Origin of the sequence: Oxalobacteraceae sp. CFBP 8761 (assembly GCA_014841595.1) — a bacterium.
Lineage (GTDB): Bacteria > Pseudomonadota > Gammaproteobacteria > Burkholderiales > Burkholderiaceae_D > Telluria.
In genome coordinates this window covers 690,401-804,359 of the sequence record JACYUE010000002.1, presented here as the reverse complement: position 1 = coordinate 804,359, position 113,959 = coordinate 690,401, and the positions used below count along the sequence as shown (strand labels likewise).

Annotated in this window: 105 protein-coding genes, 1 other RNA gene and 1 riboswitch (2 of these 107 cut by a window edge); of the genes, 37 read left to right on the top strand and 69 right to left on the bottom strand. The window is 63.2% G+C overall.

Annotated elements, in window-relative coordinates:
- The 4 genes in view from IFU00_15920 to IFU00_15905 are tightly spaced (at most 39 nt apart) and all read right to left on the bottom strand, a layout consistent with a single transcriptional unit that may run on beyond the window.
- Nucleotides 1-128 carry the 5' portion of a Trm112 family protein gene (locus tag IFU00_15920; protein ID MBD8543772.1) on the bottom strand. 43 nt of this gene lie to the left of the window's left edge, so 128 of the gene's 171 nt are visible here — the first part of the coding sequence; the start codon lies at nucleotides 126-128; the stop codon falls past the left edge of the window.
- Nucleotides 109-1,143 carry a tetraacyldisaccharide 4'-kinase gene (locus tag IFU00_15915; GenBank protein MBD8543771.1) on the bottom strand — a complete coding sequence of 345 codons (1,035 nt, stop codon included), beginning with the start codon at nucleotides 1,141-1,143 and terminating at the stop codon, nucleotides 109-111. Before IFU00_15915 ends, IFU00_15920 begins: the two co-directional genes overlap by 20 nt.
- Nucleotides 1,144-1,182: 39 nt before the next feature.
- On the bottom strand, nucleotides 1,183-1,620 hold the full coding sequence (locus tag IFU00_15910) for a biopolymer transporter ExbD (protein MBD8543770.1): 438 nt from the start codon (nucleotides 1,618-1,620) through the stop codon (nucleotides 1,183-1,185).
- A complete protein-coding gene (locus IFU00_15905; GenBank protein ID MBD8543769.1) occupies nucleotides 1,620-2,228 on the bottom strand; it encodes a MotA/TolQ/ExbB proton channel family protein in 609 nt (202 codons plus the stop codon). The genes IFU00_15910 and IFU00_15905 overlap by 1 nt, the downstream gene beginning before the upstream one ends.
- Nucleotides 2,229-3,292: 1,064 nt before the next feature.
- Between IFU00_15905 and IFU00_15900 the strand changes: the two genes are divergently transcribed.
- Both IFU00_15900 and IFU00_15895 read left to right on the top strand, forming a co-directional pair.
- A complete protein-coding gene (locus tag IFU00_15900) occupies nucleotides 3,293-4,654 on the top strand; it encodes an exodeoxyribonuclease VII large subunit (GenBank protein MBD8543768.1) in 1,362 nt (453 codons plus the stop codon).
- A 110-nt stretch (nucleotides 4,655-4,764) separates the two neighbouring features.
- Nucleotides 4,765-5,340: a superoxide dismutase [Fe] gene (locus IFU00_15895; GenBank protein MBD8543767.1), complete on the top strand. Its 576-nt coding sequence runs from the start codon at nucleotides 4,765-4,767 to the stop codon at nucleotides 5,338-5,340.
- 86 nt (nucleotides 5,341-5,426) lie between these two features.
- Here IFU00_15895 and IFU00_15890 read toward each other — a convergent pair whose 3' ends face one another.
- Complete coding sequence (locus tag IFU00_15890; protein MBD8543766.1) at nucleotides 5,427-6,236, bottom strand: hypothetical protein; 810 nt, start codon at nucleotides 6,234-6,236, stop codon at nucleotides 5,427-5,429.
- A gap of 304 nt (nucleotides 6,237-6,540) precedes the next feature.
- Here IFU00_15890 and IFU00_15885 point away from each other — a divergent pair, with 304 nt between their 5' ends.
- Both IFU00_15885 and IFU00_15880 read left to right on the top strand, forming a co-directional pair.
- Nucleotides 6,541-8,058 carry an alpha-amylase family protein gene (locus tag IFU00_15885; protein ID MBD8543765.1) on the top strand — a complete coding sequence of 506 codons (1,518 nt, stop codon included), beginning with the start codon at nucleotides 6,541-6,543 and terminating at the stop codon, nucleotides 8,056-8,058.
- 144 nt (nucleotides 8,059-8,202) lie between these two features.
- On the top strand, nucleotides 8,203-8,889 hold the full coding sequence (locus IFU00_15880; GenBank protein ID MBD8543764.1) for a response regulator transcription factor: 687 nt from the start codon (nucleotides 8,203-8,205) through the stop codon (nucleotides 8,887-8,889).
- 194 nt (nucleotides 8,890-9,083) lie between these two features.
- Here the strand turns inward: IFU00_15880 and IFU00_15875 are convergent, their stop codons facing one another.
- Nucleotides 9,084-9,779, bottom strand: coding sequence for a hypothetical protein (locus tag IFU00_15875; protein ID MBD8543763.1), 696 nt, complete (start codon nucleotides 9,777-9,779; stop codon nucleotides 9,084-9,086).
- Nucleotides 9,779-10,618 (bottom strand): MipA/OmpV family protein, encoded by an 840-nt coding sequence (locus IFU00_15870; GenBank protein MBD8543762.1) that lies wholly within the window; start codon nucleotides 10,616-10,618, stop codon nucleotides 9,779-9,781. Before IFU00_15870 ends, IFU00_15875 begins: the two co-directional genes overlap by 1 nt.
- Before the next feature lie 351 nt (nucleotides 10,619-10,969).
- On the opposite strand from IFU00_15870, the gene IFU00_15865 reads away from it, so the two are divergent.
- Both IFU00_15865 and IFU00_15860 read left to right on the top strand, forming a co-directional pair.
- On the top strand, nucleotides 10,970-12,289 hold the full coding sequence (locus IFU00_15865; GenBank protein MBD8543761.1) for a two-component sensor histidine kinase: 1,320 nt from the start codon (nucleotides 10,970-10,972) through the stop codon (nucleotides 12,287-12,289).
- Complete coding sequence (locus tag IFU00_15860; protein MBD8543760.1) at nucleotides 12,286-13,503, top strand: MFS transporter; 1,218 nt, start codon at nucleotides 12,286-12,288, stop codon at nucleotides 13,501-13,503. The genes IFU00_15865 and IFU00_15860 overlap by 4 nt, the downstream gene beginning before the upstream one ends.
- Nucleotides 13,504-13,523: 20 nt before the next feature.
- Here the strand turns inward: IFU00_15860 and IFU00_15855 are convergent, their stop codons facing one another.
- Complete coding sequence (locus tag IFU00_15855) at nucleotides 13,524-14,051, bottom strand: hypothetical protein (protein MBD8543759.1); 528 nt, start codon at nucleotides 14,049-14,051, stop codon at nucleotides 13,524-13,526.
- 178 nt (nucleotides 14,052-14,229) lie between these two features.
- On the opposite strand from IFU00_15855, the gene IFU00_15850 reads away from it, so the two are divergent.
- On the top strand, nucleotides 14,230-15,198 hold the full coding sequence (locus IFU00_15850; protein MBD8543758.1) for an IS1595 family transposase: 969 nt from the start codon (nucleotides 14,230-14,232) through the stop codon (nucleotides 15,196-15,198).
- A 62-nt stretch (nucleotides 15,199-15,260) separates the two neighbouring features.
- On the opposite strand, the gene IFU00_15845 is transcribed toward IFU00_15850, so the two are convergent.
- From IFU00_15845 to IFU00_15815, 7 genes are all read right to left on the bottom strand, one after another.
- A complete protein-coding gene (locus IFU00_15845; protein MBD8543757.1) occupies nucleotides 15,261-15,590 on the bottom strand; it encodes a hypothetical protein in 330 nt (109 codons plus the stop codon).
- Nucleotides 15,587-16,249 carry a thiol:disulfide interchange protein DsbA/DsbL gene (locus IFU00_15840; GenBank protein MBD8543756.1) on the bottom strand — a complete coding sequence of 221 codons (663 nt, stop codon included), beginning with the start codon at nucleotides 16,247-16,249 and terminating at the stop codon, nucleotides 15,587-15,589. Before IFU00_15840 ends, IFU00_15845 begins: the two co-directional genes overlap by 4 nt.
- A 150-nt stretch (nucleotides 16,250-16,399) precedes the next feature.
- Nucleotides 16,400-18,358 carry a TonB-dependent receptor gene (locus IFU00_15835; protein MBD8543755.1) on the bottom strand — a complete coding sequence of 653 codons (1,959 nt, stop codon included), beginning with the start codon at nucleotides 18,356-18,358 and terminating at the stop codon, nucleotides 16,400-16,402.
- Between the two features lie 67 nt (nucleotides 18,359-18,425).
- Nucleotides 18,426-18,666, bottom strand: a riboswitch (cobalamin riboswitch).
- 24 nt (nucleotides 18,667-18,690) lie between these two features.
- Nucleotides 18,691-19,638, bottom strand: a complete 948-nt coding sequence (gene ylqF, locus IFU00_15830; protein ID MBD8543754.1) for a ribosome biogenesis GTPase YlqF — start codon at nucleotides 19,636-19,638, stop codon at nucleotides 18,691-18,693.
- 295 nt (nucleotides 19,639-19,933) lie between these two features.
- Nucleotides 19,934-21,082: a hypothetical protein gene (locus IFU00_15825; GenBank protein ID MBD8543753.1), complete on the bottom strand. Its 1,149-nt coding sequence runs from the start codon at nucleotides 21,080-21,082 to the stop codon at nucleotides 19,934-19,936.
- A gap of 43 nt (nucleotides 21,083-21,125) precedes the next feature.
- A complete protein-coding gene (locus IFU00_15820; GenBank protein ID MBD8543752.1) occupies nucleotides 21,126-22,016 on the bottom strand; it encodes a hypothetical protein in 891 nt (296 codons plus the stop codon).
- An 87-nt stretch (nucleotides 22,017-22,103) separates the two neighbouring features.
- Nucleotides 22,104-23,036 carry a histone deacetylase family protein gene (locus IFU00_15815; GenBank protein MBD8543751.1) on the bottom strand — a complete coding sequence of 311 codons (933 nt, stop codon included), beginning with the start codon at nucleotides 23,034-23,036 and terminating at the stop codon, nucleotides 22,104-22,106.
- A 216-nt stretch (nucleotides 23,037-23,252) separates the two neighbouring features.
- Between IFU00_15815 and IFU00_15810 the strand changes: the two genes are divergently transcribed.
- The 5 genes from IFU00_15810 to IFU00_15790 all read left to right on the top strand — a co-directional run bounded on the left by IFU00_15810 (nucleotide 23,253) and on the right by IFU00_15790 (nucleotide 29,191).
- Nucleotides 23,253-24,173, top strand: a complete 921-nt coding sequence (locus tag IFU00_15810) for a MoxR family ATPase (protein MBD8543750.1) — start codon at nucleotides 23,253-23,255, stop codon at nucleotides 24,171-24,173.
- On the top strand, nucleotides 24,173-25,165 hold the full coding sequence (locus tag IFU00_15805; protein ID MBD8543749.1) for a DUF58 domain-containing protein: 993 nt from the start codon (nucleotides 24,173-24,175) through the stop codon (nucleotides 25,163-25,165). The genes IFU00_15810 and IFU00_15805 overlap by 1 nt, the downstream gene beginning before the upstream one ends.
- The gene (locus IFU00_15800; protein ID MBD8543748.1) at nucleotides 25,162-27,177 is read left to right on the top strand and encodes a DUF3488 domain-containing transglutaminase family protein; all 2,016 of its coding nucleotides are present in this window, start codon (nucleotides 25,162-25,164) and stop codon (nucleotides 27,175-27,177) included. Before IFU00_15805 ends, IFU00_15800 begins: the two co-directional genes overlap by 4 nt.
- On the top strand, nucleotides 27,174-28,385 hold the full coding sequence (gene mltB / locus IFU00_15795; GenBank protein ID MBD8543747.1) for a lytic murein transglycosylase B: 1,212 nt from the start codon (nucleotides 27,174-27,176) through the stop codon (nucleotides 28,383-28,385). Before IFU00_15800 ends, mltB begins: the two co-directional genes overlap by 4 nt.
- Nucleotides 28,386-28,852: 467 nt before the next feature.
- The gene (locus IFU00_15790; GenBank protein MBD8543746.1) at nucleotides 28,853-29,191 is read left to right on the top strand and encodes a hypothetical protein; all 339 of its coding nucleotides are present in this window, start codon (nucleotides 28,853-28,855) and stop codon (nucleotides 29,189-29,191) included.
- 267 nt (nucleotides 29,192-29,458) lie between these two features.
- Here the strand turns inward: IFU00_15790 and cysM are convergent, their stop codons facing one another.
- The 17 genes from cysM to gyrA all read right to left on the bottom strand — a co-directional run bounded on the left by cysM (nucleotide 29,459) and on the right by gyrA (nucleotide 47,590).
- Nucleotides 29,459-30,361 carry a cysteine synthase CysM gene (gene cysM / locus IFU00_15785; GenBank protein ID MBD8543745.1) on the bottom strand — a complete coding sequence of 301 codons (903 nt, stop codon included), beginning with the start codon at nucleotides 30,359-30,361 and terminating at the stop codon, nucleotides 29,459-29,461.
- 107 nt (nucleotides 30,362-30,468) lie between these two features.
- On the bottom strand, nucleotides 30,469-30,942 hold the full coding sequence (locus IFU00_15780) for a DUF4124 domain-containing protein (GenBank protein ID MBD8543744.1): 474 nt from the start codon (nucleotides 30,940-30,942) through the stop codon (nucleotides 30,469-30,471).
- A 15-nt stretch (nucleotides 30,943-30,957) separates the two neighbouring features.
- Complete coding sequence (locus IFU00_15775) at nucleotides 30,958-32,352, bottom strand: M28 family metallopeptidase (protein ID MBD8543743.1); 1,395 nt, start codon at nucleotides 32,350-32,352, stop codon at nucleotides 30,958-30,960.
- Between the two features lie 89 nt (nucleotides 32,353-32,441).
- Complete coding sequence (locus IFU00_15770) at nucleotides 32,442-32,789, bottom strand: helix-hairpin-helix domain-containing protein (protein MBD8543742.1); 348 nt, start codon at nucleotides 32,787-32,789, stop codon at nucleotides 32,442-32,444.
- 111 nt (nucleotides 32,790-32,900) lie between these two features.
- Nucleotides 32,901-33,851, bottom strand: coding sequence for a D-glycero-beta-D-manno-heptose-7-phosphate kinase (gene rfaE1 / locus IFU00_15765; protein ID MBD8543741.1), 951 nt, complete (start codon nucleotides 33,849-33,851; stop codon nucleotides 32,901-32,903).
- Between the two features lie 56 nt (nucleotides 33,852-33,907).
- Nucleotides 33,908-35,083, bottom strand: a complete 1,176-nt coding sequence (gene lapB, locus IFU00_15760) for a lipopolysaccharide assembly protein LapB (protein ID MBD8543740.1) — start codon at nucleotides 35,081-35,083, stop codon at nucleotides 33,908-33,910.
- Between the two features lie 12 nt (nucleotides 35,084-35,095).
- Nucleotides 35,096-35,419, bottom strand: a complete 324-nt coding sequence (locus tag IFU00_15755; GenBank protein MBD8543739.1) for a LapA family protein — start codon at nucleotides 35,417-35,419, stop codon at nucleotides 35,096-35,098.
- A gap of 153 nt (nucleotides 35,420-35,572) precedes the next feature.
- Complete coding sequence (locus IFU00_15750) at nucleotides 35,573-35,878, bottom strand: integration host factor subunit beta (GenBank protein ID MBD8543738.1); 306 nt, start codon at nucleotides 35,876-35,878, stop codon at nucleotides 35,573-35,575.
- 26 nt (nucleotides 35,879-35,904) lie between these two features.
- Nucleotides 35,905-37,611 carry a 30S ribosomal protein S1 gene (rpsA, locus tag IFU00_15745; GenBank protein ID MBD8543737.1) on the bottom strand — a complete coding sequence of 569 codons (1,707 nt, stop codon included), beginning with the start codon at nucleotides 37,609-37,611 and terminating at the stop codon, nucleotides 35,905-35,907.
- A gap of 341 nt (nucleotides 37,612-37,952) precedes the next feature.
- Complete coding sequence (locus IFU00_15740; GenBank protein ID MBD8543736.1) at nucleotides 37,953-38,615, bottom strand: (d)CMP kinase; 663 nt, start codon at nucleotides 38,613-38,615, stop codon at nucleotides 37,953-37,955.
- 18 nt (nucleotides 38,616-38,633) lie between these two features.
- Nucleotides 38,634-39,965, bottom strand: coding sequence for a 3-phosphoshikimate 1-carboxyvinyltransferase (aroA, locus tag IFU00_15735; GenBank protein ID MBD8543735.1), 1,332 nt, complete (start codon nucleotides 39,963-39,965; stop codon nucleotides 38,634-38,636).
- Complete coding sequence (locus tag IFU00_15730; protein MBD8543734.1) at nucleotides 39,962-40,876, bottom strand: prephenate dehydrogenase/arogenate dehydrogenase family protein; 915 nt, start codon at nucleotides 40,874-40,876, stop codon at nucleotides 39,962-39,964. Before IFU00_15730 ends, aroA begins: the two co-directional genes overlap by 4 nt.
- A complete protein-coding gene (locus IFU00_15725) occupies nucleotides 40,877-41,980 on the bottom strand; it encodes a histidinol-phosphate transaminase (protein MBD8543733.1) in 1,104 nt (367 codons plus the stop codon). It abuts the gene before it with no gap.
- Nucleotides 41,981-42,001: 21 nt separating this feature from the next.
- Nucleotides 42,002-43,072 (bottom strand): prephenate dehydratase, encoded by a 1,071-nt coding sequence (gene pheA / locus IFU00_15720; GenBank protein MBD8543732.1) that lies wholly within the window; start codon nucleotides 43,070-43,072, stop codon nucleotides 42,002-42,004.
- A 106-nt stretch (nucleotides 43,073-43,178) separates the two neighbouring features.
- Nucleotides 43,179-44,264 carry a 3-phosphoserine/phosphohydroxythreonine transaminase gene (serC, locus tag IFU00_15715; GenBank protein MBD8543731.1) on the bottom strand — a complete coding sequence of 362 codons (1,086 nt, stop codon included), beginning with the start codon at nucleotides 44,262-44,264 and terminating at the stop codon, nucleotides 43,179-43,181.
- A gap of 19 nt (nucleotides 44,265-44,283) precedes the next feature.
- Nucleotides 44,284-44,859 carry a DUF2059 domain-containing protein gene (locus tag IFU00_15710; protein MBD8543730.1) on the bottom strand — a complete coding sequence of 192 codons (576 nt, stop codon included), beginning with the start codon at nucleotides 44,857-44,859 and terminating at the stop codon, nucleotides 44,284-44,286.
- 115 nt (nucleotides 44,860-44,974) lie between these two features.
- Complete coding sequence (gyrA, locus tag IFU00_15705) at nucleotides 44,975-47,590, bottom strand: DNA gyrase subunit A (protein MBD8543729.1); 2,616 nt, start codon at nucleotides 47,588-47,590, stop codon at nucleotides 44,975-44,977.
- Nucleotides 47,591-47,964: 374 nt separating this feature from the next.
- On the opposite strand from gyrA, the gene IFU00_15700 reads away from it, so the two are divergent.
- The 4 genes from IFU00_15700 (at nucleotide 47,965) to IFU00_15685 (ending at nucleotide 50,980) form a co-directional block, all read left to right on the top strand.
- On the top strand, nucleotides 47,965-48,669 hold the full coding sequence (locus tag IFU00_15700) for an OmpA family protein (protein ID MBD8543728.1): 705 nt from the start codon (nucleotides 47,965-47,967) through the stop codon (nucleotides 48,667-48,669).
- A gap of 103 nt (nucleotides 48,670-48,772) precedes the next feature.
- Nucleotides 48,773-49,477, top strand: a complete 705-nt coding sequence (gene ubiG / locus IFU00_15695; protein MBD8543727.1) for a bifunctional 2-polyprenyl-6-hydroxyphenol methylase/3-demethylubiquinol 3-O-methyltransferase UbiG — start codon at nucleotides 48,773-48,775, stop codon at nucleotides 49,475-49,477.
- A 4-nt stretch (nucleotides 49,478-49,481) separates the two neighbouring features.
- Entirely contained in the window at nucleotides 49,482-50,189 is a 708-nt protein-coding gene (locus tag IFU00_15690; GenBank protein MBD8543726.1) for an HAD-IA family hydrolase, read from the top strand.
- Between the two features lie 179 nt (nucleotides 50,190-50,368).
- Entirely contained in the window at nucleotides 50,369-50,980 is a 612-nt protein-coding gene (locus IFU00_15685) for a glycine zipper 2TM domain-containing protein (GenBank protein ID MBD8543725.1), read from the top strand.
- Between the two features lie 40 nt (nucleotides 50,981-51,020).
- On the opposite strand, the gene IFU00_15680 is transcribed toward IFU00_15685, so the two are convergent.
- Nucleotides 51,021-51,878, bottom strand: a complete 858-nt coding sequence (locus IFU00_15680; protein MBD8543724.1) for a class I SAM-dependent methyltransferase — start codon at nucleotides 51,876-51,878, stop codon at nucleotides 51,021-51,023.
- Between the two features lie 152 nt (nucleotides 51,879-52,030).
- Between IFU00_15680 and ssrA the strand changes: the two genes are divergently transcribed.
- The 3 genes from ssrA (at nucleotide 52,031) to IFU00_15665 (ending at nucleotide 54,711) form a co-directional block, all read left to right on the top strand.
- Nucleotides 52,031-52,389: a transfer-messenger RNA gene (ssrA, locus tag IFU00_15675) on the top strand.
- Nucleotides 52,390-52,785: 396 nt separating this feature from the next.
- Entirely contained in the window at nucleotides 52,786-53,895 is a 1,110-nt protein-coding gene (locus tag IFU00_15670; protein ID MBD8543723.1) for an acyltransferase, read from the top strand.
- Between the two features lie 261 nt (nucleotides 53,896-54,156).
- A complete protein-coding gene (locus IFU00_15665) occupies nucleotides 54,157-54,711 on the top strand; it encodes a manganese efflux pump MntP family protein (GenBank protein MBD8543722.1) in 555 nt (184 codons plus the stop codon).
- Between the two features lie 28 nt (nucleotides 54,712-54,739).
- On the opposite strand, the gene IFU00_15660 is transcribed toward IFU00_15665, so the two are convergent.
- From IFU00_15660 to tssF, 3 genes are all read right to left on the bottom strand, one after another.
- A complete protein-coding gene (locus IFU00_15660; protein MBD8543721.1) occupies nucleotides 54,740-55,369 on the bottom strand; it encodes a type 1 glutamine amidotransferase in 630 nt (209 codons plus the stop codon).
- 96 nt (nucleotides 55,370-55,465) lie between these two features.
- Nucleotides 55,466-56,425: a type VI secretion system baseplate subunit TssG gene (gene tssG / locus IFU00_15655; protein MBD8543720.1), complete on the bottom strand. Its 960-nt coding sequence runs from the start codon at nucleotides 56,423-56,425 to the stop codon at nucleotides 55,466-55,468.
- Nucleotides 56,426-56,428: 3 nt separating this feature from the next.
- Nucleotides 56,429-58,261 (bottom strand): type VI secretion system baseplate subunit TssF, encoded by a 1,833-nt coding sequence (gene tssF, locus IFU00_15650; GenBank protein MBD8543719.1) that lies wholly within the window; start codon nucleotides 58,259-58,261, stop codon nucleotides 56,429-56,431.
- A 176-nt stretch (nucleotides 58,262-58,437) separates the two neighbouring features.
- Between tssF and IFU00_15645 the strand changes: the two genes are divergently transcribed.
- The gene (locus IFU00_15645) at nucleotides 58,438-59,838 is read left to right on the top strand and encodes an MATE family efflux transporter (protein ID MBD8543718.1); all 1,401 of its coding nucleotides are present in this window, start codon (nucleotides 58,438-58,440) and stop codon (nucleotides 59,836-59,838) included.
- Nucleotides 59,839-59,925: 87 nt separating this feature from the next.
- Entirely contained in the window at nucleotides 59,926-62,145 is a 2,220-nt protein-coding gene (locus tag IFU00_15640) for a S9 family peptidase (protein MBD8543717.1), read from the top strand.
- A gap of 99 nt (nucleotides 62,146-62,244) precedes the next feature.
- Here IFU00_15640 and IFU00_15635 read toward each other — a convergent pair whose 3' ends face one another.
- Nucleotides 62,245-62,451 (bottom strand): CsbD family protein, encoded by a 207-nt coding sequence (locus IFU00_15635; protein MBD8543716.1) that lies wholly within the window; start codon nucleotides 62,449-62,451, stop codon nucleotides 62,245-62,247.
- Between the two features lie 208 nt (nucleotides 62,452-62,659).
- Between IFU00_15635 and IFU00_15630 the strand changes: the two genes are divergently transcribed.
- On the top strand, nucleotides 62,660-63,763 hold the full coding sequence (locus tag IFU00_15630) for an AI-2E family transporter (GenBank protein ID MBD8543715.1): 1,104 nt from the start codon (nucleotides 62,660-62,662) through the stop codon (nucleotides 63,761-63,763).
- 80 nt (nucleotides 63,764-63,843) lie between these two features.
- On the opposite strand, the gene IFU00_15625 is transcribed toward IFU00_15630, so the two are convergent.
- Nucleotides 63,844-64,020, bottom strand: coding sequence for a CsbD family protein (locus tag IFU00_15625; GenBank protein MBD8543714.1), 177 nt, complete (start codon nucleotides 64,018-64,020; stop codon nucleotides 63,844-63,846).
- A gap of 72 nt (nucleotides 64,021-64,092) precedes the next feature.
- Nucleotides 64,093-64,716, bottom strand: coding sequence for a methyltransferase domain-containing protein (locus IFU00_15620; protein ID MBD8543713.1), 624 nt, complete (start codon nucleotides 64,714-64,716; stop codon nucleotides 64,093-64,095).
- A gap of 153 nt (nucleotides 64,717-64,869) precedes the next feature.
- Between IFU00_15620 and IFU00_15615 the strand changes: the two genes are divergently transcribed.
- Nucleotides 64,870-65,151, top strand: a complete 282-nt coding sequence (locus IFU00_15615) for a flagellar protein FliT (GenBank protein MBD8543712.1) — start codon at nucleotides 64,870-64,872, stop codon at nucleotides 65,149-65,151.
- Between the two features lie 326 nt (nucleotides 65,152-65,477).
- Here the strand turns inward: IFU00_15615 and IFU00_15610 are convergent, their stop codons facing one another.
- Complete coding sequence (locus IFU00_15610) at nucleotides 65,478-66,596, bottom strand: hypothetical protein (GenBank protein MBD8543711.1); 1,119 nt, start codon at nucleotides 66,594-66,596, stop codon at nucleotides 65,478-65,480.
- Between the two features lie 125 nt (nucleotides 66,597-66,721).
- Here IFU00_15610 and fumC point away from each other — a divergent pair, with 125 nt between their 5' ends.
- The 3 genes from fumC (at nucleotide 66,722) to IFU00_15595 (ending at nucleotide 68,783) form a co-directional block, all read left to right on the top strand.
- Nucleotides 66,722-68,119 (top strand): class II fumarate hydratase, encoded by a 1,398-nt coding sequence (gene fumC / locus IFU00_15605; GenBank protein ID MBD8543710.1) that lies wholly within the window; start codon nucleotides 66,722-66,724, stop codon nucleotides 68,117-68,119.
- A 61-nt stretch (nucleotides 68,120-68,180) separates the two neighbouring features.
- Nucleotides 68,181-68,393 carry an RNA-binding S4 domain-containing protein gene (locus IFU00_15600; GenBank protein ID MBD8543709.1) on the top strand — a complete coding sequence of 71 codons (213 nt, stop codon included), beginning with the start codon at nucleotides 68,181-68,183 and terminating at the stop codon, nucleotides 68,391-68,393.
- 105 nt (nucleotides 68,394-68,498) lie between these two features.
- Entirely contained in the window at nucleotides 68,499-68,783 is a 285-nt protein-coding gene (locus IFU00_15595) for a hypothetical protein (GenBank protein MBD8543708.1), read from the top strand.
- Between the two features lie 46 nt (nucleotides 68,784-68,829).
- Here IFU00_15595 and IFU00_15590 read toward each other — a convergent pair whose 3' ends face one another.
- The 6 genes from IFU00_15590 to IFU00_15565 all read right to left on the bottom strand — a co-directional run bounded on the left by IFU00_15590 (nucleotide 68,830) and on the right by IFU00_15565 (nucleotide 75,568).
- Entirely contained in the window at nucleotides 68,830-69,021 is a 192-nt protein-coding gene (locus tag IFU00_15590; GenBank protein MBD8543707.1) for a YjfB family protein, read from the bottom strand.
- A 23-nt stretch (nucleotides 69,022-69,044) separates the two neighbouring features.
- Complete coding sequence (gene mobB / locus IFU00_15585) at nucleotides 69,045-69,578, bottom strand: molybdopterin-guanine dinucleotide biosynthesis protein B (GenBank protein MBD8543706.1); 534 nt, start codon at nucleotides 69,576-69,578, stop codon at nucleotides 69,045-69,047.
- 28 nt (nucleotides 69,579-69,606) lie between these two features.
- Nucleotides 69,607-70,332 (bottom strand): general secretion pathway protein GspB, encoded by a 726-nt coding sequence (locus IFU00_15580; protein ID MBD8543705.1) that lies wholly within the window; start codon nucleotides 70,330-70,332, stop codon nucleotides 69,607-69,609.
- A gap of 1 nt (nucleotide 70,333) precedes the next feature.
- The gene (locus tag IFU00_15575) at nucleotides 70,334-71,977 is read right to left on the bottom strand and encodes an AAA family ATPase (protein MBD8543704.1); all 1,644 of its coding nucleotides are present in this window, start codon (nucleotides 71,975-71,977) and stop codon (nucleotides 70,334-70,336) included.
- A gap of 6 nt (nucleotides 71,978-71,983) precedes the next feature.
- Entirely contained in the window at nucleotides 71,984-72,514 is a 531-nt protein-coding gene (locus IFU00_15570) for a hypothetical protein (GenBank protein MBD8543703.1), read from the bottom strand.
- Between the two features lie 66 nt (nucleotides 72,515-72,580).
- Nucleotides 72,581-75,568: a PAS domain-containing protein gene (locus IFU00_15565; protein ID MBD8543702.1), complete on the bottom strand. Its 2,988-nt coding sequence runs from the start codon at nucleotides 75,566-75,568 to the stop codon at nucleotides 72,581-72,583.
- 277 nt (nucleotides 75,569-75,845) lie between these two features.
- Here IFU00_15565 and IFU00_15560 point away from each other — a divergent pair, with 277 nt between their 5' ends.
- From IFU00_15560 to IFU00_15540, 5 genes are all read left to right on the top strand, one after another.
- On the top strand, nucleotides 75,846-76,724 hold the full coding sequence (locus IFU00_15560) for an ATPase (protein MBD8543701.1): 879 nt from the start codon (nucleotides 75,846-75,848) through the stop codon (nucleotides 76,722-76,724).
- Nucleotides 76,721-77,830 carry an N-acetylglucosamine-6-phosphate deacetylase gene (nagA, locus tag IFU00_15555; protein ID MBD8543700.1) on the top strand — a complete coding sequence of 370 codons (1,110 nt, stop codon included), beginning with the start codon at nucleotides 76,721-76,723 and terminating at the stop codon, nucleotides 77,828-77,830. Before IFU00_15560 ends, nagA begins: the two co-directional genes overlap by 4 nt.
- A gap of 38 nt (nucleotides 77,831-77,868) precedes the next feature.
- Nucleotides 77,869-78,891, top strand: a complete 1,023-nt coding sequence (locus IFU00_15550; GenBank protein MBD8543699.1) for an SIS domain-containing protein — start codon at nucleotides 77,869-77,871, stop codon at nucleotides 78,889-78,891.
- A 17-nt stretch (nucleotides 78,892-78,908) separates the two neighbouring features.
- Nucleotides 78,909-80,396, top strand: coding sequence for a glycoside hydrolase family 3 protein (locus IFU00_15545; protein ID MBD8543698.1), 1,488 nt, complete (start codon nucleotides 78,909-78,911; stop codon nucleotides 80,394-80,396).
- Nucleotides 80,397-80,574: 178 nt separating this feature from the next.
- The gene (locus tag IFU00_15540; protein MBD8543697.1) at nucleotides 80,575-81,855 is read left to right on the top strand and encodes a hypothetical protein; all 1,281 of its coding nucleotides are present in this window, start codon (nucleotides 80,575-80,577) and stop codon (nucleotides 81,853-81,855) included.
- Between the two features lie 337 nt (nucleotides 81,856-82,192).
- Here the strand turns inward: IFU00_15540 and IFU00_15535 are convergent, their stop codons facing one another.
- The 3 genes from IFU00_15535 to IFU00_15525 are packed head-to-tail and all read right to left on the bottom strand — an operon-like array spanning nucleotide 82,193 to nucleotide 85,872.
- The gene (locus tag IFU00_15535; protein ID MBD8543696.1) at nucleotides 82,193-84,151 is read right to left on the bottom strand and encodes a DUF3732 domain-containing protein; all 1,959 of its coding nucleotides are present in this window, start codon (nucleotides 84,149-84,151) and stop codon (nucleotides 82,193-82,195) included.
- The gene (locus IFU00_15530) at nucleotides 84,152-84,658 is read right to left on the bottom strand and encodes a hypothetical protein (protein MBD8543695.1); all 507 of its coding nucleotides are present in this window, start codon (nucleotides 84,656-84,658) and stop codon (nucleotides 84,152-84,154) included.
- A 41-nt stretch (nucleotides 84,659-84,699) separates the two neighbouring features.
- Nucleotides 84,700-85,872 (bottom strand): hypothetical protein, encoded by a 1,173-nt coding sequence (locus tag IFU00_15525; protein ID MBD8543694.1) that lies wholly within the window; start codon nucleotides 85,870-85,872, stop codon nucleotides 84,700-84,702.
- 357 nt (nucleotides 85,873-86,229) lie between these two features.
- Here IFU00_15525 and IFU00_15520 point away from each other — a divergent pair, with 357 nt between their 5' ends.
- Nucleotides 86,230-87,300, top strand: a complete 1,071-nt coding sequence (locus IFU00_15520; protein MBD8543693.1) for a flavodoxin family protein — start codon at nucleotides 86,230-86,232, stop codon at nucleotides 87,298-87,300.
- 25 nt (nucleotides 87,301-87,325) lie between these two features.
- On the opposite strand, the gene IFU00_15515 is transcribed toward IFU00_15520, so the two are convergent.
- The 9 genes from IFU00_15515 to rpsP form a co-directional block, all read right to left on the bottom strand.
- Nucleotides 87,326-88,081, bottom strand: coding sequence for an SDR family oxidoreductase (locus IFU00_15515; GenBank protein ID MBD8543692.1), 756 nt, complete (start codon nucleotides 88,079-88,081; stop codon nucleotides 87,326-87,328).
- Nucleotides 88,082-88,218: 137 nt separating this feature from the next.
- A complete protein-coding gene (locus IFU00_15510; GenBank protein ID MBD8543691.1) occupies nucleotides 88,219-90,999 on the bottom strand; it encodes an insulinase family protein in 2,781 nt (926 codons plus the stop codon).
- Between the two features lie 215 nt (nucleotides 91,000-91,214).
- Nucleotides 91,215-91,565, bottom strand: a complete 351-nt coding sequence (locus IFU00_15505) for a DUF3579 domain-containing protein (GenBank protein MBD8543690.1) — start codon at nucleotides 91,563-91,565, stop codon at nucleotides 91,215-91,217.
- Nucleotides 91,566-91,649: 84 nt separating this feature from the next.
- Complete coding sequence (locus IFU00_15500) at nucleotides 91,650-92,609, bottom strand: CobD/CbiB family protein (protein MBD8543689.1); 960 nt, start codon at nucleotides 92,607-92,609, stop codon at nucleotides 91,650-91,652.
- Nucleotides 92,610-92,700: 91 nt separating this feature from the next.
- On the bottom strand, nucleotides 92,701-93,366 hold the full coding sequence (locus IFU00_15495; GenBank protein ID MBD8543688.1) for a CoA pyrophosphatase: 666 nt from the start codon (nucleotides 93,364-93,366) through the stop codon (nucleotides 92,701-92,703).
- A 91-nt stretch (nucleotides 93,367-93,457) separates the two neighbouring features.
- Nucleotides 93,458-93,850: a 50S ribosomal protein L19 gene (gene rplS / locus IFU00_15490; GenBank protein MBD8543687.1), complete on the bottom strand. Its 393-nt coding sequence runs from the start codon at nucleotides 93,848-93,850 to the stop codon at nucleotides 93,458-93,460.
- A gap of 135 nt (nucleotides 93,851-93,985) precedes the next feature.
- Nucleotides 93,986-94,747 carry a tRNA (guanosine(37)-N1)-methyltransferase TrmD gene (gene trmD / locus IFU00_15485; protein ID MBD8543686.1) on the bottom strand — a complete coding sequence of 254 codons (762 nt, stop codon included), beginning with the start codon at nucleotides 94,745-94,747 and terminating at the stop codon, nucleotides 93,986-93,988.
- A gap of 26 nt (nucleotides 94,748-94,773) precedes the next feature.
- A complete protein-coding gene (gene rimM / locus IFU00_15480; protein ID MBD8543685.1) occupies nucleotides 94,774-95,340 on the bottom strand; it encodes a ribosome maturation factor RimM in 567 nt (188 codons plus the stop codon).
- A gap of 25 nt (nucleotides 95,341-95,365) precedes the next feature.
- Nucleotides 95,366-95,614 (bottom strand): 30S ribosomal protein S16, encoded by a 249-nt coding sequence (gene rpsP / locus IFU00_15475; protein ID MBD8543684.1) that lies wholly within the window; start codon nucleotides 95,612-95,614, stop codon nucleotides 95,366-95,368.
- Nucleotides 95,615-95,862: 248 nt separating this feature from the next.
- On the opposite strand from rpsP, the gene IFU00_15470 reads away from it, so the two are divergent.
- Nucleotides 95,863-96,276, top strand: a complete 414-nt coding sequence (locus IFU00_15470; protein ID MBD8543683.1) for an NINE protein — start codon at nucleotides 95,863-95,865, stop codon at nucleotides 96,274-96,276.
- Between the two features lie 181 nt (nucleotides 96,277-96,457).
- On the opposite strand, the gene IFU00_15465 is transcribed toward IFU00_15470, so the two are convergent.
- The 5 genes from IFU00_15465 to IFU00_15445 form a co-directional block, all read right to left on the bottom strand.
- Nucleotides 96,458-98,248 (bottom strand): acyl-CoA dehydrogenase, encoded by a 1,791-nt coding sequence (locus tag IFU00_15465; GenBank protein MBD8543682.1) that lies wholly within the window; start codon nucleotides 98,246-98,248, stop codon nucleotides 96,458-96,460.
- Between the two features lie 111 nt (nucleotides 98,249-98,359).
- Nucleotides 98,360-99,289, bottom strand: coding sequence for an electron transfer flavoprotein subunit alpha/FixB family protein (locus IFU00_15460; protein MBD8543681.1), 930 nt, complete (start codon nucleotides 99,287-99,289; stop codon nucleotides 98,360-98,362).
- Nucleotides 99,290-99,323: 34 nt separating this feature from the next.
- Complete coding sequence (locus tag IFU00_15455) at nucleotides 99,324-100,073, bottom strand: electron transfer flavoprotein subunit beta/FixA family protein (protein MBD8543680.1); 750 nt, start codon at nucleotides 100,071-100,073, stop codon at nucleotides 99,324-99,326.
- A gap of 221 nt (nucleotides 100,074-100,294) precedes the next feature.
- Entirely contained in the window at nucleotides 100,295-100,522 is a 228-nt protein-coding gene (locus IFU00_15450; GenBank protein MBD8543679.1) for a sulfurtransferase TusA family protein, read from the bottom strand.
- A gap of 362 nt (nucleotides 100,523-100,884) precedes the next feature.
- A complete protein-coding gene (locus IFU00_15445) occupies nucleotides 100,885-101,211 on the bottom strand; it encodes an antibiotic biosynthesis monooxygenase (GenBank protein ID MBD8543678.1) in 327 nt (108 codons plus the stop codon).
- 151 nt (nucleotides 101,212-101,362) lie between these two features.
- On the opposite strand from IFU00_15445, the gene IFU00_15440 reads away from it, so the two are divergent.
- Nucleotides 101,363-102,262 (top strand): LysR family transcriptional regulator, encoded by a 900-nt coding sequence (locus tag IFU00_15440; GenBank protein ID MBD8543677.1) that lies wholly within the window; start codon nucleotides 101,363-101,365, stop codon nucleotides 102,260-102,262.
- A gap of 65 nt (nucleotides 102,263-102,327) precedes the next feature.
- Nucleotides 102,328-102,642 (top strand): hypothetical protein, encoded by a 315-nt coding sequence (locus tag IFU00_15435; protein ID MBD8543676.1) that lies wholly within the window; start codon nucleotides 102,328-102,330, stop codon nucleotides 102,640-102,642.
- Nucleotides 102,643-102,729: 87 nt separating this feature from the next.
- Here IFU00_15435 and alaS read toward each other — a convergent pair whose 3' ends face one another.
- The 4 genes from alaS to IFU00_15415 all read right to left on the bottom strand — a co-directional run bounded on the left by alaS (nucleotide 102,730) and on the right by IFU00_15415 (nucleotide 108,285).
- Entirely contained in the window at nucleotides 102,730-105,339 is a 2,610-nt protein-coding gene (gene alaS, locus IFU00_15430; GenBank protein ID MBD8543675.1) for an alanine--tRNA ligase, read from the bottom strand.
- Between the two features lie 72 nt (nucleotides 105,340-105,411).
- On the bottom strand, nucleotides 105,412-107,067 hold the full coding sequence (locus tag IFU00_15425) for a flagellinolysin (protein ID MBD8543674.1): 1,656 nt from the start codon (nucleotides 107,065-107,067) through the stop codon (nucleotides 105,412-105,414).
- Between the two features lie 94 nt (nucleotides 107,068-107,161).
- Nucleotides 107,162-107,914: a glycerophosphodiester phosphodiesterase gene (ugpQ, locus tag IFU00_15420; GenBank protein ID MBD8543673.1), complete on the bottom strand. Its 753-nt coding sequence runs from the start codon at nucleotides 107,912-107,914 to the stop codon at nucleotides 107,162-107,164.
- Between the two features lie 20 nt (nucleotides 107,915-107,934).
- A complete protein-coding gene (locus tag IFU00_15415) occupies nucleotides 107,935-108,285 on the bottom strand; it encodes a DUF1294 domain-containing protein (protein MBD8543672.1) in 351 nt (116 codons plus the stop codon).
- Between the two features lie 746 nt (nucleotides 108,286-109,031).
- On the opposite strand from IFU00_15415, the gene IFU00_15410 reads away from it, so the two are divergent.
- Nucleotides 109,032-109,454, top strand: coding sequence for a DUF3597 domain-containing protein (locus IFU00_15410; GenBank protein MBD8543671.1), 423 nt, complete (start codon nucleotides 109,032-109,034; stop codon nucleotides 109,452-109,454).
- 135 nt (nucleotides 109,455-109,589) lie between these two features.
- Here the strand turns inward: IFU00_15410 and IFU00_15405 are convergent, their stop codons facing one another.
- Nucleotides 109,590-110,639 (bottom strand): serine endopeptidase, encoded by a 1,050-nt coding sequence (locus IFU00_15405; GenBank protein MBD8543670.1) that lies wholly within the window; start codon nucleotides 110,637-110,639, stop codon nucleotides 109,590-109,592.
- Between the two features lie 116 nt (nucleotides 110,640-110,755).
- The gene (trpS, locus tag IFU00_15400; protein MBD8543669.1) at nucleotides 110,756-111,796 is read right to left on the bottom strand and encodes a tryptophan--tRNA ligase; all 1,041 of its coding nucleotides are present in this window, start codon (nucleotides 111,794-111,796) and stop codon (nucleotides 110,756-110,758) included.
- A 334-nt stretch (nucleotides 111,797-112,130) separates the two neighbouring features.
- Between trpS and IFU00_15395 the strand changes: the two genes are divergently transcribed.
- Nucleotides 112,131-113,959: the 5' portion of a sugar nucleotide-binding protein gene (locus IFU00_15395; GenBank protein MBD8543668.1), read on the top strand. Its footprint extends 490 nt past the window's final position; only the first 1,829 of its 2,319 coding nucleotides appear in the window; its start codon is at nucleotides 112,131-112,133; its stop codon lies beyond the right edge, outside the window.

The following is a 113,959-nucleotide window of genomic DNA, read 5'->3' as shown; positions in this document are numbered from 1 at the left end:
GGGATGCCGTCGCGGATCGGATAGGCGAGACGGTCGGCGCGGCAGGTCAGCTCCTGCGCCTTCTTGTCGAGTTCGAGCGGACCCTTGCACAACGGGCAGACCAAGATATCAAGCAGGCGAGCGTCCACGACATTTCTCCACGATTTGTTCAGCCAGCGCAGGGTCGAGCTGCGCCGTCACAGGCACGACCCACAAGCGCGGATCGTCCTTCAGATGTTCAATTTTCCGACATTTTACTGCATCCTTCTCCGTGATCAGAATGATCTCGGCGTCCACAGCGGCGAACGGGTCGTCCAGGAAGTCGTGATGGTCGGGCAAGGCCAGTTCGCCAGGCGCCAGGCCGGCCGCGCGCAGCATCGTGAAGAAGCGCCCCGGATTGCCGATGCCGGCTGCAGCGACGATGCGTTTGGCGCGCAGTTCGGCCAGCGGCACGCGTTCGCCACCGTTCAATGGTTCGGCGTACTGGCCCGACAGCAGCATGCGGTACGGGGCGCCGCCGACGGCCCGGGCCAGCGCCGGCGTGATCTCCGGGACATTGACCACGGTGAAATCACGGCGGCGCGACGGCGACTCGCGCAGCGGCCCGGCCGGCAGCAGCCAGCCATTGCCCACGCCGCGGCCGTCGAACAGGACGATCTCGATGTCGCGCGCCAGCGCATAGTGCTGCAAGCCATCGTCGGTGATGAGCACGTCCACGTCCGGGTGCGCCGCCAGCAGCGCCCTGCCCGCCTCGGCGCGCTGGCGGCCGATGACGACCGGGCAGCCGGTGCGCTGGGCGATCAGGAGCGGCTCGTCACCCACGACGCGCGGATCGGACCCTGGCGTGACGGCGCGCGGCGCGCCATCCTTGCCAGCATCGCCACCGTGACCGCGCGAGATGATGCCCGGCCGCATGCCGGCCGCGCGCAGGGCCTCGGCCAGCCAGATCGTCAGCGGGGTCTTGCCAGTGCCGCCAACGAAGATGTTGCCAACGACGATGACGGGCACGGGCAAGCGTTTTGACGCCTTGATGCCGGACTGGAACAGCCGGCGGCGCAGGGCGGCCAGCGCCCCGAACAGCAGCGCCACCGGCAGCAGCGCGACGGCAAGCGGGCCGCGCCGCAACCACGCACGGGTCAGTGTTGTTTCGAGGGAAGATGCCATGCGGGAGGATGCCGGCCCGCTTGACGCGGGCCGGTGAGGTTACTTGCCGGTGCCGGTCTGGGCAGCGAACGTCAGCTTGTCGTAGCCGGCCACACGCGCTGCTTCCAGCACATTGATCACCATCTGGTGCATGGCGAATTGGTCGGCATTGACGATGACGACCGGGCTGGCGACCACCTGGCCGTCCGGCGTGCGCGCCGCCGTGCGCATGTCCTGCGCCAGGCCTGCCACGCTGGTGAACGCCACGGGCGTGTTATTGACCGTGTAGTTGCCCTTGGCGTCGACCGTGACATTGATCTCGAACGGCTTTTGCGCCTGCTTCTCGGCCTCGGCCGTCGGCAAGGTGATCTGCAGCTCGGTGAACTTGCTATAGGTGGTCGAGACCATCAAAAAGATCAGGACCACGAGCAGCACGTCGATGAACGGAATCAGGTTGATCTCCGGATCCTCACGCTTGCGGCCACGGCGAAAGTCCATCATTTGCGGGCACCGTGGACGACGTCGACAAATTTCACGGCCTGCAGTTCCATGTCGACGATATAGGTGTCGACCAGATTGCGGAAGTGACGGTAGGCGACCAGGGCCGGCATGGCGATGGCCAGGCCGAAACCAGTGTTGTACAGCGCCACCGAGATGCCGTGCGCCAGTTGCGCCGGGTTATTGCCGCCGGTCGGGGCCGAGGCGCCGAAGATCTCGATCATGCCGACCACCGTGCCGAACAGGCCCATCAGCGGCGCGAGCGACGCGATGGTACCGAGCGTGGTCAGAAAACGTTCGAGGTTCTGGGCCACACCGCGGCCGGCTTCCTCGATCGACTCCTTCATCACGTCGCGCGGCGCGTCGACGTTGCGCAGCGCAGCCGCCAGCACGGTGCCCAGTGGCGAATTCTGTTCCAGCTTGTTGATGACGTCCGGCGTGGCCTTGCCGGTGTGGTGCACACGGATGACTTCATCGAGCAGGTTGCGTGGGAGGATTTTCTCGCGGCGCAGCGTGATCAGGCGTTCGACGATGAGGGCGACGGCAACGATCGACGCGAACAGCAGGAACCAGATAGGCCAGCCTGCGGCTTGAAAAATGGCGAGCAAGAGATACTCCTGAGAGGATAAAAGTCAATCCGGCAATGTAGCAAGTTGGCAGCGAAGCGGCAAGTAAAGTTCTGCACACCTTCTGTGGATAAAATTGTGCGCAAGGCGCTCGACACCGTCCAAGCACGTTGATTTCAAAGGGCTTTCTGCGCCTGCGCAAGAAAATGGCAGTCTCATGACTCAGTGCCATCATGCAATGACACCATGGCTTTTTCGACAACGCTCCTGCTGGCGCGTGTAGTTGCGAACACATTCTGTGGACAAAATTGTGCGCAAGGGCCCTGAACAATACCTAAGCTATTGATTTCAAAGGACTTCGCTTATGCGCCTGTTTTGGAGGCAGTGGCGCACCAGTTTGCCCGGTACGTGCGGCTGTGTAGTTCCACACACTTATTGTGGACAAAAGTGTGTGCAAGACCTCTTTTATGACACTAAGCTATTGATTTTAATCAGCAAACACGCAGCGCTTAAAATTTGAGCATATGGCCTGAAACACGCCTGAAACACGCCGTTTTCCCATCCATTGCCACGTTTATTCGGCCTTAGCGCCCGTTGTTCACAGAAAATTCGCCCTGTGCACACTTTATGTGGATAAGAGTGTGAGGAAGCATCAAGTTAGGCGTGTAAGTCATTGATTTCATTAGCAACCAATCGCGCTGCTTCTAAATTAAGCAGCTGGGGAGGTATTGACCGGGTCGATTCGCAAGACAGCTTTTCTGCGTAAAAAGCCGCGCAGCCATAAACAAAAGGTGTGCACAGATTCTGTGGACAACTTTGTGATCAAGCCTGCTGCAATGGCCCTAAGTCATTGTTTTGTAATAAATCCACCTCCCCTGCTCAATCCGCGCGCAGCGTCATGCCCTATGAATGAGTTCCCCACAGTTTGTGTGGATAAACCGCTCTCAAACGACATTACTGACCCTGCAACCTCTTGATTTCAAACCCATTTCAATAGATTGCATTGAAAAGCAGCAATAATCGGCTTCAGCGACCGGATTGCCATCGAACCCGGACACTTCGCCAGGGCGGCTATAATCGCCCTCTCCGATTTTTCGCGACCGATCATGTTCCCGACCAGCGACGCCGACTCTGCCTACACGCCCCCTGCCGTTCTGAGCGTTACTGCGCTGAACCAGCAAGTGACGCGCCTGCTCGAGCGTACTTTTCCACTGACTTGGATCGGCGGCGAAATTTCCAATTTCACGCGCGCGGCGTCGGGCCACTGGTATTTCACGCTCAAGGACGATGCGGCCCAGGTGCGCGCCGTGATGTTCCGTGGGCGCGCACAGTCGGCCGGCTTCATCCCGCGCGAAGGCGACAAGGTCGAGGTCCGCGCCCTCGTGACGCTGTACGGCGCGCGCGGCGACTACCAGATCAATGTCGAAGCGATCAGGCGCGCTGGCGTTGGCCAGTTGTATGAGGCATTCCTGCGCTTGAAGGAAAAGCTGGCGGCGCAGGGCATGTTCGATGCCGACCGCAAACGCCCGCTGCCGCTGTTCCCGCGCAGCATCGGCATCGTCACGAGCCCGGGCGCCGCGGCGCTGCGCGATGTGCTCACGGCGCTGCGCCGACGCGCGCCCCACGTACACGTGGTGCTCTACCCCACCCCGGTCCAGGGCCAGTTCGCTGCGGACAAGATTGCCGAGGCGATCATGACGGCTTCACGCCGCGGCGAAGTCGACGTGTTGCTGGTATGCCGCGGCGGCGGCTCGATCGAAGACCTGTGGAGTTTTAACGAAGAATGCGTGGCGCGCGCGATCGATGCCTGCGCCATTCCCGTGGTCTCGGGCGTGGGCCACGAAACCGACGTCACCATTGCCGACTTCGCCGCCGACGTGCGCGCCGCGACGCCGACCGCCGCCGCCGAACTGGCGGCCACGCCGCGCGCCGACTGGCTCGCATCGCTCCATGGCGACGCGCTCGACCTGCAGCGCGCGATGGACCGCCGCTTGTCGGACGCCAGCCAGGGCCTGGATAACCTGAGCCGTCGCCTGCTGAGCCCGTCAGCGCAGATCGGCCACCAGCGCCTGAAGTTACTGGCATTGGCCACGGCCATGACGCATGCGGTCAAGCTGCCCATTAACCGCCAGGGCCTGGTGCTGGCGCAATTGCAGCAACGGTGGAGCCGGCACCGGCCCGACATGCGCGCACTGCGGGCGCAACTCGCCTCGGACGGGCGTCACCTGCACACCAGCCTGCGCAACAACCTCAAGGGCCGTCGCGATGCGTTGATGGGCCTGGCGGCGCAGCTCGAACTGCTCAACCCGCAGCGCACCCTCGAGCGTGGCTACGCGATCGTGCGCGATGGCAAAGGCCAGATCGTGCGCGACCCGGCGCAGATCCACGCACGCGACACGCTGCGCATCCGCCTGGCCGATGGCAGCGCCGAGGTTGGTGTAGCGCAGGTGCAGAGCGTGCTCGAGTAACGAATCCTGTCCGAAAGGAAAGAGAATGCAGTCATGCAATATTGCTGCAGCCGGTTTAGAATAGCGCCGCTATCAGAACTGCAACCTTTCCAACCCAACAAGGATTTATCATGGAACACACCCTGCCAGCACTGCCGTATGCCAAGGACGCCCTGCAACCGCACATCTCGGCCGAGACCCTGGAATACCACCACGGCAAGCATCACCAGACCTACGTGACCAACTTGAATAACCTGATCAAGGGCACCGAGTTCGAAGAGATGCCACTGGAAGAGATCGTCAAGAAGTCGTCGGGCGGCGTGTTCAACAATTCGGCACAGGTCTGGAACCACACCTTCTTCTGGCACTGCATGACCCCGAACGGCGCCGCACCGAGCGGCAAGGCGCTGGACGCAATCAATGCCAAATGGGGTTCGGTCGAAAAGTTCAAGGAAGAGTTCAACAAATCGGCACTGGGCAACTTCGGTTCGGGCTGGACCTGGCTGGTGCAAAAGGCCGACGGCAGCGTCGACATCGTCAACACGTCGAACGCCGCGACGCCACTGACCACGACCGACAAGCCGCTGCTGACGGCCGACGTCTGGGAACACGCTTACTACATCGACTACCGTAACGCGCGCGCGAAGTTCCTGGAAGCGTTCTGGAATGTCGCTAACTGGGACTTCGTCAACCAGAACATGGCTTGAGGTAAATGAGTCACTGAAGGTCACGTGCTGTTCGGCGTGACGCTCTGCAAACGGCCCGCACAAGCGGGCCGTTTGCATGCTGGCGTTCAGTCTCCCCCGCCGCCGCCGCCGCAACTGCTGCCACCGCCACAACTGCTGCTGCCGCTGCCGCCGCCATCGCCGCCATCGCTTCCGCCGCCGTGGCAGTTAAGGTCGGCGTCACAGTCGCGCATCGCGTTGTTGCTGCCACCATCGCCGACGAAATACGTGCCTGATCCGGTGTCCAGCCCCCGTTTTTCTCGCAGGGCTACCGCATAGTCTGCCTGGCTGATCAGGTTTGCCAGCAGCAGCGCCCGCAGTGTCAGCTCGGGATGCGGCCGTGCGCGTCCGGCCATCCTGCCGTTCGCATCCAGGCGGCTGTACACGATGTCCTCGTCTTGCAACGCGTAGCCATGACCATATGGCATGCGCAACGTGGCATCAAGGCGGAACAACGCGGGCAAGCCCCGTACCCGCGAGCGCGCGTCTTCGTGTTCACGACAGCCAACGAGCACGCGCGGCAATGCCAGCGCATCGAGCATGGTGTGGGGAAGATGGTCGATCGGCTTGCCGAAGTGGCGGCGGCAGAAGTGCGCCAGATTCACGGGATCCCATGCCATCCACGCATGCCAGACCGAGTCGGCGGCCAGCGATGGCAACGCGCACGGCTCGCGCCGGTCTGCCGCGACCTCGAAAAAGCGCATCAGTCCGGTCGCTGCATGCATGAAAAAGAGTGCGTTGTCCGGTATGCCGGGAAATTCTTTCCCGCTAGTGCGCTGCCAGAACGGAAACAGCCCAGGCGAGAGATCCTCCAGCTGCGGCCGATAGCCGGACTGCCGGATGTGCCGCAGCACGCGTACTTTGACGACCAGGTTCATGGCGTTTTCCAAGGGTGTCAGGACGTGGTTGGATGACCGGAATCTTCGACGACGGATCCCTGTTCGTCAAGTCGGAAACCCCCATGCCCAGCCTGCCTGGTTCTGAAGCAAGTCTGAATCTACGCCCTGACGTTCCGTGATAATTTCCGTCGTAGCAACATTGGTCCATGCAATGCGTCCACCGTGCGGTCATCTATCGTCAACGCGTCACAACCCGGGAATCAACGTGGAATTCATCCGAACCAGGCAATTGGTGCACCGTCTGCCCCGCGCAGCGCGTCTCTGCAGCATCGCCTGCATCGCCATGGCGTTCAGCACGCCAGCGGCCGCAGCCGACTTCAACCCTGCCGATACCTCGGTACAAATGTTCCGCTGGAAGTGGAACGACATCGCCAGGGAGTGCACGAACTGGCTCGGGCCACAGGGCTACGGCGCGGTGCAGATCTCGCCACCGCATGCATCGCGCAAGCTGGACTTCTGGTACGACGTCTATCAGGCCGTCAATTACACCAGGCTCGACAGCCGGATGGGCACGGAAGCCGAGTTGCAGGCCATGATCAACACCTGCCATGCGGCCAAGGTGCGCATCTACGCCGACGTGGTCGTCAACCAGATGGCTGACGGCGCCGGCGCCGGCACGGCCACCGATGGCAGCAGCTGGAATGCCGCCACGCAAAGCTATCCCCATTTCAGCGCACCCGACTTCCATGCCGCCTGCGTTATCCAGGGCGGTGACTACAGCCTGGCCGACCGCACCAAGGTGACGAGCTGCCGCCTCAACAACCTGCCCGACCTGAATACCGGCGCCAGTTATGTGCAGGGCCAGATCCGCAACTACCTGAACAAGCTCGTGGCCATGGGCGTGGACGGTGTGCGGCTGGACGCCGCCAAGCACATGGCGCCGGGCGACATTGCCGGCTTCCTCAATGGCGTATCCCGGACGACCAAAGCCGGTGAGCCCCTGTGGTTCACACAGGAGGTGATCCCGGACAGTGGAATCAAGGCAAATGCCTATCTGGCCACTGGCTCGGTCAACGAGTTCCATTACGTCTATGCGATGAAGGAAATGTTCCAGAATGTGAATGGCGCCGCCGTGGCGGACCTGCCCAGGTTGATGGGTTCGCCAAGCGCCGGCTGGGGCGGGACCTGGGGCTTCATCCCCAGCGACAAGGCGACCGTGTTCATCAACAACTGGGATTCGGAACGCGGCGAACATGCCCCGAGTTCGCTCGTGGCCAGCAACTTCACGGGCGTTCCCAACGACACGCAAGGCACCAAGCGCTACCAGCTGGCCAATGTCCTGATGCTGGCCTGGCCCTACGGCGCGGCGCAAGTGCATTCGGGCTTTCGCTTTACCCGAACCGAACAGCCGCCACCAGCCACCAGCCCGCTCGACGCGCATGGCAAGCCGCTGATCAACCAGGCATGGGACTTCATCCACCGCTGGCCCGAGATCTCGAACATGGTCGGGTTTCGCGCGGCCACATCGGGCCAGGGCGTCGATAATTTTGTCACCGGCACGCGCAACCAGATCGCCTTTTCGCGTGGCAGCAAGGGCTTTGTCGCGATCAATAACGACTCAGCGGCCTGGACCACGACGCATGCGACCGGTCTGCCGCCTGGCACCTATTGCAACGTCATCAATGGCCAGCTCAATGCCGCCAAAACTGGTTGCAGCGGCGACGCCGTGGTGGTCCCGGCCAATGGCGTCATCAAGTTCACGCTGGGCAGCGTGAATGGGGCGGCCGTGCCGGCGCTGGCACTGCACGCCAACCAGAAGGTCGGCGCCAGCGCGTCACGCAGCACGAATGGTGCCAACTGAGGATCGTGTGCGCGCCTTGATCGGACAACCGGGAGCATCTGATGCGCCCGGTTGTCGTCAAACTGTAATGACTTGTCTCGCTTCTCGCAGGATCTGCCATTCCGGCGCACTGGCCGCTACAATGACCGACCGAGGAGAAATTGAATGCACCGTGTAATGTTGGTGGAAGACGATGCGCGCCTGGCCGAGCTCATCTCCGAATACCTGTCCAGTTACGAGTTCGCGGTTGACCTCGTCACCCGCGGCGACGTCGCGCTCGAGCGTTTCAAGGAACTCTCGCCCGACGTCGTGATCCTCGACCTGATGTTGCCGGGCCTGGACGGCATGGTGGTATGCCGCCAGATCCGCGAGCACTCGGACGTCCCGATCCTGATCCTGACCGCGCGCGAAGATTCGTACGATGAAGTCTCGGGCCTGGAGCAAGGCGCCGACGATTTCGTCAACAAGCCGGTCCAGCCGCGCGTGCTGCTGGCCCGCCTGCGCGCGCTGATGCGGCGCGCCCAGGCCAAGTCAGGTGTCGATTCGCGCATCCTGCAATTTGGCGCGCTGCGCATCGTCACGAGCGACCGCAGCGTCGTCTGGCGCGGTCAGCCGTGCATCCTGTCGAATACCGAATACAAATTGCTGCTGGTACTGGCCGAGGCGGCCGGCCGCGTGCTCTCGCGCGACGCCCTGCTCAAGAAGATGCGCGGGATCGAGTTCGATGGCCTCGACCGCAGTATCGACAACTGCATCTCGAAGCTGCGCCGCAAGTTCGACGATGCCGATTCAGAAAAGATCAAGACGGTGTGGGGCGAAGGCTACCTGTTTTCGCCATCGGCCTGGAATTGACCGCGCTTCAGCCCGCAACGCGATTACGCACCCGTAAAAAGCTGGGGTCAGGTCTGACATTCAGACACGGCCTCAGCCTTAGCCATTTCTTATAGTCCCTTGCCCAGTATTCGCATGGCCCGGTACCAGCTAGTTCCGACTACCTGATTGTCGAGCTCGTGTCCGAATGTCAGACCTGACCCCCGCTTTTTTACTTATTCGAACACCGGCACGATCGCCAGCGGCGCGTGGTACGTGACGAGCTGGGTCGCGTCTGTTGGCGCGAAGCGGTAGGTGACGGCCGGGAAATCGTCATCGATGTCGCCAGTGAACGCTGGCGCGCGCGAGACTGGCAGGACGGTCTCGGCGCTACCGGCCCGCACCCGGGCGCCGGCATCGGTACTTGTCTTGGGAAACACGAGCCGCACGCCCACGCACGCCTGGCTGCGCGCCGAGGCATCGACGTGGCGGGCAAAGCCCAGCGCCTGCTCGCAGGCGGCGCGCAGTTCGGTCGCGTCGTACGAGCCATCGGCGCGCAGCGCCAGCGAGATGCGCGGGCGCACCGTGAAGCCGCCCAGCGGCCGGTTGGGTGCCAGCACGGCGTTCTCGTCGTAGGCGGCCTTGAGCAGCGGCAGCGTCGTGCGGCCAAGTGGATCGAGTGCCAGGCTGGTCTGCAGCGTGCGGCCCTTGATCAGCAGGCTCGCGCCATCTTCCAGCATCCCTTTGGCACGCGGGCGTACCTGCAGCTGATTCTGCAGCAGATGCTTGGGGCCGCCATATTTGTCGAATACCACCATCGCGCGGTAGGCGTCCCGATAGCTCACCCATTCGTCGGCACGCACCTGCGCGACGGCAACGCCTGCCGTCAGCAGCAGGGTCACGCAGGCGGAGAGGTGTACGCGTTGCATCATCAGAAGCGGTAAGCGAAGGCGGTCGAAACCGTCACGTTGGTGGGCCGCTCGACGAGCGGGCTATGGCGAACGCTGCCGGTCAGGCGCGTCGCTTGCACGTTGGTGGTGAGCATCCAGGACGGACCGAGCGCCCAGTTCCAGCGCGCGCCGACGTGCACATCCTTCAGGCCGCCTCCAGGACGGTACACGGGATTGTCGCTGGTCCAGGCGTCGTTCTCGCTCACGCCAAAATAACTCTGGTTGTAGTCGCGGTTGACCAGCGTGAGCCCCGCATTGAACGAGACCGTGTGCTGTGGCGCAATGGCCACGGCCAGGCGCTGCACGCCCAGCGTCATGCGCGCACCATCGCGCTCGCTACCGGAGCCGATCAGCACACTGCTGGTGAGACGCCACGCGGGATTCAGGTAATAGTTGAGGAACGCGCCGCCTTCGATCCGTGCATCCACGTCCGGCATGCCGGCCAGCGGGTTGTCGCGCCGCATGCGCGCCGCGAGCGGCATCATGGTCGCCACGCCGACGCCATCGACGATGCCGCCCGAGCCGGACTCGTCGCGGCTGGCGTGGAGCGATATCAATGGCCCGAATTCAAGCGTGGGATCGGTCGACATGTGCATCCCGGCGCTCATGCCGGAAATGAATATCCCATTGCTCCACTGCACCTGCAGCACTGGCAGGACGGAGGTCTTCGTATTTGCCGCGCCCTCATAGCGCGCCCGTGACACAGCACCCAGCCCCGCATACATATCGTGGCTGCCGTCGGGCATCGGGTTGGTGGCCGGCGTCTGCGCGCTCGCAACACCACTTGCTGCAGCGAGGGCCAGGGCGAAGAACTGTTTCATCGTGGTGGCGTTCCGGGAGTTCGTGTGCTGATATTTTACGTCGAGCAAGCTTCGCTCTCCCAATCGCATGATGGCAACGCAGACGCTTTCGCTCTGGCACAAATAAAAAAACCCACTGACACTTGCGCATCAGTGGGCAAACGGAAACCCTGATGATGCGACTGATGGTAAGCGTTGCGCCGCCGTGAATCACCCTTCAGATGTCCACCAATTGTCGTCAATTTGTAAGGCGATGCCCGTGCGCCGGCGTGGATGCTGACGGTTGCGCCCTTGCCGCTGTACAATCTCCGGCTCAGGAGAAACCATGCTTTTGGCCGCGCTTCATCACCGACAGTCACCCGGGATGCACCCGTGAACCGGCTATTTTTCCGGTTTTTCGTGGTCGTCATGCTGGCGATTACGGCCGCGACATTCCTCATCTACTTCGCCTTTGCGCGCCTGTTCGGCGATCCGCTGGAAGACATTGCACGGCGCCAGGCGGCGGGCCAGATTTTCCTGATCGAACACTATGTGGACGAAGCGCCCGGCGACGAGTGGCTCACGCGTCTGAACAATGTGCGTGAAGTCTCGCCGGTGCGCTATGACCTGCTGCCGCTGGCCGCCGCGCGCGCCCGCTTCGATGGCGCCCGGCGCGCGGCGCTCGATCGCGGCGCGATTGTCCTGGATATCGGCGAACGCGCCCTGTACCGGCGCGTCGACCTGGCGGGCGAGCGCTATATTGGCAGCAACGATGACGTGCTGCATGCGCAGAACCTGCCGATCGATATCGGCAAGGAGCTCAAGAAGGAGCTGCTGCGCTTCGTCATCGTCGCCCTCGCCCTGCTGCTGCCGATTGCCCTGTGGTCGCGTTCGCACTGGCGCGCACTGCAATCGCTGTCACGGATGGCCGACGAGTTTGGCGCTGGCAAGCTGTCGGCACGCGCCCAGCTCGCCCCTTCCGAGATCGTCTATCCGCTGGCCGAACGCATCAACGATATGGCCGGGCGCATCGAAGCGCTGATGGGCGCGCAGCGAAGCCTGCTGCATTCGGTCTCGCACGAATTGCGTACGCCGCTTGCGCGCCTCGAATTCGGCCTTGAATTGCTGGACGCGCGCGCCAACGATCCAGACCTGCGCCGCCGCATCGCCGCGATGGAGGGCGACGTGCGCGAGCTGAACGACCTGGTGAGAGAGCTGCTCGATATGAGCAAACTCGACAGCGCCGGCACGCTGCAGGGCGCCACGGTGGATCTGGACGCGCTGCTGCGCGACTGCTGCGCCACGCTGCCGCCGTCGCCCCAGGACGTCAGTTGTCAGCTCGCGGACGGGCTCGGTACGATCGACGGCGACGCCCGCCTGCTGGCGCGCGCCATCGGCAACCTGCTGCGCAACGCCCAGAAATATGCCAGCAGCCGGGTCGTGCTGTCGGCCACACGGGGACCAACCGGCATCGAGATGACCGTCGACGACGACGGCCCCGGCATCCCCGACGCCGAGCGCGACAAGGTGTTCGAGCCGTTCTACCGGCTCGACCGCAGCCGCGACCGCGCCACCGGCGGCTTCGGCCTCGGCTTGTCGATCGCGCGCAAGGCGGTGCTGTTGCACGGCGGGACGCTGGAGGTGGCGACGTCCGGTCTTGGCGGCGCGCGCTTCGTCATGCGGCTGCCGCTGTCCATCGAGGCTCCCGCATGAACGAACGCTTCCTCATCACGACCCTGTGCGCGCTGGCCTTGCTGTCGACCGTCGGCGCATCCCTGCCCTACCCGATGCTGGCGCCGCTGTTTGCCGACGGCAGCATCCACGGCCTGAACAGCTTCCTTGGCTTGCCGCCCAAGCTGTTGCTGGGTATTGCGCTGATGATCAATCCGCTGGGCCTGCTGATCGGCAGCGCGGTGCTGGGGCCACTGTCAGACGGCTTCGGCCGGCGCCGCGCGCTGCTGCTGACGACCGTGGGCGCGGCGCTCGGCCACCTGCTCACGGCCGCCGCGATGGTCATGGAATCGTATCTGCTGTTCCTCGCAGCGCGCTTCTTCACCGGCCTGCTCGAAGGCAATGGCGCCGTCATGCGCGCCCTCGTGATCGAACGCGTCAAGGGGCCGCTGCGCAATCACGCGCTGTCCTGGCTCAATGGTGCCTTTAATCTGGGCTGGCTCGTCGGGCCGCTGCTGGGCGGTTTCACGATGGCCTATGGCGCAGAAGTCCCGTTCGGCATCGCCGCGGTCGCGCTGCTGCTGGGTACGCTCGGCGTGTTCCTGACGATCCCGGCGACGCCACCGGCCACGCACGGCCTGCGCTGGTGGAGCGTGGCGCGTGAACGCCATGCGCTGACGCTGCTGCGCCACGGGCCGCTGCGCACGCTGTTCATCATCCATCTGGGCTATTGCTGCGGCGTCGCGTCGCTGTACGAATACTTCCCGTTATGGCTGGTCGATGTCGGCGGCTACGATGCGCGCCAGATTTCGCTGGTGAACATGGGCATGTGCGCGTTGATGACCACTGCCGCGTTGTTCGCCGGCCATGCCAGCCTCGTCGAAGGCCGCCTGCGCGCCGGCTGGTATGCAGCGGTGGGCGCCACGGCCATCCTGTGCGTGGGCTTTGGCAATTTGTGGATTGGGATCGCCGGCATCGTCCTGTTCGGCGTGCCGCATGCGTTCTACAACACGGCGTTGCAAACCTGGTCGGCCGATACGTTCGCGGAGTACGGCCAGGGTTCGGTCATGGCGCTGCTGTCGACCATTTTCTGCCTGGCCAATATCCTGATGGCGCTATTGGGCGCCGTCCTGACGCTGATCGACACGCGACTGGTGCTGGTCGTCGGGGGCATTCTGGCGGCGTGCGCCTCGGTGGCGCTGCGGCGCTGGAGTGCCAGCGCCCGGACCATGCCCGCGGTATCGCCGGTGGAATAATAAAGCGCCATCACACCAGGCTACCTGACTGCGTCGACCATCTCCACCTCGGCGTCGAGCCAGACCGTTGGCTTCGCGTTCAGCAGCGACACAGGGTTCACGTCCAACTTGAACTTCAATGACTTGGGCGAACCGGAGACGCGTATCTCGGCGTCGGAATCAGCCAGCGGTTGTGGCCCGCACAGGTCGGGGCACAGAGGGACCGCATCGGGCGGGACGACTTGCACATAGGCGCGGGCATACGTGCCGGTCTTTTTCGACACTGCCATGACGCCTGATACCGCGACAGGCAGCTTTTTGCCCTTTTTTAGCATGTGACAGCCGTGAATCTGCGCAAGGTGCCAGGAAGCAGCAGCGCCGCCGTCGGCATACACGGGAATTTTGCCGCTGACCTTGCAAAGCTCGGTGATCCTGAAGACTTGCCCGTTGGCTGCCTCGATCAATGTCACGGTGACCGTCATGCTGGCCTGGCGCAGCAAGGGTGGTTTGTCCGGCGGTGGCGGAAATGCCAGCACCGGCGACATGCTTGCCAGCAGCATGATTGCCATAAATAACCTGTCGCACCGTCGTGTCAATCGCATCGGACATTTACCTATTGGTGTCACACGTGCTCCGATCTTATGGGCATGCCATGAAAAAGGCGCAGTCAACGTTAAATAGAGACTAGCTTTGAACTGACGAGTAGTCCAGTAGTCCAACGCCTGTCCCCAGCGTCAGGAGTCGATCATGAAAGCGCCACATTTCAAGGGCTGGTTCGCAAAACTGCCTTCGCTGAACCAGCCGCAGCGCCGGCAAGTGCTGGATGCCCTGCATCCTGCCGCCGGGCTCGACCAGGTGGTTGCGCTCATCACTGAGGTCAGAGCGCCAGGCCGCTGCTGCCCCAGATGCGGCAACGAGCACTGCTATCGGCATGGTTTCGCCAACGACTTGCAGCGCTATCGTTGCTGCGCCTGCGGCCGCACCTTTAACGACCTCACCGGCACGCCGCTGGCGCGGCTCAGGCACAAAGCCAAGTGGCTCGCGTATTCGCAGGTGCTGCTCGATTCACTGCCCGTGCGCAAGGCCGCAGACCGGGTCGGCGTACACCGCAACACCGCCTTTCGCTGGCGCCACCGCTTCCTGCATTGGGTCAAGCTCGACCGGCCCGCGCGCCTGAATGGCATCGTCGAGGCTGACGAAACATTTCTGCTTGAGTCACAAAAAGGTTCGCGCACACTCGATCGGCCACCGCGCCACCGTGGCGGCCATGCTGCCAAACGGGGCATTTCCGGTGAACTCGATTGCATTCTGGTCGCGCGCGACCGCGAAGGGCGCACCATCGACGCCGTCACTGGGCGCGGTGCGCTCAAGACTGCGCAACTCGAGCGTGACTTGCTACCCAGGCTCAACAGGCAGGCCTTGCTGGTCAGTGACGGCCATCGCGCTTACCGCGCCTTTGCACGCAAGCACAGGATCGCGCACGAAGCGGTCAACCTGCGCGCCGGTGTGCGTGCAAGGCGTCTGGGCAGCCTTGCCATTCATGTGCAGAACGTGAACGCCTACCACCAGCGCTTCAAGGCCTGGCTACAGGGCTTTCGCGGCGTGGCGTCGCGCTACCTGACCAATTACCTGGGCTGGCGCTGGGCGCTGGATGGAAAGCGAGTTATTTTGCCGGAGCAATTGCTTTGCATTGCTATCAGTGTCATCAACAGATAACACTGACTGAGCCATGAAAAACGGCGTCCATCGGACGCCGTTCAACTTGCTACCAACAACCTTTACTGCCCGACATTACTCGGCAGCGGGCGCACATTCGTCACCGCATGCCATAGATGCTGCCACCAGTGATCGCGCGAATTGACCGTGACGAGACAGGCCTTGTCGACACCCGACTTGAAGACCATGTCGGGGCACTTGTTCGTCGCCAGCGCATGACGCTGGTTTTCGGCATTGACCAGCGCGATGGCCAGCCAGATGGCCACCAGGGCGAAGATCGCCGCCAGCGACCACGCGACATGGTTCACGCGGCTGGTCTCAAACAGCTCTTCCTCTTTGGGCCGTGACCCTTCATAGATCTTGAGGATATCGCGTTCGACGTCGTTGGTCATTTGGTCTGGGCTGCTTTCGTTACCAGTGCATCGAGAACCTGGCCAGTAGCCGTCATCAGCTGGCCCATGTCCTGGATCTTGTTCGATTGTGCCACGGTAGCCGGCGACACGACGTATTTACCATCGATGACGACGGTCGGCGTGCTGCTTGCTTTGTACGCTTCGGCAACAGCCGGCAGACGCTTGAGCTTGGTCTGCACGCCGAACGAGTTCCAGGCTTCCATGAACTTGGCCTTGTCCAGCCCGTTCGAGGTTGCCCAGGCGATGATGTCCTCATCCTTCATCAGGCGCTTGCGCTCGACGTGCACGGCGCGGAACACGCGGTCATGGTACTGCTCCAGCTTGCCCATGGCGTCGAGCGTCAGGAACAGGCGTGCTTCCGGGTCGCTTGGGCCCTGGAATGGCAGCGGGATGCGGCGCATCACGATGTTGTCGCCCTGCTTCTTGATCCATGCATTGAGCGTCGGCTCGAACGCATTGCAGGCGCCGCAGTGGTAGGCGAAGAATTCGACGACTTCGACCTTCTTGCCGACGGTCTGGGTCGGCTGCGGCGCGGCCAGCACGGTGTATTCGGAACCGACGCGTGGATCAGTCGGCGAAGCATTGGCGAAACCGGCAACCAGGGCGGCAGCAACGAGGGCAAAACGCAGAGTGCGCATAACATCCTTCCACATATATGATTGAGCGAACGATCGCGAGATTACCACTTTTTGCCCTTTCCCTGTCTGCAGGGCGCGATTTATTGCATTTGCTTACCGCTGAAACATGCATGCAAATACATCAGCCGTCCGCGCCCGGCAGAACATGGATCAGAAGTCGTAGCGCAGCGACACCTTCAGCTGGCGGCCATCGCTCGGATAAATCCCGGCGCGGCAGCTGAACGCATAACTGTAGTGCTGGCGATCGAGCAGGTTCAGGCCCGATACCGACGCTTCCCATGCGCCGAAGCGGCGCGCATAGCGGGCGTCGACCGTCGTGTACGACGGCACGCGGGCGTCACAACTGTTGGCGAAGTCGTCACCGAAACGCTGGCTGGCCACCCACTGCGCGCCGACATCAGCGCTCTGGCCATTGCCCGGCGTCCAGGCCAGGCGCGTCGTCACGACGTGTTTCGGCACCAGCACCATCTCGCGGCCGGCGTTCGGGCCATCACGGAACTCGGACTGCACGTACTGCCAAGCGCCGGTCAGGCGCAGGTTGTTCGCCAGCACCGCCTGCCCTTCGACTTCGACACCCTGGCGACGGGTCGGGTCGAGATTGGTGTTGATGCCAAAGCCGCTGGCCAGCGTCGGATCGAAGAAGATTTCGTTCGTCAGGCGGTGACGGAACACGCGCGCTGTGGCCTTGCGCGCGTCGTTGCCGAAGGCGACGCCCAGTTCGAGGTCGCGCGAGGTTTGCGGCGCCAGCACGTCCGTCGTGGCGCGGTACGAGTTTTCGTCGATGTTGGCGATGCGGTAACTACGGCCGGCCTTGGCGAACACGGTCACTTCACGCGCGACGTCGAAGCTGCCTTCGACCGTGAACGCATTGACCGACTGCTCGGTGTCTTCCGGGGCGGTGAACGCGAGCGGGTCGGCGTAGTCCTTGTCGAAACGTTCATGGCGCGCGCCAACGGCCAGGCGCGCATTGTGCGGCGCGTTCCAGGTCAGTTCGTCGCGCACGTAGATCGCCTTGGACGCCTGTTTGGCGTCGCCAGCCGAGAAGCTCGACGTCACTTGGCGGTCCCAGCGGGTCAGGTCGATCCCGGTGACGAATTCATTGCGCTTGTCGCCAAGCGTGGCCGTGTGGCGCAGACGTGGCGAGAACTGGGTCTGCTCGGACTGGTAGCGCAAGGCCGATGGGAAGCCCGAGAACACATATGTCGAAGCGACATCGCGCTCGCGGTGCGACAGTTCGGCCGCCAGTTCGATGGCGCCGATGCGGTGTTCGACGAACGCGCTGACACGGTCGGTGTCGAGCGAGCCGAAATCATCCGGCGTGTTGCTTTGGGTCGGGTTGGCCTGGAACTGTGCCTCGTTCAGCGAACCCGGCAGGCGCGAGTCCGAGCGCGAGCTCTCGAAACGCAGTCCAGCGCGGCCGTTCGAGGCGTACGCATATTGCACGCCGCCGCTGAAGCTCGTCTGCTCGTACTTGTTGTTGTCGCGGTAGTTGTCGGTGCGGCGGTCGGCCACGGCGGCGTCGAACGACCACGGGCCGGCGCCATGCGCGATCGAAGCGCGCAGGTCGAGCGCGTCGAAGCGCCCGCCTTCCACGAACAGGGTGCCGCGCGTGCCGCTGCCTTGCGGACGGCGGGTGAAGATCTGGATCACGCCGCCGGTGGCGCCGTCGCCGTACAGCACGCTGCTGCCGCCGCGCGTGATCTCGATGCGCTCGACCGTGTCGACCGGGATGCTCGAAAGCACCGTGCTGGCCAGTTCATTTTCATTCAGGCGCACGCCGTCGACCATCACGACCACGTTTTGCGCGCTGTTGGTGCCGAAGCCGCGCAGGTCCAGGCTGAAGTCGGGCGAGCCGTCCAGGCTCTGGCGACCGAAGACGCCGCCGATCTTGCGGATGGCCGCGTTGACGTCGGCCACGCCGGCGCTGCGGATCTGGTCAGCGGTGATCACGGTGGCGCCGATTGGCGTGGCGGTGGCCGGGAAGCGGGCGGCGGTGACGACGACCGGCGCCAGCGTTTCCTGTGCGGTGGCGATGGTGGAGAAGGTGGACACGGCGAAGGCGCACGCCACAACGAGGGGCGCGCGGCGCGCGGGAGCTGCAAAAGTCATGATGAGTGTGTTCTCGGTAAAGGGCGCCCCGCTGCGTCCCCGCAGCCTGGCGTCGAAGGAAGCGCCTTGCGCTTCCACCTGTCCTGGCCGGTATCCGGGCTGGCAAGCGGACGCCCTCACCTTCCTGTCGTGCGGACAGTGGTTATCGAGATTGTCTGCCGCGGCGCAGGATGTGCGGACGCGGCGCTTGTTGACCGTTGCGGGGGCAGCACACTTCCAGGACGGCGCGCGGCGCAGCCCTGTCGTGTTTCCCGTTTAACTTCGCGCGCTGGAATGCGCGCGAGAGCACCAAAACGGCGCGATTATACCGTGTCGGCACGCGCCCTGGCGGGTCAGCTGCCGCGCTTGCCGCGCGACTGCTCTTCGAGCTTGGCAGCGAGCTTCTCGGCGGCCAGGCGGGCTTTCTCGGCCACTTCGGCCGCGTGCAGGGCCAGGCTGGCTGCGCGCGAATCCGGCGTTTCCAGGCTGATGCGGCCCAGGGCGCCCTGGCGGTAATCCTGCAGCAGCGAGTGTGCTGCCTTTTCGTAGTCGTACTCGCCGCCGCGTACACGGAAGCCCCGGCGCATCGCCACGCCTTCGATGACGCCGACACCATCCATGCCCTCCGTTTTCAGGCCATAGCGCGCGGTGAGCAGGTGCGGGTAGCGCTGCAGCAGCAGCTCGCCCAGGTATTCGGCCACTTCTTCTTCGACCAGCGCATTGGTGCCAATGGCATGGCTTGCCGCCAGCATCAGGCCATCGGTGGCCATGGCGATCTTTGGCCACAGCATGCCGGGCGTGTCGACCAGGACCACGTTCTTGTTCAGGTACAGGCGCTGCTGGACCTTGGTCACGGCCGGCTCGTCGCCCACCTTGGCCACGCGTTTTTTCAGCAGCGCGTTCATCAACGTCGATTTGCCGACGTTGGGAATGCCCATGATCATGATACGCAGCGGCTTGGTCGGCACGCCGCGGTGCGGCGCCAGCGACAAGGCCAGATCGGGGATACGGGCGACGTCGGCCGGCTTCTTGGTCGTCATCGGGTAGGCGGTCACACCTTCCTGCGCATCGTAATAGGCTTTCCAGGCGGCGGTGGCGACCGGATCGGCCAGGTCGATCTTGTTCAGGATCTTGAGGCTGGGACGCTGGCGGAACTTGCGCAGCTGATCCACCAGTGGGTTGCAGCTCGCCTCGGGCAGGCGTGCATCGAGGACTTCGATCACCAGATCGATGTTCTCCATCTGCTCGGCCGCTTCCTTCTTGGCCGCGTTCATGTGGCCCGGGAACCATTGTATCGACATGCTGTTGCTTTCTTTATCTTTCGTTCAAGGTGCTATTTTACGCTGGTGGCGCGCGCGGGCGTCGCGAACCCGCCACAGCTGGTCTTTCTCTTGCACATGACGTTGAGCCGTTGCAACACTGTTGACATATTCGGCGTGCACACTGGCCCTTGGCCACGCATGGTGGCGGGACGCAGCGGAGACGACATATGCGCGCACGGGAAAGACTGAAACGATCGATGGTGCGCTGGTATGGCGTCGGCTTGCTGTGCTGCGCCATCGCGGTGTCCGCGCTGGTCGAGTTGCCGCTGGTGCCTTACTGAACCGGCGCTGGCTCGCTGCACTCAAAAGGCGGCAAGGTGGCCGCCGGATCGAACGCCGCCAAGCGCTCGCGCGCCGCCGCGCGGTCTTTCGCATACTCGGCCAGGTAGCGGCTCCGTTCCTCGCTCTGCCATACGTGATCGGGCACGCCGGCCAGCGACAGCGTGCGGCTCACCAGCACGGGGCCCTCACGGCGCGCCAGCAGCAGCCGATCCGGATCCGCGTTCTCACGCAGCAGATAGCCTTCGACATCGCGCAGCACGAGCGGCAATGGCGGCGCAGGATCGGCGTCGTGCAGCAGCTTGCCGTGCACGCGCAACGCGACCGACTGCATCCCCTGCCCCAATAGTTCGTTGAAGCTCGCCAGCGCAAACGGGCGGCCCAGCGCATCGTCGATGCGGCCGCTGACCACGTAGCGGCCAGCCAGGCGCACATCGAGCGGCAGCGTGAACTCAAGGGCGTCCGGGCCGATCGCTTCACGCGGTACGCCCGTCCAGATGGCAGGCAGCTCGTGCGAATAAATCACATCGAACAACACGACACCCGCACGGCCATTGACGCTGAAGCGCACTTCGCTGCGGATGGTGCCGTGAAAGCCGGCCAGTGCGCCCGCCTGCGGCGCGAACGTGGCGCGCCAGTGGCCGTCATCATCCTGCGAAAACGCCGGCGTTACACGGGGCGCGGGGCGACTGCCCGTGGCGCCCATGCCCTGGACCAGCGCACGCGTGACCACCAGCGGCAGCGCGGCGCCGTGTGCGTCGACAGCGCGCAGCGAAAACTCGACCGTCTCGCCCGCCGCCAGGTAGACGCGCGACTGCGCGGTCTGCACCAGGACGCCCGGATCGCTGTCCCCGCCATCGATGCGCATCGGGTTCGATTCGCGCACAGGCTGGTTCGGATACAGCTGGTCGGGATGCTGCGCGGCCGGACGCGATGCATGCGGGTAGCGGGTGTGCTGGAGGTAGCTGCAATAGGTGTGCTGCGTCAATCGAACCTGCCCGGCAAGCTGACGGCGACGCACGGTACGGTCGCCGCAGGCGGGGGTCATGACCGGCACGGGCCCGAGAAAATGCAACCCAGCCGGCGGCGCCGACGCTGCAAGTGGCAGCGCCGGATCGTCCTCGCGCCAGAACAGTCCAACCATGAGCGCACCGGCGACAAACAGTGCCAGCCAAACGAGGCGGCGCCTAGTTGGCCGTATCGACCATCGCGTCACGCATGACTCCGATGATGCCGGCCCAGTTGCCGTCGCCATAGTGGTTGAAGCGTTCACCGTCGTCGCGGAACACGACCGAGTGCCAGCTCCACTTGACACTGCCGCCCTGGTTCGGCGCGGTGCCCAGGCGCAAATCGTCGCACAGCCAGTCACCCGGATTACACAGCGAACGGCCTGCATTGCCGGCCACGCCGCCGCTGCTGTGGTAGGCCACGACCTCGTCATCCTGGCCTGGCAGCACGAACGAGTACGCGGTACCACGCGCGCCCGCGTAGCGATAGAACCAGACGTTGCGGGTGTCGTTGTGGTTGTACATGGCGCGCGCGGTGCTGGTCTTGAGGTCTTGCACGAGCGGCTCGGAGGTGGTCCAGGCGCCGGCGTTGGCGAGCTCGGAGCCGCCCGCCGCGCCAGCCGCAACGCGCACCCATTTGAGGTTCCAGCCGGTCTGCACGCCGCCGCTGGCGGCGCATACACCGCTGGCGTTCGCGCTGGCGTTCGTCACGGCGCGCGCCGAACCGCCGTAATTGGCCAGCGTGTACCCGAGCAGCAGGTCGCCCGCGCTGTAGGCGGCGACATAGCACCAGTTCTGGCCTGTGCAGAAGCAGTCGAGCGCATCGCGCACGCGTCCGCTTTGCGAGGCAATGCTGCTGCGGCCATCCCAGTTGACTGCCTGCTTGTTGATGCCGGCAGGGGTAGCGGCCGGGCCCCAGTAGCGAAAGTCGCTGTAGTTGCCAGGCGCGCCGCCGCCGCTGCGACCGTTGATCCAGAGCGTGTAGTTGGTGGCGCCCGCCACGGTGCTGGCCAGCAGCAGGCACAGGGTGCAGAAGATGTAGAGGGCGTACGGGATGCGGCGGTGTTTCATGCTGGTCTCCTCGCTCATGCTGGTCTCCTCGCTGCCCGGCGCGTGCCGGTGCTACGTTAGAGAGCAGAATGCCGCCGCGGTTCCCGACTATTCGAGATCGGCCAGCACCTTCAGGTGCGCCACGACGCTGCGCGCCAGCGACGACAGCTCGTAGCCGCCTTCGAGACAGCTGACGATCCGCCCGCCGGCGTATTCGTTGGCCACCGCCAGCACCTGCCGCGTGATCCACGCATAGTCCGCCTCGACCAGCCCGATGCCGCCCATATCGTCGTCGCGATGGCCATCGAAGCCGGCCGATACAAAAATCATTTGCGGCTTGAAGGCATGCAGCGCCGGCAGCCACTGGTCCTGCACCAGCTGGCGCACGGTGTCGCCCTCGCAGCGCGCCGGCACCGGCACGTTCACGCAGGTGGCGGTAATCGGTTCGGGCTCGGTGTAGGGAAAGAACGGATGCTGGAAGAAGCTCGCCATCAGCACGCGCGGATCGTCACGAAACGCGTCGGCCGTGCCGTTGCCGTGATGGACATCGAAGTCGATGATCGCCACGCGCTTCAGCCCATGCGCCTCGAGCGCGTGGCGCGCGGCGATGGCCACGTTGTTAAAGAGGCAGAAGCCCATCGGCTCGCTCGGCGTGGCGTGGTGGCCCGGCGGGCGCACCGAGCAGAAGGCGTTGGTGACCGTGCCGGCGATGACGTCGTCGGTTGCCGCCACCGCGGCGCCGGCTGCGCGCAGCGCCGCCTGGTAGCTGTACTGGTTGAGCGACGTATCGCCATCGAGCGGGTAGTAGTCGCCCGGCGTGGCCGGCACATGATCGCGCACCAGCGCCAGCGCGCCCGCCGTGTGGTTGCGCAGGATCTGCGCGGTGTCGGCCAGCGGCGCACTGCGCTGCTCGATCAGGCCATCCAGGCGCGCCAGGATCAATTGGTCGTCAATCGCCCGCAGGCGGGCCGGGGACTCGGGATGCCAATCGCCCATCTCGTGCCGCAGGCAGTCGGGGTGGCTGTAAATCGCTGTACTCATGATGCTCGGTCTCCGCCTGTGCTCATCCATTCACACCTTGCCGCGCCGTTCTCGCATAGAATCCCTTGGGACGGCTTGTTGCTGTCGACGTATGAAGATTGCCAATGACGCTAATCTACCACGGCAGGCCGCAGCGCTGCTGTGCCGCCTTGTCAATCATGCATGCGCGCCAGGTCCGCCGACCTGTTTCATGTACCGAATAACGTAAAGCCAACCATGTTCAACAAATTGCACGCCGTCGCACGCCAGGTCAACCAGGTGGTGGTCGGCAAGGACCAGCAGGTGCGCCTGGCCCTGACCTGCCTGCTGGCCGGCGGCCACCTGCTGCTCGACGACCTGCCGGGCGTCGGCAAGACCACGCTGGCGCACGCGCTGGCCATCTCGCTGGGCCTGCGCTTCAACCGCGTCCAGTTCACGAGCGATTTGCTGCCGGCCGACGTGGCCGGCATCTCGATCTATGAACGCGAAAAGAACGAGTTCGTGTTCCATCCTGGTCCGATCTTCACGCAGGTGCTGCTGGCCGACGAGATCAACCGCGCCACGCCCAAGACCCAATCGGGCCTGCTCGAAGCCATGGAAGAACACCAGGTCTCGGCCGATGGCGTCACGCGCGCGCTGCCCGAGCCCTTCTTTGTCATCGCCACGCAGAACCCGGCCAACCAGGTCGGCGTGTTCCCGCTGCCCGAGTCGCAGCTCGACCGCTTTCTGATGTGCCTGACGCTGGGCTACCCGGACGCCGCTGCCGAACGCGCGCTGCTGATGGGCGAAGACCGGCGCGCGATGCTCAAGACCCTGCAGCCGGCGATGCAGGCCACCGAGCTGGCCGCGGCCCGGCATCAGCTGCGCACGATCCACGCGTCCGACGCCCTGATCACGTATGTGCAGGCGCTGGCGCAGGCGTCGCGCCAGAACGGCATGTTCGCCGAAGGCCTGTCACCACGCGCCGCGATCGCGCTGCTGCAGGCCGGGCGCGCCTGGGCTGCGCTCGAAGGGCGCGATCACGTGATCCCCGAAGATATCCAGGCCGTGCTGGTGCCGGTTTGTGCGCACCGCCTGCGGCCACTGCGCGCCGCGCACGGCACCGCGCTGGCCAGCCGCGACCTGGTGCTGCAACTGCAAAAGGCGGTCCCGGTCTGATGGCGCTGGCGCTACGGGGCTGGTTGCGCCGCACGACCGGCACATGGCTGCCGCGCGGCGGCGCACTCGATGCGGGCGAGGTGGTCATCAGCCAGCGCCGCGTGTTCATCGTGCCGTCGCGCGCGGGCCTGGGGTTCGTGCTGCTGCTGGCCGTGCTGCTGGTCGGCTCGGTCAATTACGGGCTGGGCCTGGGCTTCGGCCTGACCTTCCTGGCTTTGTCGTGCGCACTGGTCGACATGGTCGGCACCTACCGCAATCTGGCGCAGCTGCGCCTGCAACAGGGCCGCACGGCGCCCGTGTTCGCGGGCGAGGTCGCGCAGTTCGAGCTGCATGTGATCAACCGCACGCGCCTGGCGCGCTACGCCGTGCGGGCCGACTTTGCCGACTGGCCCGAGCCACGCCACGTCGCCGACATCGCCGCCGGCACGCAGGCCACCGTCACCCTCACGCTGCCGACCACCGCGCGTGGCTGGGCGGCGCCGGCGCGCGTGAAGCTGTCGACGCGCTTTCCCCTTGGCCTGTTCGTCGCCTGGAGCTACTGGCGGCCGGCCGCGCGCGTGCTGGTCTACCCACGCCCTGAAGACGGCGCACCCGGCCTGCCGCTGCAGGGCGGCGGCGGCAACAGCGTGCGCACGGCCGGCCATGACGACTTTGCCGGCGTGCGCAATTACCAGGCGGGCGACTCGCCGCGCCAGATGGCCTGGCGCCAGATCGCGCGGCTCGATCCCAGCATCGGCGGCCAGCTGGTGACGAAACACTTCGAAGGCGGTGGCGGCGACGAACTGGTGCTCGACTTCGACCGCCTGCCACGCAACCTTGACATCGAACTGCGCCTGGCGCGCCTGACGCGCTGGGTGCTGGACGCCGAAAGCCGCGCCCTGCCCTATGCCTTCCACCTGGGCGCCGTGCGCATCGATGCCGGCAGCGGCGCGGCGCACCAGGCGGCATGCCTGCGCGCGCTCGCTTTGTACGGCATCGAGGGCCGCGCATGAACTTCCTGCGTACTCCGCTGCCACGCGACAAGGCCGACACACTGCTGCTCCTGGGGAGCGCGGTGCTGGTGCTGGCGCCACACGCACTGCACCTGCCGTGGTGGGTCTCGCTGCTGTGCGCGGCCACGCTGGCCTGGCGCGCCGCCATCACGCTGCGCGGCAAGCGCATGCCCAGGACCATCGTCCTGCTGCCGATCGCCATTGCCGCCATGGTCGGTGTGCAGTTCAGCTACGACACGCTGCTCGGCAAGGATGCCGGCGTGGCGATGCTGGTGCTGCTGGTGGCCTTCAAGATGCTCGAGATGCACGCGCGGCGCGACCTGTTCGTCGTGGTGTTCCTGTGCTTCTTCCTGGTGCTCACCAACTTCTTTTACGCGCAGGGGATCGGCACGGCCATCATGATGATCGCGTCGGTGCTGCTGCTGCTGGCCACGCAGCTGTCGTTCCAGTTCACCGGCGCGGTGCCGCCGCTGCGCACGCGCCTGGCGATGGCCGCGCGCATGCTGGCCTTTGCGGCGCCGATTGCTATCGCGCTGTTTTTCGTGTTCCCGCGCATCCAAGGCCCGCTGTGGAGCATGCCGGGCGGCCCGGGCGCCGGCACCTCGGGCTTGTCGGACCAGATGGCGCCGGGCCAGATGTCGAACCTGGCGCTGTCCGAAGAACCGGCGTTCAGGGTACGCTTCTTTGGCCGCCCGCCACTGCCGCCCCAGTTGTACTGGCGCGGCCCCGTGCTCGACGCCTTCGATGGCCTGACCTGGCGTCGCGGCGACAACATCGCATCGGGCCGCAACCTGCGCCTGTCGGTCGGCGGGCCGGGACTGGAATACGAAGTCACGCTCGAACCGTCGCAGTCGCGCTGGGTGTTCGCGCTCGAGATGCCGGGCGAACTGCCCGTCGTGCCGGGCCACGAGCTACGCATCTCGCCGCAGTTCGAACTGACGGCCGACGCGCCGCTGGCAAGCCGCGTGCGCTACCGCGCCAGCTCGCACGTCGAGTATGCGCTGCAGAATGGCCCTGTGCTGGCTGACACCAATCGCTGGCTGTTGCTGCCGTATGGTTTCAATCCGCGCGCCCTGGCGACCGGCATGGCCTTGCGCGCGCTGGCCGATCCGGCTGCACGGGTCGACGCCGTGCTGCGCCAGTTCCGCGAGCAAGCGTTCGAATACACGCTGGCCCCGCCGCTGCTGGGACGCCATACGGTCGACGAATTCCTGTACGGGACGCGCTCGGGCTTTTGCGAGCATTACTCGGGTGCGTTCGTGTTTTTGATGCGCGCGGCCGGCGTGCCGGCGCGCGTGGTGACCGGCTACCAGGGCGGCGAGCTCAATCCGATCGACGGCTTCATGACGGTGCGCCAGTCGGATGCCCACGCCTGGGCCGAAGTCTGGATCGCGGGGCGTGGCTGGTTGCGCGTCGACCCGACGGCGGCGGTGGCGCCGGAGCGTGTGCAGTCGGGGACGAACCGGGCCACGGAGCGGCCTGCGCCATTCGGGATCGACGCGCTGCGCGGCGTGAACCCGTTCGGACTGCAAGCCGGCGCCTGGCTGGCCGATGTGCGTAACGCGATGGGCGCGCTCAACAACGGCTGGAACCAGTGGGTACTGAACTACACGCCGGAACGCCAGCGCAGCGTCGTGCAGGGCTTGCAGGACAAGTTGCTCGGCTGGCCGTTCGGCGTCGCGCTGGTGGTGGCCGGATTGGCCTGGTGGGGCATGAAAATTTTGCGGCGCCGTCGCGAAATCAACCCGATCGATGCTCTATACTCGGTCTTGTGCAAGCGCCTGGGCCAGGCCGGCCTGCCGCGCGTACAAGACGAAGGGCCCAGCGCCTACGCGGCGCGCATCCTCGCCACCGATGCTGCTACCGCCGCCGGCGCGCAGCCCCTGAGCCCGCCCGCCCGCGAGGCCGCCATCGCCTTCCTGCGTCGTTACAGCGCCTGGCGCTACGCAGCGCCCGCAGCCGATCCCCGGCTCCACACCACTTTGAAACGTCTATTGTCGCAAGTCAGATGAAATTAATTGTTACCCTGTTCGCCGCGCTCGCGCTTGCCGCCAGCGCGCATGGCGATGCGCTTGCCGCCCCTTCTTCCGACAGCCAGGCGCGCAGCGCGCAAGCCAAGACCAAGGCCGCCAAAGCCAAAGCCGCAGCGAAAGCCAAATCGACGAACGCCAAATCGTCCAAGGCGCGCCGCACGGCCGCCAAGGCCGCGCCAGCTGTTGCAGCCGGCGCCGCTGCCGCCAGCGTCGTCGACACCGACAACGAGCATGTCAACTTTCTGGAATGGCAACCGGTACGCGAATTCATTGACGGGATGGTCGCGCAGCACGGCTTTGAGCGCGCGGCGCTCGAGACGCTGTTTGGCCAGGTGCGCTACATCGATACGGCCGTGCAGCTGGTCAAGCCGGCGCCGCCGGGCAAGCCGAAGAACTGGCAAGCCTACAGCGCCCGCTTCATCGAGCCGATCCGCATCCGCGCCGGCGTGCGCTTCTGGGAAGAGAACGCCGAAGCCCTCAAGCGCGCCGAAGCGGCATATGGCGTGCCTGCCGAGATCATCGTCGGCATCATTGGCATCGAAACCATCTATGGCCGCGACACCGGGCGCTTCCGCGTGCTCGACTCGCTCACCACGCTGGCGTTCGCCTATCCGGACGCACCGAACCAGGCCGCGCGCCAGGCGTTCTTCCGCGATGAGCTGGCCAACACGCTGGTGCTGGCGCGCGAGCGCGGCTACGACCCGTTCTCGCTGCTCGGCTCGTTCGCCGGTGCAGTCGGTCTGCCGCAATTCATGCCGAGCAACATCCTCAAATACGGTGTGGACTTCGACAACGATGGCCGCGTCGATCTGCGTGGCTCCAGCGTCGATGCGATCGGCAGTGTCGCCAACTTCCTGATCCAGCATGGCTGGAACCCCGAGCACCGCGGGCCGACCGCGTATGCGGCCGACGTCTCGCCAGCACGCGCCTGGGAATCGTTGCTCGGACTCGGTCTGGAAGCGACGCTGAAACCGGAAGCGCTGCGCGCTGCTGGCGTGGTCACCAGCACGCCGCTGCCGGCGGAGAACCTGTACGGTTTGATCGACCTGCAAAATGGCGCTGAGCCGACCGAGTACTGGGTCGCCAACGATAATTTTTATGCCATCACCAAATACAATCGCAGTTATTTCTATGCAATGTCGGTAGTCGACCTGGGACGTGCGGTACGCGCTGCCCGGCCAGAGTGAGGCACGTCACGCTCCCTTTCCAAGCGGGAAATTTTGTAATCCTTTGTAACAAGTTTCCCGCCAACTTTCAATATTGCTGACCAGCACCCGCTCGCATACTCCCCAGGGGTATGCGCAGGTATCTTGCCATTATTCGTAGTAAATATATTACGAATGTAGTCATACCCCCCATTTTCTTTCCATTAAGTCAGCAATTCCCATACTGTGCGGCATCAAATGCTGGATGCCCGTACACTATTGATTAATCAAAAAACAATAGTTGTTTCACGTGACTATATGAGAGAATTGCATTGCGGCTATTGTTGCAAGTAGACAACGATAACCGAATCGAAAGAAACGATTCCGGCTTGCTCATGAGTATCGGTATCGAAATAGTTGTACAATTGAATAGAAATTTACGAAAGTAAAACCGGACTCGACGTTGTAGATGTTGATGACTCCGCACTAACCCCTAAGGACTATGAATCATGACTAACCAAGTCGGCATTGATATGAACAGCGATTCGGAAGGCGACGAGCTGCTTCAGTACAACCCGAATCGCCTGCTCGATACGTTGATCGAGAACCTGCGCCTGAAGAACGACGCAGCACTGTCGCGCGCGCTGGAAGTGGCGCCGCCGGTGATCTCCAAAATCCGTCACCACCGCCTGCCGGTAGGCGCTTCGCTGCTGATCCGCATGCACGAAGTGAGCGACCTGTCGATCCGCGACCTGCGCTACCTGATGGGCGATCGCCGTGCAAAATTCCGCATCAGCGACAAGCAGTTCAAGCCAAAAGAAGGCGCAGTCCCGGCAATGAAGGACTGAGCAACGCCGGGCGCTTCCGGGCGCCTGCGTTGTTCGTCTGGCCAGGATTGAACGGGCCGTCGCCATATGGTACGGCCGGCACCAGTAGTGCATACGCCCGGGCGGGCGTATGAGCCGCCGCATTGGCGGACGACCGAAGGAAATTGGCTTGGAGCCGATGGAAAGGTCTAGGCAGTCCAAGGACTGATTCACAAAGCCGCCCGGGCATCAGGCGGCTTTTTTTATGGGCACAGTCAACGCGGTGTTCACATTGGCCGTGCCATTGCTTCAGGCAGGAAACACACCCGTGGACAGGTAGCGATCGCCCCGGTCGCAGACGATGAATACGATGGTCGCGTTCTCGACGGTCTGCGCGATGCGCAGCGCCACTTCACAGGCGCCGGCGGCCGAGATGCCGCAGAAGATGCCCTCTTCGGCTGCCATGCGGCGCGCCATCTGCTCGGCCGCTGCCTGGCTCACGCTCTCGACCTGGTCAACGCGCGCCTTGTCATAGATCTTGGGCAGGTAGGCTTCGGGCCACTTGCGGATACCCGGGATCGACGAGCCTTCTTCGGGCTGCGCGCCGATGATACGCACCGCCTCATTCTGTTCCTTCAGATAGCGCGATACGCCCATGATGGTGCCGGTGGTGCCCATGGCGCTGACGAAGTGCGTGACGCGCCCGTCGGTGTCACGCCAGATTTCCGGGCCGGTGCTCTCGTAGTGCGCGCGTGGATTGTCGTCATTGGCGAACTGGTCGAGGATGATGCCCTGGCCGTCCTTCTGCATCTGCTCGGCCATGTCGCGCGCGTATTCCATGCCGCCGGTCTTTGGCGTGAGGATGATCTGCGCACCGTAGGCGGCCATGCTCTGACGCCGCTCGATCGACAGATTGTCTGGCATCAGCAGGATCATCTTGTAGCCGAGGATGGCCGCAGCCATCGCCAGCGCGATGCCGGTATTGCCGCTGGTCGCCTCGATCAGCGTGTCGCCCGGCTTGATCTGACCCCGCAGTTCGGCGCCGCGCAGCATCGACATCGCAGCGCGGTCCTTCACGGAACCAGCCGGGTTATTGCCTTCGAGCTTGCCCAGAATGATGTTGTTACGGGCCGCGCACTCCGCGCCCGGCAGGCGCTGCAGCTGCACGAGCGGCGTGTTGCCGATCGTGGATTCGATGGTCTTGTATGCCATTGCGTTCTCTATTCCTTGCGATACCAAAACACCATTTTAATCCGAGACGCACACGGGCGTCGGCGCAGCCGCCGGTCACGACTGCAAACGCCAGCAGGGAATGGTGTTCAGCGCGTACCCTGGCGCGTCAGCTGGCCTGGCATGGGGCTGGGATTCATGAAGTAACCGCAGATGCGGTTGACATCGATGATGGGTTCTTTGGCATCGGAAGCAAAGTTGGTGACGCGGCTTCGGCGCACCGCCAGTTTCCTTTTCGCCTGCTCGCACTCGTACGAGTTCGGGTCACCCTGCGGCGGCGCGATCGAGCCGACCGGCTCGGCCACAGCTGGCTGCAGGCCCGCACGCGCCTCGTCTGCACGCCAGTCCTGCACCGGTGCAGGCCGTGCTGCCTGCGGCGCACGCGTGACGACTGGCGGAAGTGCCTCCATCGTCGTGCGCTGCGCGCTGCGGGCGCAGCCCGAGTCGGAATAGGTCTTGGCCCCGGTTTTGGGATCGACGCATTTGTAGACCTGCGCCGCAGTCGGCAACGCGAGTGCGCACCCGCCCATCGCAATGATGCACATGACGATGGACGATTTCACGGTAGCGATACCGGCTCAGCGCAGCGGCAGCGGATAGGTCGCGACGCTGACGTTACCGTCCTTGTCGACCGCCTGCACGCCGAAGAAGACATTGTCCTTCGACAGGTCGAGCGTGGCTTCCGTCACGTTGCCAACCCACTTCGAACCTTCCCAGTTGGCGCTGGTCGTGTCGCGCCAGACGATGCGGTAGCCGGCCAGGTCAGGCTCGGCATTGGCTTTCCAGACCAGTGTTGAATCGTTGGTCAGGCCTGCGGTGCGCAGCTTGACCTCTTGCGGTGCGGCAGGCGCCATTGCGAGCGAGGCCATCGCGGCGCCATTCACGCGCGTGACCTTGGCAATGTAGTCGAAGTCGACGTGGTCGATCGTGTCGCCATACACCTTGCCGTTTTCGGTGCGCAGATCCTGGTGCTGGTGCGCGAAGTCTTCGGCTGGTTCGGTAAAGCGCAGCGCGGCGTAGCCCTGCTCGAGGAACGGCATGTGGTCGCCCCCGCGCAGATAGCGGTCATGCCGCTGGATCACGCTGACCTTGAAGCCTTTCACGTAGCGCTCGCCCTGCTCCTTCGTGTGGCGCGCGAGCTGGCGCGAGAGCGAATCGTTCTCGCCGCCCGTCGCCACCAGCTGGCGCACGGCCTCGCTCATTTCCTTGGTCGCCGGGATACTCTGGGCGAACAGGCGCACCTGCTTGTTGTCGACCTTGCCGTCGTCGCCCTTCGAGCTGCCGATGATGTCGTTGGTGAACATGCCTGCGACGTTCCAGTTCTTTTCACGGGCGCCAACAGCCCAATGGCGGGCGCCGATCAGGCCCTGCTCTTCGGCGGCCACGGCCATGAACACCAGCGTCGCATCGAACTTGTACTTGGCCATCACGCACGCCAGTTCCATGATCGCGGCGGTGCCCGATGCATCGTCGTTCGCGCCTGGCGCGTCCGAGGTGGCATCCATCACGTCCGAGGCGCGCGAATCATAGTGACCGCTGACGACGTACATGCGCTCTTTGGAAGCGGCCTGCGTGCCGGGCAGCGTCGCGACGACGTTGACGATCTCGGTGGGTTTGGTGATGCGCGCCGAGACGGGCGCCACGTGGCTGTCATACGTGACCTGCAATGGCGTGCCGGCGCCGCAGCGCTCGAGCTCGGCCTTGATCCAGCGGCGGGCAGCGCCGATGCCGCGCGTCGGCGATTCGGTCTCGGACATCGTGTGGCGCGTGCCGAAGCTGACCAGCTTGCGGATATGGCCTTCGATGCGCTGCTGCGAGACTTCGCCCAGGATCTTTGTGATCTGCGCTTGCTGCGCGGTGATATCGGGTTGTTTCGGTGTGGCGGGCGTGGCCACTGGCGTAGCAGCTGAAGCGACGCCTGCAGCAGCCAGCAGGGCTGCCAACAGAGCGGTTGAAACACGGGCGTGAGGCATGACGACCTTTCTGATATTGATGTTCAAGCACGATCTTGAAGAGCTGGAACATCTTGCCACGCGCCCGTGACGCTGTCAGTCAATACATGTCATGTTGCGGTTTTTGTCTCTGCCGGTTTGGCCGCCGACTTGTCGCCCTTGGCGGGGGCGGGCTTGGCGGCGACACCTTCCTTGCCCTTGCCGTTGACCACCAGCCCGGACTGGCTCAACTTGGCCGCTTTCTTGTCACCCAGCCCCTTGACGCGCGTTTGCAGGTCGGCCCAGTCCTTGAACTCACCCTTGGCGCGCTCGTCGAGGATGGCCTTGGACATGCTCGGCCCCACGCCCTTGACGCCATCGAGCGCGGCAACGTCGGCCTTGTTCACGTCGACCTGGGCAAACGCCATGCTCCCCGAGACGGCCAGTGCGGCAAAGGCAAGCATCAGTTTCTTGATCATTGAATTTCTCCGTTGGTTGAAGACGCTGGACGGCGACGCCGCCCATCGGACTCCTAACGGATCGCCCGGCGCGTCGTTGACGGGCCGGGCTTGAGGCAGATCAGGCGCGACTTAACCCGGAAACAGCTCGTCGCGGGTCACGGTGGCCGTGCCCAGCTTGCCGACGACGATGCCGCCGGCGCGGTTGGCCGTCACCAGCGCTTCGCCCAGCGGCGCGCCCGTGCCCAGCATCGTGGCCAGCGTCGCGATCACCGTGTCACCGGCGCCCGACACATCGAACACTTCGCGCGCGTCGGCGTTTACGTGCAGCACGTCATCGGCCGTGAACAGGCTCATGCCTTCTTCGGAGCGTGTCAGCAGCAGCGCATCCAGGCCCAGTTCCACGCGCAGTGCCTGCGCTTTTTCGAGCAACTGCGTCTCGCTCTTCCAGCCACCGACGACGCGCTGCAGTTCGGCGCGGTTGGGCGTCAGGATGCTCGCGCCCTTGTACGGCGTGAAGTCGTCGCCTTTCGGGTCCACCAGCACGATCTTGCCGGCGGCGCGCGCCAAGGCAATCATCTCGGCGACATTGACCAGCGCGCCCTTGTTGTAATCGGACAGGATGATCACGTCGTAATCGGGCAGCAGCGCCTTGAACTGGCTGAGCTTATCGCGCAGCACGGTCTCGGTGGGCGCGTCCTCGAAATCGATGCGCACCATCTGCTGCTGGCGGCCGATGACGCGCAGCTTGATGATGGTCGAGATGGCGTCGTCGCGCTTGAGGTAGCTGTGGATGCCCGCGCCCTGCAGCAGGCGCTCGACTTCATCGCCCGCCTCATCGGCCCCCACCACGCCCAGCAGGCCCGTGTAGGTGCCCAGGGCGGCGGCATTGCGCGCCACGTTGGCAGCGCCGCCCAGGCGCTCCTCGCGCCGCTCGATGCGCACGACGGGCACCGGCGCTTCCGGGGAGATGCGCGAGACGTCGCCGAACCAGTAGCGGTCGAGCATCACGTCGCCCACCACCAGCAGGCGCACGGCGGACAGTTCAGGGGCCGCCTGCTGGCGGTAGTCGTCGGCCACCAGCAGGCGGCTCGGGGTCATGGGCATAGCGCTTGTCATTGAGATCGTTCGATGAACGGTCAGTTCATCACATTGAGTTCTTCGGTGCGGCGTGGCGGATACGAATCCCAGCGGTTGCAGCCCGGGCATTGCCAGTAGAACTGGCGCGCCTTGAAACCGCAGTGGCTGCACTGATAGCGCGCCAGCTTCTGCGTGTAGCGCTGCACCAGGTTCTTGACCATCGACAGCTCTTCCCAGACATGGGCAGGTGCATCCATCAGGCGCGCTTCAAGCAATTTGTCCAGGCCAAGGAGCGTCGGATTGCGGCGCAGCTCTTCCACCACCAGGCCCTTGGCCGCTTCGACGCCATCGAGCTCGATCACGGCCTTGAACACGACTTCGATCAGGTCGATCGACGAGGCTTCGGCCAGGTACGAGCGCAGCAGATTCACGCCCTCTTGCGGGCGGCCCACCTTGCGGTAGCCATCCATCAGGCGCGCGGCCACCAGGGCCACGTGTGGCACGCTTTGCTGCTCCACGCGGCGCCAGGTCTTCAGGGCTTCTTCGACGTCGCCCTGGGCCAGCAGCGCGTCGCCGCGCAGGATGGTCGCGCGCACGCTGTGGCGATTCGCTTCCAGCGCCTTGTCCAGCAGCAGCATCGCGTCGCTCGGTGCCATGTGCACCAGCGCGTCGGCTGCCAGTTCGCAATAGAACTGGGCGATCTCGATCTGGCGTGCGCCGGCGCCGGACGCCTGCAAGTCTTCGGCCGCCTCGATGGCGCGCTTCCATTCCTTTTCGCGCTGGTAGATTTCCAGCAGCGAGCGGCGCGCCTGCACCGCATACGGCGTGTCGGCCAGGCCATTGAACGATTCCTCGGCGCGATCCAGCAGACCGGCTTTCAGGTAGTCGATGCCCAGCTCGTACTGCGCATGCGCTTTCTCTTCGCTCGGCAAGTCGGGACGCGCCAGCAGGTTCTGGTGCACGCGGATGGCGCGCTCGGTCTCGCCGCGGCGGCGAAACAGATTGCCCAGCGCGAAGTGCATGTCGCTCGATTCAGGGTCGAGCTTGACGATCTCGATGAACGAATCGATCGCCTTGTCGGGCTGGTCGTTGAGCAGGTGGTTCAGGCCCTTGAAGTAGCCGCGCGGCAGCGTGCGCGACTCGGAGACCACCTCGTTGATGTCGACCCGGGCAGCGAGCCAGCCCAGGCCAAAGAAGAAGGGGATGCCAAGCAGCATCCAGAGTTCGAAATCCATGGTGTTCTGTTGTTAGTGGCGGGGTGCAACCGGTGGAACGGCATCCGGCGGCGGTGGCGTGGTGGCGACCACACCGGTACCAGCGGCGCTTTGCAGAGCCTGGATGGTGTACTTGTGCTGCCATTTTTCGCGGCGCTGACGGAACACGGTCGGCGCCAGGGCCAGGATGCCGAAGGCGGCGCCGGCAACAAAAAACGCCAGCAGCATCAGCACGAGGGGGCCGCGCAATTCATAGTCGAGGAAAAAATGCAGGTCGACCTCTTTCGTGTTCTTCAGCGCGAAGCCGAAAAACAGGATGAACAGGACAAATCCGACGATGGTCGAGACGAATTTCATCAACAGGTTCCGCTAGACAATGGTGTAAGGGCGAAGTGTCGCATATCCGCCATCATATTTCAAAATAGCGTGCGGCGTTGGGCCATTGGCTGACCCGACAGGCCAAAAAAAACGGCACCCTCGCGGATGCCGTTTCTTGGTGCCAGCACTGACTCAATCGTTGATGATCGGTTGCCCGACCATCGCGTCCACCTGCTCGCGCAACTGCTTGCCCGGCTTGAAGTGCGGCACCCGTTTTTCGGGCACCATCACCTTGTCGCCGGACTTCGGATTGCGACCGATGCGCGGTGGACGGCTGTTCAGCGAGAAACTGCCGAAACCACGGATCTCGATGCGTTGCCCAGTCGCCAGGGCGTTGGTCATCGCATCGAGGATGGTCTTGACAGCAAATTCCGCATCCTTTGCCACCAGCTGAGAATAACGCTCAGCCAGTCGGTTGATCAGCTCGGATTTGGTCATCTGCAAGCTCCTCAGGGCTTACCTGATTAGTTCTTGTTGTCGAACTTGGCCTTGAGCAGTGCGCCCAGGCTGGTCGTGCCCGAAGCAGCGCTGTTGTCGTTCGACAGCTTGCTCATGGCTTCTTGCGTATCGACATTGTCTTTCGCCTTGATCGACAGCTGGATGCTGCGAGCCTTGCGATCGATGTTGATCACCAGAGCTTCGACGGTGTCGCCGACTTTCAGGTGGGTGCCAGCATCTTCAACGCGGTCACGCGAGATTTCCGAAGCGCGCAGGTAGCCTTCGACTTCTTCGCTCAGCGAGATCACGGCGCCTTTCGGCTCAACCGATTTCACGGTGCCGGTGACCAGCGAACCCTTGTCGTTCATCGACGAGTAGGTGTTGAACGGATCGCCTTCCAGTTGCTTCACGCCCAGCGAAACACGCTCGCGCTCGACGTCGATGGCCAGAACCACGGCTTCCAGTTCGTCGCCTTTCTTGAAGCGACGCACAGCTTCTTCGCCGGCTTCGGTCCACGACAGGTCCGACAGGTGCACCAGACCATCGATGTTGCCTGGCAGGCCGATGAACACGCCGAAGTCGGTGATCGACTTGATCGAACCCTTGACCTTGTCGCCCTTCTTGTGGGTCATGCCGAAGTCGTCCCATGGATTTGCTTTGCACTGCTTCATGCCCAGCGAAATACGGCGGCGCTCTTCGTCGATCTCCAGAACCATGACTTCCACTTCGTCGCCCAGCTGGACAACTTTGTTTGGTGCCACGTTCTTGTTGGTCCAGTCCATTTCGGACACGTGGACCAGACCTTCGATACCCTGCTCGACTTCGACGAACGCGCCGTAGTCGGTGAGGTTCGTGACTTTACCGAACAGGCGGGTGCTCTGTGGGTAACGACGCGACAGACCGGTCCATGGATCGTCGCCCAGCTGCTTGACGCCCAGCGAGACGCGGTTCTTCTCTTGATCGTACTTGAGGACCTTGGCGGTGATCTCTTGGCCAACCGACAGGACTTCGGACGGGTGACGCACACGACGCCATGCCAGGTCGGTGATGTGCAGCAGACCATCGATGCCGCCCAGGTCGACGAATGCGCCATAGTCGGTGATGTTCTTGACGATACCGGTAACCACGGTACCTTCTTTCAGCGTTTCCATCAGCTTCTGACGCTCTTCGCCCATCGAAGCTTCGATGACAGCGCGGCGCGACAGCACGACGTTGTTACGCTTGCGGTCCAGCTTGATGACCTTGAATTCGAGGGTCTTGCCTTCGAATGGGGTCGTGTCCTTGACTGGACGGGTGTCAACCAGCGAACCCGGCAGGAACGCGCGGATGCCGTTGGTCAGAACGGTCAGGCCGCCCTTGACTTTGCCATTGACGGTACCGGTGACGATTTCGCCCGATTCCATTGCTTTTTCCAGCGCCAGCCACGAAGCCAGACGCTTGGCCTTGTCGCGCGACAGGATGGTGTCGCCAAAGCCGTTTTCCAGCGACTCGATGGCCACGGAAACGAAGTCGCCTACTGCGACTTCCAGTTCGCCCTGGTCATTCTTGAATTCTTCGATTGGAATGAACGCTTCCGACTTCAGGCCTGCGTTGACGATCACGAAGTTGTGATCCAGACGCACGACTTCAGCCGAAATGACTTCGCCCGAACGCATGTCTTGACGCGACAGCGATTCCTCGAAGAGGGCGGCAAAGCTTTCCATACCAGTATCTTGGGTAGTTGCAGTAGACATAAAAAAGTTGGTTATTTCATGTGAGCCAGCAGACCGACGATAGTGCGGACTGAACTGGGTTAGGTTAAAACACGCTTGCGATGGCCAATATGCTGTCGCAAGCACCAAAGGACAAGGTCTTCGACTGCCATCTTCAACAACGAAGATGCCAACCGGGAGACCACCGTCCCCACCCAAGTGGGGATCCAGATTTACTTGCAAACCACCATGGCGATGACTCAAGCCAATGGTGACGCATCGAACCGGGATTCCCGCCTGCGCGGGAATGACGTTCAGGCGCTGCTGCCTAACGGTTCAAACTACAACCGGTTGACACCACCGCCACCACGTCATTCAAAGTCTTATTTCTGCGCATACCAGGCCAGGACTTGCTCGACCGCCTGGTCGACCCCCATCGCAGAGGTATCCAGGATATGCGCATCAGCCGCTGCGACCAGGGGAGCGACTGCACGACCAGTGTCGCGTTCGTCTCTAGCCCGTAAATCTGCAAGCAGGTCGTTCATATTAGCAGAAAAGCCTTTGTCAATCAATTGCTTATACCGGCGTTGCGCGCGTGCCTCAGCACTTGCGGTGAGGAACACTTTGAGCTTGGCGGTGGGAAAGATCACCGTGCCCATATCGCGCCCGTCGGCCACCAGTCCCGGCGCCTGGCGAAAGCCCAGTTGCAGGTCAAACAGCGCCTGGCGCACGCTCGGCAAGGCGGCGATCTTCGACGCCATATTGCCCACCTCTTCCGCGCGGATCGCGTGGCTTACATCCTCATCCGCCAGGTAGATCACGTCATCCCGGAAGCGCGCCGGCAGCTGCTGGGCCAGCTTCGCGATACCCGCTTCGTCCGACAGCGGCAGCGCGCCGCGCAGTGCCTGCAGCGCCGTCAGGCGATACAGCGCGCCTGAATCGAGCAGGTGAAAACCCAGGCGGTCGGCAATGCGGCTGGCCACGGTACCCTTGCCGGAAGCGGTCGGGCCGTCGATGGTGATGACTGGTACGTTTGAATTAGGCATGGGCTCGGGGCGGGTCAATTAAAACAGCTCGTTGCGCGCAATGCCCGCAAACGCTTCGAAATAGTCGGGGAAGGTCTTGGCGACGCACTTCGGATCGTTGATCCGCATGGCATTGCCGCGCCGCGCCTTGCCGTCCAGCGACGCCAGCGAGAAGCACATCGCCATCCGGTGGTCGTCGTAGGTATCGATCGTGGCGGGCTTGAGTTCGTCCGGCGGCGTGATGCGGATGTAGTCAGGCCCCTCCTCCACCTCGGCGCCGACCTTGCGCAATTCGGTCGCCATCGCGCTCAGGCGATCGGTTTCCTTCACGCGCCAGCTGGCGATATTGCGCAGCGTGCTCGGGCCGTCGGCGTACAACGCCGCCACCGCGATCGTCATCGCTGCATCCGGGATATGGTTGAAGTCGGCGTCGATGGCTTTCAGCACGCCATTCGATTGCACCTCGATCCAGTTCTCGCCCCGCGTGACAATGGCGCCCATGCGTTCGAGCGCATCGGCAAAGCGCACGTCGCCCTGGATGCTGTGTTCACCCACGCCTTCGACGCGCACCGGCCCGCCCGCAATCGCGCCGGCGGCCAGGAAGTACGACGCCGACGACGCATCGCCTTCGACGTGAATCGTGCCCGGGCTTTGATAGCGCTGGCCCGGCTGCACGGTGAACGAGGCCCAGCCATTTTGCTCGACCTCGACGCCGAAGCGGCGCATCAGGTTCAGCGTGATCTCGATGTACGGCTTGGAAATCAGCTCGCCGACGACATCGATGGACACCGGATGCGTCGTGGCCATCAGCGGCGCGGCCATCAGCAACGCGGTCAGGAACTGGCTGGATACATTGCCGCGCACCGCCATGCGGTTGGCCGTGATGTGGCCGCGACGGATGCGCAGCGGCGGAAAGCCCTGCTCGCCCGTGTACTCGATCTGCGCGCCGACGGCGTTCAGTGCGTCGACCAGGTCGCCGATCGGGCGTTCGTGCATGCGCGAGACACCGTGCAGCGTGTAGTCGCCGCCGATGACGGCCAGCGCCGCGGTCAGCGGCCGGATCGCGGTGCCGGCATTGCCCATGAACAGATCGGCCGCAGGCTCGGGCAGCACGCCGCCGTTGCCATGCACGATGACCGTGCGCTCGTCGACTTCATCCCAGCGGATGCCCAGCGAGCGCAGTGCGCCCAGCATGACCATCGTGTCGTCCGACGCCAGCATGTCGTGGATCGTGGTCGTGCCCTCGGCCAGCGCGGCCAGTAGCAGCGTGCGGTTCGAGATGCTTTTGGAACCCGGCAGCCGCACCGTGCCCGCCGCGTGCAGCACGGGTTCGAGGTCGATATGCTGCGGATAGTGTTTTTGCTGCGTCATGTGTTTTCCTGAAGAGGCGCGCGCAGCGCATTTTGCCCGTGGCCAGCTTCGATGGCGATCTGCCACTCGTGGCGGGCGCGCTGCGCGTTCGCATAAATATCGTGCAATCCGGCCCCGTCGCCAGCAGCCAGCATGGTCCGCATCGTCGTCAATTGTGCCAGATAGGCATCCAGCTCGGTCAGCAGCGCAGCCTGGTTGGCCAGGCTGATGTCGCGCCACATTTCGGGCGACGAACCGGCGATGCGCGTGAAGTCGCGAAAGCCGCTGGCGGCGTACTGGAACAGCATGTCGGCGTGCGGCTTGCCGGCGAGGTCATCCACCAGCGCGTAGGCCAGCAGATGCGGCAGATGGCTGACGGCAGCGAACACGCGGTCGTGGTCTTGGAGCGTCAACTGGTGGATCACGGCGCCGCAGGCGCGCCAGGCGGCGGCGACACGTTCGACGTCGCTTGCTGCGTTCTCGGGCAATGGCGTGAGCACGGCCTTCTTGCCCTGGTACAGGCCGGCCAGTGCGGCATCGGGGCCATTCGCTTCGCTGCCGGCGATCGGGTGGCCGGGCACGAACTGGTGCACGCGCTCGCCGAGTACCGCGCGGGCTGCTGCAACCACGTCGCACTTGGTGCTGCCGGCATCGGTGATGACCGTGCCGGGCGCCAGGTGCGGCAGCAGCGCGGCCAGGATCGGCCCCGTCTGCGCCACCGGCGCGGCCAGCATGACCAGATCGGCGCCGTTCAACGCATCGGCGTAGTCGTCACAGACCCGGTCGATGATGCCAAGGGCCAGTGCCCGGGCCAGTGCCTCGGGATGGCGGCCGATGCCAACCACTTCCCGCACCTGCCCGGCGCGCTTGAGCGCCAGCGCGAACGACCCGCCGATCAGGCCGACGCCGACGATAACGATCTTGTCCAGCATTCAGCCGAGCGCCTTCTTCAACGCCTCGATGAAGGCCGCGTTCTCCTGCGGCAGGCCGATCGAGATGCGCAGCCACTGCGGCAGGCCATAGTTGCCGACCGGGCGCACGATCACGCCCTGCTTGAGCAGCGCCACGTTCACGCGCGCACCGGCGCCATCGTCGTCGCCGACCCGCACCAGCACGAAGTTGCCGAACGACGGCACGTACTCGAGCCCCAGTTCTTCGAACGCGGCGATCATCTGGCGATAGCCGTCGGCATTGTTACGCGCGCCCTGGTCCAGGAACGGCGTGTCGTTCAGCGCCGCGACCGCAGCGGCCTGCGCCAGCGAATTCACGTTGAACGGCTGGCGGATGCGGTTCATCAGATCGGTGACGGCGGGCTGCGCAATGGCAAAGCCCACGCGCAGGCCAGCCAGGCCATAGGCCTTCGAGAACGTGCGCGACACGATCAGGTTCGGGTATTTGCGCACCCAGGCGCTCGACTCGAACTGGTGCTCGGGCGCCAGGTACTCGTTGTACGCTTCGTCCAGCACGACGATCACGCGCGCCGGCACTTTTTGCAGGAACGCTTCGATCTGCGCGGCCGGGATGAACGTGCCGGTCGGGTTGTTCGGGTTGGCGACATACACCAGGCGCGTATCGGCATCGATGGCAGCCGCCATCGCATCGAGGTCGTGACCATAGTCGACGGCCGGCACCACGATCGCGCGGCCACCGACGCCTTGCGTGGCCAGCGCATACACGGCGAACGAATACTGCGAGTACACGACCGCTTCGCCTTGTTGCACGAAGGCGTGCGCCGCGATTTCGAGGATGTCGTTGCTGCCATTGCCGAGCGTGAGCCATTCGAGCGGCACGTCGTAGCGCTTGGCCAGCGCGGTCTTCAGCTCGAAACCGTTGGCGTCCGGATAGCGACCCAGGTCGGCTGCTGCTTCGAGCATCGCGGCGCGGCTCGACGCCGGAATGCCGAACGGGTTTTCGTTCGACGCCAGCTTGACGATGTTCGCTTCGTCGAGACCATATTCGCGGGCCACTTCGGCGATCGGTTTGCCGGCCTGGTATGGGGCGATGGCACGGATGTATTCAGGACCAAATGTCGACATGAAAATCTCTCTTGTAATCGTTTAAAGGCTTTGCGGGTACGACCCCAGCACCTTGAAGAAGGCGGCGTTGTCCTTGAGTTCCTCGAGCGCGCGCGCAACGGCGGCGTCGTGCACGTGGCCCTCGATGTCGACGTAGAAGTAGTACTCCCAGGTGCCGATGCGCGCCGGGCGCGATTCGAAACGCGTCATCGACACGCCGTGTTTCTCAAGAGGCGCGAGCAGGTTGTAGACGGCGCCGGCCTTGTTCGGCACGGCCAGCACGATGCCGGTACGGTCCTTGCCCGAGCGGCCGGTCTGCAACTGGCCGATCACGACAAAGCGCGTGCGGTTGTGCGGATCGTCCTGGATGTGCGCCTGCACGACGCCCAGGCGATACTGCTCGCCCGCCATCTCGCTGGCGATTGCGGCGACTGTCGGATCCTGGCTGGCCAGCACGGCCGCCTCGGCGTTCGAGGCCACCGCGCGGCGCTCGATGTTCGGGTAATGCTGGTTCAGCCACACCTGGCATTGTGCCAGCGCCTGCGAATGGGCGCAGACGACGGTCACGCCGTCCATCGTGCCCGTCTTGGTCATCAGGCTGTGGTGGACCGCAATCGAGACTTCACCGCTGATGATGGTGGTCGTTGCCAGCAGCAGGTCGAGGGTGCGGTTGATGGCGCCCTCGGACGAATTCTCGACCGGAACCACGCCAAAGTCGGCGGTGCCGGCCTCGGTGGCGCGAAACACTTCATCGATCGACACGCACGGCAGCGCATCGATGGCCGTGCCGAACTGCTGAAACACGGCCTGCTCGCTGAAGGTGCCGGTGGGACCGAGAAACGCGACCGTGACGCGCTTTTCAAGGGCGCGGCAGGACGACATGATCTCGCGGAAGATGGTCTGGACGTCGCTGTTCTTGAGCGGACCGGGATTGCGCTCGGCCACGCCGCGCAGCACCTGGGCTTCGCGCTCGGGGCGAAACACGGGCGCGTTGGTTTCGGCCTTCACGTGGCCGACGGCCTGCGCGACCTGGCCGCGCTCGCTCAACAGCTGGAGGATTTGTGCGTCGATCGCATCGATGCGTTCGCGCAAGGGGGTAAGTTTGTCTGTCATCGTTATGCTGGTTGGTCGATGTTGTTTGCGTTCGGGCGCATCGGCGGCGCATTGGACGCGTGGACGGGATACCCGTCCACCCTACGTCGTGCTCAACCGCGACGGCTTACCGTCCTGCAAACGTGTTCAAATAATCGACGAGGGCCTGTACGCCCTCGATTGGCATCGCGTTGTAGATGGATGCCCGCATGCCGCCGACGGACTTGTGGCCCTTCAGTTGCAACAGCCCGCGCTCTTTCGCGCCGGCCAGGAATTGCTCGTTCAGTGATTCGTCGCGCAGGTAGAACGGAATGTTCATGCGCGAGCGATAAACCGGATCCACGCGGTTGGCGTAGAAATCATCGGCGTCGAGCGCGGCGTACAGCAGACGCGCTTTTTCGATATTGATTGCTTCCATGGCCGCCACGCCGCCGCGCTGCTTGAGCCACGCGAACACGAGACCCGCGATATAGATCGCGTAGGTGGGCGGCGTGTTGTACAGCGAATCGTGCTCGGCGCAGGTCTTCCAGTGGAAGGCCGACGGGCACTGGGGCGAGGCAAAGTCGAGCAGGTCATCGCGCACGATCACGAGCGTCAGGCCGGCCGGGCCGATGTTCTTTTGCGCCCCGGCGAAGATCACGCCGTACTTCGAGATGTCGATCTGGCGCGACAGGATGTGCGACGACATGTCGGCCACGATCGGCAGACCGGCCGGCACGTCGGGCGCGTCAGGGTACTCGACGCCGTCGATGGTTTCGTTGGTGCAGATGTGCAGGTACGATGCGTCGTCGCTCAGGCGCCAGGTGTCGCGCGCCGGCACGCGGGTGAAGTGTTCAGGCTCGCCCGTCGCCGCGATGTTCACGCGCGCAAAGCGCGCCGCTTCCTTGGCCGACTTGCCCGACCAGGTGCCGGTGTGGACGAAGTCGATCACCGGATCTGGCCGGCGCCCGGCCAGGTTGAGCGGCACGATGGCGTTCTGCCCGAGCCCCCCGCCCTGCTGGAACAGGATCTTGTAATTGGCCGGCACGTTCAGCAGCTCGCGCAGGTCATCCAGCGCCTGGCGGTGGATGCTGGAAAATTCGGGACCACGGTGGCTCATCTCCATCACCGACATGCCGCTGCCATGCCAGTCGAGCATGTCGTGCGCAGCCTGTTGGAGCACCTCTTTCGGCAGTACGGCGGGGCCGGCCGAGAAATTGAAGATCTGGGTCATGCGGTCCTTTCGTGGAGGGTTATTTGCCTTGTGTGCTCTGCATGACTTCCTGCATCATGCCATTCAGGCGCGGCGCGACGATGCGCTGGCCGATCGCCATGCTTTCGGCGGACAGGCGCGGGCTCAGGGCCATCATCTTGCGGCCCAGCGGCGTGCGGTAGAACGCGGTCAGTTCCTTCAGTTCGGCGACCGTGTAGTTCCTGGCGTACAGCGGCGCGATTTCGACCATCATTTCATCGATCAGCGCCGGATCCTTGAACATGCGGTTGATGGCTTGCGACGCCACGGGCAAGACCTGCTCGACCTTGGCCAGTGCGGCCTTCTTTTTCTCGGCATCGGCGCCCGGATCGGCGTTGATCACGGACGTCAGCTGGGCGCGCATCATCTGCGGCAGCGCCTTTTCCATCTCGGCGAACGACGCGGTCATCATCTTGCGCACGTCCATCGCGTCGAGCAGTTCCTTGACGGCGGCGTTGGCTTGCGGGCTGACAGCAGCGGCCGTGGCCACCGGGGCCGGCGCAGTCTGCGCCACGGCAAACGATGGCGCAGCAGCGACGGCGGCAACGAGGGTCAGGGAACGAAGAAAGTGTTTCATCAGGAGTCCATGCGGGTGGCAGAGCCCGGCGACTTGAGACAATGACCGGCCTGCCGGGCCGGCCATTCGGGATGGCAGCAACAGGGACGACAGCACGTCCCTGCTCAGTACGATATTACTCTGGCGCAGGCTCGAACTCGACTTCTTCGAGGTCGGTTTCGACAATGCGCTGCAGGCCCGACAGCTTGGTGCCGTCTTCCACGGCGATGAGGGTCACGCCCTGCGTCGCGCGGCCCATCTCGCGGATCTCGGACACGCGGGTGCGAATCAGCACGCCGCCCGTCGTGATCAGCATGATCTCGTCGCTTGGCTCGACCAGCGTCGCCGCCACCACCTTGCCGTTACGCTCGGAGGTCTGGATCGCAATCATGCCCTTCGTGCCGCGGCCATGGCGGGTGTACTCCGTGATCGGGGTACGCTTGCCGAAGCCGTTTTCGGTCGCGGTCAGCACGGTTTGCTGCTCGTTCTCGGCCACCAGCAGTGCGATGACTTCCTGGCCTTCTTCGAGGTTCATGCCGCGCACACCACGCGCCGTACGGCCCATCGGGCGCACGTCGTTCTCATCGAAGCGCACGGCCTTGCCGGCGTCGGAGAACAGCATCACGTCGTGCTTGCCGTCGGTGAGCGCCGCGCCGACGAGCACGTCGCCTTCGTCCAGGTCGACCGCGATGATGCCGGCCTTGCGTGGATTGGAGAAGTCGCGCAGTGGCGTCTTCTTCACGGTGCCCAGCGACGTGGACATGAAGACGTAATGGTCTTCAGGGAAGGTGCGGTTCTCACCCTGCAGCGGCAGCACGACGGTGATCTTTTCGTTGTCCTGCAGCGGGAACATGTTGACGATCGGCTTGCCGCGCGAGTTGCGCGAGCCTTGCGGCACTTCCCAGACCTTGAGCCAGTACATGCGGCCACGGTTGGAGAAGCACAGGATGTAATCGTGCGTGTTGGCGATGAAGAGCTGGTCGATCCAGTCGTCTTCTTTCGTTGCCATCGCCTGCTTGCCACGACCGCCACGCTTTTGCGCGCGGTATTCGGACACCGGCTGCGACTTCATGTAGCCCGAGTGCGACAGCGTCACGACCATGTCCTGCGGCGTGATCAGGTCTTCGGTTTCGAGGTCGCTGGCATTGTGCTCGATGGCCGAACGGCGCGCATCCTTGCCATTGTCGGCGTACTCGGATTTGATCGCCGTCATTTCGTCGACGATGATCGTGGTGACACGTTCCGGCTTGGACAGGATGTCGAGCAGGTCGGCGATGTGGGTCATCACTTCCTTGTACTCATTGACGATCTTGTCCTGCTCCAGGCCCGTCAGGCGCTGCAGACGCATCTGCAGAATCTCTTGCGCCTGTTCGTCCGACAGCTTGTACAGGCCGTCTGGCTGCATGCCGTAATGCTTCGGCAGGTGCTCGGGGCGGAAAGCTTCGATGCCGCCGGCCGCGCCGGTCTCGGTGCGGTTGAGCATTTCGCGCACCAGGGACGAATCCCAGGCTTGCTGCATCAGCTCGACCTTGGCAACCGGTGGCGATGGCGCCGCCTTGATGATCGCGATGAAATCGTCGATATTGGCCAGCGCGACGGCCAGGCCTTCGAGCATGTGGCCGCGGTCGCGCGCCTTGCGCAGTTCGAACACAGTACGGCGCGTGACGACTTCGCGGCGGTGCGACAGGAAGCACTCGAGCATCTGCTTGAGGTTCAGCAGTTTTGGCTGGCCATTGACCAGCGCCACCATGTTCATGCCGAACGTGTCTTGCAGCTGCGTTTGCTTGTACAGGTTGTTCAGCACGACTTCGGGAACTTCGCCGCGCTTGAGCTCGATCACGACGCGCATGCCCGACTTGTCGGACTCGTCACGGATGTCGGAAATGCCTTCGAGCTTTTTGTCGCGCACGTTTTCGGCGATGCGCTCGAGCAGCGACTTCTTGTTCACCTGGTACGGCAGCTCATCGATGATGATCGCCGTACGGGCGCCGTCACGGCCGACTTCTTCGAAGTGGGTCTTGGCGCGCATGACGACGCGGCCACGACCGGTGCGGTAACCGTCGCGCACGCCCGAGACGCCGTAGATGATGCCGGCAGTCGGGAAGTCCGGCGCCGGAATCAGCTCGATCAGCTCGTCGATCGTGCAATCCGGGTTGTGCAGCACGTGCATCGCGCCGGCAATCACTTCGGACAGGTTGTGCGGCGGAATATTGGTGGCCATGCCGACCGCGATGCCCGACGAACCATTGATCAAGAGGTTCGGGATGCGGGTTGGCAGGACGGTCGGCTCTTTCTCTTTGCCGTCGTAGTTCGGCTGGAAGTCGACGGTGTCCTTGTCGATGTCGGCCAGGATTTCGCCGGCAATCTTGTCCAGGCGGCACTCGGTGTAGCGCATTGCTGCGGCGCTGTCGCCGTCGATGGAACCGAAGTTGCCCTGGCCATCGACCAGCGTGTAGCGCAGCGAGAAGTCTTGCGCCATGCGCACGAGCGTGTCGTAGATCGACGAGTCGCCGTGCGGGTGGAACTTGCCCATCGTGTCGCCGACGACGCGCGCGCACTTCAGGTAAGGCCGGTTCCACACGTTGTTCATTTCGTGCATCGCGTACAGGACGCGGCGGTGCACCGGCTTCAGGCCGTCGCGGACATCCGGCAGTGCGCGGCCCACGATCACGCTCATCGCGTAATCGAGATAGCTCTTGCGCATCTCTTCTTCGAGGGAAATCGGGACTGTTTCTTTTGCGAATTGATCCATTGGCGGGTCGACTGCTTTCAGGCGAAAGTTATAAGTTACAGCGGGCGATTCTACCACGCGCAACATAGTAGTTGCTCAATTCCGGGTCATGCCTTTTTGGCACGGGAAATCCGGACCGGACTCACTAAAAGTTCCAGTATTGTCGTCACCAGCGACGCCTGCTTGCATAAATGTTGCGCTTAAACAACGTCAAGCAACAAATGCTCGGTGTTTGATTTAGGTGCAGTCGTACGATTTTGGTGCGTGTGGCAGAATGGCCAGGAAGTCAATTGCTTGTTTCACAATACGAAACGGACAGAGCAGCCACCATGTTATTGTTATGACCACATGGAGACTGTCTGAATCGACACGGAATTTACCGAAAGGAAAAGAATATGAAAAAAATGATCACTGTTCTGTTCGCAGCAACGGCCGCCATCGCGGGCGTCGCTTCTGCCCAAAGCGCCCCACCTTATGCGCCGCTGACCACTGACCTGCAAGCGCGCACCCCATACAGCGCTTATGTGCAGGACAGCCGCGGCGTGATCGCACGCAATCCTTTCGGTCTGTGCTGGCGTACCGGCTACTGGACCCCGGCTGATGCGGTCCCAGGTTGCGACGCGCCACTGTGCGTCGAGCCAGAAAAGCTTGAAAACGGCAAGTGCGTCGCGCCACCAGCGCCAGTCGCCCCTGCACCAGCACCGGCACCAGTGCCTGAAGCAGCCCCAGTGCCAACCTCGGAAAAAGTCAGCTACTCGGCCGACGCATTCTTCGACTTTGACAAGGCGATCCTGAAGCCAGCCGGCAAGGCATCGCTGGACGAGCTGAGCGGCAAGCTGGGCGACATGAACCTGGAAGTCATCATCGCCGTCGGTCACACTGACTCGGTCGGTACCGATGCGTACAACCAGAAACTGTCGATCCGCCGCGCAGAAGCTGTCAAGGCTTACCTGAAGGGCAAGGGCATCGAAGAAACCCGCATCTACACCGAAGGCAAGGGCGAGAGCCAGCCTAAAGCGGACAACGCGACTGCCGAAGGCCGCGCACAGAACCGTCGCGTGGAAATCGAAGTGGTCGGTACCCGCGGCGCCGCCAAGTAATCAGGCCCCGCAGAACCCTCACCGGTTCCATCAAAACCCCGCCACGGCGGGGTTTTTTCATGCGCGCTATTCTCTCGCACCATTTCCGTTATTATTCCAAGCTATGACGACGACAAATTCAGACCCATCAGAAATTCAGAAGTTCAGCGAACTGGCCCACCGCTGGTGGGATCCAACCTCGGAATTCCGGCCGCTGCACGAGATCAATCCCCTGCGCCTTGAATGGATCAACGCGCGCGTGCCGCTGGCCGGCAAGAACGTGATCGACATCGGCTGCGGCGGCGGCGTGCTGTCCGAAGCGATGGCGAAAAAAGGCGCCAAAGTGACGGGCATCGATCTGTCTGAAAAAGCGCTGAAGGTCGCTGACCTGCACAGTCTGGAATCCGGGGTCGAGGTGCGTTACAAGCACATCGCCGCCGAAGACATGGCCCTGGCAGAGCCGGGCCAGTTCGACGTGGTCACCTGCATGGAAATGCTGGAACACGTGCCCGACCCCGCCTCGATCGTGCGCGCCGCGGCAGCCATGGTCAAACCGGGCGGCCACCTGTTCTTCTCGACGCTCAACCGCAATCCGAAGTCGTACCTGTTCGCCGTGATCGGCGCCGAGTACATCCTGCGCATGCTGCCGCGCGGCACGCACGACTACGGCAAGTTCATCACGCCGGCCGAGCTGTCGCAGTTCGTGCGCCAGGCCGGCCTGCAGGTCGATGGCCTGAAAGGCCTGACCTACAACCCGCTGACCAAGATCTATTCGCTCAACAGCGACACCAGTGTGAACTACATGGTGGCGTGCACCAAACCCCTGTGATCCGATGACCTTCCCTGCTTCGATTCCGGCGCCGCGCGCCGTCCTGTTCGACCTCGATGGCACGCTGGCCGACACCGCGCCCGACCTGGCTGCGGCCGTCAACTGGCTGCGCACCGAGCGCGGTCTGGCCGAGACACCGTACGAGGTGCTGCGTCCTACGGCCTCGGCCGGTGCGCGCGGCATGATCGGCGCAGCCTTTGGCCTGGCACCGGGCGACGATGGCTACGAAGAACTGCGCCTGGCCTGGTTCGACCGCTACCAGACCGCGATGTCTGCCCATACGACGCTGTTTGACGGCATCAACGAACTGCTCACCGGCATCGAACAAGCCGGCATGGCGTGGGGCATCGTCACCAACAAACCCTCGCGCTTCACCGACCCGCTGGTGCCGCAGATCGCGCTGGCGCACGCCGGCTGCATCGTTTCCGGTGACACCACGGCGTTCGCCAAACCGCACCCTGCGCCCGTGCTCGAAGGCGCCCGCCGCCTGGGCGTCGCACCAGAACAGTGCTGGTATGTCGGTGACGACCTGCGCGATATCGAGGCCGGGAAGGCAGCCGGCATGATCACCGTGGCCTGCGCCTGGGGTTATTGCGGCGCGATTGCACCGTCGACCTGGGGCGCTGATTACCTCTTCGACACGCCGGAGCAATTGCTGGCTGCATTACGCGATGCTGCGGACAGCACGTCGCGCGCGGATCGGGCGGCCTGATCGGGTTTGCACTGACTCCTTACGATGGCGCCCTCTTCCGGGCGCCATTTTTGTATGTGCCATCCACGGATATGGGCTTACATCTCTTTACGATTGATACAGGGATGCGTCTAGCTTGGAAGCGAGCTCGCCAGTAATCTACATCCATACAAACAAGCAATAGCTTACTGGAGCAGATCATGGAAAACACCACCAACCGCATTCACCCAATGATGGCAGCCGCAGCAGCATCGGTCATCATCGTCAGCCTGACCGGTGCCGCAGCGATCACTGGTCTGCTGCCATCGTCCAAGAGCGCGCCCGAGCCAATGCCACTGGCCGCCACTTCGCCATACAATCTGCAGCAACCAGGCATGCAGCAACCTGGCCTGCAGGTGCCTAACGGTTATATGGTCCAGAATGGCCAGCTGGTGCCGGTCGCCGCTAACCAGCAGCAACTGGTCCCGGCGATGGTGCCGGCGATGGTGCCCGCCAATCAGCTGGCGTATGCCCAGCCAGTGGCCCAGCAACAGCAGCAGCCGACGGTGATCATCAAGGAAAAGCCGGTGGTGCGCGTGGTCGAGAAAACCCGCGTGGTGCACGCAGCGCCGAAGCCAGTGCGCTATGAACAGCCGCGTTACGCAGAACCAGCGCCAGCACAACCGAACTATGTCGGCATCGGTACCGGCGCCGTCATCGGCGGCCTGATCGGCAATCAGATCGGCGGCGGCAATGGCAAGAAACTGGCCACCGTGGCCGGCGTGATCGGCGGCGGCATGCTCGGCAATGAAATTGCCAACCGCAATCGCTAAGCACGCGACAACCTTACACCTCCCCTTGGCCGCAAGCTGATCAGCTTGCGGCTTTTTTCGTGAAGATGCTGACGATGATGTCGCTCGGGAAAATGCTCAAGACGGGGATGGCGCAGCGAATGACGATGTATTGCAGATACAGCGACACCGGCGCGGCCTTGCCCACGTAGCGCAGCCGTTCCATGAGGCCTTCCGCGCGCAGTGCGGGCAGCTCGGCCGTTTTTGCCATCGTGAACCCTTGTTTGAGCACCAGTTCGCGCAGATTGCGCGGGTCAAAATAATGGACGTGCGGCGACGGCATATCCTTTTGCCACATGCGCTCGAACGGTCCGCGCCAGCCGATCCGGGCCAACACCTTGGACACGCGATAGAAAAAGCCGCGGCTACTGGGCAGGTTCAGGATCAGAATGCCGCCGTCATTCAGATGCGCATGGCAAGCTGCCAGTGCGCTATGAATATCGGGAATATGCTCGATCACATCGTTAAAAACGATCGCATCGAAGCGCTCGTCGCGGCCTACGACATCGGGAAAATACCCCGAGCGCACCGGCAAACCACGCGCGGCCGCACGCCCGCCTACCTCAGCATCGGGCTCGACACCCAGCACATCGAATTGCCCACGTGCCGCTTCCAGAAACCAGCCATGTGCGCTGCCTACGTCGAGCAGCCGCGGTTTGCTGGCCGAAACATGCTGTTTGGCATAGCCGACGATCGTGTTGAAATTCTGGACGCGCAATGCCTTCAGGGCTGCCTCGCGTTGTGCTTCATCCATGGGCACGGTGCTTGGCGCATTGATCGCCGGCGTCAACGCGGCGCTTTCATAACGACAACCGCGGCATGTTGCGTGCCAGCCAGTCAGTCCCGCGATCTGCGAACCGCCACAAACAATGCATGTCATTACGAGCCCTGTCGTCACACGATGAATCCGACGAGCATATTGCAATTCGAGCATGCATTGTGGGTTTTTCACCAACAGCGACTTTAAGGCGTTTCTCATGAAAACGGGTGTACATCACCCACGCATGGAGTACAATAAAACTTCTCGACACTGGGGGCGACCTGGTTTCGACGTGGGTTGCAAAGCAGCGCAGGGCATACCGAGGACTGGTTACCTCGTAAATACATCCAGAAATCAATAACTGCAAACGATAACTCGTACGCACAAGCAGCTTAATTGCTGCTAGCTCTACAACACCTCGCCTCTGGGGTGAGTCGCAAGACTAGTAGAGTCATTTACAGAGGCTAGGACTCAGCCGGGTTACTTGGTTGTTTCCGAAATTTAAGGTAACTCGCCTGTCCAAAGCGTGCACATCCGCGCTGTACGGGCTAAATTAAATGATAGTGCTAAGTATGTAGAACTGTCTGTAGAGTGCTTGCGGACGCGGGTTCGATTCCCGCCGCCTCCACCAGTATTCCAAAAAAACCGTCCTGTGGACGGTTTTTTTTCGCCTGCGCTTCAGGCGGCGGGAATCGAACCCGCGGGACGCGGGGGATTTCCGGGAATTCGGGGAGCACCGCTCCCCGCCGGAAATCCGCCTTGCGCTTGCAAGCGCAAGGCTCTCCGATTCGCCTGACCAGAGGGAAATCGCTCCGCGATTTCTTGCCCTCCCGCCTCTGCTAGAACGCACGCGACTTCGACCGGAGCGCAATGCCACTCAAAGCAAACCAAAAACAACCAGGCACCACCCACACACGGGAGCCACTACCCATGTTTTTCTAGCAAGTTCAGCTATGATAGCGCCCCCACAGGCGCGTCGGAATTACCAGCAATGCAGATGCGCCAAGCACCACCACCCAGAATGCACATGAAGTCCACCCCGATAACCGCGCCACACGCCCCAACTGAATTCGCCACAATCAACCTGCTGAAAGCCATCTCCGCCCAGCTGATCGTCCTCCACCACCTGGCCTTCTACGGCCCCATGGCCGACTACACCCGCGAGGCACTCCCCGACCTGATCGATTGGCTCGCCCAGGACACCCGCATCGCGGTCCAGGTCTTCCTGGTCATCGGCGGCTTCCTTGCCGCAAAGTCATTGTCACCCCAGGCATTGTCCGGCCCGGCGAATCCGTTAAAAACCATCCTGCGCCGCTACACCAAGCTGGCCCCGCCATTCTTCGTCGCGATCCTGCTGGCCGTGGCCGCCTCATGGCTCGCAGGCCTCTGGATGACCCATGACGCCATCTCTGCACCGCCCAGCGGCGGGCAGCTGCTCGCCCATGCTTTCCTGCTGCACGACGTGCTTGGCTATGACGCGCTCTCGGCCGGCGCCTGGTACGTTGCCATCGACCTGCAGCTATATGCCATGTTCAGCGTCCTGCTGTGGGCTTGCAGCCGCGCATCGGCACAGCCCATGGCGGCGTACCTGATCCCGGCGCTGACGGCCATTGTCGCCGGCGCCTCGCTGCTGTACTTCAACCTCGATGCCGACTGGGACGTCTGGGCACCCTACTTTCTCGGCAGTTATGGCCTGGGCGCGCTAGCGTGGTGGGCGAGCGATCCCGCCCGTCGGCCGCGCTCGACTGCTGTCGTACTGCTGATGATGACTGCGCCGGCGCTGCTTGCGCTGACGGTCGACTTTCGCAGCCGTATTGCGCTCGCACTGATCGTTGCCTGTTTGCTAGTCGTGTTCGGCCGTGTGCGGACTGCAGTGACTGCCCGCGGACAATGGCGTGTCATTCGCGTTGCCGGAAACATCTCGTTCTCCGTGTTCCTGGTGCATTTTCCTGTGTGCCTGGTCATCAATGCGGCGTTCACCCGTTTCGCGCCACAGGACGTGTTCGTGCAGACTGGCGGCGTCATTCTTGCCTGGATTGCCAGCATGATTGCCGGCGCCCTGTTCCATCACGGCGTCGAATTGCCGATCGGCCGCACCCTGACTTGGGCACCTGGACGGCGCACCGTGCTCGCTTGATGCTGCCAACGTGGCCCTAACGCATCCTTAACGGTCTCATCACGCACACATAACGCGCCTTGCCGATTCCCTACCGCTGAGTTACCATAGCGCCGCCCTTGGGGAGTAGCCTGCTTCCTCTTTCGGAAGTTTGTCGCATCAACATACTTGACGCTCAACGTCATGGTGCGCAAGCCTTCTGGTTGGCAAGACCATTGGCATGTTTGCGTGACGTTCGGGCCACGCGACATGCCTTTTGTCGTGCCCGATCGGAAAGCTGTCATGTCTCTCGTTGCCATCCTCATCCTCGCCTTCGCCATGTCCACCGACGCTTTTGCCGTCGCCATTGCCATGGGCGCACGCCGCCATCATGTACGGTTCAAGGATGCGTTGAAGGTGGGCCTGCTGTTCGGTGTGATCGAGGGTGTGACGCCGCTGGTCGGCTGGGCGCTGGGCAGCATTGCCGCTTCCTACGTCGAGAGCTGGGATCACTGGGTCGCCTTCGTCCTTCTGTGCGGACTGGGCGTGCGCATGATCCACGAAGGCTTATCCCCGCCGGAAGACGCCGAAGACTCGAACCGGCCGCTATGGCTGCTGGCATTGACGGGTTTCGCCACCAGCATCGACGCCATGGTCGTCGGCGTGAGTCTGGCCTTTACGGCCACCCATATTGTCTGGCCTGCGCTGGCCATCGGCCTGGCGACGCTGACGATGGTGACGCTGGGCATGCTGGTCGGTCGCCGTATCGGCGCCCTGGCGGGCAAGCGCGCCGAGATCTTCGGCGGGCTGGTATTGATCGCGGTCGGATGCGTCACGCTGTGGGAACACTTGCAGTGACGCGGCCCGGCCGCTGACGACTAGTACATCACGAGGTCGGCCCCGGATCGGTACCGGCCTCTTGTTGCACCATCAATTGCTTCATGATGGCTTCGTTGAATGCCGGAATATCGTCCGGCTTGCGGCTCGTGATCAGCTTGCCGTCCACGACCACTTCGTCATCGGTCCATTCGGCGCCGGCATTGACCAGGTCGATCTGCAGCGTCGGCCAGCTGGTCATGTGCTTCGACTCGGCGATGCCGGCGTCGATCAGCGGCCATGGGCCGTGGCAGATCGCGGCAATCGGCTTGTCGCCATCACCAAATGCCTTGATGAAGGCGATTGATTCCGGGCTCGACCGCAGATTATCGGGATTGGCCACGCCGCCCGGGAGCAGCAGCAGATCGAAGTCGTCCGGGTTGGCGTCTTTCACGTTCAGTTCGACCGCGTACTTGTCACCCGGTTCCAGGTGATTGAAGCCCTGGATCTGCTCGCCCATTTTCTTTGGCGAGACCAGCACGACCGTCACGCCCTGCGCTTCGAGGAACGCGCGCGGCTTGGTGTATTCGACTTGCTCGACCCCGTCGGTCATCAGTACAGCGACACGCCGTGCGTCGACAGATTGGGTTGCCGCTGGCTCAAGATGATCCGCCGGCTGCATGTTGTCTGGTTGTTGCATGGTACCTCCTGGTCGATGGTGTGTTAATTCGTTGACATCGATTGTAGGCCGTGCACAGCTTGTGTGGCGCGCGTATGCCTTCAGGAATCGAATAAGTCAGCCGAGCAGGTAGCACATGTCGTCACGGTCCGATGAAGCACTGCGCGTGCACAGAAAATCATCCAGCCCCAGCCGCGTGAGACCACCCAGATGGACACCGTGAATCGCCTCGCGCCGCAGCACCACCTGCAGTTCGCGAAACGGTACGTCAATCGCGAAGCGCGCCAGCAAAAAAGACAATGCCCGGCTGCCCTCCTGCCCCGGCATGAACCGGGCAAACGTAGCGGCATTCACCGGACCCAGGCGGATACGCATGCCGAGTTCGGGCCGCAGCAGCCGCGCCCCTGCCGTGGCGCCGGCTCCCAGCACGCAATTGCCATGGGCCAGCAGCGTGCGCTGCCCCGGTTCGAGCACATCCCAGCGGCCGGTAAACTGCTCGACCTGTACTTCCACGCCAAAGCAGGCGCCGAGTACGCCGGCGATCAGATCGGCGCTGACCACCCTGCTGCGCAGCGGCGCGGCAAACCGGGCCATGGCGTCGGCGCCAGCCATGTCTTGCTGCACCGACGCCCCGCCAGCCAGCGCCAGCAGCAGCGGCTGAAAACGGTCGACGCCCGCCGCCAGAGGTTGCCGCACGCGGTACTTGCACCAGGCGCGGTAGAACAGCGCCACCTGGCGGCTGGAAAACAGATCGAGAAAGGCGCGCGGCCCGTCGTCGCGGTTGCGCAGCGCCCAGGCGGCAAACCGTTCGGTGTAGTGCAGCGGCAAGGCGCCCATCGTGCCAAGTAAGCCCATCATCGCGGGTGTGATCGTGATTGCCGGCATGTGCCCGGTGCCGGGCTCGATGGCCTCGATCTCGCTCGGTGGAAAGCCCAACCCGACGCTGTTGCGAAAGCGGATGGCGCCGCCGAGCGCCTGCTCCGGGCTGATCCCCTGCCGGCCGAGCCAGCGCAGCAGCAGGCGCACCGCCTGGAAAAATTCGTAGCGCTGCGGATGCGCCAGCAGGTCGGCAATCACCCACTACACCAGCATCAGACTGCCACTGCGTGGCTCGCAGCGCAGCAGTTCCTTGCTGCTCTGGCCAGAGATCAACACCAGTCGCGTGAAACTGTTCAGGTGAACATACAGCCCCAGAAAGCGGCTGACCACCTGTGCAAAGACGAACACACTGCTACCGGCAAACGCTTCTTCGTCCAGCGTCAGCCGCACCTCGGTGCCGTGTACGAGCGTGGCGCCGTGCCGGTTGCGCAGCCACGCCGTGGCCGGCAGCGTGGTCAGCGCGGTGAGGCCGGCGATCTGCCGCTGCGAACTGCCCGAGCGCGCCAGGTCGTACAGCGCCAGCGTGTCGCGGAAGGTGTCGAGCTCGGCCAGTGAACGGTGATTCAGCGCCAGCTGGGCCACGAGGCGCCAGCCGGTGCCATTGCGGCTGCCGAAGTGCAGCGGCGCGGATGGCTTGCGCAACAGGCGGATGGGCACGCCGCCCGTCGCCGTTTCGCTGGCCAGGTCGCCGCCCGGTGCGCCAACGCCTACCGCGCAGGCCGCCGGGCCGTTGCTGCAGGTCAGGTCGAGCGATGCGATCGCTGGGCCGACCCCGGCCAGCGCCGTGTCGTCGTCGCTGAAGGCGATCTGCATGCGGTGCCGGCGGTCGCCTCCATCAATGCGGCGGTTGAACCAGTAGCGCTGGCCTTCGCCACCTTCGCCATGGCGCAGGCCAAAACAGGGGCGATAGGTCACGCCCGTCGTTTTGCCACCACGCGTCGTCAGCAGCTGTACTGCGTCGATGCTATAGACCTCGACGTGGTCTTCATGCCGGCTCGGCACCACGTCGTACATGGCCGAACGGTGCGTGATGCGCACCGGCGCCGCCGCTTGCCGGAACAAATTGACCACCGCTGTGCAGCCCGCGAGCAAGTGCTGGTGCGACAGCGCGCGCAGGATGCGCGCCGGGCCGGCGTCTGCGTGCAGGCCGGTCAGCAACACGTGCAGCGTGAAGCGGCGCGCGCCGGCGGGAAACATCGGCGCCAGTGCCGCCAGGTCGACGTCCAGGAAGTGGAACTTGTCGGGGAAGGCAAAGTATTCGGTCAGCAAGCGGTAGGCGGGATGGGCATGCGCCGGTTCGGGTACCAGGGCTTCATCAGGCTCCAGGCCGCCGAGCGACAAGGCCGGGCGGTCCAGGCGGCGCCAGCGGTCCTGCCCTTCTGTCTCGACCCACGTTTCGAGCGTGTGCAGGCACAGGCTGTCAATCAGCGCGGCTGTCAACAGCGCATCGCCGTCGACGTACAGCCGCAGGCGCGCCAGGCCTAGTCTGGGCAAGAGCCGGCACGGCATGGCGCTGTCGATACTGATGCTGATGCGCGCGCTGGCGCGGGCCGGCAGCCGGAGCGGCGGCGGCACCTGCGCCACCGGCGAGAACCAGGCGCGCGTCACCGTCACGGGCGCCAGCATCAGGTCGGCCGTCGTGCGGAAGCGGCATGGCGCGCCGCCTGCGGCCAGCGACGTCATCTCGGTGCCGCGCGGCACCACGTGCACATGGCCGAGCGTGGCCGAGCTGGCGTGGCGGTCGCTGTCGTCGACGCGCACGATCGAGCAGCTCGGGATGCCGTGCAGGAAATGCGGATACAGGCTGGCCAGCAGCGCCTCGGTGAATTCCGGGTAATCGTCATCGAGCTTTTTCGCGGTGCGCGCATTGAGCAGCGCGCATGCCTGGATCAGGCGCCGGATGTGCGGATCCTCGCTGCCTTCCGGCCCCAGGCCCAGCTCGGCAGCCAGCTTCGGATACTGGTGGGCGAGCTCGCGGCCGACCGTGTTCAGGTAGACCAGCTCGCGCTCGTAGTAGGGCAACAGCGCTTTCATTGGATTCTCCCTCAGGCTGACACGCTACGGTCGGTCAGATCGCGCGCATGGCCGTTGTGAAAGCGCAATGGATGCGCGCGGATAAACGACACGTTGCAGCGCGTGGACAGTGCGGCTTCCACCGACCTTGACAATAAGTCAGTAAAATCCCGGGTTCCCTTAGTCGAGCCCGCATCATGACCACCTCCGCCACACCGATCCGTACCGAAATTCTCACCCTGTGGCGCCTGTCGTGGCCCGTGCTGGTCGGCCAGCTGGCCACCGTCGGGATGGGCGTGGTCGATGTCGCCATGACCGGGCACGTCAGCGCCGAAGAACTGGCGGCGGTGTCGCTCGGTACGGCCGTGTGGTCGATCGTGCTGGTGACTGTGATGGGCACGATGATGGCGATCAATACCGTTGTCGCGCACGAAATGGGCGCCGCGCGGCACGATCAGGTACCCCACTCGGTGCGCCAGGCAATGTGGAAAGGCCTGTTGGTCGGCACCGTCGCAATGCTGTTTGCCAACCTGTGCACGCTGCTGTTCGACCATGTCGGGCTCGATGCGCACGTCGCCGCGCGGGCGTCGCTGGTCGTGCACGTGATCAGCGTCGGCTTGCCGGCGTTTGGCGTCTACCGCGCGCTGTACGGCTACACGACCAGCATCAACCAGACCAAGCCGATCATGTGGATCGCCATTTTCGGTCTGCTGTACAACACGCTGGTGAGCTGGTTGCTCGTGTTTGGCGAACTGGGCTTTCCGCGCCTGGGCGCGGTTGGCTGCGCGATTGCCACGGCCAGCGGCATGTGGCTGATGCTGGGCGTGATGCTGTGGTGGGTGCGGCGCTCGCCCGCCTACCGCATGACCTATCCGTTCGACCGCTTCGAGGGCCCGGACACCGCAGCGATCGGCAGCATGCTGCGCCTGGGCCTGCCGATCGGCGTGACGTATTTTGCCGAGGTCAGCGCCTTTGGTCTGATCAGCCTGCTGGTGGCGCGCTATGGCGTCGTGCAAGTCTCGGCGCACCAGATTGCGCTCAATTTTGCGTCGCTCGTGTTCATGCTGCCGCTCAGTTTCGCCATCGGCATGCTCACCCGCGTTGGCCAGGCGATGGGCGAAGGCGACCCGGTCCGGGCCCGCTTCGTCGGCTGGGTCGGCGTGGGCGTGTCGCTGACGTTCGGCGCACTGGCGGCATTGTTCATCGCCATCTTCCGCTGGGAAATCGCGGCGGCCTACACATCCGATCCGGCCGTGCAGCAGGTGACCGCTCACTTGCTGCTGTTCGCGGCGCTGTTCCAGTTGTCAGATGCCACCCAGGTTGCCACCGCCTCGGCGATTCGCGGCTATCAGGTCACGCGCCCGCCGATGGTGATCCAGCTGGTCTCGTTCTGGGGCTTGTCGCTGCCACTCGGTTGCGTGCTGGGGCTGGCGCCGCAGTGGTTCCCGTGGACGCCCGCGGCGCCGATGGAAGCCACCGGCTTCTGGATCGGCCTCGTGTTCGCATTGACGGTCGCGGCAGTGCTGCTGACCTGGCAATTCGAGAAGCTGGCGCGCCAGCGTATTCGCGAGGGTGTGGTGAAAGCGTTGGTGTCCTAGTTTTTATGACATGTCATTACAGCGCTGGCAGTCTGACTCTGGTATCGTCTCGCGGTTGCTGTTAATTAAACATCCATCAGAGAAACTATGCGCCCTCTCCTCGTCCTTCTGGCCGCTCTCACGGCCGTTCCTGCCATGGCTGAACGTCTGACCCTCGACCGTATTTATGGCGACGCTTCGCTGGCCGGCGCCAGTGTGCGCAATCTGCGCGTGTCGCCCGACGGTGAACGCGTGACCTTCCTGCGCCCGCGCGCCGACGACCAGTACCGTCTCGACCTGTGGGAATACAACACCAAGAGCAAGGCCACGCAGCGCCTGGTGGATTCCAAGCAACTGGTGCCGAACGAGGCCCTGTCGATCGAAGAAAAAGCACGCCGCGAACGCGCCCGCACTGCCGGCCTGTCGGGCATCCTGAATTATTTCTGGTCGCCGGATGGCAAGCAATTGCTGGTGCCGATCGGTGGCGACCTGTACCTCGTCGATGCCGCCAAGCCAGAGAACGCACGCAAGGTTGCCTCGGGCAGCGTGACCGATCCGAAAATCTCGCCGCGCGGCCGCTACGTCTCATTCGTGCGCGACCAGAACCTGGTCGTGATCGACCTGAAGAGCGGCGCCGAGCGCCAGTTGACCACCGATGGCAAGGGCACCGTGCACAATGGCGCAGCCGAATTCATCGCGCAGGAAGAAATGAGCCAGACCACCGGCTATTACTGGGCGCCGGATGATTCGGCCATTGCCTACCGCCGCTACGATGAAGCGCCGGTGCCGGTCGTGCGCCGCTTCGAGATCTTCGCCGATCGCACCGAGGTGATCGACCAGCACTACCCGGCCGCGGGCGATCCGAACGTGCTGATCGACCTGATGCTGGTCGACCCCGCCACCGGCGTGCAGCGCAAGGTCGACCTGGGCGCGGACAAGGATATTTATCTGGTGCGCGCCGATTTCAGCGCCGACGCGAAGACGCTCGTGTACCAGCGCCAGACGCGCGACCAGAAGCGCCTCGACCTGGTGGCGGTCGATGTCGGCTCGCTGGCGCAGCGGCCATTGTTCTCGGAAAACTCCAAGACCTGGGTCAGCATCCACAACGACCTGCGCTTCCTGAAAAACCGCAAGGCGTTCATCTGGGCCTCGGAGCGCAGTGGCTACAACCACCTGTATCTGTACGACCTGGACGGCAAGCTGCTGCACCCGATCTCGCGCGGTGCATGGGGCGTGGACGATGTGCTGGCCGTCGATGAAGGCGCCGGCAAGGTGTACGTGTCGTCGAACCGCGACGCCGCGATCGACAAGCAGACCTATGCGCTGGCCCTGGACGGCAGCAGCGCCGACAAGCCGGCCCGCATCACGCAGGGCGACGGCTGGCACGACGCCGCGTTTGCCGGCAATGGCAAACTGTTCGTCGACACCTATTCGAATCCTCGTACCCCGCCGCAAGTGTCGATCCGCCGCGCCGATGGCGCGATGGTCGAGTGGATTGAAAAGAACGAGCTCAATGCCAACCACCCGTACACGCGTCATATGGCCGACCACCTGGCGACCGAATACGGCACGATGAAGGCCAACGATGGCCAGACGCTGCACTATTCGATCATCAAACCGGCCAATTTCGACGCGACCAAGCGGTATCCGGTGTTCCTGTTCACCTACGGCGGCCCGCATTCGCAACGCGTGACCCGCGCCTGGGGCAATTACTTTGACCAATACATGGCGCAGCAGGGTTTTGTCGTGTTCCGCCTCGATAACCGTGGCTCGGGCCGCCGCGAGCGCGCTTTCACCGACGTGCTGTACAACAATCTGGGCAAGCACGAAGTCGAAGACCAGGTGACTGGCATCGACTGGCTGGCCAAGCAGAGCTTTGTCGATCCAAAGCGCATCGGCGTGTTCGGCTGGAGCTACGGCGGCTTCATGACGCTGCGCCTGCTGTCAGCCGCATCGGACAAGATCGCGATGGGCGTGTCGGTGGCGCCAGTGACCGACTGGTCGCTGTACGACACCCACTACACCGAACAGTTCGTCGGCGCGACGCCGAAAAGCGATCCGGAAGCGTACAAGCGCAGCGGCGTGTTTGCGCACCTGGATGGCATGAAGTCGCCGCTGTTGCTGGTGCATGGCATGGCCGATGACAACGTGCTGTTCTCGAACACCACGCTCTTGATCGATGAGCTGGTCAAGCGCAACGTGCAGTTCGACCTGATGACGTATCCGGGCGCCAAGCATGGCATCTCGGGGCGCACCAACCAACGCCATGTGTATGGTTTGATCGAATCGTACTTCAAGCGCCACTTGGGCGAGACGCCGGCAAAGTAAGGCTGTCATGCCAGACGTAAAAAAGCCGCATCGGAAACGATGCGGCTTTTTCTTTTCCCATCCACCTGCCGCTATGCGCGGCTGGTGAGGGAGTCCGTATTATGGACGTGGACGTGGACGATTTGCGTCGTCAGCTGCGTCTTCGACGGCTTCGCGCACGTCACCAGCTGCGTGCTGGACCTTGCCTTCAGCCTGGTTTGCCAGACCTTTGGCCTGCTGTTCCTTGCTGTCCACCAGTTTGCCGGCGCCTTCTTGGATTTTGCCGCCAACTTCTTTCAGTTTGCCTTCGACTTGGTCTTTGTTCATGGTGATCTCCTGTGATTGGCATGGCCGGTTGGCGATGCGATGAGTACAGATTAACGGAATGTTTCCGGCTCTTCTGTTAGCGCACGCACACAACGCGCATGTCGAATTGCGCGCCATCTTGCCATTGAGAATGCTATTGTTTTAACAACACCAGCTGTAACAACATCTGTTTCAACAATACCTTTCAACGTACGATCAAGACACCACCATGAATCCCCATACGCCGCCTTCCTCCGGCACCACGACACCCGACACTCCCCTCACCCAGCGCAAACTCGCGCGCCGCGTCACGCTTGTCAACGGTATCGGCGTCCTCTTCATCCTGGGCCTGGCAGCAGTCGTGCTTGCTGCCGACGCCCTGTTGCTGATCTTTGCCTGCATCCTGTTTTCGATCCTGCTCTACAAACTGAGCGCGCTGCTGCATCAACGCACCGGCATCAAGCGCAATATCGCCCTGGTCATCGTCGTGCTGCTGCTCACTGCCGTCTTCGGTCTCGGCGGGTGGGCCATGGCGCCGCAGATTTCGGAGCAGTCGGGTCAACTGGCCAAGGAAATCCCCGCAGCCGTCGAGCGCCTGCAAGCGGAAGTCGCACAACATCCTCTGCTCAAGCGCCTCGTGGCCGAGCTGCCGCCACCGGAAGACATTGTCAAGCAGATGGGTTCGCTCGTGCCGAATGCTGGCCTCTTCTTCAGTGGCGTCATCGGCGCGCTGGGCAATATTATCATCATCATTTTCGTGGGTATTTATTTTGCCGCTTCCCCCGGCGTGTATACGGGTGGCTTCATTCGCCTCGTGCCGCAACAGAAGCGGGGCCGCGCACGTGAAGTACTGCAAGAAATGGGCGACAACCTGTCGAGCTGGCTATTGGGCAAGGCGGTGTCGATGCTGATCGTCGGCGTCACCACGGCCATTGGCCTGAGCCTGCTCGGCGTGCCGCTGGCGCTGATCCTGGGCGTGATTGCGGGCCTGCTCGACTTCATCCCCTACCTGGGTCCGATCATGGCGGGCATTCCGGCCGTGTTGCTGGCGCTGTCGATCAGCCCTGACCTGGCCCTGTACGCGCTGCTGCTGTTTGCGGCGATCAATATGCTCGAAGGTTATGTGTTGCAGCCGATGATCGAGGCGAAAGCCATCGAGTTGCCGCCGGCACTCGTAATCGTGATGCAGCTGATCTTCGGCACGCTGTTCGGCTTCGCCGGTGTTGCGCTGGCTACGCCACTGGCGGCCGTGCTGTCCGTGCTGGTGAAGATGCTGTATATCGAAGACATACTGGGCGACAGATCCAGGGACAGACCCGCCAAAGCGTCCTGATAAAAGCAAAGCCGCGCACTGCGCGGCTTTGTTGTTGATGCTGCCGTAAGAATCAGCAGCGATACATCAGCGGAAGTGCATCAGCGATTGCCTTTTGCGATTTCCTTGACGTCGCCAACTTTCTTTTGTGCTTTGCCTTCAGCCTGGTTTGACATGCCTTCACTCTGCTGCTGGCGACTGCCGACGGCTTCGCCGACTTTCTCCTGCACCTTGCCGGCGACTTCCTTGGTCTTGCCCTTGACTTGATCCTTGTTCATTGCAATCTCCTTGCCCGTGACGTGGATGAGGCTTCACACTAGGAGTAACTTCCGGTCAGTTCTGTACGGCGCTTAACACATGGATTTGCGCCAGACACTTGCCAGCCACGGTTGTTGTTCGCGCGGTAAACCGGGTGGCCGGTAATAGTGATGCAGCGCCACGAAGCCTGCTGCGAGCATGAAGCGCTCCCAGCTGTCGTAGTCGTGATAGGCGCCGTAGCGGTCACCGTTCCAGCCTTCCTGATTTTCGCCGCGTGGGTTCGAGGTGAACAGCACCCCGCCCGGCTTGAGCGTGCCGAACAATTGATCGAGCGTGTCTGGCAATGCCGCGCTGGGAACGTGGAACAGTACCGCATTGGCAAAAATGCCATCGAACCGTGCGGGCGGTAAATTTAGGTGTAAAAAATCTTGGTGCCATACCTCGCAACCACTGTATTGCCGGGCCATGCCGACAAACCGCTCGCTGCCATCCACGCCAATGGCGCGATGGCCGAGGCCGCTGAAGGTCTTGAGGTCACGTCCGGGCCCACAGCCCAGATCGAGGATCGTATGCGGCGCTGGCGTTGTGATCGCACCCAGCAAGGCATCAATGTTTTGACTTACGTCATGGTCAATCGTACCGGCAAAGAAATCCTCGGCATGCTCGTTGTAGTGTTGGAGAGTACTGCGGGAGATGTCGTCATGGTTCATGCGCATAGTATGCCAGCGGGGGCGCTGCTTGCGGCATGCGCACCCATGCAAAATGCATCGAAAATATTTTCCAGATTACCCTAAAGTTCCCATCAGCCAGGCCGTAAATGATTCAGACAACCGGTAATCCGGCCTGAGAAACCATGCTTTGGTAACCCTATGAACGCAGACGATGTCCTTGCGATTTACGAAAACCTGGCTGGCCTGACGGGCCAGATGACGCACGCCGCCAAGGCCCGCGAGTGGCAAGAGTTTGCACAATTGAATATGGAAGCCCGGGCTCAGGCAGCCCCGGCAACAGCCGGCATGCCGGCACTGACGGGCGAAAAGCGCATCAGCAAGGTCGACCTGCTGAAACAGTTGATGGCCAATGACCGCGCCATCCGTGACGTTACCGATCCATGGGATGCGCAAGTCGATCACGTCCTGCATCCACACTGATCCGCCATCGAATCGTCGATCAAGGCACCTTCGGGTGCTTTTTTTATGGCACAGGCAATAAAAAAGCGCCCGGTGGGCGCTTTGGAGGCCACCGGGCTTGAAGCCGGGTGGCGAATTCGGTGAGAGGACGAACCCCAGCTATCTGCTGGCGTCGCCTCGTGCCGGTTGCTGCCGGCGTCCGTTGCCACTGTAGGCAAGCGAACTGCTTCCAGACACAGGCGTTTCCTCAACGGTCGTCTGCTTGCCGCGCCACCTATCGTTGGTGACTGCGCCAGACCCTGTGCTGTCTGTGACCTTGTCGATCACCGGACCATTATAGCGCAGAATCAAAGTTGTGTAGACATTTCATTGTGCGACTCGTCCAGCTGTGGTTCGACCGGCGCCAGCGCCTTCGTTTTGCGCGCGAAACGCTGCCGCAGACGCGCCATCAGCGAAGCGCGCGGCATGGGCTGGATCATCGGCGCTGCCCGCTTGCGGCGGCGCAGGATGAACAGCGCGCCCCCCACCAGCGCCAGGACAGCAACCACTGCCGCGGCGATCCAGCCCCACGGTGTGGAAGCTTCCGGTTCCGGCGCAGGCCGCTTGCGGGATGGCCGTGGCGCGGCCCGCGGCGCGACCTTGTCCTGCACAACGGCGGACGGGCTGGCGCCCAGCGCCACCTGCAGCACACGCACCTTGTCTTCCAGCGTGCCGATCTGCTCGCGCAACTGGGCATTCTTGACATCGAGCGCGGCGCACACGGTTGCATTGTCGACCGAGGACGCTGGCGCGCAGGTCGCGGCAGATGCAGGGACAGGTGCAGGCAGAGCAACAGGCACTGGCACAGGCAGCGGCTTGGACAATGGCGTCGGTGCTTGCGTGGCCGCAGCCGCTTCGGGCGCCGGCGCTACCTTCTCGGCGACGAGCGGCGCCGTCGGCATGACCGGGCGTGGTGGCTTTGGCGGCTTCGGTAGCCTTGGTTTGACCACCATTGGCTTGGCCGCCACAACGGGCGCAGCAGAAAGGTCCGCCACGACCGGCACCGGCGCCTTCGCGGGCATGGGCATGGGCACCGGCGCCGGCGCCGGAACCGGCAATGGAACCGCCGGCGCGGGCGGATTCGGATTCGGCGCAATGAAAAGCGTCACCAGACGCACGTCGCGCGTCCCGCCATCGGCCAGGTCAAGGTACAAATGCAGGCGGCTTGATTCGACGGGCGCCGAGGACGTCACGCGCAGGAACTGACGGCCATCGCGCTGGCTCACACGCATGGCCAGCGTCGACAGCACGGCCGGCATGCCGATGTTCGCGCCCCGGTACACGTCCGGGTGCGCCAGGCGCGCCTGAACCGGGGTCGGGGGCGACGCCAGCGCAGTCAGCTCGAGTTCCAGCACCAGCGGCTGGCCGATGTACGAACTGATGCGCGGTTCGCCGAGCTCGGCTGCGCCGACGCCGCAGGAGAGCAAAGCACACGTGATGAATACAGGGAGGCGGCTGGCCATAGCAACTAACAAAAGTGAAGCCCAAGCGTCATTAACGGACATTGGGATAAACTCTTTAATCCCAGCCTCTTGCATATCAGGACATGTCCATGGAAAACAGGATTGAGAAAGACAGCTTTGGTCCGATCGAAGTGCCACAAAACAATTTATGGGGTGCGCAAACCCAGCGCTCGCTTCACCACTTCCACATCTCGACCGAACGCATGGCCCCCGAACTGGTCGCCGCCCTCGCCCAGGTCAAGCGCGCCGCAGCTGCCGTCAACCGCTCGCTGGGCAAGCTGCCGGCGGACAAGGCAGACGCCATCATCCGCGCGGCCGACGAAGTGCTCGATGGGCGCCACCCCGGCGAATTCCCGCTGGCCGTGTGGCAGACCGGTTCTGGCACGCAAAGCAATATGAACATGAACGAGGTGCTGGCCAACCGCGGCTCCGAGCTGCTCGGCGGCGAGCGCGGCGAAGCACGCCTGCTGCACCCGAACGACCACGTCAACATGGGCCAGTCGTCCAACGACATCTTCCCCACCGCGATGCACGTGGCTGCTGCCTGGGCACTGGCCAAGGAAGTCCTGCCTGCCCTGGCGCAATTGCGCGGCACGCTGCTGCGCAAGTCGCGCGATTTCGAGCCGATCGTCAAGATCGGCCGCACCCACCTGCAGGATGCGACGCCGCTGACGCTCGGCCAGGAATTTTCCGGCTACGTGGCCCAGCTCGAATTTGCCGAAAGCGCGCTCAAGTCCACCTTGTCGGGCCTGCTGCAACTGGCGGCCGGCGGCACCGCCGTGGGCACGGGCCTCAATGCCCATCCCGATTTCGCACCGCGCATCGCAGCCGAACTCGGTTCGCGCACCGGCCTGTCGTTCAAGTCGGCGCCGAACAAGTTCATGGCGCTGGCCGGGCATGACGCGATGGTTTCGGCCCATGGCGCCTTCAAGCTGCTGGCCACGGCACTGATGAAAATCGCCAACGACATCCGCTGGATGGCGTCCGGCCCGCGCTCGGGCCTGGGTGAAATCACCATCCCCGAGAATGAACCGGGCAGCTCGATCATGCCAGGCAAGGTCAATCCGACCCAGTGCGAAGCATTGACGATGCTTTGCTGCCAGGTGTTCGGCAACGATGTCGCGATCACAATCGGCGGCTCGCAGGGCAACTTCGAGCTCAATGTGTTCAAGCCGATGATCGCGCATAACTTCCTGCAAAGTGCGCGCCTGCTGGCTGACGGCATGCGCTCGTTCGACACGCACTGCGCCCAGGGCATCGAGCCGAACCTGGTCCGGATCGGTGAGCTGATGGAAAAATCGCTGATGCTGGTGACGGCACTGGCCCCGCACATCGGGTATGATCGCGCCGCGCAGATTGCCAAGACCGCATCGAAGGAAGGCCTGACCCTGCGCCAGGCTGCCCTGCAAAGCGGTTTTGTCGACGATCAGCAGTTTGACCAGTGGATTGTGCCAATCGACATGACGCGGCCCGATCCGGTCGAATAAACACCCAGCACCCGGGCGGCCGCATGCCCATCAGGCCGCCCTTTTCACACCCGAGGAAAACATGCAAAAAATCGAATTCGAGTTGACATCGGAATTTGTCGAAGTCAACCAGCTGCTCAAGCTGGCCGGCCTGGTCGACAGCGGCGGCGCCGGCAAGAACCTGGTCGCCAGCGGCGTGGTCAAGGTCGACGGCAAGCAGGAATTGCGCAAGACGGCCAAGATCCGCACCGGCCAGGTCGTCACGCTGGGCGACGTCGAAATCACCGTTCAATAAAAAATAGACAGAAAGACAGCTTCTTATGTTTGCGGCCTAACAAACAGAACAGGGCTTCCTTGTTTATATTTTAAGACGTTAATCAACGGCTTATAGGTGAAAGCGATGGAAACCCCTGAAACCCGCGCACAGTCGCAAGAGCAACTGATCGGTGACCTGCGTCTCGTGATCGAAAACGCGGAAGAACTGCTCAAGAACACGGATCAATACTCGAGCGCGCTGTACCAGAATGCCCGGACCAAGCTGTCGCTGGCGCTGGAAGCGGCGAATGAAGAACTGTCGCGTTTCGAGGATGCCCAGCTTGAACGCATGATGGCCGCCACTCGCCTTGCCAACGAGCAGTTCGCGGATCGCTCGGGCGAATCGCGCATCCTGCGCGCGTTTCATTAAGCAATATACTGCGCCATAACGACAACCCGGCATCGCGCCGGGTCGTTTACGCCTTGGTGTTGATCGAATTGCCCAGGTGCGCCGGCAGGTTCTGCGGCTGCGGGAGCGAGGCGATCATCTGGGCTGCAGACGAGGCTTCGATGTCCATCGCGCGCTTGAGCATCGTCATGCCCACTTCTTGACGGATACCCGTTTCTGCCATGCTGGTCGACAGCTTGGCAATATTCGTGACGTCCATATATTCCTCCAGAATAAGACTCGTCAGTCTTTAACGACGCCGCCAACCAGAACTTGAGGGTTGGTGCCCGCCCATTTACTCACCCAGGCCAGCACCGCGCCGATGTCGTTCAGGTCGAGCCAGGCCACGCCGGCGCGCAGCGTCGCGGGACGGGCCACGTCCGAGACCACTGCCACGATCGTCGTATCGTCGGCGTACAAGGCCGGCTTGTCCAGCACCGGGCGATGCACTTCCAGCTTCGGCAGCGACTCCCACTTGTAGCCTTCCACCAGCGTCAGGTCGGCGGGCGACAGGCGCGCCAGCAGCTCGGCCAGCGGCGGCTCGGGGGCGGCGCGCAGCTCACGCATGATGGCGATCCGGTACGGCGAGGCGATCATGACCTCGGCCGCCCCGGCCAAACGCAGGCGCGCACTGTCCTTGCGCGGCGGCTCGAGCTCGATATCGTGGTGACTGTGCTTGACGATATTGACGCGCAGGCCGGCGCCGGACAGGCCGGCGACGAGATGTTCGAGCAGCGTCGTCTTGCCGCTGCCCGACCAGCCGACCACCGCCAGCACAGGGCCGCACGCGCGCTGATCCGGCAACTCAGTATGCGGCACGGTAGCGTGTCCCACGATAATTCATCACGGCGGCCTTCGGCGTGAGCCGCTCGAGCACGAGACCCGGCGCGACTTCTTCGCCTTCGCGGCGCAGCATCTTGTCGACCAGCAGCAGGCTCTCACCGGGCGTCGGCGAATAGATGTAGCCGCCAAAGGCCACCTTGGGGATTTCACGCTGGAGGGTGTCCGGCAGTTGCTGCAGGGTGCGTAGCTGGTCGTCGCCAACTGGTTGCGGGGCCGCGGTGGCAGGTACAGGTGCGGCTTCGCGCTGCTGCGGCGGCGGCTGTGGTGATGATGATGCGGTCGACACGACCGGCGCCGGTGCGGGCTTCACAAGTACCGGCCGGGCTTCGGCCACCGGCGCGGGTGCAGGTGCAGGTGCAGGCTGAATAACCGGGGCGGGCGCGGCTGTCACAACAGCGGGCGGTGCAGGCATCGCTACCGGGGCGATAGCCGGCGCAGTCGCCGCCACCGCTGCAGGCGGCGTCACGGCTGCCAGCCGCACCGGCCCCTCGCCCGCCAGACGCGGCCACAGCAGCGCCACTGCCGCGGCAACCACGACGACGCCCACGCCAAGCGCCAGGTAGCGCCGCTGCGCGCCCTGCCCTGCGCGCGGCGCGGCATACGACGGCGCCGGTGCGTGAATGGTCGGGGCATTGCCCAGCTGGCGTTCGGCTTGCGCCTTCTTGAGTGCTTCGAGGATGTACGACATATCAGCTTCCCGTCCCGCCAGCGGCCAGCAAACGGGGCTCGGCCACGTTCGACAACTGGTTCAGACGCATATAAGTACGTGGCCCGACCACGCCATCGGCCTGCAGGTCTTGCGCGGCCTGGAAGGCGCGCAGCCATTCCTTGGTACGCGCGTCGAGCGGCGCATCGAGCGCCGGCGCCGTGGCGCTGTGCAGGCCTGCAAGTCGTTGGGCGATCCAGTCCACGTCCGGCCCGCGGTCGCCCTGGGCGACGACGTTGCGAAACGCCGCCGGCATGCGCCAGAAGGTGGTGAATTCGCCCCCGAAGCGTGCGACAAAGGCCGCAATGTCGACGCGCTCGCGCCGGTCGCCCTGCGCCAGCGTGACGCTGCGCTCGTCCATCCCGACCAGCACCGCATGGCCGGTGCGTGATCCGTCGTGCAACGTGACCACGGCCGGCCGGTCGAGCAGGCGCAGTTCATACACGCCGCCCCGCCCCGCATGGCAGCGCAGATTGGCGCGCAGCGCGGCCTCGCAAATCGCCTTTGGATCGGCGCCGGCCAGGTTGGCAAATGACGGTCCCCACAGCGCCGCCAGGGCCCCCAGCGCCGCGGTTTCGTTCTCGAGCGTCGGCAACGGCGCACCGGGTGCAGCGGCCGGTATGGCGACAGGTTCGGGCGTACTCGGTGCACTCGCCACGACCGGCGCCGGCTTGACCGCCGCAACGCTGGCCGCTGCCGGCCGCGTCGCATGCTGCGGCAGCATCTGCCACGCCGCCGCGCCCAGCGCCACGCAGGCCAGCGCGCCGCCGGCCAGCAGCGGCCAGCGCCGCGGCGCACGGCGCGCGGCCGGATCGTCGGCAAAGACTTCGGCGGCCGCCCGGCGCAGGATGGCGCGCGTGACCTGCGGACTGTTTTCCACGTAAGCGCCCAGCAGCGCGCGGTCGCACAGCAGGTTGATCCGGCGCGGCACGCCATGCGCCAGGCGGTGCACCAGCGGCGTCAGGGCGGGCGGGAATGGCACGCCGACCGCGCCGGCCACGGCCAGCCGGTGCGCGATATACGCGCCCGTCTCGGCTTCGCCCAGTGGCCCCAGGTGGTAGCGCGCGATGACGCGCTGGGCCAGTTGTTCGAGTTCGGGACGCGCGAGCATCGTGCGCAGTTCGGGCTGGCCGATCAGGATGATCTGCAGCAGCTTGCGCTCGCTGGTCTCGAGATTGGTCAGCAGGCGCAGTTGCTCGAGGACGTCGCTCGACAGGTTCTGCGCCTCGTCGATCACCAGCACGTTGTTCAGGCCCTGCGCGTGCGAGGCCAGCAGGTAGCGATTGATCGCATCCACATACCCTTTCACGCCCGCGCCAGCGGCCGCCGGCGCCACCTCGATATGCAGCTCGTCGCACACGGTCTGCAGCAACTCCTGCGCCGTCAGGCGCGGATTGAAGATGTACGCCAGGCGGCAGTTCGCCGGCACCTGTTCGATGAAGCAGCGGCAGACGGTGGTCTTGCCGGCGCCGATCTCGCCGGTGAGCAGCACGAAGCCGCCGCCGCTGCCGATCCCGTACAACAGGTGCGCCAGCGCTTCGCGGTGCCGCTCGCTCATGAACAGGTAGCGCGGATCGGGGGCGATCGAAAATGGCGAGTGCGTGAGCTGGAAATAGTGGTTGTACATGAATGACTAACGGGTGCTCTGCGGGATGCTCTGCGGGCTGCTCTGCGGTTTGAACTTGGCGCAGTATATTTTGCTTTTGTCGTTCGCGTAAGCGATCGTGCTGCCGGGGATCGACTTGCGCAACGGGTAACGCGAGGCATCTGCCGCGCGAAACGGCGTACCCGCGGCGGCGCGCACCGACTTTTCCAGTTCGTCGGGCTTGGCCTCGAGGATCGCGGCCACGAACACCACGGCGCTCGTGTCGTCGCTGACCATCACTTGTTCCACATTTGAACCCCACAGCGACGCCTCGGTGCGAAACCAGTAGGCCCCGCCCTCGCGCTTGTAGGCCGGGCCGAAAAACTCGGTGAGATAGGCGTGGAAGTAGGCGTTATCGAGCTGGCTGCGGCACAGGAGCGCGCTGCCGATCACCGGCCCGAACGTCGATGGCGCCGCGCCTGCCCCCACTGCGGTGCAGGACAGCACGAGGCCGGCGAGCAGCGGCAGACCGCGCTTGAGAAGCGTCGTGGTACGGCAGGCAACAACCGGGCGGATCATGGCGATACTCTCCTTCATCGGCGCCCATTATGACACTGCGTGGCGCCCGGACAGCCAAGTGCCGGATCACGCCAACGCGCGTGTTGCCGCCGCTGCCAGCACCGCATCGACATCGTCCGGCAAGGCCGGCTTGAGCAGATGGCGATCAAAACCCGCCGCGCGCGAGCGCGCGCGGTCTTCCTCGGTACCCCAGCCGGTCAGCGCCACCAGCATGACGCCGTCGAGCGCGCGCAACTGGCGCAGGCGGCGCGCCGCTTCGTAGCCGTCCAGGAGCGGCATGCCGATATCGAGAAACACGAGGTCAGGCTGGAAGCGCGCGGCTTCTTCAACCGCTGCCGCGCCGTCATGCACGACCCGGACCGCGTGGCCGGCGATCTCGAGCAGCGCCGCCAGCGTGGCGGCGGCATCGACGTTGTCGTCCGCGACCAGCACCTGGAGTGCGACGCCTTGCCCGCCATGCTGCGCGCCGGCCGCCGCCGGCGCAGGCGCCGGCGAAGCGACGAGCGCCGCCGTCATCAACGGCAGACGCACGGCAAAGCTGCTGCCCATGCCCACGCCGGCGCTCTGCGCGCTGACCGCGCCGCCATGCAGTTCGACCAGGCGCCGCACGAGCGAGAGTCCGATCCCCAGCCCGCCATTGGCGCGCTCGATGCTGCGCGCCACCTGGGTGAACATCTCGAACACGGCCGCCAGCATGTCGGCCGCGATGCCCACGCCGTTATCGCGCACCGTCACCACCGCTTCATCACCCTCGATGCGCGCCGTCAGTACGATACGCCCGCCGTGCGGCGTGTATTTGGCCGCATTCGACAGCAGATTGCTCACCACCTGGCTGATGCGCACCGGATCGACGTCGACCGGCACCGGCAGCAGCGGCAAATCGACCGACAACGCATGACCGGCAGCGTCGATCAGCGGTTTGCTGGTTTCGATGGCCGTTGCGATCACGTCGCGCAGATCGACCGGCTGCATCTGCAGCACCAGCTTGCCGCTCGAGACGCGCGCGATGTCGAGCAGGTCGTTGATCAGGTGGACCATGTGACCGACCTGGCGCTCCATCATCGCGCGCACGCCGCCCAGCCGCAAGGCACTGCCCGGCTTGTCCGCACCCATGCGCATGAGTTCGAGACCGTTGCGGATCGGCGCCAGCGGATTGCGCAGTTCGTGCGCCAGCGTGGCGAGAAACTCCGACTTGCGGCGGTCGGCGTCGTGCAGCGCTTCCGTGGCGCGCACCCGTTCGATGTGCGCCCAGCAGCGCTCGACCACCGCCTCGACCAGCGCCACCTCACCCGCCGTCCAGACGCGCGGCGTGCGCTGGTGCACCGCCATCATCGCCGCCAGCTTGCCGCCCTTGACCAGCGGGCAGCAGATGATGGCGCTGACATCGATCTGGGTAAACATCGCGGCGCCGTCTTCGTCCGTCAGTTCGCGCCCGACGTCGTGGATCAGCAGCGTACGGCCTTCGCGCATGTCGGCGCGGGCGCGCGAGCCGAACAGATCGAGCGAATACACGCCCACGGTGCTGATTGCGCCCGGCGTCACCCAGTCGTGGCGGATGGTGAAGCGGTCGTTGTCCGCCTCGACGTCCGCATAGGCCACGCGCGTGACGTCCAGGTATTGGCCCAGCAAACGCGTGGCCTCGCCCATGATCGTCTTCGGATCGTGCGCGACGCGCGTGGCTTCGCCGATCGCATCGAGCATGCGCAGGCGCTCTTCGACCTGGCGCCGCTCGGTGATGTCGCTGCCGGTGGCGGCCACGAACAGCAAGGCGCCATCGTCGCCCATGACCGGGGCGATCACGAGATCGATGAAGCGCTCGCCCCCGCCCGCCACGAAGTACGGCAGCTCGCGGCGCACACGCTCGCCGCTCGCGGCCAGCGCGACGCAGGCTGCGACCTCGGCCGCCACCTTCGGCGAGCCGCTCCACCAGCCGCAGGCCTGGAACGGGCGCCCCAGCACATCGTCGCGCGCGTAGCCACCGGCGTCGAGGGCCACATGATTGGCTTCGATCAGCGTGCCGCCCGGTGTCATCAGAATCCCGAAGTGCGTGCCCTGCTCGAAGAACGTGCGGAACTTGGCGTTCGCTTCGGCTGCGGCCATGGCCTCGCTGGCAGTGGCACGCGCGCTTGCTTCGAACAGCTTGCGGCTGGTGATGTCGAGCGTGGTGCCAACCAGACGTTCCGGGGCGCCCGCAGCATCGCGCAGCAGGCGCCCGCTGGCTGCGATCCAGCGTTCGCGGCCATCGATGGCGCTCACCGTGCGGTATTCGTCGCAGTAGTGGCCATCGCCCGGCGCGGCCAGCAGGGCCGCAACCCTGGCCACGACGCGCTCGCGATCATCCGGATGGAACGCGGCGTCGATCAGCGTGTGGGTCACCGGCCCGTCGGGTGGCACGCCGAAATGCGTGCGCGCGTGTGTGTTCCAGACGATGTCACAGTGGGTCAGCGAATGGTCGAACAGGCCGAATTCGCCGGCATCGGCCGCGATGCGCAGCTTTTCATTGGTCGTTTCCAGCGCGTGCAGCGCGTGGTCGCGCTGTTGCGCGGCCAGCACCTGGGCTGTGGTTTCGGCGCACATGCAGCACACGCCGGCCACCTGCCCCGCTTCGTCGCGCAGCGCGATGGTCGAGAAAGTGGCGTAGATCTGCTCCGGGTAGCCGTTGCGGTGCACGACGAAGCCATGGTCTTCTTCGTGCACCGGATTGCCGTGCAGCGTGGCGGACAGCATCGGGCGGACTTCTTCCCAGACATCGGCCCAGACCTCGGCAAACGGCTGGCCCAACGTCTGTTCAGGATGCTCGCCGCGCGCGCCCAGCACCACGCGATAGGCATCGTTGTAGAGCAGGTGCAGCGCCGGGCCCCAGGCCACGTACATGGGCTGGCGCGCACCGAGCATCAGGCTCACTGCAGTGCGCAGGGGTTGCGGCCAGGCCGCCAGCGGGCCAAGCGGATGGTGCGCCCAGTCGAGCGTGCGCAGCAGCGCGCCCATGTCCCCGCCACCGGTGGCAAACGCCAGGTTCGAGGGCGGGAGGTGCGGGGGCAAGAGGTCGGGCATTGGGGTTATTCACGTGGGATAGTTCATGAACAATACCACTTTGACGTCACGGCAAGTTGCCCTTTTCCCGCGGACAAATGTGCCGGTCGTTAATCGGATTGGCCACAATACCAATTACGATACCAATTTTCTTACGGGATCGCATACTCGCTTCTCATCAGGAGAGCACCGCCTAACCGTCCACTCGTCATAATCAATACCAGTTAAATACCTGTTGACATGCCAGAATGCGCTGCCTATAGTGCGATGACCCTTTTCCCGGCACTCATTGGACACCATGATCGACTATCTCATTGGCGTTGACGGCGGCGGCACCAACACCCGCGTGCGCCTGGCCGGCCGCGACGGCGCCGTGCTCGCAACCGGCAGCAGTGGCGCATCCGGTCTGCGCCACGGCATCGACAAAGCCTGGAGCGCGGTGCTTGCCGCCACGAGCCAGGCCTTCGCCGCAATCGGCATCGACACCGTCCCCATGTCAGCCTGCGCAATCGGCCTGGGCATGGCGGGCGTCCACAACAAGGAATGGGCGGCCGCCTTCCGTGCCGCCGATCCCGGCTTTGGCGCCCTGGTGCTCGACACCGACGGCTTCACGACGCTGATGGGCGCCCATGGCGGGCAGCCCGGCGCGATCGTTGCCATCGGCACCGGCAGCGTCGGCGAAGCACTACGGCCAGATGGCACGCGGGTCGAAGTCGGCGGCTGGGGCTTCCCTGCCGGCGACGAAGCGGGCGGCGCTTGGATGGGCCTGCGCGCGATCGGCCACATCCAGCAGGTGCTCGACGGCCGCACCGAAGGCGGCGCCTTGGCCGACGCCGTGATTGCCGCCTGCGGCGGCGCACGCGATCCGATCCAGGTCTGGCTCGGCCACGCCACGCAGACCGACTACGCGGGCCTGGCGCGCTTCGTTGTGGCGCACGGCGCCACCGATCCCGTGGCCGCCGGGATCCTGACACAGGCGGGTGTAGAAGCGGCCCGCATCGCGCGCGCCCTCGACCCGTCGGGCAGCTTGCCGCTGGCACTGTGCGGCGGCCTGGGTGACACGCTGCGTGCCTTCCTGCCGGCCGAAACGCTGGCCCGCTGCAGTGCCCCGCATGGCGACTCCGCCGCCGGCGCGCTGCGCATGATCGAACTGCATCTGAAGGACGCCAACGCATGACCAACGACACTCGCCACCCCATCAAGGGCAATATCCTCACACCGGCCGGCTGGGTGCACGGCGCGCTGCGCTTCGGTGCGCGCGTCGACGGCATCGACGGCCGCCGGGTCGACCCGGCCAACAACGACGACGTCTACATCGTGCCGGGCTTTATCGACGTGCACGTGCACGGCGGCGCGGGCCGCGACATGATGGAAGGCGGCGACGCCCCGCACGTGATCGCCGCGCTGCACGCGAAGCACGGCACCACCAGCCTGCTCGCCACGACCATGACCGCGCCCGTCGAAGACATCGACCGGGCTTTGAGCGCCATCGGCGCGGCCTGCGCGGCGCGCGGCAAGGGCGAGGCGCGCATCCTTGGCGTGCACCTGGAAGGCCCGTATATCAACGCCGGCAAACTCGGCGCCCAGCCGCCGTTCGCGCGCGAAGCGCATCTCGATGAAGTCATGCGGTTCAACGCACTGGCGCCAATGAAGCTGATCACCGTGGCGCCCGAGATCGACGGCCACATGGCCCTCGTGCGGCAATTGACGAAGGCCGGCATCCGGGTCCAGATCGGCCACACGAACGGCGATTATGACGTCGGCGTGGCAGCGCTTGCACACGGCGCGGCCGGCTTCACGCACCTGTTCAACGCGATGCCCGGTCTGCACCACCGCGACCCCGGCATGGTCGGCGCCGCGCTCGCGCACGCCGAATACGCCGAGATCATTCCCGACCTGCTGCACGTGCACCCGGGCGCGATCCGCACTGCCCTGCGCTGCATCCCCAAGCTGTTCTGCGTGACCGATTCGACAGCGGCTGCCGGGATGCCCGATGGCGAGTACATGCTGGGCCGCCAGGTGGTCCACAAATGCATGGGCGGCGTGCGCCTGGCGAACGGCACGCTGGCCGGCAGCACGCTGACGATGGACCAGGCGCTGCGCAACCTGGTGGGCATGGGGCTGTCGATCGAAGACGCCAGCAAGCGCGTCTCGACCCATGCTGCCGATTACCTCGGCGAGACCCGGCGCGGCCGCCTGGCGCCTGGCTGTCACGCCGACTTCGTGGTCCTGGACCGCGCCCTGAACATCAAAGCTGTTTATATTGAAGGAGAATGCCTGTGAATGCCACGCCCGCCACTGCTGACGGTCACCAATCGCTGATGCTGCAAGAGGCCCTGTCGTCCGGCGACTGCATCGCCCACGCCCTGACGCAGGACGCCGACCGCTACGCCGCGCTGGGCGAACAGCTCCGTGCGACCCAGTTGCACAGCGCCGTGACGGTGGCGCGCGGCAGCTCGGATCACGCGTCGGGCTACCTGGCCTACCTGATCATGTCGCGCATGGGCCGCCTGGTGACGTCGCTGCCGATGTCACTCATCACGCTGTACAAGTCGCCGATCATCGCGCGCGACACGCTGGCCATCGCGATTTCGCAATCGGGCCAGAGTCCCGACGTGGTCGAACCGATGCAGTATTTCCGCGCCGGCGGGGCCGTCACGGTGGCGCTGGTGAACGACGCCGCTTCGCCGCTGGCCGACGCCGCCGAGTGGACGATGCCGCTCCACGCCGGCAAGGAGCACAGCGTGGCCGCGACCAAGAGCTTCATCGCCAGCCTGGTAGCCGGCGCGCGCCTGGTCGCCGATTGGCAGAACGACCCCGAACTGAAGGACGGCATCGCCGCCCTGCCCGATGCGCTGCGCGCCGCCCGCAGTTTCGGCCAGGATGGCGACTGGTCGGCCGCCATCGACGTGCTGGCGCCGGCGCGCAACATCATGGTGGTGGGCCGCGGCATCAGCTTCCCTCTCGCACTCGAATCAGCGCTCAAGTTCAAGGAAACTTCGGCGCTGCAGGCCGAAGCATTTTCGGGCGCCGAAATCAAGCACGGCCCGATGGCACTGATCGAAGACGGCTATCCGCTGCTGATCTTCGCAACGCGCGGCCCGACCCAGGCCAGTCTGGTGGCGCTGGCCGACGACATGCGTGCACGGGGCGCGCGCGTCCTGCTCGCCGCGCCGGCCGACATCGCCAGCCGCGACCTGACGCTGCCCACCGCCGCCATCCCCGACCTCGACCCGATCGTCGCGGCGCAGGCGTTTTATACAATGGCGGCCAAACTGTCGGCGGCGCGCGGCATGAATGCCGACCAGCCGCGCCACCTGAGCAAAGTCACCAAGACGAACTAACCGCCCGAATCTCGACCATGAACGACTACCTCGACCTGGCCGGCCAACTGGTGATGGTGCGCCTGTTCGGCACCGAACTCGATGCCGAGACCGACGCCTTCCTGCGTACCTACCGGATTCGCGGCGCCTGCCTGTTCCGCCAGAACATGCGCGACGCGCCGCAGTTGACGCGTTTCACGGGCGCGCTGCGTGACGCGATCGGGCCACAAGCCCTGATCGCCCTTGACCAGGAAGGCGGCGCTGTCGTGCGTTCGACCTGGGTGCCGGCCCCGCCCAGCGCGATGGCGCTCGGCGCGGCCAATGATCCGGACCTGGCACGCGACGTCGGCGCAGCCGTGGCGCGCGCGGTGCGCTCGCTGGGCTTCAACTGGAACTTCGCGCCGGTGCTGGACCTGAACAACAACCCGCGCAACCCGGTGATTGCCGAGCGCTCGTTCGGCGCCGATCCCGGGCAGGCAACGCGCATTGCGCTGGCCTGGATGGAAGGCAGCGAGCGCGAAGGCGTGGCCTGCTGCGTCAAGCACTTCCCCGGCCACGGCGACACGCATGTCGACTCGCACCGCGATCTGCCGTACGTCGACAAATCGCGCGCCGAACTCGAACAGTTCGAATTCGCCCCGTTCCGGATTGCTGCGCCACACGCACCGGCCATGATGACGGCGCACATCGTCTATCCGGCGCTGGACCCCGTCAATCCGGCCACCATGTCGCATGCGATTCTCACCGGCGTGCTGCGCGAGCAATTTGGCTATGACGGCGTGATCATCACGGACGGCATGGACATGCACGCGATCGCCCACCGCTACGGCGTCGGCCAGGCGGCTGTCAATGCGCTGGTGGCCGGCGCCGACATGGTCATGGCCATCGGCACGCGCGCTACGCAGATCGAGACCGTGCAAGCGATCGCCGCGGCGATCCGCGACGGCGTGCTACCGCTGGCCGCCGTGCAGGCGCGTCTGGCGCGCCTTGGCAAACTGGCTGACGCACATCCGGCCGGTGCGGTTGCGTACGTGGCCGAACAGGATGACCGCGCACTGATGGCGCGCGCCTGGCGCGCGGGCCTGACAGCATTGCGCTCGCCGCAGCGCCCTGAGCGCGGTGCGCGCGTGCGCGTGGTCGCACGCGCCGACGTGGTCAGCGACGGCGTGTCGGAAGCCGGCGTGCCGGCGGCCAGCATCGCGGCAGCGTTGTCGCAGCTGTACGACGTCGACCTGGTGACCTTCGCCGACAGCGAGACCTTCGACTGGCGCGCGCTGCCGGCCGATGGCCGCTTCACCATCCTGGCCTCGACATCGCGCCGTCGCTACGGGCCGCAAGCCTGCGCGACCTGGCGGCCCGATTTGCACCTGGCCTTGTGGAATCCGTACCAGGCGCTCGACTTCCCCGGTCCTGCGCTGCTCACCTATGGCTTTGCGCCGCCGGCGCTGGCTGCGGCCGTGGCCTGGCTGGCCGGCGAGATCGACGCACCGGGAGTCTGCCCGGTGCCGGGTTTTGACGGGCCGTGACAGCGGCAAAGTAACGCGATGTAACGACACGGGCATGGCGGCCCGTGCTGCGGCACAATTGCCAATCCAGAAAAAGCTGGATATATGGGACAATACTTTTTTGTCCGAGCTTGGCATTTTTGCTATATTGCAAAACGCACATTTCGTATATTTTTTTGTCTAGATAGAAGGATAACCAATGTCCCAATTCCGTCTCGCCCGCCTCTGCCTGATGCTGGCCGCCGTCGGCCTGAGCTCCGCTGCCGTGATTCCTGCCGTCAACGCGCAGGACAAGCCTGCCGCCGCCGCTGCAGCGCCGAAGGACACCGTCCGCCCAGAGCTGTTCAAGCTGCTCGACCCGGCGCAGATCAAGCCGCTGATGGATGCAAAGAATTACGCCGAAATCCAGAGCCGCGTGACGCAGGCCGAAGCCTTCCCGAACCGCACGCCGTACGAAGATTACGTTGTCAACCGCATGAAGCTGTCGCTGGGTTCGGCAACGAACGACAACGCCATCTCGATCCCGGCCCTCGAAGCCGTCATCGCATCGGGCCGTCTGGCGCCGAACGAGCAGGCCGACTTCATCCAGGCCCTGGCCAATATGCACTACAACGCCAAGGATTACCCGAAGGCGATCGAGTGGTTCAAGCGCTACCAGAAAGAAAGCCCGACGCCTGAAAAAGTCGCCGCGCCACTGACCCGCGCCTACTATCTGGGCGGCGATTACGCCAGCGCCAAGACGGCGCTGCTGCCAGCCATCGAAGCCACTGAAAAAGCCGGCCAGAAACCGAGCGAAGAAGACCTGCGCCTCCTGGCCTCGTCGGCCAACAAGGTCAAGGACGATGCCGGCTACCTGGTTGCACTGGAAAAGCTGGTCGCCCACTACCCGAGCGACGACTTCTGGACCGACCTGCTCAACCGCGGCGTGGCACGCAAGTCGGGCTTCGATGCACAGACCAACATGATCAACGTGTATCGCCTGGAAGCCGCTGCCGTCAAGCAGATGGCGGCCGAGGAATACGTCGATCTGGCAGAGCTGTCGCTGCGTGACGGTTTCCCGACCGAAGCGAAGAAAACCATGGATGCCGGTTACGCTGCCGGCGTGCTGGGCAAAGGCGCCAATGCCAAGACCCACAACGCACTGCGCGACAAGGCCAACAAGGGCGCAGCAGACGATGCCAAGAACATCGCTGCCGGTGAAGCAGGCGCGGCCAAGGCCAAGACCGGTGCCGGCCTCGTCAACCTGGGCTGGGCGTACGCGACCATGGACCAGGGCGACAAGGGTGTCGGCTTCATCCAGCAAGGTATCGCCAAGGGCGGCCTGAAGAACGCGGAAGAAGCCAAGCTGCGTCTCGGCATGGCACAAGTTCGCGCCGGCAAAAAAGCCGAAGCAATCTCGACCTTCCAGACCGTCAAGGGCGGCGGCGGTGCCGGCGACCTGGCCAAGTACTGGCTGGTGCTGCTGCAGCAGCAGAAGTAATACTGCTGCTGTCGATGGACCCGTGAAAGCGGGCCGGGCCCTGGGTCTGGCCCGCTTTATTATAAATGGGCCCTTGGCGCTCTATCACGGTAGATCTGGTGGGAACGAACAATAAAATCGCATACCCCACTATAAAAGTCGAACACAAAAGGCTGGACTGAATCTCCATTGCATAAGCCAGTAGCGAGATTACAGTAACCAAAGTCAGGTCCGACATTTGGACTTGGACTCTTCCTTAGTTTCGACTTTCATAAATATACGTTTCGTGGAGCTCGTGTCTAAATTTAGCTCCGGCTCGCCACATCCTGTCATTACGCAATGCATAAATAAAGGCTCATTACCAATTCCGCGGGACCAATTCTTTTCCACGCCACTCTTCGACGAGATGCAGGTTTGGTAATCCGCCCCATACTTCCTCATCAGCATGGTCAAGAACGATAATCTGTAATTCTGCCTTCTTTTTACTCACCACCTTACTAAAAAGTCTGAACACTTTACGGACTGCCTCTAAATCTTCGTCTTTAAACTTGTGATCCAGTTCGTTTACGTTGTTCGCCGAAGGGGCCCGTCTTGTAGGAAAATATACCTGGCTAGGTTGGTCGTAGATTAGTACTCCCGGGACAGGGTGATTAGGCTCGTTAAGGAACAGCCCTTGCAGGGCAAGAGTCACAGCCACATGATAGGCAAGCCAATTAGCTCCGCTGCCAATCTCCCACAAGAAATCATCGCGACCATCTCGATTCACTTTAATTGTCAAGTCTTTTACAATCAGCCTAATCGGTGCTTCCGGCCATTCGCCATCAAGCTGAGGAATAAGCTTGGCAGCAAAATGTTCTACTTTTTCCAACGCTTGCTCTTGTTTAGCAAGAACCCTGCCTTCTTGGACAAGATACTGAAGTTGTTCGACACGGTTTCTAATGCTCGCAATCTCATTGCTGAGATCGGACGATGGCTCTTGAGTCTCGAACAGCAGCACAGACTCCTCTAACCGCCCCAAAAACCTTGCATTACGCTCACGTCGCAATGCAATCTGCTTTCCGATTTGTGAACGCTGTTCGATGGCCTCGATTTCTTTTTGGACAGCCTTCAGCTTAAACAAAGTTTCTTTGATTGCCTCGCGTTGCCTTATGGTCTCACGACCAAGGCTCTCGACCGCTCGCGGGTACGATCTCAACCGCATCTCTGTCGCATCCAGAGCCATGCACAGGTTGTTGAGACGGCCACGTCCTTTCTCGCTCTGTTCAAAGATAATACTGTCTCGATCGACTACTTGATCGCGAATCCACTTTGAAAGGGAAAGCCGATCGCGTTGGATTTTTAGTGAATCGGCATATGCTTCGGTGCTGTCTTCTAACTGTTGTAGTTCAACTCTCCGTTCCTTACCAATATTATATTGAGCTGTAAGGTCCGTCTCTTGGAAACGTAACTCTTTCAGGCGCGCTAGGGTTATGTCCATCGCCTCAATTGTTTCATCACCCGCTGACGGCTCAGCTCGCACTACCTTTCGCAGTAGCTCCAGCGTAAGCGGCCACTCTTTTGGAATCTCAGTTTCCGCAGGCAGCAGCCCATACTCAATCGCCAGACGAAGCCATTCCTGCCCGTCACGTTGCCATCGAGCTCCGGCCGCTTGACGGGTGCGTAGCTCGCTCTCCTTACGCCTAACGCCTCGTTGCAAATGCTCAAGCTCATGCCGGGCCTGTAGCAGCTGCGGAGTGATTGCACCTAAAACGTAGGGAAAAATTGTTTTCAGCTTCTCACGATGTTCGCTAGTATCTGCTTTGAAAAACAGTACATCAGGATTGGCGACAATGTTTTGTGGTTGGAAGGTAAAGGCGACGAGATCTCGAAAACTAGGCCGGGATTTGAAGCTATCCGTTGCGGCCGGCTCAAACTCTAGATTGGACAGACCAGACAACCGATTTAATGTCGATTTCACATAATCAACATTACTATTTTTTTGAACTATCTCATCAGGGATAGCGACATGCGCCGCTTCCAAAACAAACATATCCCCAGTACTCTGTTGTTTACCAGGCTCACGCCGCGCCAAAAGCTTCTCGCCCTCAATTGTATCTACTACCACACCAAACCAGGCGCATTTCTCACGTATGACACCAACAGGTATCGCACATTTTTCAGCTGCCAAGCAGTAGTCAATAATTGGAATAACCGCAGATTTTCCAGTTTTAGAGCGACCGCTAATGACGTTGACTTTACCCGTCGCAAACGGGAGCACGCGCGGCTTCTCGCCATCTTTTTTGGGCCAAAGTATTACTTTTTTTATTTGAAAATACATCTAGAACTCCACGCAAAGGGTTCTGCAGACTTGCTCATCTGTAAGTGCCGAAAACCAGTCACCAAGTTTCTCGCTGACTGGCAAAATCCATTTAATCTTGACCGGCAACTTGGGAATGATTTCTTGTTCAAGTGAATTATTTGCGGTCATGGTAGCAGTGTTGGCGTCAATCGAAAACAATCCGGCTTGCTCACCAATTGCGATCGACTCCAAAGTAAGTGCCCGGCATTCCAACGCCCTATTATGAATTGCAAAGAGGTTTTCTCGGACCTCGCCCAACTTACCGGCGAACATAGCTAGTCCCGATGCCTTTTGAGTAGAACTGGCGATATCGCGGGTCGCCTTGTGCAACAAAATAGGAAGGATCAAGAATGCTAGAGCCAACGTCGGAGCAGTACCAGCTCGGTCTTGATAGGACTGAATAAAACGCCATATTGCATAAGCGCCAATCGTAGGATTCTGTACTATTTCAATCTCATTAGGATACGCCTGAAATTCTTCGCTCATACCTCTTCTTCTCTCATTGGGGTACTCCTGAAAATCTTCGCTCATACTTCTTCTTTCAAAAACATTTCAGTATATTGAGGATGCCATCCTAGCCGCCGGGAGTCGGCTAACGCGTTATAGCTACCGGAAGTGAAATGCTTAGGAACGGCTTTACCTTCAATGGGTGGAGTCAATGAGGTACAACGCACGTAAATCATTCTTCCGCATGTAGCTTCATCTTTGTCAGAGTGCTCATCACTAACTAACAATTTAATTGATTCGTGCTCTCTCAACAGATCATCATCCATCTCATCAAAGCTTCCTTTGAATACTAATCCGTCGTCAGCCCAATTTACCTTGTCAGATTTGGTACGTAAGAAGTCGCTAACTGCGCGTAGTTTCTGGGACTCTTGAGCACCGACGAAGTCAAGTTGGGCTATAAAATCAGGCCTACTGAGAAGAAGTGCTTTCACCTCTTTGGCGTCAGGAACTGGCGACACTGATTGAAGGTATCCAGGAGTGTTACATTTGCGCGCAAACGCCCTAAATTCCCGCTGAAAATCACCGCATCTGATCTTCGCAGGCTTCCGCTGTCTTATCAGCGAGTCAGCACGTTCCTTTGCGAGTCCGATGCCGGTGGCACAAAGCAGTTCGTGTAAGCTCTCGTCTGTCGTCGCTATTAATAGCCGACACAACGCCTCAACAGGATCGCGATCCGCTGATACAATTTGAATCCGCTTCACGAACTTCCACCTAATATCTTCGGCAAGGCTCAGGAATTTTTGTACGTACCTTAGACAGTCATCAGCAGGTGGATTAGCGGCAACGCTTGCGGAGACAGACGAAACAATCGCCGCAACTTCCTCGCGAGTGCACGCCTTAGAAATCGAGGAACTGAATTCACCCTCGTAAATCGGAGTGACATAAATCTGAAATGCCGTTGTCTCCACGTTCAGGCGCCCAGCATCGATGTCATCAATCCAGTTCGCCATTGTCTTCCAAAGGTCAATCGCCCAGTTCGACAATGGATTATGGGATAGAGCACTCTTTGTCTGCTCCGCCAGCATATCGCCATTTGCATAATGCACTGCAATGTCATCGACCAACTCTAGAGATACCCATGCTTCCTTTGGCGCGGTCAAAAGATGATAAAACATTCTGAGCGGCTGAAGTGCAAATCCTAAGTATTGACCCGGCGCGTTGTGCTTCGACTTAGCTACCTTCGGCTTGTTCAAGTTCACCCTCCCAAAAACTTCGACTCATTCGCAGAAGACCACTCATCAACGCTGCGTGTTATCAGCGAGTTACGGTTCAGACAGAAACTAGCTAGCAGCCTATTAGCTTATAGATACCGCTAGTCACTATAACTATCTATAAAAGTATATACGATAACATTCAAAGTTGACCAATGGAAAATAAGTAAGGTGATTTCGCACGCAGAGTCGCTCGCTGAACACAGCACATGTCTCGATCTCTATTTACTAATTTACAAATCCGGCTTACACCAAAGGAATTCCCGATTATGTGTGCGCGTCCGAACACAGCCTTTGACCCGTCGCCACGATAATGACCCCATTCACATTGGAGAACTTATGACGACGGTACGCAAGGGCCAGGCGCCCGCCAAACTGGGGCGCAACGAATTTCACCTGCAATTTCGCCGCACCTTCCAGGACCCCGGCTACGACGCACTGGAAAACGAGCTGGCCGCCATCGAGGCGGTGGCCTGGGATGCCTACCAGGACGGCCGCAAGGCGCCACGTACCGTCAAGGCCGGCCCCGGCTTTGCCGATCCCGACTACGACCTGTCGATCGACTGGAAAGCCGCACGTGACCGGCTGCTCGAAGCCGAACAACACCAGAAGAACCCGGACACCAAAAGCCGCATCCTGATCATCAATGCCTCCGCCCGCAACGACGGCACCTGCCCTGGCGAGATATCCAAAAGCTGGCGCATGTCCGAGATGGCGCGCGAGATCATCGAGGCTGAGGGCATCGAGGCCGACATCCTCGACCTCAGCCTGATCAACTCCGACTACGACCGCCACATCCACCCGTGCAAGGGTTGCGTGTCGACCGCGATGCCGCTGTGCCACTGGCCATGCAGCTGCTACCCGAACCACGCCGAGCGCCAGGTCAATGACTGGATGAACGAGATCTACGAGCGCTGGGTGCTGGCGCACGGCGTCATCATCATCACGCCGGTCTACTGGTACCAGACGCCGGGCGTGCTCAAGCAGATGATCGACCGCCTGGTTTGCGCCGACGGCGGCAATCCCGATCCCACCTCGACCCAGGGCAAGAAAGCCGAGATCGCCAAGCAGATCGAACGCGACGGCTGGGAATATCCAAAGCACCTGGCCGGTCGCGCATTCGGCCTCATCGTGCATGGCGACGTGGCCGGCATCGAGGGCGTGCGCCGTTCGCTGTCGGACTGGCTGGAATGGATGGGCTTGATCAGTTCAGGCAGCTTCGGCCAGCTCAACCGCTTCATCGGCTACTACGAATCGTATGCCGACAGCCACGAGACGTTCGACGCCGACCATGCGGTGCAGGAAGAAGCGCGCAACGTCGCGCGCGCCGTGGCGATTGCCGTGGGCGAAGTGCGTGCCGGCCGCGTCGCCGTGGCCAGCCAGGACCTCAAGCAGCCCCGGCCTAAGTAACCAAGTAAGACCTGGGCCGGCGAACCTAGACGGCCGTGTAACCGCCGTCGATGACCATCTCGTGGCCATTGACGTAGGAGGCCATGTCCGAGCACAGCCACAGAGCGGCTTGCGCGATTTCACCGGCCTCGGCGAAGCGGCCCATCGGATGGGCTGCCTTGAGCTTTTTCTCGATGCCGGGATCACGCTCGATCGCACGCGCCAGCATCGGTGTCTTCACCGCTGCCGGGCACAGCACGTTGATGCGCACGCCCTCGCGTGCGTACTCGGCGGCAGCGCTCTTGGTCAGGCCCACGACGGCATGCTTGCTGGCACCGTAGACCGCATGGTTCGGGCTGCCCACCAGGCCGGCCACGCCCGCCATGTTGACGATCGCCCCGCCGCCCTGCGCCAGCATCCGGCGCAGCTGGTATTTCATGCACAGCCAGACACCCTTGACGTTGACGTTCATGATGCGGTCGAACTGCTCGTCGTCGGTGTCGGCCAGCGGATGGTGCTCTTCGTCCACGGCGGCGTTATTCACCGCGATGTCCAGGCGACCGTAGTAATTGATCGTCTTGTCCACCAGCGCCTCGACCTCAGGCGCACGGGTGACGTTGCACTGCACGAACAGCGCCTTGCCGCCGTTTTCCACGATCATGCCCGCCGTCGCGTGGCCACCCTCGATCGAAATGTCGGCCACGACCACACAGGCGCCGGCGCGGCCAAAGGCCAGGGCAATGGCGCGACCGATGCCGCTGGCCGCGCCAGTGACCAGGACAACCTTGCCGGTGAACGACATGCCGCCTGCTACCGGCAATTTGCTGATGCCTTTCATGATACTCCCTGGGTGATACGATGATTCCGAAGGGAAACATTTTAACGCATGCTTCCCCCGGCGTCACAATCCAGGACATTTAAGTGGGGCAACTGTTGCAGTTAGGGCATAGCGACTATCGGTTTGACCGGCTCCCCGACTTTGGACTGATCGCCAGCCATCACGACGGACAGTTTTGCCGGATCGATCGCCTTGCGGAACGCTGCGTTCAACTCGGACAAGGTGACCGCATTCAGCTTGCGCTCCAGTTCCAGCGACCACAGGAAGTTCTTGTCGCGGTACAGGTACGACGTCCAGCCGCTGGCCAGCGCGGCGTCGTTCGTGCGTGTCTGCAGGCGTTGCTGCATCAGTCCAGAGCGGGCACCGGCCAGCTCTTCCGCCGTGAACCCCTCCTTGACCGCGCGCGTCAATTCGGCCCGTACTGCCGCATCGAGCTTGGCCAGGTTCTGCGGCGCCGCGATCGCGCCGATCGAGAACACGCCAAAGCGGTCGAGCGTGCCCGCCATCAGGTTCGAGCCACCGCCATACGACAAGCCATCCTTCTGGCGGATCCGGTCCATCAGGCGCGACTTCAGGCCGCCTTCGCCGAAGATGTAGTTGGCCAGCATCAGGGCCGGATAGTCCGGGTCCTCGACGTTCAGGTCGACGTTCAGGCGCGCCGTGTACGACCCATTTTCCTTGTCGGGCGTGTTGAGAGTGCGCGCGAGAGGCGCCACATCGGCATGCCCGGTCAGCACCGGTGCAAACGGCTGCGGCGCGCGCCAGGCACCGAACAGCGTATTCACCAGCGGCGTGATCTGGGCCGCGTCGAAGTCACCCACGATCGCCATCTCGGCCGGCTGGGCGCCGTGGAAGTCGGCATGGAACGCCTTCAGATCGGCCAGGCGCGCCGCCTTGACCTCGGCCACGTCTTCCTCGAGCGAGTTCGCATGGCGCACGTCGCCCTTCGGATAGCGGTTGAAGTGCAGCGCCATGGCGCGCGCAGCGGCGCTGTCGGGCTCATTGCGGCTCGCTTCCAGCCCCACCAGGATCTGCTGGCGCAGTTGCTCGAATTCCGATTCCGGGAATGCCGGCTCACGCAGCACGTGCGCCACCAGTTTCAATGCCTCGGGCAGGTGTTCGCGCGTGGTCTGGAAATGCGTCGGGCCACCCGTCATCTTGAGCTTGTCGAACGCGTCGGCCAGTTCAGCGCGTGTGTAGCGCGTGGTACCGCGCATCAGCATCGCCGACGTCAGGCCCTGGACCGTGCCCTTGCCGAACAGGCTTTGCTCGGTACCGAAGTGCTGGCGCAGGTCAACCGTGACGGTCTCGCCGCGGTTCTTCTTCGGCAGCAGCGCCAGCTTCACGCCACCCGCCGTCGTCAACGTGGTGCGCTGCATGATGTTCTGCTGGCTCGGGTCGAAGTTTTCCGCGACCAGGTTCGACACCGCCGGCTTGAAGTCCTTCAGCACGTCCGTCACGGCAGGCGCCGCTGGCAGCGCGGCGCGTTTCGATGATTCTTCGGGAATGAAGGTGCCGGTCACGCGGTTGGTGCGCAGGTAGTAGCGGCCGGCGCTGGCGGCGACCTGTTCGGCCGTCATCTTCTGCACGCGCTCGCGGCTGACGAAAAACATGCGCCAGTCGCCAAGGGACGCCGGCTCGGACAGCGCCACGCCCACCGCCTGCGGATCGTTCAGGCTGCGCTCGATCGTATTGAGCCACGAACGGCGCACGCGCTCCAGTTCTTCCGCCGTAGGCGGCTTGCTGGCGAATTCTTCGACGGCCTGGACCAGTGCCTCGCGCACCGGCTCGATGGGTTCGCCCAGTTTGACCACGGCGCCGAAGTACTGCAGGCCCGGCGCATAGCCGGTCTGGCCAAAGCTGAACACCTGGCTGGCCTTGCCGGTTTCAACCAGCAGCTTGTGCAGGCGGCCGTTGGGTGCGTCGCCCATGATCTGCGACGCAAACCCCAGCGCTTCGGCGTCCGCGTGCAGGTCGGACGGGATCTTGTAGCCGACCGCGACAAACTGCATGTCGCCCTGGCGCCGCACGGTAAAGCTGCGCTCGCCGTCCTGGGTCGGCTCTTCGGTCCAGAACACGGGCAAGGTGCGCTTCGGTTTCGGGATCGCCCCGAACAAGCGCTGGATCTTCGCCAGTGTGGCAGCCGGCTCGAACTGGCCCGCCACCAGCAGCACGGCGTTGTCCGGCTGGTAGTAGGTGCGATAAAAATCCTGCAGATTCTTGATCCGCACGTTCTCGATGTCGCTGCGGTTGCCGATCGTCGAGCGGCCATAGCTGTGCCAGTCGTAGGCGATGCTCTGCATGCGCTTGAACAGCACGTTGCCCGGCTGGTTTTCGCCGCTTTCAAACTCGTTGCGCACGACCGTCATCTCGGACGCCAGGTCCTTGGCGGAGACGAACGAGTTGACCATGCGGTCCGCTTCCATCTGCAACGCCCAGTCGAGATTGTCTTTCGACGCCTGGAACACTTCATAGTAATTGGTGCGGTCAAGCGACGTGGTGCCGTTGAACTGCATGCCCCGCTCCGAGAACTGCTTGGTGATGTCGCGGTTCTTTGTCGAACCCTTGAACAGCAGGTGTTCGAGCAGGTGGGCCATGCCCGTTTCGCCGTAGTTTTCGTGGCGCGAGCCGACCAGATAGGTCATGTTGACCGTCACGGTCGGGCGCGAAGCGTCCGGGAACAGCAGCACTTTCAGGCCGTTGGCCAGGCGATATTCAGTGATGCCTTCGACTGCCGGGCCGAGCGTCACGCCCTTGGGCAGCACTGCTTTGGCGGCGCTGGCCGCAGGGGCGCTGGCCGCAGGTGCGTTGACTGCAGGCTGCGCACCGGCGGGCGCAATGGTGATCAGCGCCAGGCACAGCGCCGCGACATGCGCGGACATACCGCGCAGCTTGTTCTTTGAATCCATGATGTCCGATCATTGGGGCAGGACGCCAACCGTCCTGCCTGCGGCCGAAATAGTAGCAGATGGACAAGCCCAGCATGCCCCTTCGGTTGATGGGTTGACAGGAAGCATCCAACGCGTGCTTAAGGCCACCCCAAACGAACACTGGCGCCTTGATGTGATCAAGGCGCCAGTGGCGTGGTGCTGAAGGTTCAGGCTTCGGGCTTCTTCTCGCCGGGCAGCGGCACGAAGCACGCCTCGACGATCTGCATGTCGTTATCGGTGGCAAAGCTGCGCACGAAGTGATACGCCAGTGGTTCGATCTTCTGCAGCTTGCGGTTGACGACGACGGCCTTGATCCCGTTGACGAGGGTCGGATAGACGTAGGGAGAAAACTTCAGGTGGGCATTCGGGCCGCCGGTGCCGGGACAATAGGCTGCCAGGACGCCGCACAGCCGCTCCGCCCAGTCGCTCGGGCGGAATTGCTTGCCGTTGTTCGTGATGCCCAGGACAAAAAATTCTCCGGAGAGATCCTCGTCCTTGGTCTGCGCTAAGTCGGTCATAGTCCTGAGGGGCTAAGTGAAGCCACTATTATATCTTATAGAAGACCTGAGGACGAGAAAGCGGGCGCTGCCCCCTCCCCTGCCCTAGCGCAGCCAGGCCACGCTCGAGGTCAGCAACAGCAGAATCATCCACAAAATCAGCGCACGCCACACGAGGCCAACGGTGCTTTGCAGCGCGCGGATCGTCGGTTCTTCGCCCGGCAGGATGTCCGTTTCGCTGTCGCTCAGGTCGACCATGGCGGCGTCCGCCGGCAACAATTGTGGGGCATTTTCGTTGGGCGTGCCAAGCCGCACACCCATCGCGCCGCCGCCGGCCGACAGGATGATGCCGCGCGCTTCGTCGACCCACCGGTTGGCGAAATTGCGCCACGCATACACGGCGTCTTCGAAATTGCCCACCACGGCGAATGCCACCGCCGTCAGGCGCACGGGCATCCAGTCGATCCAGTAGAACGCCTTGGCGGCAAACTCGCCGAACGCTTCGTTGCGCATGTGGTCGGGCTCGTTCCACGCACGCGACAGGTATTCCGAGACGCGGTACATCACGGCGCCGGCCGGGCCGAGCGGCATCAAAAACCAGAAGAACACGCCGAACACATTGCGGTGCGTCGTGATCAGCGCTTTCTCGACAGCGATGCGGGTGATTTCCGTGCTGTCCATGCCGACCGTGTCGAGCCGCGTCCATTCGGCCAGCAGCGCGCGCGCACGGGGCTCGTCGCCGGCGTTGAGCGCGAACTGGATCGAGGTAAAGAAATGGCTGTAGTGGCGAAACCCCATCGTCAGGTAAATGATCAGGACATTCCAGACGAAGGCCAGGAAGACCAGGTTGTAGTGCATGAACACCCAGTAGACGAGCCAGGTGGGCAGCATCAGCGCACCCATCATCAGCAACCATCCCATGCGGCCATTGGTCTGCTCGCCGGCGTTGAACCAGGTTTCGATGCGAATCGTCAGCGCCTTGATGGCGCCGTACACCTGGTTGTCCGCGCGCAGCGGTTTCAGTTGCTCGATGAGCAGCGCGCACAGGATGGAAAAGAATGTCATTCAGGAACCCTTTTTTGTTATGGCAACACGACTGCCCCGCTACGATAGCGGAGAAGCACGCCAGAATCAAATTTCGGGTAATAACATTCCCTTAAGCCCGCAAGAAGTGGAACAGGTTGCGCAGCATGGCGGCCGTTGCGCCCCAGACAAAATACTGCTCGTAGGGCATCGTGTAGAAGGCCCGGCTGCCGCCCTGCGGCAGGTCGATTTCGCGCCGCTGGTGATGCTGGCCGTCCATCAGCCAGGCCAGCGGCACCTCGAACGCTTCTGCTACTTCGCCCGGGTCCACCTGCAACGTGAACGGTGGCGCAACCAGAGCCACGACCGGCGTGACGCGGTACGCGCTGATAGTGGCGTAGTCGGGCAGCACGCCGATGATCTCGATGCGGTGGCGCGACAGGCCGATTTCTTCTTCGGTTTCGCGCAGCGCGGTTTCGATGGGCGACGAATCGTAATCTTCCGAGCGGCCACCGGGAAAGCTGACCTGGCCGGCGTGGCTCGTCAGGTGGTCGGTGCGGCGCGTGAGCAGGACCGTCACGCCCTCGGGCCGCTCGACCAGCGGGATCAGCACGGCAGCGCGGCGAAACGGTGCCGCCAGGCGGTCGTCGGTCTCGGTCGAAATTTCCGGGTCCCACGCCAGCGTTTGCGCAAAGCGTTGGCGCAGCGCTGTGGGATTTAGCCGCGCGGGCGCGACCGCGGCCTCGCCGGCCAGACTAATCACGGGCAACTGGGTGGGGTCGAACACGAGCTTGGCCAAAATAACGTTCTTTCAATAACGCTGCGGATAGTAAAAAAGGCATCCTTGCGGATGCCTTTTTATTAGCAAAGGTGCTTGCGCACGATGGCTATTACTCAGCTGCAGCTGCTGGCGCTGCTTTGACGCGACGCTGTGGCAGTTTTTCTTTGATACGCGCCGATTTGCCCGAACGCTCACGCAGGTAGTACAGCTTCGCACGACGCACATCGCCACGACGCTTGACTTCGATCGAAGCGATCAGCGGCGAGTAGAGTTGGAACGTACGCTCGACGCCTTCGCCGGACGAGATCTTGCGAACGATGAAGTTCGAGTTCAGGCCACGGTTACGACGGGAAATCACGACGCCTTCGTATGCCTGGGCGCGCTTGCGGGTGCCTTCGACGACGTTGACGCTGACGATAACGGTATCGCCAGGTGCGAAATCAGGGATCTTGCGGCCGAGGCGCGCAATTTCTTCTTGCTCGAGTTGTTGAATCAGATTCATTTTTATGACTCCATAAACCATCTTGCCGGCGCTACCTTCGCCCAGTAGAGGATGGGGTTGAACAACGGGCAACGTGCCCGCTTTTGCATGCGTCTTGCAACGCATATTCGTTACGCGTCTTGCGACGCCACATTCTTACTCGGCAGGTTTGACCAACCCTGCCAGAAACTGTTCGTCCTTCTTGGTCAGCTGGCCGGCGGCACGCGCCGCGTCCAGCAGATCCGGCCGCTTCGACGCAGTGGCTTCCAGCATGCGCTGGCGGCGCCACTTGACGATCTCGGCGTGGTTACCACCCATCAGGACAGGTGGCACCGGTATGTCTTCGTACACGTCAGGCCGCGTATAGTGCGGCGAGTCGAGCAGGCCGTTGACGAAACTGTCTTCGACGGCCGAGGCATCGTCGCCGAGCACGCCGGGAATCAGGCGTACCACGGCGTCCATCAGGGCCATTGCAGGCAATTCACCACCCGACAGCACGAAATCGCCGAGAGAAATTTCCTCATCGACGCAGCGGTCGAGCAGGCGCTGATCCACCGCTTCGTAGCGACCGCACAGGATGACGAGACCAGGCTCGTCCTTCAGTGCCATCGCGCGGGCATGGGTCAGTGGCTTGCCTTGCGGCGACATGAACACCACGCGCGGGCTGGGCAGACCGAGGTCTTGCTGGCGCGCCTTCGCGGCATCGATGGTCGCTTCGAGCGGCCGTGCCATCATCACCATGCCGGGACCACCGCCATACGGGCGGTCATCGACGGTGCGGTGACGGTCTTGCGTGAAATCGCGTGGATTCCAGAGATGCAAGCCCCAGCGTTGCTGCTCGAACGCACGGCGGGTCACCCCGGACTGCGTCAATGCGGCAAACATTTCCGGGAACAAGCTCACGACGTCAAATTGCATCGGATCTCAAGCCCACGTGGACGGGTTCAAAAATCGAGACCCCAGTCCAGAGTAATCAGTTTTTGGTCGAGGCTGACAGTCTTGACGAACTGGTCGACGAACGGCACGAGGCGCTCGGGGGCCTTTTCGTCTGACGACGGATCGGGCACCGGCACGATGCGCAAAATCGATTGCGCGCCATTGCTCATCATGTCGGCCACCTTGCCCAGGGCTTCGCCCTGCAGGTTGACCACGTCAAGCCCGATCAGATCGGACCAGTAATACTCATCTTCTTCGAGCGCGGGAAACGCGCTGCGTGCGATCTGTACCGTGGCGCCCTTGAGCGCTTCGGCAGCATCGCGGCCCTGCAGGCCGACCAGCGTGGCGACGACATCGCCGCCATGCAGTTTTGCACTGCGCACCGTAACGGCGTGCAGAGTCGGCTTGCTGACCCACCAGGTTTTCACGTTCAGCAGCGCATCGGCGTCAGCGGAGTGCGGCGTGACACGAATGCCACCGACGATGCCATAAGCACCGGACACGTACCCCACTTCGGCCAGATCGGCGGGAACCGAAGTTCCCGTACCTGCGTTGCTCGCTGCTGAATCGTTCAAACCTGCGTACCTTGCTTAATTAAAATTAAGCAGCTGGCTTTTGCTGGGCGACCAGGCGAGCGACGGTTGGCGACAGTTGTGCGCCAACGCCTTGCCAGTGCGACAGACGGTCAGCAGCGATACGCAGGCTGACTTCAGCGCCCGATGCCATCGGGTTGTAGAAACCGATACGCTCGATGAAACGACCATCGCGACGATTGCGCGAATCAGTTGCAACGATATTGAAGAACGGACGCTTTTTTGCGCCACCACGAGCCAAACGAATAACGACCATAATATTTCCGAAAAAGTTGTTCTGGACGGAGAAAGTCGACGATTATAGCGCGCGACACCGAACAGCAGCAAGCGTTAATGATACAGGGCGCGCAGTCCCAGGAGAATCAACCATTATCACCGATTTCGCGCCATACCGCTACCAGCCATCTGCCCGATTGGCCTGGAATACGCAGTCAGTCGCCCAAAGCGTGCCATTCGCGCCAATCTGGACGATACTTTGGCTTTCCTGAACGATTGACAACATCCATGGCTGCTGCGCACAAGAACAAGACTTTCGCCACCCTACTCGCCCTGCTGCTGGGTGGCTTCGGCATTCACCGCTTTTATCTCAAGCCTGGTGCGGACCGGATCGGCCTGCTGCACCTGTGCTGCCTGCCGGTCACGGGGATCCTGTACGGTGCGGTCAAGCCGCATCCGTTCTACATCGTGCTGCCGCTGCTGGTGTCGTACATCGTCGGCTTTGTCGAGGCGCTGGTGATCGGCCTGACGCCGGATGAGAAGTGGGATGCGCAATACAACGCGCATAGCGGGCGCCAGTCACGCTCGAACTGGGTGCTGGTGCTGCTGCTGGTGATTACGATGCTGGTGGCGACGACCGTGCTGATCGGGACGATCGCACGGTTGTCGGATGTGATGTACACGGGCGGCGCGTACGGGTGAAGAACGCGGGTTGCGTACGATCGTGGTGGGCAACGGTTTGTTGAACGCGTGGACGGCAGAGCCGTCCACCCTACATGCCCACGGTAGGGTGGACGGATTTTCCGTCCACGCGTTCAACGAGCCTTAAGACACCACGACGTGACCGGCACTGCCCAGGGCACGTGCCGGCCTGCATGCCTGCTTAGAACTGCTCGATCTCCAGCGCCAGCACGCCCGCCGCGCCATCGACGATCGACGTGCGCAGCCCCGGTGCCTGCGACAGGATGTGGTCGGCAAAGAAGCGCGCCGTGCCGATCTTGGCGCGGTAGAAAGCGGCATCGCCCTCGCCTGCATCAAGCCGCTTCTGCGCCGCCAGCGCTGCGCGCGCCATCTGCCAGCCGCCGAGCACAATGCCGGCCAGCTTCAGATAGGTGACGCTGCCGGCAAACACCGCCTTCACGTCCGTCCTGATATTGGCCACCACATACTCGACCACTTGCTCGAGCGCCGCGCTGCCCTCTTGCAGGCGCTGCGCAATGGCTGCGAAATCGGCGTTCTGCGCGTCGCCCAACTGGCGCTCGACATCGCGGATCTGCGCGATCAGCGCCCTGGCCACGGCGCCGCCATCGCGCACCGTCTTGCGGCCCACCAGGTCGTTGGCCTGGATCGCCGTCGTGCCTTCATAGATGGTCAGGATCTTCGCGTCGCGGTAGTGTTGCGCTGCGCCCGTTTCCTCAATGAAGCCCATGCCGCCATGCACCTGCACGCCATCGCGCGCGACCTGCTCGCTCATCTCGGTCGCCCAGCCCTTGATGACGGGGACCAGATATTCATAGATGGCCAGATTCGCCGTGCGCGTCGCTTGGTCCGGATGGTGATGGGCCAGGTCGGACAGCGCCGCGCCGACATACGCCAGCGCGCGCGCGGCTTCCGTCTGCGAACGCATCGACATCAGCATGCGGCGCACGTCCGGGTGGTGGATGATTGTCACCGGACCACTCGAGCCGGCCACGTCGCGCGACTGGACGCGGTCCTTGGCAAAGGCCACCGCGCCCTGGTACGCGTGCTCGGCCAGGCCAACGCCCTGGATGCCCACGCCGAAGCGCGCTGCATTCATCATGATGAACATGTATTCGAGGCCACGGTTTTCTTCGCCGACCAGCGTGCCGACGGCGCCGCCGTTGTCGCCGAACTGCAGCACGGCCGTCGGGCTCGCCTTGATGCCCAGCTTGTGTTCGATCGAGACGCAGGCAACGTCGTTGCGCGCGCCCAGCGAGCCATCGTCGTTGATCATGAACTTGGGCACGATAAACAGCGAGATCCCCTTCACGCCCGGCGGCGCGTCAGGCGTGCGCGCCAGCACCAAGTGCACGATGTTTTCGGTCATGTCGTGATCGCCATACGTGATGTAGATCTTGGTGCCGAACAGTTTATAGGTGCCGTCGCCCTGCGGCTCGGCGCGGGTGCGCACGGCGGCCAGGTCGGAGCCGGCCTGCGGCTCGGTCAGGTTCATGGTGCCGGTCCACCGGCCCGACACCAGCGGCTCGAGGAAGCGCGCCTTTTGCGCGTCCGAGCCGGCGGTGAGCAAGGCCTCGATGGCGCCGTCGGACAACAGCGCGACCAGCGCGAACGACAGGTTGGCGCCGTGCAGCATTTCCATGCACGGCGTGGCCACGAGCTTGGGCAAGCCCTGCCCGCCGAAATCCTGCGGGTGCTGCACGCCCTGCCAGCCAGCCTCGGCGTAGGCCTTGAACGCCTCGCGGAAACCTTTGGTCGTGGTGACGGCGCCGTCTTTCCAGTAGCTTGGGTCCTTGTCGCCCACGCGATTCAGCGGCGCGATCACGTCGCGGCAGAATTTCGCGTTTTCTTCCAGGACCGCTTCCACGGTGTCGGGCGTCGCATCTTCACAGCCGGGCAGCGCATTGATCTCGGCCAGATTGGCCAGTTCAGTCAGCACGAACTGCATGTCTTTCAGCGGGGCGTTGTAGCTCACCATTGTCTCCTGAATAAATTCTTATGCAAAAAAAAACGCCGTTCCTGCACGGGCGGGAACGGCGTCATTGGCGGCTGTCGGCGCGGCGTACAAGGACGCCGCGCCTGGCGATCAGCCCAGTTCCTTGACCAGTTCCGGCACGGCTTCGAACAGGTCGGCCACCAGGCCGTAGTCGGCCACCGAGAAGATCGGCGCTTCCGGGTCCTTGTTGATGGCGACGATGACTTTCGAGTCCTTCATGCCGGCCAGGTGCTGGATCGCGCCGGAAATACCGACGGCGATATACAGCGTTGGCGCGACGATCTTGCCCGTCTGGCCAACTTGCCAGTCGTTCGGCACGAAGCCGGCGTCGACGGCGGCGCGCGACGCACCCATCGCCGCGCCCAGCTTGTCGGCCAGCGGCTCGAGAATCTTGAAGTTGTCGGCCGAGCCGATGCCACGGCCACCCGAGACGATCACCTTGGCAGCGGTCAGTTCCGGACGATCCGACTTGGCCAGTTCACGGCCCACGAAGCTCGACGTGCCCGCGTCTGCGACGGCAGCGATGGCTTCGATGGCGGCCGAGCCGCCAGCGGCTGCGGAGTCGAACGCCGTGCCGCGCACGGTGATGACTTTCACGCTGTCGCCCGACTGCACGGTGGCAATCGCGTTACCGGCGTAGATCGGACGCTCGAACGTGTCGGGCGAATCGACCTTGGTGATCTCGGAGATCTGCGCGACATCGAGCTTGGCGGCCACGCGCGGCAGGATGTTCTTGCCGTAGGCGGTGGCAGGCGCGAGGATGTGCGAGTAGCTGCCGGCGATCGCCAGGATCTGCTCGGCCACGTTCTCGGCCAGGCCGTCGGCGAAGTGCGGCGCGTCAGCGACCAGCACTTTCGAAACGCCCGCGATCTGCGCGGCAGCTTCGGCAGCGGCGCCGCAACCCGAACCGGCGACCAGGATGTGCACATCGCCGCCGCACTGAACGGCTGCGGTAACGGTGTGGTGGGTAGCGCCCTTCAGGGAGCCGTTGTCGTGTTCAGCAATGACTAATGCGACCATGTTGATTCCTATCTTGTAAATGACGACAAACGGCTCAGATGACTTTGGCTTCAGTGCGCAGTTTCTGCACCAGCGTGCCCACGTCCGGGACCTTGACGCCCGCCGAGCGCTTGGCTGGCTCGACGACTTTCAGGGTCTTCAGGCGCGGCGCCACGTCCACGCCCAGGTCTTCCGGCTTGATCGTCTCGAGCGGCTTTTTCTTGGCCTTCATGATGTTCGGCAGCGTCACGTAACGCGGCTCGTTCAGGCGCAGGTCGGTGGTGATGACTGCAGGCAGCTTGAGCGCCACGGTTTCCAGGCCGCCGTCGACTTCGCGCGTCACGGTGACCTTGCCGTCCTCGAGCACCACTTTCGACGCGAACGTCGCTTGTGGCCAGCCCAGCAGTGCTGCGAGCATCTGGCCGGTCTGGTTCGAGTCGTCATCGATTGCCTGCTTGCCCAGGATGATCAGCTGTGGCTGCTCTTTGTCAGCCAGCGCCTTCATGATCTTGGCCACGCCCAGCGGCTCGGTGTCGCCTGCGGTCTCGACCAGGATGGCGCGGTCGGCGCCGATGGCCAGGCCGGTGCGCAGGGTTTCCTGGCACTGCGGCACGCCGATCGACACTGCCACCACTTCGGTAACCTTGCCGCCTTCTTTCAGGCGGGTCGCCTCTTCCAGCGCGATTTCGTCGAACGGGTTCATCGACATCTTGACGTTGGCGATATCCACACCGCTGTTGTCGGACTTGACGCGAACCTTGACGTTGTAGTCGACCACGCGTTTGACGGGTACCAGGACTTTCATAGGGTGCCTTTTAAAATGAGATGGAGACAGACTAAAGTGGCTCAGATTATATGAGAAATCGGGGCAACGGGCCAAATTAAAGCACGAGCGTGCGATTTTTTAGTAGAGGAAAACACCTAAAGTACTCGGTCTGTCATGAATTCGGGGAAAACAAACGGGGCTCAGACCCCGGCATGGCAAGTGTGTGCGCCGCGTCGACAGGCGCAACACGGCAGCCTGGACTACTTGCGGCGCATCAGAAACGTGAACTCGCCGTGTTCGAAGGTGTGGGCCAGCAGCGCATTGCCGGTCTGTTTGGCAAACGCCTGAAAGTCGCGCACGGAGCCGGTGTCGGTGGCCACGATACGCAACACCTGGCCACTCTCCATTTCGGCGAGCGCCTTCTTCGCTTTGAGGATGGGCAGTGGGCAATTGAGCCCCCGCGCATCCAGATCTCTCTGGAATTCCATGGTGTCGGTGTCAGTGTCGAAAATGATGTCGCTCATCGCATTCCTGATCAGTAAGGAGGGTGCTGGAACTCGAATACTACTCCAATTCCCACAGTATGACGCAGCGCACCAAAATAGTCATAGATTGTTGCGAGCCTGCAACCCAGTGTTAAAAGCTTGACGAGCTGCTACCGAGTCTGTACTGGATGCTCACGAAAAAGCACTATGGCGGTGCATGATGCAGACAAGATGCGACCCAAATCGGCGCGTGCAATAGACGGTCAGACAATCTCGCGCAATAAAACGGGTGCTGGTTCGATTGGAACGTTGATGGGCGGGTCAATCCATGTCCGACAACCGAATATGCGGCCGGATTGCGTCGATCAACCCAGCAAGGTGCGCCCTGCCGACGCCGACACGTAAATTTCACGGCGCACGATGCGCAGTGTAAATGCCTGCTCCAGCATCGCCAGAAAATCAGGACTGCCGAGGTGAACATCGAGCGCTTCTTGCGTGGCCCAGCCTTCGGCCAGGTGAAACACGTTGGCCTGCTTCAGGTCTTGCGAAGCGATGTAATACAGGCAGCCTGGCTTATTGACGGTCTGGTCAACCGACGCCGTCGCGATGCGTGCGAACGCCGCAGCGTCCAGCGGATCGATTTCATAGGTGCCGACCAGGCTGACGAAGCGTTCAGTGGAAGCAGTATTCATATGGGTTCCTGTCATGGTGAGATCCGGGGCACGAGCGTATGTGCATGGGGTCGATCCGTGCAGTCTGATTGCTGACTGCATGGATGAGAAGCCATGCTGCCGCCATATCATTTATGCTCTTGCTGCATAAAACCAATTCACGCGGGCAGGAATGGATAAATTGTTGTGGATGCGATGCTTCGTGCGCGCCGTCGAAACCGGTAGTTTTTCAGCCGTCGCGCGGGAGCTCGGGATCGGGCAACCGAACGTCAGCCGGCACGTGGCGGCACTGGAGAAGTCGCTGGGTACGCGGCTGTTGCATCGCTCAACGCGGCAGATGGTCGCCACGGCCGAGGGCCAGCGCTACTACGCGCAAGCGCGCCTGGCACTCGACATCATCGGAGAAGCCGAAGCAGAGGCGCACGGTGAACAAGATCCGCATGGACTGCTGCGCATTGCGTGTCCGGAGAGTATCGGCACGGAACTCTTGATACCCGCACTGCCGGATTTCCTGCAGCGCTATCCGCATGTCGATGTGGAATGTCGCCTGGGCGACGCGTACATCGACCTGGTGGCCGAAGGCATCGATATCGCTATCCGGGGTGGCAAGTTACGTGACAGCACCCTGCGTGCGCGGTGCGTCGGTCAATCTGCGCGCATCTGCGTGGCAAGCAGGACGTATCTGAAACAACGTGGTACACCGCTGGAACCCGGCGACCTGGCTGCGCACGACTGCCTTGTGTATACCTTGCTGGCGGCCGGCAATGACAGCTGGCCGTTCAGGGATGGCGATCGCAAGGTCAGCGGACGTGTGCGACTCAATAGTCTGGACGGCATCCGGCGCGCCGTCCTGAACGACCTGGGGATCGCTTACCTGCCGGCCTGGATGGTGACCAGGGAACTGCAGAGCGGCGAACTGGTAGCGGTGTTGACCGGGCATGGGGCGCCGCCTGTGCCCGTCAATGTGCTGTATTCCGCAGAACGGCGCCTGCCCCGGCGTGCAGCGGTCTTCATTGACTTTATTGCGCAGGTGCTTGCGAATGTTCCTGGACTCGTTCGAGACAGTCGATGACTTTTCCAGCCCGGCAACCTGCTAAGCTGCCGTCATCGTGTGTGCCAACCCGGGGATATCAGAACATGAAAATTATTGCCTTCTCGCTCCTCATCGCGATGCAGTTGCTTCCCGTCGCCTATTCCCAGGACAAGCTTCAAGACCAAGCCGGCCAGGGGAAGGCCGGACCGGATGCCGTGATCGACATTGAACGGACCACACCGGCGCCGATCGACTACGACTACGCATGGGACCAGTTTGCACACAGAAGCGCCGTGATGTGGGAATGCCGCGGCGTTCAGTCGGGCGAGTTCGTTGCGTCGGATTTTTGCGCGTTCAAGGAAAAAGTGGACAAGCAATGGCCGGACAAGAACATCCCCGGACATTGGAAGCGGCGTTAGCCTACGCAGTATTCATCGAACGCCACCAGCGGCGTGCCGAAATAAAAACGCCGCCCGAAGGCGGCGTTTTTCTTGCAGGCGGCGTGCTTACGCGCGCTCGCCCACCCAGCCCGCCACGCCGGCCAGCGCTGCCGGCAAGCCCGATGGGTCGGTACCGCCGGCTTGCGCCATGTCCGGACGCCCGCCACCCTTGCCGCCCACCTGCTGGGCCACAAAGTTGACCAGCTCGCCCGCCTTGACCTTGCCGGTGGCATCCTTGGTCACGCCTGCGATCAGGCTGACCTTGCCGTCGAGGACGCTTGCCAGCACGATGGCGGCCGTGCCCAGCTTGTCCTTGAGCTTGTCCATAGCTTCGCGCAGCGTCGCCACGTCGGCGCCTTCCATCGTCGCCGCCAGCACCTTGATGCCGTTGACATCGATGGCTTGTGCGATCAGCTCGTCGCCCTGCCCCGACGCCAGCTTCGACTTCAGTGCAGCGACTTCTTTTTCGAGCAGCTTCACCTGATCCTGCACCTGACCGATGCGGCTGGTCAGTTCCTCAGGATTGGTCTTCAGGGCGCCGGCCGCTTCGATCAGCTTGCGGTTGATCGATTGCACCAGAGCCAGTGCGCCTTCACCCGTGACGGCTTCGATGCGGCGGATGCCGGCAGCGACGCCGCCTTCGGACACGATCTTGAACAGGCCGATGTCGCCGGTACGGGTCACGTGGACGCCGCCGCACAGCTCTTTCGAGGTGCCGATATCGAGCACGCGCACGGTGTCGCCGTACTTCTCGCCGAACAGCGCCATGGCGCCGTGCTTGACCGCATCGTCAAACGACATATTGTGCGACTGCGTCGCGTGGTTTTCGAGAATCTCGCGGTTGACGATGGTCTCGACCTGCGTGATTTCGTCCAGCGTCAGCGCCTGCGGGTGGCTGAAGTCGAAGCGGGTCTTGTCAGGATCGACCAGCGAACCTTTTTGTGCCACGTGCGTGCCCAGCACTTCGCGCAGCGCCTTGTGCATCAGGTGCGTTGCCGAGTGGTTGCGAATGGTGCGTGCGCGCTTGGCCGTGTCGACCTGTGCGTCGACCGTTGCGCCGACCTTCAGCGTGCCTTCGCGCAGCACGCCGTGGTGACCGAAGACGTCGGCCTGGATCTTGAGCGTGTCTTCGACTTCGAAGCGGATGGCGCCGTCGCCAATCACACCCTGATCGCCCACCTGGCCGCCCGACTCGGCGTAGAACGGTGTCGTGTCGAGCACGACGATGCCCGCTTGGCCGGCGCTCAATTGCTCGACCTTGACGCCGTCGGCGTACAGCGCCAGCACGTGCGTGTTGTGGGCCAGCGAATCGTAGCCGACGAATTTCGTTTTTTCACCCGCGTACTCGACGTTTGCCGCCATCTTGAACTTGCCGGCGGCGCGCGCCGTTTTCTTTTGCTGTTCCATCGCGGCGGTAAAGCCCGCTTCGTCGAGCGTGATGCCACGTTCGCGGCAGATGTCGGCGGTGAGGTCCAGTGGGAAGCCGTAGGTGTCGTACAGCGTGAAGGCGGTGCCGCCATCGAGGTTCTTCGGATCCTTGGCCAGTTGGGCTTCGAGAATCTTCATGCCGTTTTCCAGCGTCTCGCCAAAGCGTTCTTCTTCGGCCTTGAGCACTTGCGCCACACGCTCTTTGGCCGTGCGCAGTTCGGGATAGGCTTCGCCCATCTCGATGTCGAGGTCAGCGACCAGCTTGTAGAAGAATGGCTTGGTCTGGCCCAGCTTGTGGCCATGACGCAGCGCGCGTCGCACGATGCGGCGCAGCACGTAGCCGTGGCCTTCGCTGCTCGGGATGATGCCGTCGACGATCATGAACGACGCAGCGCGGATGTGGTCGGCGATGACCTTCAGCGAATTGTTGTCGAGGTCGGGCGCGGCGGTTTCGCGGGCAGCGGCCTTGATCAGGTTCTGGAACAGGTCGATTTCGTAGTTGCTGTGCACGTTCTGCAGGACGGCAGCCAGGCGCTCCATGCCCATGCCGGTGTCGATCGACGGCTTCGGCAGCGGCGTGAGCGAGCCGGATTCGTCGCGGTAGAACTGCATGAACACGAGGTTCCAGATTTCGATAAAGCGGTCGCCGTCTTCTTCGGCCGAGCCCGGTGGGCCGCCCCAGATGTCGGCGCCGTGGTCGTAGAAGATCTCGGTGCACGGACCGCATGGACCCGTATCGGCCATCTGCCAGAAATTGTCGGATGCGTAGCGCGCGCCCTTGTTGTCGCCGATGCGGATGATGCGCTCTGTCGGCACGCCGATCTCGTTGGCCCAGATGTCGTACGCTTCGTCATCCTCGAAGTACACGGTGATGGTCAGCTTTTCGGCTGGCAGCAGGTAGACCTTGGTCAGGAGTTCCCAGGCCAGCTGGATCGCGTCGCGCTTAAAATAGTCGCCGAAGCTGAAGTTGCCCAGCATCTCGAAGAACGTGTGGTGACGCGCCGTGTAGCCGACGTTTTCCAGGTCGTTGTGCTTGCCGCCGGCGCGCACGCAGCGCTGCACGGACGTCGCGCGCGAGTACGGGCGCGAATCCAGGCCCAGGAAGACATCCTTGAACTGCACCATGCCGCTGTTGGTCAGCAGCATGGTCGGGTCGTTGCCCGGCACCAGCGGGCTGGAACGCACGATGGAATGGCCTTTGGATTCAAAGAACTTGAGGAACTTTTCGCGGATGTCGGAGGATTTCATGTCTGATCGTTGGGCGGAGTGAGGCAGCGTGCCTATAAAGGAACGATTATAGCCTAGCTCCCCGATCCATTCTCAGCGCAGCAGGCTCAGAACTGAGCGTGGTTGCCCGTTGGCCTGCGCCAGCATCGCCGACGCCGCCTGTTGCAGGATTTGCGTGCGGGTCAGCCGCGCCGTGTCGCTCGCGTAATCCGTGTCCTGGATGCGCGAGCGCGCCGCCTGCATGTTCTGCGAACTCGTCTCGAGGGCACCTGCGGCCAGATCCAGCCGGTTGCTCGAGGCGCCGGTGCGCACGCGCTGCTCATTGACGAACTCCAGCGCCCGGTCGATGGTCAGCAGCGCCACAGTGGAACGCGTCATGTCGAGATTGGCCAGGCCCAGGGCGCGCGCATTCATCGACGAGAATTGCAGGTCGATCAGGTCACCGACACTGTCGCCCGCCTGCACCTGCACACGCCGCACGCCGCTGGCGCCGCCTTCGTCCGGGTACACGACATTGAACCCGGCCAGGCCGTCTGCGGCATTGCTGGTCCCGCTGGCGGGCACGACGGCGCGGGCATCGCGCACGTTGCCGCCGTCGGCATCCAGGCCGCCGATGGCGCCCGTATCGGCATTGGTCAGGTTCATTTTTGTATTGATAAATTGCGCGCCGTTGGCGCCGAAGTCGGCCAGGAACGCGGCATTGCTGGTGTACACGCCTTTTGACACGGCATTGAGCGCCGCGTCGAGATCGGCCGACTGGTTGTTGTTCAGATATTGCATGATGCCCTTGATACCACCCTCCACGCCCAGGCCTTTCATGCGGTCGTGCAGGTAGCGGCTGGCGGCATACCCGCCTTCGTACGAAAAACCGCCGCCCGCGATGTTGGAGACCACGCCCGCGATGCTGCCGGCGCCGGCCAGCCGTTCGTCAGCGCCATTGATCAGTTCAGCCGTGCCTTCGACAAACCACTGGGGCAGCGCGCCCATGTTCATCGTGCGGCCCATGACGGCATGCACCATTTCATGGGCAACGATGCGGTCGCTGTAGAGCGGCGCGCTGCCACCGTCGGGCGTGACCGCGGTGCCGAAGTCGGCCATGTCGAGGTTCAGGTGCAGATTGTTCAGCTTACCGCCGGACGACGTGCCGGATACCGAGGCAAGCACGTTGTAGGCGCCATCTGTGGTGTCGAGATTGACGGTCAGTTTGGCGCCGTCGCCCATGAGTCCGTAATGCTGCTTGATCATGTCCTCAGCCGAGCTGAGCCAGCCTGACTGCAGGCCGTCGAGCACGGCGCGCCGCCGCTCGTCGCCACCGATACTGACGGTGTCCTGCGAAAACACCGCGTCCCCGTTGAAACTGGTGTCGGTGCCCACCTGCGTAATGTGTTGCAACAGTGCCTGCGTTTCTTTCTGCAGCGCGCCGCGATCCCCGTCCGTGTAGCTGCCGTTGCCGGCGGCCACTGCCATTTCGCGCAGGCGTTGCAGGGTCTCGGTCACGCTGGCCATGGCGCCATCGGCCACCTGCAGCATCGATGTCGCATCGCTCAGGCTGCGCATCGCCTGGCTGTTGCCGCGCAGGCTGGACGTCAGGCGCGAGGTGATCGCCTGGCCGGCCGCATCGTCGGATGCACGGTTGATGCGCATGCCGGAACTCAGGCGCTCGATGACCTTTGCTTGCTCGGTGTCATGCGTGCGCATGCTGCGCTGCGTACTGAGCGACAGGGTATTCGTCGAGATGGAAAGCGCCATGGTGGCAACACTGTCGGAATGATCGTCAGTTCTTAACGTCACCCCTCACCTGTTACTTTAGGTCACAATGTAAATATAGTACCAAGGTCTGACGTCAGGCGACATCGGGCGTGATCAGGTCGATGCGGTCGGTGCAGAAGGCGTCCACACCCCAGGCCAGCAGTTCGCGCGCCCGGCCGGCATCGTTGACGGTATAACAGAACAGGCCGTAGCCGGCGTCCTTGACGGCGCGTGCCTGCAGCTGGCTCAGGTGCAAGTGGTTGGTATGGATGGCGCGCGCGCCGAGCGCCTGCGCCCTGGCCTGCCAACCGGCGCCGAGTGCGCTGATGAGACAGGCGCGCGGCAGGGTCGGGGCCGCCGCCTGCGCCGCCGCCAGCGCGACGTCGCTGAATGACGACAACAGCGGCATCGCAGCTGTGTCGTCGGATGCGAGCGCGTCAGCGAACAGCGCGGCCGTCATCTGCGCCACGACGCGGCCCGTCTCGCGTTCGTAGCCGGGCGCCGGCTTGATCTCGATATTCATCCAGATGCCGTGGGCCATGCACAGGCGCGCGAAGGCGTCGAACAACGGCACCGGCTCGCCTGCGAACGCCGGGCCGAACCAGCTGCCAGCATCCATCGCGGCCAGGTCCAGTGCATCGTGCTCGAACACGCTGCCGCTGCCCCGGACCGTGCGGCCCAGGCCAGGGTCGTGCAGCACCACGGGGACACCGTCGCGCGCCAGCATGACGTCGAACTCGATCGCGCGAAAGCCCGCAGCGATGCCGCAGCGTAAGCCGGCCACCGTGTTTTCGGGCGCGAGCGTGCCGCCGCCACGGTGCGCGAGGATGCGGGGCCATGGCCACACGGGATCGTGCTGCATCATGATCATGCAAAGGCCGGTTGGCCGAAGCGGTAAGCGAGGAATGCGAAGACGCCCAGGTTCAGCGCCACCGTCGCCTGGAACTTCCACTGGAACGATTGCTTGCTGGTCTTGTGGCGCAGCCACTGTTGCGCCAGCACGGCACCGGGCCAGCCGCCGATCAGGCCCAGCAGCAGGAGCGTGGCTTCCGGCGTGCGCCAGGTGCTGGCGCGCGCCGCTGACTTGTCCATGGCGTAGGCCACAAAACAGGTCAGGCTGGTAACGAGGTAGGCGGCGCCAACCACTTGGGACATGTTCCAGGCCAGGCTGGCAAACAGGTACAGGAGGAGGAACACGGCGAGCGGGACATAGGGCATAGCGGCAGCTTACCGTTTGCGGTACTGGCGTGTCCACCTGGCAAATACATGCGGCGCTTCTCTTTCCCGCGCAACACCCACTTAACGTTCACAGAGCGCAGATCGTTGATGATCGATGCACCGTGGGTTCGTCATCGTACAGAGCGGTCGATATCAAAACGCCTACGCTGGTCATCCATCCCGGCATTCACCCAGCAGGAGAACACATGGCTTTTGATTTAGGTAATTTGTTGCAGCAATATCTTGGTGGCGCAGGCGCCGCCAGCACCAACGGCAATGCTGCCGCCGACTTCGACCAGGTAGCGCAGAACGCGCCCCGGGCCAGCGTCGCGCAAGGCATCGCGAGCGCACTGCGCTCCGACCAGACCCCACCGTTCCCGCAAATGGTCAGCCAGCTGTTTGGCCAGAGCGACCAGAACCAGCGTGCCGGCATGCTGACCAGCTTGCTGGGCGGCGCGGGCGGCGGCGTGCTGTCGTCGGTCGCCGGTGGCGCATTGAGCAAGATCTTTGGCAACAATGTGCCAACGCAGGTCACACCTGAACAGGCAGCGCAGGTTTCGCCTGAGCAGGTACAGGAACTGGCTGAAAAAGCACAACAGCAGAATCCCGGCATCGTCGATCGCATGAGCGACTTCTACGCCGAGCATCCAACGCTGATCAAGGCTGCCGGGGGCGCCGCCCTGGCCGTTGCACTGGGCTACATGGCAAACAATATCCGTAAACAATCACCAGAAAAGGAGGGTCCCGTGGGTATCCTGAGCAACATCTTCCATAAAATTTTCCCAGGCAAAAAAGACGCAGCACCGGCGGCAACGCCAACGGCTGCACCTGCTGCCCCGACCGCAGCACCGGCAGCACCAACGGCCGCCGCACCAGCCGCAGCGCCAGCACCAGCAGCGGCGCCAGCCCAGCCGGTCGACGTCGAGCAAGTTCTTAACGGCATGCTCGCCTCGTCGGGCCAGCAACTGAACTGGCGTTCGTCGATCGTCGACCTGCTCAAGCTGCTGGGTCTGGACAGCAGCCTGCAGTCGCGCAAGGAACTCGCCGCTGAGCTGAACTACACGGGCGACATGAACGATTCGGCCAAGATGAACATCTGGCTGCACCGCCAGGTCATGAACAAGCTGGCGGCCAATGGCGGCAAGGTGCCAGCTGACCTGCGTGACTGATATCGGGTAGTGCGTACTTCACATCGTCCTTGGTATGCGAACGTGTGTTGAACGCGTGGGCGGAAACCCGCCCACCCTACGTAGCGCGCACTTCATGAAACCGCAACCGGCCCCGCCGGCTGCGGTTTTTTTCATTCAGTCGGCCAGTGTCGTGTTGGCCGCCGCGCCGCACGCAAAGCAGAACCGTGCAAACGCACTCTTGCGCGTCGTGCAGGCAGTACAGCGGTTGAACAGGCCGATGCCGCAGTGTGGGCAGAAATCGTTCTTGCCATCCTTCAGGTCGACCGCACGCTCGCACCCGGGACACAGGCTTTTCGCCAGCCGGGTCTGGGCCACGTCATAGCGCATCCCCTGGCGCCGCTCGGCATCGGGCAAGGCTTCAGCCAGCTTCTGGCGTGCCAGATATCCCTGCAACCACCGGATCGCATAACGCCCCGCAACGACCGTCAGGATGATGCCGACGATGTAGCGCACGTACCCGCCATAGCTCGGCAGATACGGCACCAGCTCGAAAAAGAACGTGAACAACGCAAACAGAATGAAGCCCCAGGCGAACGGCCAGTCGGGCGTCTTGCGCTTGTGCTTGAACAGCCAGCCGGCCACCAGCAGGAGTGGCAGGGTCAGCGCGAGCCGATAGCCAAACACGCGAAGATCGCGCGCAGCCTGCGCTTCCGACAACGCCATCTCGGCAGGCTCTTCCAACCCACGCCAACGGCTGCCGGCACGCTCCCCGGCCTGGGTCGCGTCCAGCAGCGTCTGCTGTTCGGTCTCCACTGCTGCAAGGGCCGTGCGCTCGGCGCTTGCCAGCGCATCGAGTGCTTCGGTGCGCTTGATTAATTCCGGGTCCTGCTCGGGCCGCGCCGTTACCTGCCGCGTCGCCAGCCAGTTGCCGAACGTCTCGCGTGCCGAAGCAGTATTCGCGCTGGCCACCGTGTGTTTCTGGGTCGCCTGCTCCAGGCGCGTCTGGGCCTGTTCCTGCGCTTTGTGCGCTGCTTCGCGCTCGGCCTGCACACTGGCCAATTGGGCCGGGTCCATGAATTGCTCGAGCGTCAGTGGCTCTTCAACATCGCGCACGTTCTGCACGATCAGGCTGCCAAGCCCGATCAAAAAGCCGGCAAACACGAACGCAACGAGCCACAGGGCGCGCTGCATCCATTTTTCAGTCAGGCGCAAGCCTTTGCTCATGATCAACTCCAGGGTGATGGACAAGCAGGCAGCTTGCCATCCCCGAACGCTCTACGCTACCGATAGTCAACACGGCCTTGCGCTGCGCTACTGCCAGCATCGCCGTGCGATACCAATCAGAAGTACGACAGCCCCAGCGCCTTCTTGACTTCGTCGGTCGTCGCCGCCGCCACTTCACGCGCCTTCATCGTGCCTTCCTTCAGCATCTGCATGACGTACGCCGGGTCTTTCGCGAACTCTTCACGGCGCGTGCGGATCGGCGCCAGCATCTCTTGCAGGATGCCTTCGAGGCGCTTCTTGACGATGCTGTCGCCCAGGCCGCCGCGCTGGTAATGCGCCTTCATCTCGGCCAGGCCATCCTTGTCGGTATCGAATGCGTCAAGATACGTGAAGGCGACGTTGCCTTCGATGTGGCCCGGATCGGAGACCTTCAGGTGCAGCGGGTCGGTGTAGACGTTCCGGACGGCGGCGCGGATCTCGTCAGGGCTGGCGCCCAGGTTGATCGTGTTGCCCAGCGACTTGCTCATCTTGGCCTTGCCGTCGATGCCCGGCAGGCGCCCCACTTCGGGCACAAAGGCCTTGGCTTCCACCAGGATGTCGCGCCCGACGATGCGGTTGAACTTGCGCACGATCTCGTTGCACTGCTCGATCATCGGGATCTGGTCTTCGCCCACCGGTACCATGTTCGCCTTGAACGCGGTGATGTCGGCGGCCTGGCTGGCCGGGTAGGTCAGAAAGCCTGCCGGGATGTCGCGCTCGAAGCCGCGCAGGACGATTTCGGCCTTGACGGTCGGGTTGCGCTCGAGGCGCGCGACGGTCACGAGGTTCAGGTAATAGAACGTCAGCTCGGTCAGCTCGGGGATTTGCGACTGGATGAACACGGTCGTCTTGGCCGGATCGATCCCGACAGCAAGGTAATCGAGCGCCACTTCGACCACATTCCGGTGTACCTTACCCAAGTCATCCATATTGTCGGTCATGGCCTGCGAGTCGGCGAGCATGACGTACTGACGGTATTGATGCTGATACGCCACGCGATCGCGCAGGCTGCCGACGAAGTGGCCCAGGTGCAGCGGGCCCGTCGGCCGGTCACCGGTGAGGATGATCGAGTTGGCAGGTGGGGTTGCTGCGGCGGTCGTTGCAGCAGTCGTTGCAATATCGGTAGAAGTCGTAGTTGAAGTAGGCAGTGTCATCGAGGTTCCTGGTTCTATGCCCCGATCGCTGCGTATCAACAATGAACGCCGCCTGAATCGAGGCGGCTATGAAATGCACATCATTTCCCGTGGCCGCGCGCTGTCAGCGGCGCCACCAGGAAAGAAGAATAGGATGTGCTTTCGGAAAGATCATGGACCGCATGGTTGCAGGTTGCCGCCGCGCTGTCAACCGCCACCCGGTCCATGACTCGGCAGCAGGGCTCTCCCAACACAGCATAGATCAGTCAGAGCACTTCATGCCGACCAGCTAGTTGTAATAATATTAAGGAACAAAGCCATGAACAAGAGCACGAACAGCCAGAACCACCAGGACCACCCCCTCGAACTGTGGGGCGGCCTCGAATGCACCGTCAACCGCGTGCAGGACGCGTATTTCAGCCAGCTCGACCGCAACGGCCACACTGACCGGCCTTGCGACATCGAGCGTTTCGCCGGCCTCGGCATCCGCGCCATCCGCTATCCGATCCTGTGGGAACGCACGGCCCCGGATGGCCTCGAGCACGCCAACTGGCACTGGCCCGACGAACGCCTGAACGCCCTGCGCGCCGCCGGCGTCACGCCGATCGCCGGCTTGGTCCATCACGGCAGCGGTCCACGCCATACGAGCCTGGTCGACCCCGGCTTTGCGCAGGCCCTGGCCGACTACGCCGGCGCCGTCGCCGCGCGCTATCCCTGGCTCGAGTACTACACCCCCGTCAACGAGATCTGCACGACGGCGCGCTTTGCCGGCCTGTACGGCGTCTGGTATCCGCACGGGCGCGACGACCGCACCTTCATCCAGGCGCTGCTCAACCAGTGCCGCGCCACCGTGCTGTCGATGCGCGCGATCCGCGCGGTCAATCCGGATGCCAAGCTGATCCAGACCGACGATCTCGGCAAGACCTACAGCACGCCCGAACTGAGCGACGTCGCCGAGTTCTACAACGAGCGCCGCTGGCTCGGCTGGGACCTGCTGTGCGGGATGGTCGTGCCCGACCACCCGTTGTGGAACTACCTGCTGCGCAATGGCGCCGATGCCGCCGAACTCCTCTGGTTCCGTGACAACCCGTGCCCGCCCGACATCATCGGCTGCAATTACTACGTCACGAGCGAGCGCTGGCTCGACCATCGCCCGGAGCGCTATCCGGCGCACCACCGCGGCATGGCCGACGACCTCCCTTGCGCCGACGTTGAGGCGTCGCGCGTGCTGGCCACGCCCACGCCCGGCATCGCCCCGCTGCTGCAGGAAATCTGGGACCGCTACGGCATCCCGCTGGCCATCACCGAAGCGCACATCGACGCCAACCGCGAAGACCAGATGCGCTGGCTGCTTGAAATCTGGGAAGCAGCGCAGCAGTCGCGCGCCAACGGCGTCGACGTGCGCGCCGTCACCGTCTGGGCGCTGCTCGGGTCATTCGACTGGAACTGCCTCGTCACTGCCGAACATGGCTATTACGAGCCGGGCCCGCTCGACGTGCGCTCGCCGCTGCCCCGCCGCACTGCGCTGGCCACGATGATGAATGAACTGGCTTCCGGCGAGCCGCTGTCGCATCCGGTGCTGCGCGCGCAAGGCTGGTGGCGCCGCCCGGGCCGCTTCGTCTGCCAGCCGGTCGCGACGCCCGACTCGGTCACGTCCACCGCCGCCGACGGGCAGCGCGTGGTCGACACGAGCGCCCCGCCGATCCTGATCCTGGGCGCTACCGGCACGCTGGGCCGCGCATTTGCCCGTATCTGCGAAAAACGCAACCTGGCGCACCGCCTGCTGTCGCGCCAGGACATGGATATCGCCGATCAGGAATCGGTCGAGCGTGCACTGGCCCGCTACAAGCCGTGGGCCGTGATCAATACCTGCGGCTACGTGCGCGTGGACGACGCAGAGAACGAACTCGAACGCTGCATGCGCGAAAACACCGTGGGCGCGGCAACGCTGGCCGCCGCCTGCGCGCAGCATGGCATCCACCTGACCACGTTCTCGAGCGACCTCGTGTTCGATGGCAGCAACGAGCGGCCCTATGTCGAATCCGATCCGGTGGCGCCGCTGGGCGTGTACGGCCGCAGCAAGGCCGAGGCCGAGCGCGTCGTCCTGCTGAATCATCCGGGCGCGCTGGTCGTACGCACCAGCGCCTT

What these genes read in the sequence shown, in the direction of transcription:
- IFU00_15885 (MBD8543765.1), top strand. Translation starts at nt 6,541, where the DNA reads ATGGCGTTCAGCACGCCAGCGGCCGCAGCCGACTTCAACCCTGCCGAT.
- IFU00_15435 (MBD8543676.1), top strand. Translation starts at nt 102,328, where the DNA reads ATGAAAATTATTGCCTTCTCGCTCCTCATCGCGATGCAGTTGCTTCCC.
- pheA (MBD8543732.1), bottom strand. Translation starts at nt 43,072, where the DNA reads ATGACAGACAAACTTACCCCCTTGCGCGAACGCATCGATGCGATCGAC.
- IFU00_15590 (MBD8543707.1), bottom strand. Translation starts at nt 69,021, where the DNA reads ATGGACGTCACGAATATTGCCAAGCTGTCGACCAGCATGGCAGAAACG.
- IFU00_15620 (MBD8543713.1), bottom strand. Translation starts at nt 64,716, where the DNA reads ATGCGCATGAACCATGACGACATCTCCCGCAGTACTCTCCAACACTAC.
- IFU00_15870 (MBD8543762.1), bottom strand. Translation starts at nt 10,618, where the DNA reads ATGAAACAGTTCTTCGCCCTGGCCCTCGCTGCAGCAAGTGGTGTTGCG.
- IFU00_15455 (MBD8543680.1), bottom strand. Translation starts at nt 100,073, where the DNA reads ATGAAAGTCCTGGTACCCGTCAAACGCGTGGTCGACTACAACGTCAAG.
- IFU00_15910 (MBD8543770.1), bottom strand. Translation starts at nt 1,620, where the DNA reads ATGGACTTTCGCCGTGGCCGCAAGCGTGAGGATCCGGAGATCAACCTG.
- IFU00_15415 (MBD8543672.1), bottom strand. Translation starts at nt 108,285, where the DNA reads ATGCCCTATGTCCCGCTCGCCGTGTTCCTCCTCCTGTACCTGTTTGCC.
- IFU00_15600 (MBD8543709.1), top strand. Translation starts at nt 68,181, where the DNA reads ATGCAAAAAATCGAATTCGAGTTGACATCGGAATTTGTCGAAGTCAAC.
- IFU00_15665 (MBD8543722.1), top strand. Translation starts at nt 54,157, where the DNA reads ATGTCTCTCGTTGCCATCCTCATCCTCGCCTTCGCCATGTCCACCGAC.
- serC (MBD8543731.1), bottom strand. Translation starts at nt 44,264, where the DNA reads ATGACCCAGATCTTCAATTTCTCGGCCGGCCCCGCCGTACTGCCGAAA.
- IFU00_15545 (MBD8543698.1), top strand. Translation starts at nt 78,909, where the DNA reads ATGAACGACTACCTCGACCTGGCCGGCCAACTGGTGATGGTGCGCCTG.
- IFU00_15505 (MBD8543690.1), bottom strand. Translation starts at nt 91,565, where the DNA reads ATGACCGACTTAGCGCAGACCAAGGACGAGGATCTCTCCGGAGAATTT.
- gyrA (MBD8543729.1), bottom strand. Translation starts at nt 47,590, where the DNA reads ATGGATCAATTCGCAAAAGAAACAGTCCCGATTTCCCTCGAAGAAGAG.
- IFU00_15900 (MBD8543768.1), top strand. Translation starts at nt 3,293, where the DNA reads ATGTTCCCGACCAGCGACGCCGACTCTGCCTACACGCCCCCTGCCGTT.
- IFU00_15520 (MBD8543693.1), top strand. Translation starts at nt 86,230, where the DNA reads ATGACGACGGTACGCAAGGGCCAGGCGCCCGCCAAACTGGGGCGCAAC.
- IFU00_15875 (MBD8543763.1), bottom strand. Translation starts at nt 9,779, where the DNA reads ATGATGCAACGCGTACACCTCTCCGCCTGCGTGACCCTGCTGCTGACG.
- IFU00_15530 (MBD8543695.1), bottom strand. Translation starts at nt 84,658, where the DNA reads ATGAGCGAAGAATTTCAGGCGTATCCTAATGAGATTGAAATAGTACAG.
- mltB (MBD8543747.1), top strand. Translation starts at nt 27,174, where the DNA reads ATGAAATTAATTGTTACCCTGTTCGCCGCGCTCGCGCTTGCCGCCAGC.
- IFU00_15510 (MBD8543691.1), bottom strand. Translation starts at nt 90,999, where the DNA reads ATGTCCGCGCATGTCGCGGCGCTGTGCCTGGCGCTGATCACCATTGCG.
- IFU00_15565 (MBD8543702.1), bottom strand. Translation starts at nt 75,568, where the DNA reads ATGCCCGACCTCTTGCCCCCGCACCTCCCGCCCTCGAACCTGGCGTTT.
- IFU00_15575 (MBD8543704.1), bottom strand. Translation starts at nt 71,977, where the DNA reads ATGTACAACCACTATTTCCAGCTCACGCACTCGCCATTTTCGATCGCC.
- rpsP (MBD8543684.1), bottom strand. Translation starts at nt 95,614, where the DNA reads ATGGTCGTTATTCGTTTGGCTCGTGGTGGCGCAAAAAAGCGTCCGTTC.
- IFU00_15515 (MBD8543692.1), bottom strand. Translation starts at nt 88,081, where the DNA reads ATGTCGTTCACCGGCAAGGTTGTCCTGGTCACTGGCGCGGCCAGCGGC.
- IFU00_15895 (MBD8543767.1), top strand. Translation starts at nt 4,765, where the DNA reads ATGGAACACACCCTGCCAGCACTGCCGTATGCCAAGGACGCCCTGCAA.
- IFU00_15845 (MBD8543757.1), bottom strand. Translation starts at nt 15,590, where the DNA reads ATGACCAACGACGTCGAACGCGATATCCTCAAGATCTATGAAGGGTCA.
- IFU00_15405 (MBD8543670.1), bottom strand. Translation starts at nt 110,639, where the DNA reads ATGAGCAAAGGCTTGCGCCTGACTGAAAAATGGATGCAGCGCGCCCTG.
- IFU00_15635 (MBD8543716.1), bottom strand. Translation starts at nt 62,451, where the DNA reads ATGAACAAAGACCAAGTCGAAGGCAAACTGAAAGAAGTTGGCGGCAAA.
- IFU00_15740 (MBD8543736.1), bottom strand. Translation starts at nt 38,615, where the DNA reads ATGCCTAATTCAAACGTACCAGTCATCACCATCGACGGCCCGACCGCT.
- IFU00_15825 (MBD8543753.1), bottom strand. Translation starts at nt 21,082, where the DNA reads ATGGTTGGACTGTTCTGGCGCGAGGACGATCCGGCGCTGCCACTTGCA.
- IFU00_15820 (MBD8543752.1), bottom strand. Translation starts at nt 22,016, where the DNA reads ATGAAACACCGCCGCATCCCGTACGCCCTCTACATCTTCTGCACCCTG.
- IFU00_15725 (MBD8543733.1), bottom strand. Translation starts at nt 41,980, where the DNA reads ATGTCGACATTTGGTCCTGAATACATCCGTGCCATCGCCCCATACCAG.
- IFU00_15800 (MBD8543748.1), top strand. Translation starts at nt 25,162, where the DNA reads ATGAACTTCCTGCGTACTCCGCTGCCACGCGACAAGGCCGACACACTG.
- IFU00_15630 (MBD8543715.1), top strand. Translation starts at nt 62,660, where the DNA reads ATGAATCCCCATACGCCGCCTTCCTCCGGCACCACGACACCCGACACT.
- IFU00_15815 (MBD8543751.1), bottom strand. Translation starts at nt 23,036, where the DNA reads ATGAGTACAGCGATTTACAGCCACCCCGACTGCCTGCGGCACGAGATG.
- IFU00_15730 (MBD8543734.1), bottom strand. Translation starts at nt 40,876, where the DNA reads ATGCTGGACAAGATCGTTATCGTCGGCGTCGGCCTGATCGGCGGGTCG.
- IFU00_15550 (MBD8543699.1), top strand. Translation starts at nt 77,869, where the DNA reads ATGCTGCAAGAGGCCCTGTCGTCCGGCGACTGCATCGCCCACGCCCTG.
- IFU00_15855 (MBD8543759.1), bottom strand. Translation starts at nt 14,051, where the DNA reads ATGGCAATCATGCTGCTGGCAAGCATGTCGCCGGTGCTGGCATTTCCG.
- IFU00_15840 (MBD8543756.1), bottom strand. Translation starts at nt 16,249, where the DNA reads ATGCGCACTCTGCGTTTTGCCCTCGTTGCTGCCGCCCTGGTTGCCGGT.
- IFU00_15750 (MBD8543738.1), bottom strand. Translation starts at nt 35,878, where the DNA reads ATGACCAAATCCGAGCTGATCAACCGACTGGCTGAGCGTTATTCTCAG.
- IFU00_15470 (MBD8543683.1), top strand. Translation starts at nt 95,863, where the DNA reads ATGGCTGCTGCGCACAAGAACAAGACTTTCGCCACCCTACTCGCCCTG.
- IFU00_15540 (MBD8543697.1), top strand. Translation starts at nt 80,575, where the DNA reads ATGTCCCAATTCCGTCTCGCCCGCCTCTGCCTGATGCTGGCCGCCGTC.
- IFU00_15810 (MBD8543750.1), top strand. Translation starts at nt 23,253, where the DNA reads ATGTTCAACAAATTGCACGCCGTCGCACGCCAGGTCAACCAGGTGGTG.
- IFU00_15640 (MBD8543717.1), top strand. Translation starts at nt 59,926, where the DNA reads ATGCGCCCTCTCCTCGTCCTTCTGGCCGCTCTCACGGCCGTTCCTGCC.
- ylqF (MBD8543754.1), bottom strand. Translation starts at nt 19,638, where the DNA reads ATGTCGATACAATGGTTCCCGGGCCACATGAACGCGGCCAAGAAGGAA.
- tssF (MBD8543719.1), bottom strand. Translation starts at nt 58,261, where the DNA reads ATGAAAGCGCTGTTGCCCTACTACGAGCGCGAGCTGGTCTACCTGAAC.
- IFU00_15535 (MBD8543696.1), bottom strand. Translation starts at nt 84,151, where the DNA reads ATGTATTTTCAAATAAAAAAAGTAATACTTTGGCCCAAAAAAGATGGC.
- IFU00_15850 (MBD8543758.1), top strand. Translation starts at nt 14,230, where the DNA reads ATGAAAGCGCCACATTTCAAGGGCTGGTTCGCAAAACTGCCTTCGCTG.
- fumC (MBD8543710.1), top strand. Translation starts at nt 66,722, where the DNA reads ATGGAAAACAGGATTGAGAAAGACAGCTTTGGTCCGATCGAAGTGCCA.
- alaS (MBD8543675.1), bottom strand. Translation starts at nt 105,339, where the DNA reads ATGAAATCCTCCGACATCCGCGAAAAGTTCCTCAAGTTCTTTGAATCC.
- IFU00_15425 (MBD8543674.1), bottom strand. Translation starts at nt 107,067, where the DNA reads ATGGCGCTTTCCATCTCGACGAATACCCTGTCGCTCAGTACGCAGCGC.
- IFU00_15460 (MBD8543681.1), bottom strand. Translation starts at nt 99,289, where the DNA reads ATGGTCGCATTAGTCATTGCTGAACACGACAACGGCTCCCTGAAGGGC.
- IFU00_15670 (MBD8543723.1), top strand. Translation starts at nt 52,786, where the DNA reads ATGAAGTCCACCCCGATAACCGCGCCACACGCCCCAACTGAATTCGCC.
- IFU00_15805 (MBD8543749.1), top strand. Translation starts at nt 24,173, where the DNA reads ATGGCGCTGGCGCTACGGGGCTGGTTGCGCCGCACGACCGGCACATGG.
- IFU00_15615 (MBD8543712.1), top strand. Translation starts at nt 64,870, where the DNA reads ATGAACGCAGACGATGTCCTTGCGATTTACGAAAACCTGGCTGGCCTG.
- IFU00_15450 (MBD8543679.1), bottom strand. Translation starts at nt 100,522, where the DNA reads ATGGAATTCCAGAGAGATCTGGATGCGCGGGGGCTCAATTGCCCACTG.
- IFU00_15835 (MBD8543755.1), bottom strand. Translation starts at nt 18,358, where the DNA reads ATGACTTTTGCAGCTCCCGCGCGCCGCGCGCCCCTCGTTGTGGCGTGC.
- IFU00_15880 (MBD8543764.1), top strand. Translation starts at nt 8,203, where the DNA reads ATGCACCGTGTAATGTTGGTGGAAGACGATGCGCGCCTGGCCGAGCTC.
- IFU00_15580 (MBD8543705.1), bottom strand. Translation starts at nt 70,332, where the DNA reads ATGTCGTACATCCTCGAAGCACTCAAGAAGGCGCAAGCCGAACGCCAG.
- trmD (MBD8543686.1), bottom strand. Translation starts at nt 94,747, where the DNA reads ATGCAATTTGACGTCGTGAGCTTGTTCCCGGAAATGTTTGCCGCATTG.
- IFU00_15445 (MBD8543678.1), bottom strand. Translation starts at nt 101,211, where the DNA reads ATGAATACTGCTTCCACTGAACGCTTCGTCAGCCTGGTCGGCACCTAT.
- rpsA (MBD8543737.1), bottom strand. Translation starts at nt 37,611, where the DNA reads ATGTCTACTGCAACTACCCAAGATACTGGTATGGAAAGCTTTGCCGCC.
- IFU00_15500 (MBD8543689.1), bottom strand. Translation starts at nt 92,609, where the DNA reads ATGACATTCTTTTCCATCCTGTGCGCGCTGCTCATCGAGCAACTGAAA.
- IFU00_15790 (MBD8543746.1), top strand. Translation starts at nt 28,853, where the DNA reads ATGACTAACCAAGTCGGCATTGATATGAACAGCGATTCGGAAGGCGAC.
- IFU00_15645 (MBD8543718.1), top strand. Translation starts at nt 58,438, where the DNA reads ATGACCACCTCCGCCACACCGATCCGTACCGAAATTCTCACCCTGTGG.
- IFU00_15710 (MBD8543730.1), bottom strand. Translation starts at nt 44,859, where the DNA reads ATGAAACACTTTCTTCGTTCCCTGACCCTCGTTGCCGCCGTCGCTGCT.
- IFU00_15700 (MBD8543728.1), top strand. Translation starts at nt 47,965, where the DNA reads ATGAAAAAAATGATCACTGTTCTGTTCGCAGCAACGGCCGCCATCGCG.
- nagA (MBD8543700.1), top strand. Translation starts at nt 76,721, where the DNA reads ATGACCAACGACACTCGCCACCCCATCAAGGGCAATATCCTCACACCG.
- IFU00_15560 (MBD8543701.1), top strand. Translation starts at nt 75,846, where the DNA reads ATGATCGACTATCTCATTGGCGTTGACGGCGGCGGCACCAACACCCGC.
- IFU00_15625 (MBD8543714.1), bottom strand. Translation starts at nt 64,020, where the DNA reads ATGAACAAGGATCAAGTCAAGGGCAAGACCAAGGAAGTCGCCGGCAAG.
- IFU00_15755 (MBD8543739.1), bottom strand. Translation starts at nt 35,419, where the DNA reads ATGAAATTCGTCTCGACCATCGTCGGATTTGTCCTGTTCATCCTGTTT.
- IFU00_15690 (MBD8543726.1), top strand. Translation starts at nt 49,482, where the DNA reads ATGACCTTCCCTGCTTCGATTCCGGCGCCGCGCGCCGTCCTGTTCGAC.
- aroA (MBD8543735.1), bottom strand. Translation starts at nt 39,965, where the DNA reads ATGACGCAGCAAAAACACTATCCGCAGCATATCGACCTCGAACCCGTG.
- cysM (MBD8543745.1), bottom strand. Translation starts at nt 30,361, where the DNA reads ATGGCATACAAGACCATCGAATCCACGATCGGCAACACGCCGCTCGTG.
- IFU00_15660 (MBD8543721.1), bottom strand. Translation starts at nt 55,369, where the DNA reads ATGCAACAACCAGACAACATGCAGCCGGCGGATCATCTTGAGCCAGCG.
- IFU00_15440 (MBD8543677.1), top strand. Translation starts at nt 101,363, where the DNA reads ATGGATAAATTGTTGTGGATGCGATGCTTCGTGCGCGCCGTCGAAACC.
- IFU00_15770 (MBD8543742.1), bottom strand. Translation starts at nt 32,789, where the DNA reads ATGATCAAGAAACTGATGCTTGCCTTTGCCGCACTGGCCGTCTCGGGG.
- IFU00_15680 (MBD8543724.1), bottom strand. Translation starts at nt 51,878, where the DNA reads ATGACATGCATTGTTTGTGGCGGTTCGCAGATCGCGGGACTGACTGGC.
- IFU00_15890 (MBD8543766.1), bottom strand. Translation starts at nt 6,236, where the DNA reads ATGAACCTGGTCGTCAAAGTACGCGTGCTGCGGCACATCCGGCAGTCC.
- IFU00_15915 (MBD8543771.1), bottom strand. Translation starts at nt 1,143, where the DNA reads ATGGCATCTTCCCTCGAAACAACACTGACCCGTGCGTGGTTGCGGCGC.
- rplS (MBD8543687.1), bottom strand. Translation starts at nt 93,850, where the DNA reads ATGAATCTGATTCAACAACTCGAGCAAGAAGAAATTGCGCGCCTCGGC.
- IFU00_15595 (MBD8543708.1), top strand. Translation starts at nt 68,499, where the DNA reads ATGGAAACCCCTGAAACCCGCGCACAGTCGCAAGAGCAACTGATCGGT.
- lapB (MBD8543740.1), bottom strand. Translation starts at nt 35,083, where the DNA reads ATGGATTTCGAACTCTGGATGCTGCTTGGCATCCCCTTCTTCTTTGGC.
- IFU00_15685 (MBD8543725.1), top strand. Translation starts at nt 50,369, where the DNA reads ATGGAAAACACCACCAACCGCATTCACCCAATGATGGCAGCCGCAGCA.
- ubiG (MBD8543727.1), top strand. Translation starts at nt 48,773, where the DNA reads ATGACGACGACAAATTCAGACCCATCAGAAATTCAGAAGTTCAGCGAA.
- IFU00_15775 (MBD8543743.1), bottom strand. Translation starts at nt 32,352, where the DNA reads ATGCCTCACGCCCGTGTTTCAACCGCTCTGTTGGCAGCCCTGCTGGCT.
- IFU00_15570 (MBD8543703.1), bottom strand. Translation starts at nt 72,514, where the DNA reads ATGATCCGCCCGGTTGTTGCCTGCCGTACCACGACGCTTCTCAAGCGC.
- IFU00_15860 (MBD8543760.1), top strand. Translation starts at nt 12,286, where the DNA reads ATGAACGAACGCTTCCTCATCACGACCCTGTGCGCGCTGGCCTTGCTG.